The sequence below is a fragment of the Neobacillus jeddahensis genome, assembly GCF_000612625.1.
Lineage (GTDB): Bacteria > Bacillota > Bacilli > Bacillales > Cytobacillaceae > Neobacillus > Neobacillus jeddahensis.
In genome coordinates this window covers 1-115,343 of record NZ_CCAS010000007.1, presented here as the reverse complement: position 1 = coordinate 115,343, position 115,343 = coordinate 1, and the positions used below count along the sequence as shown (strand labels likewise).

Sequence of the window (115,343 nt, the reverse complement as noted above, 5' to 3'; positions counted from 1 at the left end):
TACCCCGACAGTTTTCCAACCGGTATATTTTGATTCACTAACTAGAATCTGAAAACGCTTTCCAGAAATAGTTTTAACAATGTTTTGACTCGTTGAATGGAGCCAATCAGGATTGACACGATAAACAACAGGATTAGTCGGAGAATAGACTACATTTCCGCTATTATCCATTAGAAACAGGAAGCCATTTTTTCCTAGCGTAACCCCTTTTATAACCGTTTCTAAGATTTCAAGCTTTAAATCTATCAGAATAACGCCTTGGTATTTTCCAGAATCAGGTTCCTTAATTGCTTTTACGATTGATACAACTTCATCAGCACTATAATTGACTCGGTTTTTAATGTTTCTACCGATCGGATTACTGAAGAAATGATATTCTAAGGGAGTTCGTATGGCTTCTTTAAACCACGATTCATTTGTTAGAGCATCCTTTGAGGATCGAAACATCTCATTACTAATATCAAGATCATTTTCATTTACCAGAAGGATTCCAGCAATTTCTGGATGATTCCCCTGGATATTTGTCATTAATCTTCTAATTTCCGTTTCTGCTGATCCTTTATGTAAATTCTCTTGTTTTTGGTCTTGATTTAGAAAGTCAACAACTTCCGGTTCTGCTTCAAGCAGCTTCATAATATTTTCCATATCTTTAATGTAGAATTCAGTATTATTTTGAACTTGTTCAATCATCTGCTCTGTATGCCTTGTTGCTTCTTTTTCCAACGTACTGCTAGAAACCCAGTTTCCCAGCACACCAAGGGTTGTAAATGGCAATAAAATCAAAGTAAAAAAATAAATTAACAATTTAAAGCGAAGTCCGTTAACCGCTAACATTACACTCCTCCAAAAAAGTTAATAAATTGGATACTCATAAGGCGTGTAAACGTTTACACAACCATAGTTAAATTTCTGACTATTAGTAATTTTAACACAAATAATCAAGCTTTAGTAGTACTAATAGTGATGGTGCCTGGCACCATGTGTGGGGTAATACATACAACAACCACAGTTGTTGAACTTGCAACAGAATGATCGGTTCACTCAAAAAAACCCGGCACCTATCACGGTGTCCGAGTTTTTTTAATACTCACAATTCAAACTCCCATTCTTCTCGTAAATTCACATAAAGAGAAAGTAATGTATCTTCTAACTGACGTTCATCCAGCCCTTCAATCACTAGACCCATCTTTGGAAAAAGAAGCGTGGCGATTTGTGATGTTAATTGATTTCTTTCAGCAAGTGGTAACTGGTGGAACCGACTCGCATATGTACTAATAAGCTTCCAATCCTTGGGCGTAAATGATTTGATCGTCCATTCATCGATGCGGAGTAGATCCTTGCTCACCCCTCTTTTGTCGATTTCTTTATCAATCGGTGCCAGTTTCCTTTTCTTGCGTTTTGCTTTCCGTTCATGAACAACAATCGTCCCTGCCACAAGATCTCCTAAACGCTTATGCTTCGAGTGAAAAAATATCATGAGGATGCCAAGCAAATAAGCAGTCGGTAACGAATCGATAAGGCGGACGAGATTTCGGATAAAGCTTGCAAGTAAGGTGATGCTATGTCCATTCTCCTGAATAACGCGGATCCCGACAACCTTCTTCCCAAGTGTTCTTCCTCCTGAAAAAAACTCACACAAAAAAAAGTAGCCCCAATTCACAATAAATAAGACAATAATCGTAATGGCGATAGGCAGGGCATTATCCATAAAGAAAAAAGGCATTGACGACAGCTCATTCATACTAAAATAAAGGAGAACTAAACATAAAATATCAATTATCCATAATAATACCTGATCAATGATAAACGCAGCAGCACGGCTTCCTAACCCAGCTATCTGAAACTGAATCGAAACGTATTCAGGTGTTTTGATATCTACATGATCTGCATTCATTACATGTCCCCCAACGTCTGGTTGATTTTAACAATAATGGTTTCTATTTTACTTCTAATTTTCTATAATAAGGAGAGAGCAATCGTTACTGACTATAGTTCCCTTTAAAGAAGGTGTCCGAATGAATGTGAATCAATTCGTAAAAAAGCATCGTGAAGAATGGAAACAGCTTGAACAATTAGTGACAATGTTTAGTAAACGTCGGAAACATATTACCGGCGAGATGATCACGCAATACCATCGCCTCTATCAAAAGGCGGCACAGCACCTTTCTTACAGTCAGACCTACTTTCCAACAGACGAAGTGACACAGTACTTAAATGGGCTCGTGTCAAAATCCCATAATCTTTTGTATAAAGATCAAGTATCGAGCGCCAAACAGCTTCGGTACTTCCTGACGACAAAATTTATTGGGCTTTTGGTGGAACAGTGGAAGTTTGTTCTCCTTGCCATGATCTTGTTTATCATTGGTGCGATTGGAAGCTTTTTTGCCGTTTTGAATGAACCCCTACATATTCACTCCGTCCTTCCTGCAGAAATTGCACGCGGAGTTGACCCTGATCAACTAGGGAAAGGTACTGCAGCGGTGGATTCCTCTTTCATGTCTGCCAGTATTATGACCAATAATATGCAGGTTGCTATTTTTGCCTTCGCTGGTGGCATAACATTTGGGCTCGTGACCGTTTATTTACTAATCTATAATGGGATCATGATTGGTGCACTTGCTGCCCTATTTTGGCATTATGACAAAAGTTATGATTTCTGGGCTTACATTGTTCCACACGGTATGATCGAGCTAACAGCCATTTTTATTGCTGGCGGCGCGGGTCTCTTAATGGGTTATAAGCTTCTCGTTCCAGGTGAATATAGCAGAGGTTATCAATTGAAACAACAAGCGAAGCGCTCTGTGCAGCTGCTGCTTGGAACGCTCCCTCTATTTGTCATTGCTGGCTTGATTGAGGGCTATATCACTCCCGCTGCTATTTCATTAGAAGCCAAATACCTTGTTGCTATACTCACGGTAATCGGTTTAATTCTTTATGTGATCATCGGTAAACTCAAATGGATGAAGGCCCCTGTTATAAAAGGTTTTGATTCATAATATCGATATAACGGGATACGGCAGCAACTGTCAATTTTTCCTCAGGGGCCTCTATTAGTTGGAGGCCCTGTTTTTCCCATTTAATTTTTTCACGTTTTTTCAGCAGTACCTGTTGCTGGGCAATACTTTTCCTCATTGCTGACTGGATCGTGTTCGGCTCCTCATTTACTCTCATCAATAACGCCTGATCTTCTACCCCAATCATAAAAAACAAATGTCGTTGTCGAAGTCTCTTTAAATAAACCAAGGCACTTTCCTCATGAAGAAAGGTTCGAACATCGCTAAATAATAGCAACAAACTGCGCTTCTTTTGGACCGATTCTAAGTATTGCATAACCACAGCATAGTTCGACTCAGCTGCATCCACATCAAGGTGATAAATCGCCTGGAGAATGGTTTGTAGATGTGACATTCCTTTTGCGGGAGGGACGAAAACCTTAATTTCCTTCGAGAAGGCTAGGACAGACACATAATCGCCCTTTTGGAGCGCGGCAGCTGCAACGGTAATGGCTGCTTCTAGCGACTTTTCTAACCGATTCCCCTTCGTTAATTCTGCCCCCATCATTCTGCCACAATCAATTAAAATCGTAATATACTTCCCATGCTCCGGCTCATAATCATTGGTCATGACTTCTTGGAGCTTGGCGGTTTGCCGCCAGTTAATTTTACGAGGATCATCGCCGACCACATAAGTGCGAATTTTCGAGAAGTCCCCTATTCCACTGCGCTGGCGCCGAATCTTGTTCCCTTCATATTGTAAAAATTTTTGTGCATTTTCTAAATACTGCTTCGTTTCCGTTAAATCGGGAATCACTTTCACTGATCGTGGAAGCTCAACAGTTGATTGCTTCTCCCATAAGCCCAACATGCTCGTATAGCGAACATATAACTTTTCTAGATCATATTTTCCTCTTACCACTGCGGTAGTATCATATTGAATTTGAATAATAGCTTCCTTTGGTATATGGCCCGTTAACGGAAAGGGTCTGTAAAATGATTGAGGTAACCCATCGATGATCCGAAACGAAAAAGAATAGCGAGATGTATTCCTTACATCGATGGTAATCGAATAGGTAAGACCCCTTTCAAACTCCTCCGCAACATTCCGTTGAAAGGTTAGCTGATTCTTCTTAGGTGAAAATAACAAATCTAGAAGACTGATACAAAAAACAACTAGATTAATCATAATGGCCCATGTCCATGAGATATCCCAAATGGCTGCCACGATAATCAATAGAGAAATGAGTAGAAAAACTAACCATAATCGTTTTGTTGGGATTATCCCCCTATCTTGGAACAGGAACCGAGCCCACAAGCTCTTCGATGATTTGGTCAACGGTTACTCCCTCCAATTCCACATGTGGAGATAATTTAATCCGATGTCTTAATGCCGGTTTAGCAACCATTTTAATATCGTCAGGAGTCACATAATCCCGTCCGGCTAAGTAGGCCCATGCTTGTGCTGACTTACCAATCGAAATACCTGCGCGTGTACTGGCACCATAGCGGATCGCTTCCGTTTCACGTGTTTTCCGGATGATTGTCAGCATATATTCCAAGACATTTTCGCTTATGGTTACTTTTTCAATCTCTTCTCTAATTTGTAAAAAAGTGTTCATCTCTAGAATGATCGAAAGCGGCGACTCTTTCAAATTACGTTCGATTACCATTTTCATGACATTTTTTTCTTCCTCAAATGAGGGGAAATCAATCATCAGTTTGAACAAAAACCGATCCTGCTGGGCTTCAGGCAGTGGATAGGTGCCTTCAAATTCAAGCGGATTTTGGGTAGCCACAACGAAAAATACTTCCGGCAATGAGTAGGTTTCCCCTTGGATGGTCACTTGCTTTTCTTCCATTGCCTCTAACAGGGCAGCCTGTGTTTTTGCAGGTGTGCGGTTAATCTCGTCCGCTAATAAAATATTGGTAAAAATAGGCCCCTTAAGGGTCTGGAAACTGCCTTCTTTCATATTGTAAATCATGCTTCCTGTTATATCACTCGGCAAAAGGTCAGGGGTAAATTGAATCCGATTAAAGCTGCCGCCAAGAAGGTCTGCAAGGGTACGAACCATTTGTGTTTTACCCGTGCCTGGGACACCTTCTAGCAATACATGTCCTCCTGCTAATATGGCAGATAACAAGAGTCTTAGATTTAAGCTTTGTCCTAAGATGCGTTCCTCGTATTTTTCTAAAAATGATGTCACTTCTTTGTTCATGCCTCAACCTCTTTTCGTAATTGGTCAAGTTTTCTCGACCACAATAAGTATTCCTGTTTCGTTAATACTTTTTTTTCAAGAACGGTGGACAACCCCGTTAACAGTGGGCCAATTTCATTTGCTGGTAGTTGGACCCGCTTCTTCTCAAAGGTGCTTGCCAACTCAATCCATTCCTTACGATACGGGATCTGCCAGTGTTCCTGTAACAGCAGCTTGACATAATCTGCCTGAATTCGTAATGATTCCTGGTACCGTTTACCCTTAATGTACCAGGCAGCGATGGCTTGAATCCCCTCATCACTAAATCGTACCGAATCCTCACGGGCAAGGAAAATAGGTCCGAACCGTTTCCCTTTATACCAAAACCAGATAAGGGTAAAGAAGATTCCTTGTAACAGCAGGAATAGGAACCACTTTGGATACACCATGAACAAGTTTGATACATTACTTTCGCCATGTATGTATTCATCAAACATAATCGTTGTTGAGTTGCCGTCATCGATAAAATCGAGCAGCTTTGACAAATGATCAAACTTTAAAATCTGTTTGTTTGTCAGCCATTCAGGCGTAACAGCTACAATCAATTGACCCTTACCAAATGTACGTTGTAAAGCGATGGCTCCTAGATTATCGTGAATGAGGACCTTGTCCTGTTTGAGTGACTTTAAGCGATATTTACTGTTTAGCTGCGCCTTTACCACTATATTATTGTTATCATAGAGATTGGCAGCCACCATATTCTCATTAGAGAAGGTTTCAACAGCAAACCGTCCCTTCGGATTATCTGCCAATAACAGGATCGTGTTTCCTTGCTTCATAAAGGTGTTATACCTTTGCATTTCCTCGTTCTTCATATTCTCAGGCGGTTCTACCATCATAAGGAGTTTCTTCCCGCCATTCGGCAGCATATCAGGCGACTTTGACCAGACCGTCACATCCATTTCCTTTTCCAGGTAAGTATAGATTGCTTTCAATCCTGTTGGAGAAGGTGATTCTAACGCATAGTCCGGATAGGTTTGCGCCTTAGGCGAAAAACTAATATAGCTAACTAGCAGTAACAGGACGAGAAGGACAGCAAGTAATACCCATGGTTTGGTAGATTTCACGACTTACCCCCCCTTTGGCCCCTTCGTTCTAAGAATCGGCCTGGTTCTTCAAGCCATTTTACCACTCCAGACCGGAACTGTAGGTATTCCTCTCTCTGGACAACTGTTTCGCCATAGGTCACCTCGTCAAAAAATGATGCAAGGTCAAAAAATTGCTTCGCACATTGTTGATTAACACGGCCTAGTTCATCATAGTAGTCCCAATTGGTTTTCCAAATTTTCATCTCAAGCCAGCCCCGCTCATGGAATGACAGGAGTAGCGCGATAAACAGATGGCGAGTGGATAAAGAATATTCGCCAGAGGATTCCATCCTGTATGCCTCTTCAAGATGACGCTGATAGGTCCAATTTCTTTCTTGACGGGTTTGGAGTGGCTTTGGTTTTCGTAACAAGCGGTTTCGCTTCATATTTCGAATGATGAAAAAGGCAGCAAGGATAAATAACATTACCACTATTACCATTAATACAATGAGAATAGCTTCTGATGCCCCCTTTGCCGATTCCACAGCCGGAAACCATTTTTCCAGATGTGTGGCGATCCATTCTTTGGCATTCACCCACCAGGTTTGAATAATGCCGCTTGGTTGATCGTAATAAACGGTATATTCTCGCTTATTTATTATTTCTTCCAGATCTTCTCGGGCTTTGTTTCTATCTACCATAATCATCACCTAACGTTATAGGTTTAAAATTAAATCGTTTCGTAGTCTGCGATCATTTCCTTTAAATCATCGGCATCGTTTCTTATTTTTAAATCCAAATACATAACACCATAGCCGACTGCAAAGATCAATGTCGTAAATAATGAAACAATATTAGAAATCATCGTTAATAAGACACTATTTCCTAACAGGGCAGTAAACGTTAATTCAACGGCAAAACTAATACTGGAAATGATTAAATAAAACACGATATACAGACCCATTAATACCCAAGACTGTTTTTTTGACAATCTCCAGCTCTTTCCGAAACCTGGTGACTCCCTGTCAAGCACGACAGATCCGAAGTAAAAGCTCCAACGTGTTAATAACAGCCCGATTCCGATTGCAGCCCCCAAGAATAACACGATACCTAGCAGGATTCCGACAATTGGATTGACCAACGTTGCCATGACACCACCAATGACTGCAATAATTGCAATCGGTATCAAAACGATCGCACAAGAGATCAATCCAAATAAGATGCTGCTTCCAAGGATCGGCCAAAAGCGGGAAAAGGCTTGTTTAATCACAGCACCAACAGTAAATTCCTCACCACAGCGAATATGATGAATCGAAAACAGGATCGCTGCTTCAGCAATGGGCATGAAAAGAAAACTTAAAAAGCCGGTCAAGATTAACCCAATGTCAAAACCAAGACCGCTTGAATCATAGGTTCCTGTTACTTCAAAGTTTGATAGTGTTTTGGTAAACCAGTCACCGCTGCCATTACCTATCTCTCTAAAAAAGCTCGTGCCTGAAGCCAGCTGGATAATCGCTTCAAGTAAAATAATTGGTCCCATAAAAATAAGGAGAATTAAGAATAATTCCTTAAAGTGGTTTTTACTTAAACTAAATGTATGATCGAGTATTTCCCCGAACGCCTTTGGTTTAGTAAATTTTGTGTCCAATGAGCAACCCCCCTAGAATGTAAAAAATGGTTATTATTACCGCTTATTTTAACATTAATCTGAAATATTTGGAGCAGTAAGTTGGAAAAAACATAAATATAGCCTAACTCCATTTTTACTATAAAAAAGAATTAGGCCAATTTATGATTTTACATGTCAATCTGCTCTTAAATGCTAGAGAATTCTTCAATAAGATCCCCAAACCTTTTGAGGGCATTTTCGATTGGATATGGAGTGGTTAAATCTACCCCGGTTTTTTTCAACAATTCGAGCGGATCTTCCGAGCTGCCGCTTTTTAAAAATGCTAAATAGGTTTGGATGGTTGTCTGGTCATCTTCAAGAATCTTGGTTGCTAGATGGATAGCAGAAGCAAATCCAGTTGCATACTTGTAAACGTAAAACGGACGATAGAAATGCGGGATTCTTGACCAGCCATATTTTACTTCGTCATCAAAAATGATTTCATCGCCATTATACTCTCTGAACAAAGCCCCATACGTCTGATTAAATACTTCTACATTTAAGGGAAGCCCTTGTTCTGCCATTTCATGTGTCTTCATTTCAAACTCAGCAAACATTACTTGAGTGAAATACGTCCCCTTAAATTGGTCAATAAAGTGATTCAGTAAGTGTTTTCGATGGTCAGGATCCTTTTCATTGTGTAATAAATAATTGATTAACAAAACTTCGTTGACGGTGGAGGCCACCTCTGCAACAAAGATACTATAACGGGCCGTAATTTGTGGCTGGTGCTCTGAGCTTAATCGACTGTGGACGCCATGACCGCATTCATGGACAAGTGTGAACAAACTATCCAAATCGTCTTGGTGATTTAACAAAATATAAGGGTGGACACCATACACTCCCAGATTGTATGCGCCAGATCGTTTTCCAGGGGTTTCCCGAACATCAATATACCTAGCGTCCTTGAATTCTTTCAGAATGCTACAATATTCCACCCCTAATGGTGCCAATGCCTTCAGCATGATGTCATAGGCTTCTTCGTAGGGGATCACTTGTTTAACTCCGCTCACAAGCGGGACACTCATGTCATATTGACGGATTTCCTTAAGGTCCAGTTTCTCCTTCCGGATTATTGTATATTGATGGAGTGTAGATATATGTTTCTTTGTGGTTTTGATCAAATTCTCATAAACCTCTCTTGGTACATTATCGCCAAATAACGCTTTTTCAAGCGCTGATGGATATTGACGGATCTTGGCTAAGGTTACATTATTCTTAATGGCGGCTGCAAGTGTGGAAGCAATCGAATTTTTCAACTGGAGATAGGGCTGATAGTAGGCTTTATAGGCCTCTCTGCGTTTATCACGATCCTCATCCTCAATTAATTTTGCATACAATCCCCTCGTTAACTCGATCCGTTCACCGTTCTCCCCCGTTACCTCCCCAAATTTAATATCAGCATTATTGATCATCCCAAAGGTATGACCTGGAGCGGAAAGGGCTTCACCTAATTGTGAGAGTAATTCTTCCTTTTCCTTACTTAGAACGTGTTTCTTGTAGCGAAATGAATCCCAGATGTCCTCTGCAAAGTATTCTAACTTCTCTTCGGCAGTAAAATAGCCTTCCAATGTTTCCTTATCCAAGCCGAGCAGGAAGGGCATAAAAAAAGAGGTAGCGGAACTAATTTTTACACTGAGCTGTTTGGCTCGGTCTAAATAGGATTGTGACATCGCCTCCCTCGTATTTTCATCCACCATCAACATCGCATAGGCATACACCTTATTAAAATGAAAGCTTAGCTTTTCTCTTTGCGTAAGGTATTGATACAAGCTTTGCCCATCGATAATTTCCCCATCAAATTCGTTCAGTTTTGCAGACATTTGCTCAATTGACTGACAGTCCTTTTCCCAATCGCTTAGGTCAGCGTAAATATCTGATAAATCCCATTTTTCATGAAGAGGTATTTCATTTCTGTTTCCATAAGTTGGCATATGACTACTCCTTTATCGATCATTGTATTATTTTTCAAACTTTTCAAGTCACATATATTTCATCATACTAAATTTACGCTTACTCGTCTTATTATATATAGAAAAAAGCAGGCCATTTTATGACCTGCTTTCCCTTATTAACGATTAAGAATGAATCGCCATAAGTCGTTCATTTACTTCTTCTTCACTTAAACCGTGTTCAGCAATATAACGGTTGCTTGGATGAACTCTGCACTCATGCGAACAACTACGTAAATGCTTGTGTTCGTTGTCCTCGGAGCAGAGAATCTTCTTATTGCATTCAGGATTGGCACAATTCACATAGCGCTCACATGGTTCACCATTGAAATAATCCTTGCCGACAATGACTTTTTCTTTTCGATTAATCGGGACACTAATCCGCTCATCGAATACATAGAGCTGTCCATCCCATAGTTCCCCCTGCACCTCAGGGTCTTTCCCGTAGGTGACAATACCACCATCCAGCTGAGAAACATCTTCAAAGCCTTCTTTCAGAAGCCAGCCCGAGAATTTTTCACAACGAATCCCGCCTGTACAATAGGTAAGAATTTTTTTGCCTTCAAATTCCTGTTTATTGTCACGAATCCATTGGGGTAAATCTCGGAAATTCAAGATATCAGGACGAACGGCCCCTCTAAAATGACCTAAATCATATTCGTAATCATTTCGAGCGTCAATCACCACTGTATCCTCTTTTTGCATTTCCGCAAAAAACTCAGATGGTTTTAAATGTTTTCCAGTAACCACATTTGGATCCAAATCATCCTCTAAACGCAAAGTGACAAGTTCTGGGCGGTAGCGAACCTTCATTTTCTTAAATGCATGCTCAGAAGCTTCATCTATCTTAAAAATAGTTCCGGCAAACAGTGGATGTTCGTCCATATATTTCATATACGCGTCTGTTTGCTCAATGGTGCCTGACACCGTTCCATTTATTCCTTCGGCCGCAATAATAATTCGGCCTTTCAGACCTAAATCAGTACAGAATTCGCGGTGTTCATTCGCACATTCTTCAGGATTTTCTATTTGAACATATTTATAATACAGTAACACTCTATATTCTTGTTTCATGATTAACCACCTTACACTTAATAAAAATTTACTATGTTTTTAACATTAACCTTATGATTATATCAAAAACTAACATAGTTATTCAAATAAATTAACGGTTTATGACTTATTGATGCGTAGAGCGGTGGATATTACCAATCAATTTAGCTCCTTTTTTTGTTACAATTTCAAGGATGAGAAAAAATGAGGAGGAACCATTGTGATTAAGAAACGATCCTTCCTTCTAACACTGGTAATTGCGATTACCTTCATCGGAGGAATTATTACTGGTATTTATGTAGCAAAAAACAATAACCCAAAAGAAAATATTCATATAAAGCAGGCACCTAAATCGACGATTCAGCCGCAATCGAAAGAATTACCGAAGCTAGAAAAAAAATCATCTAAAGTACTGATCGGTTATGTACAGGATTTTCGCGATCCCACTATCGTCGATTATTCAAAATTAACACATGTTATCTTTTCTTTTGCCCACCCGACAAAGGAGGGTGAAGTTTTACTTAATGGGGATTCTGCACTAACAAATCTACGGGCCACCGTTGCCCATGCAGAAAAATTTCATACTAAAGTGATGTTAGCAGTAGGAGGATGGTTTCACATCAACGGTGGTGAATCCTATGAATATTTTAAAACAGCTATTTCAAATCCTACTTCGAGGACAAAACTCGTAAATGAATTAACAAAAATAGTAGATCGAGAACGACTAGATGGCATTGATATCGATTTTGAACATCCTCGTTCTCAAGCTGATGCCGTTAATCTTGCGGCGTTTGCTAAAGAGCTGGGGGCACAACTGCACCCTAAGAAAAAAGAATTATCAGTCGCTGTCTATTCAAAGATTCATGCCGTGACATTAACGGAAATTGGCTTTGTTGTCTATGAACCATCAATGTTCCAAGATGTTGACCATGTCAATATTATGGCCTATGACGGTCAATGGGATGGCAGTTACAACGCCGCAAATTTATCACCTTATCCCTTTACAGAGAAAATTGTAAATTATTGGTCTGATTTATTTGAAACGCACCATCTATCAAAGGAAAAATTAGTGTTAGGTGTACCTTTTTACGCCCAGCCTGAAGATCCGAAGATTAAACAAGTATCCTATGGAGCCATTATTAATCAGGACGCGGACAATGCCTCGAAGGACACCGTTAGCATGAATGGTACTACTTATCACTATAATGGCGGGACAACCATGAAAATGAAAACAACGTTAGCGCTAAATCATGGTTTCGGCGGGATGATGTGCTGGGAGATTGGCCTTGATGCACAAGGGGACAATAGCTTAACAAGTACGATATTCGAGACCCTAACGCAATCCAGCACAACCCCTCTAAAATACTATACTGCAAAACAATAACAATCCTAATCAGGCTGTACTTCTCATCATAGAGAATGCAGCTTTTTTGATTATATAATCGCGAAGTCTATGCACTAAATTCCATCACCCATAAATGAGAATTTGGTACCTGACACTCAAATGTCACAAAATGTTATAATTTTTGCCATTTTAGAAGATTTTTTCAAATTTATTGAAGGGAATTGTCGAAAAAAAGAGAATGTAGAATAGGAGTTTAAAAAATAGGAGGAAGACTAGATGAAGAAATTTTTAACCGTTTTATGTGGTGTGTTGGTAGCATTGTCTTTATTTATGACGACAGGGAATACAGCTAAAGCAGCTGAAATCAGCCCTAAAGTTGCCGTATCACATGAAGATGACTGTGGCTGCGATGTTTCGACTGTTGTGGGAAAAGAAAAAACTAAAATTGTTCTAAATCTAATCACTAGTAAAGCGTTTTTGAATACGGTTGTAAATCAATTAAAAGAAGGATTCGTTTGGAATATTACTGAAGACATCGAAGTGATTAAAGATAACCAATCCGGACAAGTACTTGTTGGGGTTCCATTCATCAATAAGGATCGTGTTCAAATTATGGCGGTGTTTGTAAATGGTACATATGTAGGTACTTCCCCAGTGGAGTAAAGATTAAATGAAAACCCCAACCACAATCTGGTTGGGGTTTTCATTTCGCTTTTAACGTGGACTAACTGAAATGACAACTAATCAAGCTCAGCAGTTATGGATAAAGAGTCTTTTATGACCTTTGTTAGTTCGTTAGGATTTTCAAACATACTCATGTGACCACTATTTTTTATGATTACTTGCTGAATATTTTCTTTACTTACAGAAAAAGTTTTGTCAGCTGGGATAATTTGGTCTTGATCCCCCGCAATCAAAAGCACAGGTAAAGTGGTTGTTTTTAAGATCTCGTTACGATCTAGTCGATCCCTCATCGCAACCAGTGTTTGCATAGCACCCTTTTTTGTTGTTTCATTACCAATCTCCTGCGCTGTTAACACATAATCCGTCCCCAGGTGTTTTGGAGAGAATAGCTTGGGTATTAAACCATCAATGAGCGGCTTAATCCCATCCTTTCTTACTTTAGCTACATTCGCAGTCCGCCCTTTTTTGGCTTCGTCTGTATCAGGATGGGCCGTGGAATGGATAAGGGAAAATCCATTTAAACGATGACTGTATTTTTCAGCAAAGGCGAGGGTAATATATCCTCCTAATGAGTGCCCAAACACGGTCACTTTGTCTATCTTCAATTCCTCCATTAAGGCGTCTAGCAAATCAGCAATCTCTTCAATTGAATCAACTGCTAAATCGTCAGATGTTCCGCCATGCCCAGGTAGGTCCGGGGCAATCACGCGGTAATGTTTCGCCAGCTCGGGAATTACTTTATCCCAATAACGTGAACTACCACAAAAGCCATGCAATAGAATAATGGGACTCCCTTTTCCTTTATCCTGGTATGTAAGCGTAGCTCCCTGTAGTGTGATACTTTTTGTATCCATAAATGAAATCACTCCTCTCTTGCTTTTATTCTAAAATATGAGATTGGATAAAAAAAGCATTACCTCTTTTCGAAGCAATGCCTGACGGTTAACTTATTTGTTCTTCATTCAAGTCCGAATTCAATAAAGATCTTTTGTTGGGGATTAGCGTTAAGTTAGACTTTTTCAACATATAGTTCAGGTGTTCAATCGGCATCGAACCACGTCCTTTACTATCACCGAGTGTAAACTGGACAGTCACCCCATTATTACTTTTCACCGTCATCGTTTCAGCAGAATTAAAAAATCCTTTTGCACCTTGTGAAATTTGATATTTCGTTCCTACTTCAATCATGATGCCATTCTCCTTTGTAAGGTATTCTTCTTTGAAGTATTCCCTACCAATCTTTATACATGCATAATTATGGAAAAAAGTATTTATATAATACAAAAATAGAGAGGATGTAATCCCTCTCCATTCACACATTACTCTTCGTCTTCCTCTTCATCCATCAATTCGTCGAATGCGGCAGAAACCTTATCAAATTCCTCATCGCTTTCAATTGCTGAAAAATCGCCATCTTCATCAACCTTTAAAAAGAAGATATCAATGTCGTCTTCTGTATCTTCCTTCACATCTTCCGCAAAAGCGACAGCAACATAATCCTTCGCTTCGATCGTCATGACACCTAGTACTTCTACTTCCTGTTCATCATTGTTTTCATCACTAATCGTAAAAATTTCGCCAACTTCAATTTTACTCATGTTTATCATCCACCTCTTATTAAAAAGTATTACGATCAATAGTATCTCATAAAAGAATACTTTAAAACAAATTTACTATTTCTTATAATGAACTTAGAAAGCATTTAAAGGAGACTTCGATATGAATCCTAAAGAGGTAGAAGAAAAGATTATTCAACATTTTCAAGGGGAAGAAAAAATGATGATTCTCATCTTTGCGCAATGGTGTGTGAATCATGAACTAAATCCTGAAGAATTATACTTGCGGGCCTACCCAAATCAATCGGCCAATCCTGCATTGAAAGAAGCATTGGAGCTGACAGTACCGAAAGAAGAGGCAGGAGAAGTATCCGATGAGACGTTGTTGGGGGTTTTATCGTTGTTCGGGAACGATGACCTTGCTTTTGTGGTGACGGAAGAGATTAAAAAATTGGCATAATTTTATTATGTATGGACTTGGGCTCACACAAGGGAAACTCCAATAATCAAGCAGACATGTACGAGAGAAATTCATGTCTGCTTGATTATGGATTATTTTTGTTCTACTATCTTTATAAACTCTCGCAAATAATCAGGAAGGTCTGGAGGTCGACGACTTGAAACAAGGTGACCATCAACCACCACAGGCTCGTCCAACCAAGTCGCTCCAGCATTTTCCATGTCATCTTTTATCCCAGGTGTGCTGGTTACCTTTTTCCCTTGTAACACCTTAGCTGAAATCAAAACCCAGCCAGCGTGACAAATTTGACCGATTGGCTTTTTATTTTTTTCAAAATCCTGAATAAGTGAAAGAACTTCTGGAAACCGCCGAATTTTATCAGGTGCCCAGCCTCCAGGTACAAGGATGGCATCGTACTTCTCTCCGTTTATCTCACTATAGGAATAATCAGCGACAGCAGGAACACCGTATTTGCCAATATACTTTTCCTGTACCTTTTCTCCAGCTAAATGCACGATTGCTCCCTCTTCTTGTAATCGTAATATCGGATACCACAATTCAAGATCTTCAAAATCATGATGAACAAGGCTAACAATTTTCTTTCCACGTAATCGCATGGATCATCCACCTCCTCTTTGACACTCATTATGACACTACCAATAGTAATATTTCAAATATACCGTAAAAGTGTACAAACATGAAGAAAGGTAGGCCTGATAAACAGTGCTTACCTTTCTTCATTTGACTGGATTTTGCTAAGATTCAGCCTCCAGACTTTATATATTCTCCATTTTACATCAAATCAAACATTCTCACCGTTTGCGTGATGATAAGGGGAACTAGGATGGCCAGGACGGTTGGGATGGCGAAGGCCAGAAATGTCCATTTTTTACTCTTCGTTTCCTTATAAATATTTAATAAAGTTGTTCCACATGGATAATGAAGCAGAGAAAATAACATCATGTTCAAGGCGGTTAACCAGGTCCAACCATGATCCAGAAAAATTTGCTTTAAATCAACGAGGTTATCTACTTCCGTTAAAGAACCTGTAGATAAATACCCCATTAATAGGATGGGAAGGACGATCTCATTTGCTGGTAAGCCAAGAATAAAGGCCATCAGGATGTACCCATCAAGACCGAGCATTTTACCAAACGGGTCAAGGAATTCTACTGCGTACATAAGAATACTGGTGTCGCCAATGTAAATATTCGCAAACACCCAGGTGAGAATGGCGGCTGGCGCGGCCACTTTAACTGCCCTTACTAAAACAGACCAGGATTTCGTTAGTGATGAACGTATAACGGTATCAAAGATTTTTGGTTTCCGATACGGTGGCATTTCTAACGTATAGTGCGTCGGTATTCCTTTCAAGGCCGTTTTAGACAATACCCATGAGACAAAGAAAGTGACGATAATCCCAAATAAGACAATTCCAACGATGACCCCAGTGGTGACAAGTGATTTTATGCCCCCAGTAAAATTGGCTGCCATAAACAAGGAAGCTAACACAATTAGCGTTCCCCACCGACCATTACATGGGACAAAATTGTTTGTCAGGATTGCCAGCATCCGCTCGCGAGGTGATTCAATAATTCTAGTGGAGATAACGGCAGCGGCATTACAGCCGAATCCCATCGCCATTGTTAATGATTGCTTCCCATGTGCTCCTACTCGCTTAAATAATCGATCCATATTAAAAGCAACTCGCGGTAGGTAGCCGTAATTTTCTAGGAGTGAAAAAGCAGGGAAGAAAATAGCCATCGGCGGCAGCATTACACTAATCACCCACGTCGTTCCACGGTAGAGACCGAGAACCAACATCCCATGAAGCCAATCAGGAGCGTGAAGATAGGTAAATAAGGAGGTTAAATACCCCTCCAGGAAACCAAAAAACTCAGCGAGAATCGAAGATGGAATGTTGGCCCCAGCGATGGTTAAATAAAACAGGACGCCTAGCATTACAATCATAATTGGGAAGCCAAAAATAGGTGAAGTAAAAATGGCATCAAGTTTTTCTGTCCGCGTATCCCGCTTCGTTTTCGTATAAGAAATCCCTTCATGGCATAATTTATGACTTCGTTCGTATAGATGTTGAACAACATCATCCCTTAGCTCGGCTGTCGACAAAGCCTGAGCCTCGGTATAAAGATCTTGTATGCTCATTGCTTACCCCTCCTCTGGCACCAATCGTTTACTAATTTCATTAAGTAATGTCTCGTCTCCATCTAACAATCTAAGTGAAACCCACCGTGAAGATATCTCATTTCCTACAAGCTCACGCACTTTTGGTTCAATCAGCTTAATTTTATCTTCTATCATGGGAGGATAGGTCATCGGTGCTGGATTACATTCTATTGCTCCTGTCACAATACGATCAATTGTATCGAGAAGCAACGGAAACCCCTTTTTATTTCGCGCCGAAATTTTGATGACCGGAACTCCTAAGCGATTGGTCAGCAGACGTTCATTTATCTGGATCCCTTGTTGTTCAGCTACGTCAATTAGATTGATACAAATTACCACATTTTTCGTCATCTCTAGTACTTGTAAGGCAAGATTGAAATTCCGTTCCAGTGAAGTGGCATCTAAGACAACAAGTGTAACATCCGGTTTTTCAAAAACTATATAATTTCGCGCTACTTCTTCATCCGTTGAATTGGAAAACAGTGAATATGTCCCTGGGAGGTCAATCAAATGAAAAGTTTTGTGTTTATATTCCACATTCCCTTGCGCAAGGGAAACAGTCTTTCCCGCCCAATTTCCAGTATGCTGTCTAAGTCCAGTCAGTGCATTAAATAAGGTGCTTTTACCTGTATTTGGATTCCCCGCTAACGCAATTCGATATTCATTCACCATTAGGCAACAGCTCCCCTTCTATACGTGAACTTTCTTCTTTCCTTAAAGCAATCGTCGTCTGACTGACACGGTAAGCGATGGGATCCCCCAACGGACTTTTCCGAATCACCTCAACGTGTGCACCCACAACAAATCCTAAATCTAACAATCTTCTCCGCATTACTCCCTCTAGATTTAACGAAGTGATTTTTATGGTATTTCCCTTTTCACCCTGCACTAGTTTAATAATATTTGGTTTACCCATCTCTCTTTCCCCCTTTTCAAAATGTTTCCCGCGTGCAACTTTTCTTTAATTATATGAAATAGTTCCTAAAAATGCCACTATTTTTTCAAAAAAATAAGCCACCTATCTAGTAGGCAGCCAAACAATCAATTTATTTTAGGTTAAAACCTCTCGTAAGATAATACCAAGTGAAATGCCGATAAACATGGAAGTAAGTGTACCAAGCAAGAAATACTCGGCCCAATCCCTGTCATCCATTTGCTTAAATCTGGCAATCGATTTCGCGGCAACGATAAACCCGATTGCAGGATAAGCACTGTAGAACGTTAACACTAAAACTAGCAGTCTCTCAATATAGCCAATTAATTTTCCACGCGACAGGTCATGTTTTGAGAAAATCGTGTACTGATATTCTTCCGTTAATCCTCTTTTCCCGATACTATTTTGGGCAAATTGCTCCTCCTGTTTATCTGTTTTAAACGTATACTTTCCTTCAAAGGTTAACAATTGGTTTGGTAAGGAACCTAAAAGGATTCGAATTAAATGGCCACTAACACTGGTGGCTAAAATGAAGATGATGGTGAGAAACAAAAGGGCATTTGCCGCCCCTAACTGCTGTCCATGTTGGAATACTTCAAGTATTTTGCTGACCTTAAGTCCTAAAAACATAATCTGATTGCAAATAAAAATCAGCAATCAAATGGGCAAGAATGAGACATAACATAAGCATGGTTTCTCCTCTCAGTTTCAAAAGTGCTAGTCTGTAAGCAGTATATTGATATGTTCCTTCAGATAGTTCCTGATGGACTGGATTAGTTGCTCATTTCGCTCTTTCGGATTAACCTCTTCTGGATAGGTTTTCTTCTCCAATGAGTTTAAGATGATTAGCAATTCATCGAAGCTATGAAGAATTTCTTCACATTTTCCTTTTTTCATATGACTGGAGATGGTAGGTGCCGTCTTGTTTAGCAGATGTCCGACTGCTTTTTGTTGCTGCAAGATAAGGTACGCAGAACAGACGAGCGTTTGGATGTTCGTTTGTGCTTGGGTAAGACTGTGCTGCAAAGACAACAAGGTATTAAATAACGACTTGAATTCCTTCCGAAACTGATTGTATAAAAAGGGATGATTTGGTTGGCTTTGAATAAAAAGGTCAAGTTCAAATTTAAATGGCTGTCTAGTTTGTTCTTGCTTTAACAAATCATTTGCATACCTTGCCTGCTTAATTAATGGGTGAATCCATTTTTCAATATCGAGATCGGCTAATTCCTTCTCGATATCGCCAAAAGACAACCCAAAATAGGGCCGATACTGGTGGTATTTCCATATGCTGCTTATAAAAAAAGCAATCGTATAGGCTGTAGAATAGCCATACCCAACAAAGATAATTTCATCCCCTGCTCGATGCTTTACCTTCATCGTTCCAAGCGGTTTCGTCCAAATATTGATCCAGTTCACCAGTTCATCAAGGTATGCTGTCAGTTCGTCCCCAATTGCATTTGTCGAAGAATTACTTACATCTAATATAAAAATCGAGATTGGATAAGACTGATTGCCCATATTCACTCACCCCAATTAGACTATTTAATCTAATTTTAATAAACTTAGATTAAATAGTCAAACTATGTTCCTTTTCGATTATTTAGGTAAATGAAGTTGTGCCTGATTACTTTAAGATTGTAAAGCTTTTCTACTCCTGAGGGAAGAGCATTTAATTGTATTTTGAATATATCAGAATACGAAAAAAATAGGCGCGCATTCGCACCTATTTTTAAGATTACACACGGATTTGCCCTGTACCCTGTACAATCGCTTTTGTTGTGGTTAATGCTTTCAGTCCCATTGGTCCGCGGGCATGTAGTTTTTGCGTACTGATTCCAATTTCAGCACCATAGCCGAACTGTTCACCATCAGTAAAACGAGTGGAGGCATTATGATATAATACAGCCGCATCGATCGCTTTAAAAAATTGCTGAACATGTTCCGATTCTTCACTGATAATTGCTTCTGAATGTTTTGTACCATATAGATCAATATGGTCAATCGCTTCATTCACATCCTTAACTGTCTTGACGGCTAAGATAGGAGCTAAAAATTCAGTCCGCCAATCTTCTTCTGTTGCTAGCTGAACAGCTGGAAAAGTAGAGGCTAATTTCGCATCTCCACGCAGTTCAACTCCGTTATCAAGCAAGTTGCCGATAAGCTCGGAACGGTAGGGCCATTGTTCATGAATCAGCACCGTTTCTGCGGCATTACAAACCGATGGACGATGTAGTTTAGCATTAAGGACGATTTCAATTGCCATCTCTTTTTTGGCCGTTTTATCAATAAACAGATGGCAATTCCCCACCCCAGTTTCCAATACTGGAACTGTGGCGCTTTGGATCACCGATTGAATTAACCCTGCACCGCCCCGTGGTATAAGGACATCCAAGTATTCATTTAATTGAAACATCTCAGCAGCTGTTTCCCGACTTGTATCCTCCAAAAGTTGAACAGCATCAGCCGGAATCGCTGTACTTGCAAGTGCCATTCGCATAACGTGAACAAGTGCTTTATTGGAATGAATCGCAGTTGAGCTTCCTCGTAAAAGAACAGCATTTCCTGATTTCAAGCAGAGACTTCCTGCGTCCACCGTTACATTCGGACGGGCTTCATACACCATTCCGATTACCCCAAGCGGAACACGAATCGTTTCAATTCGTAATCCGTTTGGTCGTTCCCACGCTTCGATCCTTTCACCAATCGGATCATCAAGCAGAACTAACTGGCGAACTCCCTCCACAATCTGTTCCAATCTCTCTCCCGTTAAAAGCAACCGGTCCAACAGTGAGGGGGAAAGTCCCTTTTCCTTTCCAGCTACTATATCCTTTTCATTTTCCCTCAATAGCCATTCTTTTTCTGTAATTAGCTGATCAGCCATTTTCAAAAGGGCCTCATTTTTTTCAACTGCTGATAACAATCCCAATTGTTTGGCTGCTTTTTTACATTTTCTTGCTTTTTCTACTAACTCACCCATTGGACACTCACTCCTTTGGCAAAGTGACCCAATTATCACGATGAATCACTTCTGCCTTTTTGTTTATGGAATAACATTTCGATTGTTCACTTGGTAATCCCTTCACCAGCAGTAAATCTTTTGAGGAATAATAAATCTGCCCTTTTCCGACCGTTTTACCCTTTTGATTTTTCACGATGACAACATCTAAAGCATTAAACTCGCCAATTACATTTGTGACGCCAACAGGCAATAAACTTTTCCCATGGAACAGAATCGCCTTTTCTGCTCCTTCGTCAATTTCAATCGTTCCCCCCACATGGGAGTGATAAGCAATCCACTGCTTTCTCATCTGCATTTGCGTCTGGAACGGACCTCCAATATATGTCCCATCACCTTTTCCAGCTAATATATCTACTAGTTTTTCTTTGCCTGTCCCCGTACCTACGAAAACACTTACCCCTAGTGATAAGGCCTTCTTAGCAGCAACTAACTTTGACTTCATTCCACCCGTACCAAGTGAAGAACCGCTGTCTCCAGCCACACTGAGAAGTGTTTCGGAAACTTCTGGAATGAAATGAAACTTTTTCACTTCTTTTGAGACGGTTGGATTTCCATCATAAAGGCCATTTATATCCGTTAAAATAATCAAGGCATTGGCATGTAAAAAGCCGCTGACGAGTGCCGATAATAAGTCATTGTCACCAAAGGTCAATTCTTCAATTGACACCGAATCATTTTCATTAATAATCGGAATAACCCCGCGTTGCAGTAATTCATGGATCGTAGAAAACAAGTTTTGGAATCGAGTCTGACTGTAAAAATCTTCACGGGTTAATAATATTTGTGCAGGTACCCTATCAAACTCTTTAAATAATTGAATATAATTTTGCATGAGCAGTCCTTGCCCAACTGCTGCTGAGGCCTGTTTTCCAGCTGTGCTTTTTGGCCGTGTCGGATAACCAAGTGAGCCGAATCCTGCTGCAACTGCACCGGATGAGATCAAAATGACATCGTGACCCAGATCTTTTAAATGAGCGAGTGCCTCAACATGATCACGTATTTTCCCTTCAGAAATAGTTCCTGAAGCATTTGTAAGCGAGCTACTCCCAATCTTTACGACCACCAGCTGTTTTTTCATTTCCTTACGACCTTTCTTTTAATAAATAAAAAAACCGATTCTTCTGTCCTTGAAAAGGACGGAAAAATCGGTTCCGCGGTACCACCTTCATTGATGCCATGCATCCACTCGTACTCGTAACGTGAGTTGATCGGCTTATGTTTGCATAAGCAGTATACTAGGGCAGGTTCAATCATTTTTCTGTGAGAAACCTTTCAGCCAGTGGGTTTCACTCTCTAGCACATTCCAATGGTTTACTAATCCCATACCATTCTATTTTTTGATTTTTTCGATTTATTTGATTATCCTTAGAAAATAACAAATTGTCAAGAAGAACTGTCATAAAAAAAGCTAACCGTTGCTTCCCATTACAATATGGCAAATTTACTAGTACAAATCGCTACAGCACTACTCCTTCAGAACAAACTGCCCTACTAAATAATCAGAAACCTTTTCTGACTGCAGTCTAACAGCTATAAAGGGTGGCCGGACGGCACTTGACCCCTCCAACGGATGGCCCAGCCAGATAATCTGCTTGTCGATAACGACAAAGGGGAAGGCCACTCGCTCATTTAGGTATTGATTTGCTCGCAACTCTGGCAGGTCACGCTCGGAAATAACAGTTAAGTTTACCCGTTGATCCCTGTCCCTTAGTTTTTCCAGCCATTGTTCTGAAAGGTTCGTTTGAACAGGAATGGAAATCACTATCGACGTTCTTGCTGCCTGCAGATCGGAAAATACTTTGTCTACCTTAAGAGCATGCATCCACTGTAATCTGGGATGCTGATTCCGCACCCATGTACCAATTTCTTTTGTCCGGACGGTTTGCTGGTTTTTTTCATGGTGCTCCACAAGCTGCCTTAGTGTTTTCCCCTGATAGACATACTTCCTTATAAATGCTTGATTACTGACATGAATAAATTTCCCTTTTGTTCTCGTTATGGCAACATTAATCAAACGTTCGCTGTCTTTCCCCGTTAATAACATGCCTGCACGAGTTTGCGGGTCACTGTCAACGGTATCAAAGATCATGACATCACGCTCGCTACCTTGAAACCTGTGAACCGTGGCAGCGATAATATCAGCTGTTGCCCGCTCCTTTTCGTAAATATCATCGAGGATCAGCTCCATTAAATTGGCCTGCGCACGATAAGGAGTCACGAAACCAATCGATCTTATACCGCTCAGATAGGATTCATGAATTAATTGAAACGACAATAATACTTGCCAAAGATTCATGCGTGAATGCGATGTTCGTTCTGTCATACAGTGAGCCCCCGTAAAACTAGTATCCACTAATACGGAAGACCGATTTGGAAATGGTGTTTTTTGGGCAATATGGTCTCTGCTTTTCGTAACACTTTCATGGTCACCCACAAGCGAATGGTAGATATATTGATTGGTGAAGGCAGAGATATCCGGATGCATTCTTCGTTGTTCTTTCAGTAAAAAAAGATGGGGATGAAGTTTGCCGTCATTGACCCAATCGGCAACACCAGCGCGATGAAAAATATCCTCCTTCAACCACATGTTTACTAACGCATCTCTTGATGAAGCGATAGGGGGCAATTGTTTGAAATCGCCACAAATAATCACCCGTTTCCCGAGGGAAGCAGCAAAGGCAGCCTGAGGAACATATGCCATACTGGCTTCATCGAGAATAACCACATCAAAATTCTTTTCGTAAATGGCCGGGTCACTCGCAGCTTTAGCCAGAGTGGTCCCGACAATATAGGCATCCTTGACAAACTGAATTTCCTTTTGGCGAATCTTTTCAAGCACTCTGGCGATCTTTGATTCCACCTCGAGAAGTTGATTTGTATCCCTTTTACTAAAGGAGTGTGCTAGGTCCTGCTTCAGATTTCGTCTTTCTTCGATTAACTTTTCTTTATCTTCAGCAAGATGGGGATCCTGTCTCTCAAGCAATTGGCTTGTGGTGACTGCTTCAAGATTGGCGAGTTGTTCACCAGTATGGAATCCATAGCGAAGGACATCCCCTTCATGATAACGTTGTTTCTTAGTGATGAAAGCTGAAATTTCACTAATTAAGACATCTACTGCCTGGTTACTGTGTGACAAGATCAGAACTCGCTTTTCTTGGAAGTATTTATTTGCTGCTGTTCGAGCAAGTGTATAGGTTTTACCTGTGCCAGGTGGTCCCCAAACAAATGTCACAGGGTTGTATTTTGAACGTAACACTAGCTCATGAACAGTACTTTTACTTTTTTCAACTGGGTGCTTTGCTGGCATCGAGGGATCCATCAATTTTTTTACACGTAAACGCTTTTGCTTATTCTTTTTCATTTCATCCAATCGTTGAATCAACTGCTCGAGCAGTTCCCACGGATCATGGAACAAGGTAGCCACTGAAATTAACTCCCCGAATGATTGGTCTAAGGTAAGGATGACCCCCTTTCCTTCTGAGGACAGGACACGTCCTGATTGTTTCATCCCACCCCACTCGATTCGAATCGAGGAACCAACCGGGATTCGGATTGAGCCAGTGGTATCAAAATAATAGGTAAACGAACCATCATTGGCTAGGAGCCGTCCATTTGTCACAATACATTTGTTACTACCGAACTTTTTCAAATGCATAATTTCGTTTTGAAGGGCTTTTTGCCATTCTTTTATATATGAAACTGTAGTCGTCATTCATCTCTTCCTTTTAAATAAGAAACGTTCAATCTGCAACAGACAGATTGAACGTTTCTGCTAATGAAAATTACTATACCATTTTATGAGTTGCTTTAAAATAGTAAACATAATGATCCATCATAGGGAAAAAATTTTGCCTACATTAATTTCTTGAGTGATTCTGTCAATGTCTTTATTAAAAATTGTAGATCCTTCTTCTCAATATTCAGTGGCGGTGCAAGTGTGAGGACATTATTGTATCCAGCAACAGTCGCTCCATTTTTCCCAATAATAACGCCTGCCTGCTTACAACTTGCGATAACTTGATTGACAAGTCCCGTATCTAACGGTTCCTTCGTATTTTTATCCTTCACTAGTTCAATTCCAATCAATAGACCCTTACCCCGAACATTTCCAACAAACGGATGATCTTGAAGGAGGTTTGTCAGATCATTTAGGACCTGTGCCCCTAAATCTCTAGATCGATCAAATAGTTTTTCATTTTCCATGATCTCGAGATTTTTCAACGCTAGTGCACAGGCAGCAGGATTCCCGCCAAATGTATTGACATGCCGGAAGTAATCATATTCCTCTGTCCCTTTAAACGCGTCATATATCTCTTTTCGGACGGCCGTTGCCGAAAGGGGCAAATAGGCACTGGTAATCCCCTTTGCCATCGTGATAATATCAGGCTTCACACCATAGTTCATAAAGCCAAATAATTTACCTGTCCGGCCAAACCCACAAATTACTTCATCAACTATTAACAGTGCGCCGTGTTTTTCACAAACTTCTTTTGCTGCCTTCATATAGCCTTCAGGAGGAACAAGGACGCCTCCGCCGGTAATGATCGGTTCCATAATCATGGCGGCAACCGTTTCACTCAGCTCCCACGTCATCGTTCGATCAATCTCTTTTACCGAGGACAACTCCATCGGATCGTCAACGTTTGTGTCATCTCGATAGGAATCGGGTGGTGATACATGGATAAAACCTGGTGCGAGTGGCTCATATTTATATTTTCGTTGGGCCTGGCCAGTTGCTGCTAAGGCACCCATAGAATTCCCATGGTAGGCCCGGTAGCGGGACACGATTTTATAGCGACTATGTTCCCCCTTTTGTTGGTGGTATTGCCGAACAATCTTAAAAGCCGTTTCATTTGCCTCCGACCCACTGTTAGAAAAGAAAATAACATAATCATCGCCAAGCATTTTATTTAATTTTTCTGCTAGTTTTATAGCCGGAACATGGCTTTGGGATAGCGGGAAATAAGCCATTTCTTTTAATTGTTCATAAGCAGCCTCCGCAAGCTCCGTTCTCCCGTAGCCAACATTCACACACCACAAGCCAGCCATCGCATCTAAATATCGTTTTCCATCCGCATCAGTAACCCAAGAACCCTCAGCCTTCGTCGCAACCAGCGTCGCATTCGGATTATACGGCTTCATCGAATGCCAAACATACTGATCATCCTGCTCTAATAACGTCTCATGTGGACCCCTAATTTGAACCATAAACCATCCCTCCATAGTATAATTGGTGCCTGACACCTTATATTACTTTTGCACCATGTTTATGCGTCGAATCTTGATGTGATCATTTTTTTGCGGGTGTAAAAGTTTAGTCCGTCTTTACCGTTTACATGAAGATCGCCATAGAATGAGTCTTTCCAGCCTGAGAATGGGAAAAAGGCCATGGTTGCTGGTACTCCAACGTTTATTCCCAGCATTCCTGCATCCGCTTCTTCACGGAATTGACGGATCGCTTTTGCGTTATTTGTATAAATCGTCGCTCCATTTCCATATCTAGATTGACGGATAAAGTCCAATCCTTCATCTAAATTGTTAGCACGAAGGAGACTTAAAACCGGTGCAAAGATTTCATCCTTGGCAATGGTCATTTCAGTGGTAACATGGTCAAAGATAGTTGGTCCTATGAAATTCCCTTCCGGCAGCTCAGCGATTTCCCGACGTCCGTCCCGAATCAGGTCAGCTCCTTCGGCAATTCCTTTCTCAATATAACCCAAAACCTTTTCACGATGTTCCTTGCGAATTACCGGTGTTAATAGCACCTCATCATCCATACCGCTCCCAATGATCAATTCATCTGCTTTTTTCTTTAGTGCCGCAACAAATAGGTCATTGTCACCAACCACAACGACCGCACTACAAGCCATACAGCGCTGCCCAGCACTACCAAAAGTTGAACTTATCACATGTTGAACGGCCTTATCCATGTCGGCATCTGGCATGACAATATGATGGTTCTTTGCACCAGACAGTGCTTGAACTCGCTTTCCTTCAGCAGCTGCACGCTCATACACATACTTTGCAACAGGCTGGGAGCCAACAAAAGAAATCGCAGCAATATCCTTATGCTCGAGCAGCCCATTGACGACATCGTGTGCACCGTGAACAACATTTAAGACTCCATTAGGGGCACCAGCTTCTGAGAACAATTCAGCTAATCGATTCGCTAAAATTGGTGTCCGTTCTGATGGCTTCAACACAAAGGTGTTTCCACAGGCGACGGCAAGCGGGAACATCCATAGCGGCACCATCATCGGGAAGTTGAAAGGGGTAATGCCAGCAACAACCCCCAATGGATAGCGGAACATTTCAGAATCAATGTCTTCAGCAATTCCTGATAACGTTTCGCCCATCATTAAGGTTGGTGCACCAGACGCAAATTCAACACATTCAATCCCGCGCTGCACCTCACCGTACGCTTCCTTGTATGCCTTTCCATTCTCTTGAACGATTAATTTAGCTAATGCTTCATGATTCTCCGTTAACAAATAATGATATTTGAATAGAATCCTTGCGCGCTTTGGAACGGGTACATTTTTCCACTTATCAAAGGCTTCCTTTGCCGCTGTTACGGCAAGATGGACATCCTCCTTTGATGAAACCGGTACCTTTGTAATGACTTCATTGGTGGCCGGATTTGGCACATCAAGCGTTTCCTCACTAGTTGCACTTACCCATTGCCCATTAATATAATTTTTTAAGACAGCCGTAACGTTTTTTGTCACACTCATTTCAAACCCTCCATTACAATAATATTTTGAATAGTTACTATTATTTCCATTATCTCGTATCTATAGATCCCTATCATTAGACAGTCTGTAAAATGTCTTGCGGAAATTCTGCAACAATTTGCTTATCTATTTAACATTAAGACTATTTCAACCACTTTTTAGAGAACTTGGTTAGTCGCCTTTGGCAATGATGCTGACAAATAATCATGAACCAGAAGCATAAATTCTATTGCTATCCTTTTCTCATGCTCCATGAAATCGTCACCCAATAAGTTTTCGAGCTTTTGCAAACGATGGTATAGCGTCTGACGGACAATAAACAATTTGTTAGAAGTTTCCTGCTTTGAGCCGTTGCATTCCAAATAGACTTTTAAGGTTTCGAGTAGCTTTCCATTGTATTTTTGGTCATATTGAATAACGGGTTGTAAGTATTCCGAGGAAAGCGCCTGCAGATCGGTATGTTTACTCATTTGCGAAATCAACCGATAAAGATGCAAATCTTCATAAAAATAATAAACCTGTTTATTGGTCATTTTTTGTTGAATACGGAGAGTCTCTTTTGCTGTCTGATAGCTCTTATGTACATCACTGGCAGAATGAATAAACTTCCCAGCTGCAATGATTAACTTTGCCGAACTTTGTTTTCGAATAAATTCCGAGTCTTGAATTGATCCAATCGATTTCTTTATCCGATCCTTTAGATTCTTTTTTGTTCGATTGTTTAACAGGATAAAGGTAATCTCGTTTCTTTTCTCAACAAAAAATACAACAAAGCCATTCTGTTCAAAAACAGAACGAAAGACTAGTTTTAAATAGGTTCCATCCTGACTTAACTTTTCTTGAAGGGGGATATTTTTTGCAATTAACACGACGGCCTCGTTCGTTGTCGCTTTTATGCCATTTTCGATTAAATATTCTTGAATTTCTTCTGGTGAATGCTCCCCGTCGAGCCAACCATGCAGCCATTCAAACTCTTCAACCCGCTTTTTTTCCTCGACAAACAATTCTCTTAATAAATGTTGTGCGAGCGCCGTGGCAGTGCGATCTAAAATCAACAGATCATATTCACTGATTGGTATTTCCTTTGAGTGGATGGCCAGCTCGGCGTATTCCTGTCCAAATAAAAAGATCGGTGAAATTGCCAGGTGATCATAGGATTGCGTTTTGGCTCCTTCCATCTGTTGAAGGATTATGTCCTGATCACCGCCACTAATCTCTGGCACAAACACATAGTCCTGATTTTTAAGTCGAAAAATAATTTGAACATCCAAAGCGGAGAAAATAAATTGCAATATATCCTCATATGCTTCAATCGTAAGTAACCGTTTATTTAACCGCTGGGAATAATTCTCTAAGTCTGATATCTTTTGATATTGTTGGTTAATAATGACTGAATGAATATCTTGGGTGATTTCAACAAACGGTACCTCTTTTTGAAAAATAATAATGGGAAAATCATATTCATTGGCGAGAGTAATCACCTCAGCAGGTACCTCTGACATGTATGTTCCCATTTCAAGGCATAACCCTGCCGCATCATTTTCAATAAATTCTCTCACCATTGAGACAAATAATTTCGTGTTGTCTCTCCAGGCAACTCCCGTAGATAGAATCAATTCATTTCCATTTAATAGATTACGAATGGACGTGACCTCAACGACATGGACCCACTTAACCACCCGCTGAATGCCCTCGTTTCCGGCGATCACCAACGCCTGCTCAAAGTGTTTTCGTATAAAAATATCTGCAACAGTTAAGTGAAAATATTCCTTCATAAGTAATTTTCTCCTAAGATTTAGTTAGAAAAGGATTGGCATACAAACCAATCCTCTCCCGTTTTAGTTTTTCAATTGATTTTGTTTCACTAAAAGACTAGAAAAATACTTTCGTCCATTTGCTGTTCCAATCAGGAGCGTTTCTGTTACATTTCCATTCGGATGTAAAAAATCAACTGTTGCGCCATTTAAATGTTCTTTTACTCCGCTAATCTGACAACCCTTTTGGATTAGAAAATCAATTTTATCCCTCTCTGAGAGAAATTGTTGATAGTCTGACATGATATCCCCCTCTAGTTCTTAATTAATATAAATCTACGTTATTTGGTATTTCTTCTAATACCGGTTCATATGCTTTTTCTTCGATTACCCAATCACGTCCAACCGAAATGCCTAAAAATTTTTCATCACTAGGATCGTTGATTTCCGCTTGTTGATATTTGTTGAACCACCAGTATTTTGCGAGCAGATAATAAATGCCTGCACCCAAAATAAAACCGACTAAAAAGCCAAAGTCCGGAACAAAGTAGGATGCGGCTGCCCCAATGATCCAGGCTATAAACCCGGCTACGTTTACTCCACCTAAGTATCTGAACTGACCATTCTGTTCATATAACTCAGGAACATTTACACGTCTTTTTCTAATCAAATAATAATCGGCGAACAAGATCCCCACTATCGCTGCTAAAATACCGCCGACAAATAAAAGAACTTGAATGATGATATCAAACAATTGCCATGGTTGCACAACGATTCCAACAATCCCAGCAGTGATGACCCCAGCCCAAAATGGAAACTTAGGTCCACCAACGTTTGAGAAAATGGTAGCAGCTGGAACGACATTTGCTGCCGTATTCGTTGACCACTGCGCTAACACAAGCATTAATAATAAAACGGCAAGAATGATTCCGCTTGCTGATTTTTGGAGAGCAACTACTGGATCCGAGTTTAATACGGCGATATAGGAAACCGCTCCGATAATGATCATAAAGGTTTGGACAATTGGCATGGCTACCATATTTCCGATTAATGATGCTTTGTTTCGTTTAAACCAATTCTTCTCATTCATAGGGGCTTTAATAAATCGTGAAATGGAGGGAATGTCTGCACTTAATGTAGCCCAAAAACCCATATTGCTAAAAATAACTACTAAAAAGGCAGAAAAGGCCGCTCCACCAGTGACAGGAGACTCCACCCAGCTCCATACGTCTCGCCCAGCTTCTGCAGCCTGGTCTGATAAGGAGGAGTACATCCAAATGGAGATTAATAGAATAATTGGGGCTGCTAAATCTGCAAAGCGTTCAATTGACTTTATCCCTAAAGCTGTATTAACCAATTGAACGGCTGCAAAAATGAGGAAACAAACAAACCAATTATCAAAGCCAAATAAAATATTTAAGATCCCATTCATTGCGGTTGATCCAAAATACGTATTTACCCCAAACCACATCGAGGCTGTAATCCCACGAGTGATGGAAGGGATATGGGTGCCAATCGTTCCAAACGGTGCTCTCATATAAACAGGAAACGATAAACCGTGCTCAATGCCAATATCCGCAATTAAAGAAATGAACAGCCCAATCGCAAGACTTCCAATAATAGTGGCTAGTATAACCAATGGCAGCGATAAACTCATTACACCTGCCCCACCAATTGCAAACGTCGCTAGAACGACAACCATTCCTACCCACATAAAAGAGAAACCTAATTTTGATATTTTCCTATCTTTATGTTGAATGGGAAATAAGTCAGGTGATTTTAAATGGTTTTTTTTCATATGAACACTCCTCGTTATCGGTTTGATTTTAAAGAAAACCCGCAGATTAGCGAGCCCAAAAATAGATTCCAAAATTCAGACAACCGGACAACATGTATTTATAAATGGGCAATTGCTCAGTAAACCTGAGCAATTGCAGGAGTGCTACAACCATTGTTGGAACAAGTGCTGGATCATTTAGTTAATTGTTAATGTTTGATCTTGCTTTAAGGGGGTATTGGAATTATACTTCGCTCGCTTCAAATATTGACCTGATCCTGGTTTACCTACAAATTGCTTATCCCGAACCACATATTCACCCCGTACTAACACTGAAACAGGCTCACCCGTCACTTTCATTCCTTCAAAGGCATTGTAATCCACGGCCATATGATGGGTTTCTGCTGAAATCACCCGCTCAACATTTGGGTCAAAGATAACCAGGTCGGCATCCGCACCGATGGAAATGGTTCCTTTTTGTGGGAATAAACCAAACAGTTTAGCTGCACGGGTAGAGGTAAGGTCGACAAACTGATTTAGGCTTATCCGTCCCTTTTTCACCCCCTCAGAAAATAAAATTGATAGACGATCCTCAATGATCGGTCCGCCATTAGGAATTTTCGTAAAATCATCTCGACCTAAATCTTTTTGACCAGTAAAATCAAAAGAACATTGATCCGATCCCAATGTTTGCAGTTGTCCGCTCTTCAAGGCATTCCACAATACTTCCTGATTCCACTTTTCTCGAAGTGGTGGTGACCACACATATTTAGCCCCTTCAAAATGAGGCTTTTCTAAATAGCTTTGATCCAACACTAAATATTGGGGACAGGTCTCACCCCAAACATCAAAGCCTTTACTGCGAGCTTCGGCAATCTTTTCAACGGCATCGGCACAAGAAACGTGAACAACATATAATTGTGAGTTTGCTAGTCCCGTAAGCTTCGCTGCCCTGCCAGTCGCTTCTCCCTCTAATTCTGCTGGTCTAGTTAATGCATGATAGATAGGCTCCGTTTTCCCTTCTTCAATTGCCTTATTGGTCAAATAATCGATGACATCACCATTTTCTGCGTGAACCATAACTAATGCCCCATGTTCCTTTGCAGAAATAAGCGTGCGGAATAAGGTTTCATCATCTGCTTGAAAGACATTTTTATAGGCCATAAAAACCTTGAAGGAGGTAATCCCTTCCTCATTTATGACCTGAGGAAGTTCATTAAGGACATCCTCATTAATTTCAGAAATCATCAAATGGAAGCTATAATCGATTACGGCTTTATCTTTTGATTTATCATGCCAGGTTTGAATAGCGTTTTTGAGGGGTTCTCCCTTATTCGTTAAACAAAAATCAATAACGGTCGTTGTGCCGCCAAATGCCGCACCAATCGTTCCTGATTCGAAATCATCTTTTGTAACCGTTCCACCAAATGGCATATCCAAATGGGTATGCGGGTCAATCCCTCCAGGAAATACTAATCTGTCCTTTGCATCAATGATCTCTGCGCCAACCGCAGATAAATTTGTACCAATTTGTGTGATTTTACCATCCTCAATTAGGATTTCAGCTTTGTAGGTGTCTGATGCAGTGACGATTGTTCCGTTTTTAATAATTTTTTTCATTTGTTTGTTCCTCCTTCAGATTACTTTGTCACATCTGCTTGGCATTCCACAGCTACACTTAGCGCAGCTTGGCGCTCATTCCATGTCATAGGCGCAAGCTCTCTTGGTACTTCAACCATATCAATCGCCCCATCTACTGGACAAACGATCGAGCATAAATTACATCCGACGCAGTCTTCGTCACGAACCTTTAAATAACTTTTTCCAGAGGAATCCGTCAACATATCAATACATTGATGAGATGTATCTTCACAGGCAATATGGCATTTATTGCAGTTGATACACACATCGTTATTGATTTGGGCAACGATATTATAGTTCAAATCCAAATTGCCCCAATCGGAGAATCGAGAAACAGATTTTCCAATGATTTCGGACACGGACGAAATACCTTTCTGATCTAAATAATTGCTAAGGCCATCAATCATATCTTCAACGATGCGGAAACCATGGTGCATCGCAGCTGTACAAACTTGAACTCCCGTTGCCCCCATCAGCATAAACTCAACTGCATCCTGCCAATTTGAAATTCCACCGATTCCGGAAATCGGTACGTTAATTCGTGGATGTCTGGCACACTCTGCCACCATATTTAAGGCAATTGGCTTAACAGCAGGTCCGCAATAGCCGCCATGCGCCCCTTTACCGGCGACATGGGGAATCGTATTCCATGAATCAAGGTCCACTCCCATTAAACTGTTAATCGTGTTAATCATACTAATCGCATCAGCACCGCCTTGGCAGGCCGCTTCTGCAGTCGCAGTGATGTCCGTTATATTGGGTGTTAATTTAACGATCACAGGGGTTTTGGCCACCTCTTTGGCCCAATAAGTTTGGCGTTCAACCAATGCGGGTACCTGCCCAGACGCCGAGCCCATTCCCCGTTCGGCCATTCCATGTGGACAGCCAAAGTTTAATTCGAGCCCATCAACGCCAACATCCTCTACTCGCTTAACAATTTCATGCCATTTTTCTTGCGTTGGCTCGACCATTAAGGAAGCAATGATAGCATGGTTCGGAAATTTCTTTTTCGTTTCATAGATTTCCTTTAAATTAACATCTAATGGTCTGTCAGTGATCAGCTCAATATTATTAAATCCAGCCACTCGTTTTCCGTTAAAACTACTAGCAGCAAATCTGGAAGAGACGTTCAAGATAGGATCACCCAATGTTTTCCAAACTGCTCCTCCCCAACCCGCTTCAAAGGCCCGCTGAACCTGATAGCCTGAATTGGTTGGTGGTGCGGACGCCAGCCAGAACGGATTTGGTGATTGAATTCCCGCAAGATTAATACGTAAATCAGCCATTCCTTTTCCCCCTTTGTCATTCGTTCCTGTCCTTCCAGAGTTAATTCACAACTCCAACTGGCGAATATTGTTTATGAATGGCATAGGCAACATCTTTTCCTTGTTGTGCCGCAGTGACAACCATAGCGTCACCTTTACCTTTACCAAATACCACATCACCACAAGCGAATATGGCCGGATTGGAGGTCCGGAATGTCCCTAGTTCAACCGTCACTACCCCACCATTATGTTGAAGACCAAATGCCTCGATGAGTTCCTTGTGCCTTGTTTGTCCGATCGCTTTCACTACGGCATCCACCGGAATCACATATTCTGATCCCTCTATTGGTACAGGTCTCCGACGGCCGTCTGGCTCAGCCTCACCCAGTTTCATTTTGATGCACTCAATGCCCATTACATGGCCAAGGCTATTTCCGATGATCCGTTTTGGGGCTGTTAACCACCGGAACTCTACGCCATCTTGTTTAGCAAATTCGTACTCAAAGTCATACGCTGTCATTTCTTCTTCAGTCCTACGGTAGAGGATTTTCACATTCTCAGCCCCAAGCCGAATTGAACAAGTCGCACCATCTATGGCGGTATTACCTGCCCCGATTACGACCACTCGTTTACCGACGAAATCCTGGGAAAGTTGGCCGCTTTTTGTTGCCTTCACAAATTCAATCGCATCATAAACACCCTTTAACTCTTCACCTTCAACCCCTAAATTCGGAACATGGGCCATACCGACCGCCAAGATAACATTATCGAAATCTTCAGTTATTTTATCCACTGAAATGTCCCTTCCTACGACGGTGTTAGTTCTTATAGTTACATTTAATTTCTTAACCTGTTCCACTTCCCAGAAAGAGATCTTTTGTGGTAATCGGAAGGACACGATCCCAAATGTATTTAATCCACCCGCTTTATCTGCTGCCTCAAAGATGGTCACCTCGTACCCTAATCTAGCTAGTTCACGTGCAGCGGATAAACCTGCAGGTCCTCCTCCGATAACAGCAACTGTTCTTCCGTTTGAAACACCTGGTTGAAAGAGGGTTTGTTCATTTTGTATCGCCCAATCTGTAGCATACCTTTGCAGGTTACCAATCATGATGGGATTTGTAGAGTGATTGAGGACACATGCCCCCTCACAAAGTTCTTCCGTTGGGCATACTCTTGAGCAACTGGCTCCAACCGGATTTGAGGACATGATCGTTTTAGCGGATCCAAGTAAATTTCCTGAGGCAATTTTTTTTATAAATGTTGGAATATCAATACCTGTCGGACAGGCTTTAATACACGGAGCATCATAACAATAGAGGCATCGATTTGATTCTTCCATTGCCTCTTGGTTGGTTAAGCCCTGCTCCACCTCTAAAAAGTTCATTTCGAGGTCCATCAGGGAAATGCGTGGTATTTTTTCACTTGCCAAAGAGAACCCTCCTTTTATATGAATAGTTCATTCCTGACTGACATTTTTTCAGCTTCAATTACACTAAAGACCATATTGTAAGCGCTTTAAAAAATACATTCCTAACAATGGACGTCGAAATCTATCTAGTCCTCCTTTATCTTGTTTTATTTTTAGGCGAAAAATTCTGCATCTTACAACTATTGTACAGTTAGGTGACGAGGATTACAGCTGACAACCTGTAAAATGATGCATGCCTTTGATTATCCATTATGTAACTATTGCTTGATACATCCCATTCTTTTTTCTTGAGTGAAAAACTTATAGATATGCAAGGCGGTAAGAAGTATAGCTTCCATAAACGATTGACCATCATATCCTTGTACATTTTTCTGAATACTATTTCAATTTAACACAAGCATACCAAAAAAAATGTAAAAATATAGCGAACTGTTAACTTTTCTCACATGGTTTTTTATTAGTGATGGGAGGTTAACAACCATTTCATTTCATTACCATTATTACTTTTGATTTACAGTTGCCGGACATATTTTATGGAAAGGTCTAAAAAACTTCTCGACAATTTTCACCAAACGTATCTCGTACCAACAAAAAAGCGTACCATTGACCGGTACACTTAAAAACCTCCATTTTGAAAATATTTTGCAAGGGTGATGATCATCGCACCCATTCTTTCATTCTCAGGGACAAGAATTCGATCAATACCCTCTTCTTTTAAAGCATCTGCAGTGACCTTTCCAACGGCGACGGCAACGGTCTGATTCTTGAAGGCTTCTACAATATCTGCGAACCTATTATTTTCTCGCGTATAATTGAACAATGATCGAACTTGAACGGCGGTGGTAAAACAAACGGCATCGCATTGACTTGCCAGCAGTTCAGCACATAATTGGTTCAGTGTCTCTTCATCTGGCGCAATATGCTGGTAGGGGAGAATCTTTTGGACAATTGCCCCACGCTCCTCGAGAAATTGAGTTAAGGCTGGCGCAGTTTCTCCATGAAGCTGAACCATTACCCTTTTCTCTAAGAAGTCAACCTCTTTAAGTTGACGGACTAACCCCTTGGTTGTTCCATCTTCATCTGTGGCAACAGGATAAATCGCTAATTTTTTTAGCGCTGCTAGTGTTTTATAACCCCTTGATGCCACCTTTGCATCTTGTATCTTTTTTAAAAATGCTTTATCTAGCCCAAGCTTTGTCGACATTTTGACAAGTGTTTCAATTCCAATCCCCGTCGTAAAAATGACCCAATCGGCACCTGTTTGGATAAATTCCAGTAAATCTGGTTCTACTTCCTGCTCTTCTAAAAATATGGTGCCCTGAAGGGATCTAACTAGCGGTATTCCTCCCTGCTTTTCTATTAATGTACTGATTTCGTCCAGTTTGCGTGAACCACCAATCACAATCCGTCTGCCAGCTAAACCTTTTTCCATTAACCTAACCTCCCCACTATTGGTTTACTGCAAAATCTCCCCTGGTTTCATTCCGAACCAATGATTTAAGAAAACGACCAAAGTTTTGCTAACAGCTGCAAATTCTAGGTCGTTTTCTTATGCCTCTATATTAATAAATACAAAACTTTTTGCCTGTCCAATCAGTTTTGATTCATTTCTACAGCTTCCACCAATTTAAAGAGGAAATGGTAAATCAGTTGAAAGGCTTTCCCAATTGTCATTTCTTCATCGAAACCTTCAACATAATTCAAGGCAAAATTCAAATTCCATAAACCATCATCATGACTAAAGATTAAATCAAATTTTGCCTCATCACCATGTAAATTTGCATCTAATTGTTCTTTTATTACTTTTTCATATTTCTTTTGCAGCTTCAGTCCTAACATGACATCATACGTTCCGAATACATCATCCGCCTCTAAGGATATGGCATCCACATGAACAAAATCAAACCATTTTGATTCTATGTAAATAAACTCATTCTTGTGTTCTTTTAAGTAGGTAAGTGGCTCTTGTAAAAATGAGGATGATTCGTTTTTCAACATATTTTCTGTTTCTTTATCACATCGTTCCATATATGCGTCTTCAAAGCGATTATTTGGGTCTCTCTCTATGAAAGAAAGAGCTTCATCAAGTTTATTTTTTTCAATATATTCTTTTTCTTCTGGAAAAATGGAAATCTTAGCATCGCCTTGATTTGTTTTTTGTTCTTTTATGTATTGGTTAATTCGTTCTTTTAACATATATTTTCCTCCTAGTAACACGTATCCCTATTATTTTCGGTTTTTTTTGATAAAAAAGCAAATCCTAGCGATTTTCCCAATTGTTTTCTCGTTCTTACAAAATTATGCAAATAAAATGGGCTGACTATGAAAGTCAGCCCTATCATCCATGATTAATTTTCTGCTAATTTCCCTGAAACTTTTTCACTAGTTGGCTTTGCCTCGCCTGGATCTTCTGCTTGCTTAGCTCGTTTGATGAAGAGTGCTAGAATTAATGCTAACAAAGCGATAAAGACACTGACAAAGAAAGCATCATTGATTCCTTCTAACATCGCCTTCATTGCAACCTGTTGTTTCATTTCGGCAAGTACCGCTGGTGTAGGCTGTGACGTTAAATGTTTCATGGCCGCTTCACCAATCTCAGTTGCATGTGTTTTCGCCCGAGTCGACATAACCGTTACTAATAATGCCGTACCGATCGCGCCTGAAACCTGTGACATGGTATTGTTCATGGCAGTACCATGCGGATAGAATCTTGCTGGTAATTGGTTTAACCCATTGGTCGTAACAGGCATATTAACCATCGACATACCAAACATTCGAAGTGTGTATAAAACAATTAAGTGTGTATATGAAATATCAAGCGTCAACTGACTAAAAAGATAACTTGTGACAACTGTTATCGTTAAGCCAACGATTGCAATGACACGACCACCAAACTTATCAAATAATTTTCCTGTGATCGGCATCATGATGGCCATCAAAATGGCCCCTGGTAACAACATGAGTCCTGCATCCATTGGGGAAATTCCGCGAATGGTTTGGACATAAATTGGTAATAATAGCATACCTGAAAACATTGCCATAGTGACAACCATAGAAATCGCTGATGATAATGCAAACATTGGATATTTATATATCCGGAAGTTAAGCAATGGTTTTTCAAGTCTTAATTGACGAATAATAAAGGTTACAAGGGAAATGACCCCAACGGTTAGAGTTCCATAAACTTGTGGACTATCCCAGCCCTCTTTGCCAGCCGAACTAAATCCATACAGGATGCCGCCAAACCCGATGCTTGACAATAATACTGATAGGAAATCTAGACGGATATCGACTTTATCCTTTTTATCTTTAAGTAAGAAAAAGCCAATTAATACGACGATAATTGCAATTGGCGTAACAAAGTGGAAAAGCATTCTCCAATCGTAGTGTTCAATAATCCAGCCTGATAGGGTCGGCCCTATAGCTGGAGCAAACATGAGTACTAAACCGAAAACGCCCATGGCTGCGCCCCGTTTTTCAACTGGAAAACTTGTTAACATAACATTCATTAATAATGGCATCATAATCGCGGAACCTGAGGCTTGAATCATTCGTCCAGCCAATAATAATGGGAAAACATGTGCAAAACCTGCTAGGATAGTCCCGATTGTAAATAACCCCATTGCGGCAAGGAATAACTGGCGAACAGAAAATTTTTGAATTAAAAATGCCGAAATTGGAATCAGGATACCGTTCACTAACATAAACCCTGTCGTCAACCACTGAACCGTAGATGCTTCAATCTCTAAGTCCTTCATAATCGTTGGTAATGCGATATTTAATAAAGTATTATTTAAGAATGCAATAAAAGCGCCAATCATCAATACGGCAATAATTCCGTACGGTGGACGATTAGTCTCTTTTTTGGAATGTTCCAATGTACTTCCCCCTTTTAAACTATTTGTTCAATTTTTTATACCCCTGTTTCACACTTACATAATAATATACTGCGAGTGTAGTTTTTGCAATCAAAAAAAACAGAAAAAAATATGGCTTTGTAATGGTCCTAGATTTACTGTAGTATGAATTTATACAGGCGGTACAAATTTGATTAAAGGTGATTATATGTACAATCGGAAACAAAATGTCATTAAGATGGCTCATCAATTATTTATTGAAAAAGGGTTCCAAGCCACGTCCATTCAGGAAATCTTAGATTATAGCGGCATCTCGAAAGGCACATTTTATAATTATTTTTCGTCTAAAAATGAACTCATCATCGGTATATATAAATCCATATACAAGCAAATGGAAAAGGAACGAAATGATCTATTGTTTGGCCAAAACCCTGCAAGTATTGAAATTTTTATTAAACAACTAGAATTACAAATGATAACCAATAGAAAAACCAAGCTTATTACAATTTATGAAGAAGTAATGGTCTCAAACGATCCTGACCTCAAACAATTCATTCAGCATATTCGATTAAATTCACTACAGTGGATTTACGGTAGGTTCATAGATATCTTTGGTGAGGATAAAAAACCCTATCTATTAGATTGTTCCATCATGTTTTTAGGAATCCTCCAACACAATATTCAATATAGTCGCTTGGCCAACGAAAATGTTGAACGAATTAGCCAAGTAGTTCGTTATAGTGTCGGTCGGTTGGTGAAGATGGTGGAGGAAGTTTCTACAACAGGTGAGCAATTGCTTGACCCTATGCTATTGGAAAAATGGTTGCCTTCTTGTTCAAAAAATAATAAAGGGTTTAAAAATCAACTACTTCATTTGTCTGGTGCATGTAGGAAAGCGATTACGAAGAATTTAGCTAGTGAAGAGGAACAAGAGAAATATACGGAACTAATCGAGTTCATTCAGGAAGAATTACTTCATTCTAGTTCACCACGCAAATTTATCATTGAGAGCACTCTTTCGACAATGAAGGTTCACTCTTTTTGGAAAAAGGAACTTCAGCAGCTTGAAGGTTTAATTGAAGAATATTTTAATGAATTAGAAAAGACAATATAATGATGCAACCCCTAATCCATTGTGATTAGGGGTTTGTTTTTCGTATTTTCTATGATTACTGTGTGGTTAACTTGGATATTCTGAGCTGAATCCAACACTACTCCAGTAGTTCTTGCACATGGTTCATACACATGTTACATGTCAAAGGTCAGTATGTAAGACTGCTTTTTGTACATCCCAAATGATGAAATCGTTCGAAAATTGTCTCGTCTCTACAATGGCTTCTATCCCATTTTTTATAAAGATGAGCCCTGAACCCATTTGTTCCTCGAATTCCCATCCATTAGACTTCATGAATTCTTTTACACTATCATATTGCTGATTCCCAGTGTTAATTGATAAGTAACTGCTCCGTTTTTCGGTTTTCGAAAATTGCACAAATTCTTGATCAGACAGTTTTAACTTTAGGATGGAAACAGCTAATGGCAAAGGATTCTCTTCCTGAAATAGGATAGACCCAAATAATGCAATGAAAATACCAGATCCTATCGAGATCACAAGGATTATGGTCATGGCTACTCTTTTATAGTTTCTCATCCACCTACCTCCCGAGATTGCTACACCTAATTATTAAGACGAATCAACAGACTTTTTTGTTTCATTTGGAAATATTTCAAATAAATTACAGTTACAAAAGGCACAAAAATAAAATCCACTCGTTAGGTAATATGGAGTGGATTTGTGTTGTCTATATTAAACTATTTAATAAAACTACTTGGCATCACGACAGCAACGACCTCACCACGTGCACAAAGGATATCTTCCGCAAATACTTCTGTTAGCACTTTAAATTTTTTCGGATGGATCTCTTGCACTACTCCAATCGCTTTTAATGGTACCCCATGTGGAGTAGGCTTTAGAAAGTTCACATTTAAGGAGGCCGTGACAAATCGAGGTGGCTCTACACCGTCTCCAGGTTCGTTCCCATTTTTTCGATGAAGTGCAAGTGCAGCTGACCCCGTTCCATGACAATCAATGAGCGAGGCAATCACCCCTCCATATACAAATCCAGGAAGTGCCAGATGTTCAGGTTTGGGTGAATAAATGGTTTCCGTCTGATCACCTAGCCATCCAGTTCGAAAATGATGACCTCCTTCATTTAATCGACCACAGCCATAACACCAGGCAAAATCAGCGGGATATTCATCTTGAATTGCAGTTTCTAACCTTTTCTCCAAGTTGCATTCCTCCTTTTTCAGAAAAGTATAACATATTTGAAAAGATATGATAATATTTAGGAGTACGAAGAATCTAGGAGGAGTTTTAATGAAAAAAATGGTGGAAGAACGCCTCAAACGCATAGAGGTCCCTCAGGAATTAACATGGAATCTAGATGATTTATTCCCTTCAGAGAAAGCATGGGAAGAAGAATTAGCCGTTATAAAGAAAGAACTTACACAACTTGAAAGATTTAAAGGGAGTTTACATACTAATTCAAAAGTATTGCTAGATTGCTTATGCGCTCAAGAGCAACTTTTCATGAAGCTCACAAAAGCTTATACCTTTGCTAGCTTAAAACAATCAGCTGATGGGACTGATCCTGCCAATCAAGCAAATATAGTAAAAGTTTCGTCTCTTCGTACAAAAAGCATGGCCGCCCTCTCATTCATCGATTCCGAAATCCAAGCCTTCGACGAGGGAAAAATGGAACAGTATTTGGAAGAACAACCTGGTCTTTTGCCGTTTCAGAAAAATTTAGTGGAGCTACTTAATAGAAAAAAGCATAGCTTATCGCAAGAAACTGAAGAAGCACTCGCTGCACTCGGTGAACTTCAAGGTGCTCCCTATCAAATCTATCAAATGGCCAAATTAGCAGATATGGAATTCGCACCTCTGCAAGATACGGAAGGGAACGAAATGCCCGTATCGTTTGCCTTGTTTGAGAACCGGTACGAATTTTCAGCCGATACAGATATTCGTAGAAAAGCCTATCACTCTTTCGTGACAACATTAAAGCAGTATAAAAACACAGCTGCCGCTACATATGCGGCCGAAGTGAGTAAACAAGTTACACTTGCTCGATTGCGCAAATATGAGTCGGTAACCCATATGCTCCTTGAACCACAACAGGTCACATTCGACATGTACAACAATCAGATTGACACCATTTTTACAGAACTGGCCCCGCATATGCGTCGCTTTGCTCGATTAAAACAAAAGGCTTTGGGTCTTGAACAAATGCATTTCTGTGATTTAAAGGCCCCATTGGATCCAGATTTCAATCCATCTACTACGTACGAAGAAGCAAGTCAATTAATCTTGGAATCGTTACAAGTAATGGGACCAGAGTATAGCTCAATTATTGAAACGGGCTTGAAGGAACGATGGGTGGATCGCGCCGATAATATCGGAAAATCGACAGGAGCATTCTGTTCTAGCCCCTATGGAGCACACCCTTTTATTCTTATTACTTGGCAGGATAATATGCGGGGATGCTTTACCTTAGCACATGAATTTGGTCATGCTGGACATTTCTATTTAGCCAATAAAAATCAGCGAATCATGAATGTCAGGCCTTCCATGTTTTTTATAGAAGCGCCTTCAACCATGAATGAAATGTTGTTAGGCCAACATTTACTTGCACAAAACGACGACAAGCAAATGCGACGCTGGGTCGTTTTACAGCTTCTCGGTACGTACTATCATAATTTTGTCACCCATTTGCTCGAAGCGGAATATCAGCGAAGAGTTTATGCACTTGCAGAGAAAGGCAATGCCCTAACGGCCAAAACATTATCTGAAGTAACAGGTGCCGTCCTTTCCGAATTTTGGGGCGATACAGTTGAAATTGATGAAGGAGCATGTCTTACTTGGATGCGGCAGCCGCACTACTACATGGGGTTATATCCCTACACCTACTCTTGCGGTTTAACTGCTTCAACGGCAGTTGCACTAATGATTCAGGAAGAAGGTCAGCCGGCTGTGGACCGGTGGCTAGAAGTACTTAGGGCTGGTGGAACGATGAAACCGCTAGACTTATTGCAACATGCTGGCATCGATATGTCTAAATCAGAGCCTATCAAAAAAGCTGTTGCCTACGTCGGATCCCTAATCGACGAACTAGAACAATCCTACCACTAATGAATCAATTAAAACTTAAAACCTTTTTCCATTAGATGGAATTTTGTACCTGTCAAGTTTTATAGTCTTTTTATTCCCCACTTTTAACGAAACTTTTCTAGTATGTCATCCGTATTACCCATACTATAATGATAGACTAACTTAAAAGGAGATTTTTCATGGGGAATATTTTTTTATTCACACTAATTATTGGGCTTACGTCTACCCTCATTTTATTACCTATAATAAAAAATGAGCAATTAAGTACAAAAGAGAGTAAACAAATAAAGACAGGTATTATCGTTGCAATAGTTGTCATTCTGATGCCAGCCATATTTGCTTTTTACTATTTTACAAATTTCGACAGAAACTTCTCTTCTAGTTGGCCATTAGCGATCCTCGTAACTCTGGGAGGAGTTGTGTTTTCAAAAGGTAAAGAACGGAAATGGAAGGCCCTTCTTTTTGTGGTAAGCATCATTATAGGTGGCTATTTCGTTTCTGCATTTATTTTTAATGCTGATGAAAAGTTTGAACTAGCAAAAATGGATCAACAGGTGGAAATTAAATCCTTTGACGATAAACAAACACCTGCAAGTGTCCCACCACAGTTTGCAAGGAATAAAATGAAAAAAGCATTCGGGCAGGTTCCGAATACAAGTTATTACGAACTAGGTAACCTACAAATTCAAAAGGTCAATGGGGAGTTCGTCTACATTGCTCCTGTTGAGTTCTCTGGGTTTTTTAAATGGTGGAAGGGTGAACTGACCCCAGGCTACTTTACTTTAAGTGCCACCGATTCATCCGCCAATCCTAAATTCATTAAGTCAGAAATGATGTACACTCCTTCTTCCTATTTTAATAAAAATATTGAGAGACATATTCGCATGCTTTATCCGAAAAAGATATTCTATGGGGATGTCCAATTAGAGATTGATGAAAATGGTCAACCTTTTTACATTTGTTCCTATGGTGATTTCATCTCGGCACGAAATGGATTTCACGTGAAAGGAATAGTTACCGTGAATTCCCAGTCTGGCGAAACTAAGGATTATCCTTTATCAAAGATTCCCGATTTTATTGATGGTGCCCTTTCTCCAGAAGTAGTCAGCCTTCAAAACAGTTATTTCGGGAACTATATCCACGGCTTCTGGAATAGCAAATTCGGTAAATCCGATGTGAAGCTTCCGTCCGATGAAGGGACAGAGGCCAATGTAAGTCCAATTTTTGACGAACAAGGAGTTATGTATTATTTCACTGATTTTACCAGTCCTAAAGAAGGCGTCGACTCAATGCTTGGTTACTCTTTAACAAATTCAAGGACCGGGAAGGCTACTTACTTTACAGGGAATCCAGAAGAATCCTATATGGATTCACAAGGTACCCTGCAGATTATTGAAAAGAAATTCATCGAGAAGAAATGGCATGGCCAAATGCCGATTCTATACAATTTCTATGGCGAGGCAAGCTGGTTAACCCCTGTATTAGATTCGAATGGCTTTCTGCAAAACTATTTTGTCATATCGGCGGCAAACCCGGAGATTTCAGTTTATGGAAGCACTCCAAATGAAGCATTAAAACAATATAAGACTGCCCTGCAAAGAGGTAAAGGAACAGTCGATGGCAGCTCAAAAGCGGATGAAAAGCAAATTTCTGGAACAGTCTTAAGAGTATTTAAAGAGAAATCTGGAGATTTTACTGTTGTTTCCTTTTTACTTGATAATCATAAAAATTTCGTTATTTCATCTGAAAAAGCCCCCATGGCGATCTATCTAAAGGAAGGGGATCAAGTATCCGTTCACTATTTGGAAACAGGCGAAGATTTCCTTCCTGCTAAAGAAATGGTGATCGAGGGATTGTAAAGAAGAATCTTTATCGGCAGAACACTCTGATATGCAGAACCGACAAAAGCCAATTTCCGGTAGAACTATGGAAGTTGGCTTTTGTTAATATAGTCAGCCCTCATGGGGACTTAATAACATAAAATGGTCAACCACCGTTCCCTTTTACTAGGAGACTTTGATACTTAGTGGATGTTCGCATTTCAATCGTTAATTTTCCGTTTCCATAAACGGCTTTTATAAGAAATGGAATACCGGTTGTATTTTGGAAGCGAAAATCGGGCCCACCATAAGAAACGGTCGCATCTCGTCCCTCCGGTACATAGCCAACAGATAAAGAGTGGTGATGCTTTTCGACATACCTAACCCCGACTTGATCAACAGCATTAAATAATGTAGACGAAGTCTGGCAGATTCCGCCCCCGATTCCATCAACTAATTGCTTGTTGACAATCTCCTTTGCTGGTTGATAGCCATGTTCGACATCACTAGGGCCAACTGTTGTATTATACGAAAATATATCCTGTGAACCTACAATGATATTATCAATCGCTTGAGCCGAAAGCTCAATATTTTTTGAACGCCCTACTACACTACTGTCGAAATAGGTTGTATAGGAGGAGAGTACTACTTCATTTAAATTGGCAACATCCTCAGGTAAATAGCCGCTTTCAGTCACGGTTAATGGTAATTCAACATCTCCACCTGTACTAGAGGCCGACATCACCTTTTTAACTAAAACCGCTTCGTCTAATATAATGAGCGGCTTCCCTTTGATAATCTGACCATCTGGACTAATTTTATCAAGAATCATACGTTGGTCATATCCAGTTGCTAAATCAGTACCCCTAGCCAAATCCTTTGCCCATTTTTCCAATTCCTGTTTATATGACTCTGGATTACTCTCAAACCCTAATTCTATTGGTAAAAAGGTTTTTATTATTTTTTTTGTATTTGGGTCGACGACATTGACGACAATTGGCTTTTTCTCTTCTTCTTTCTGCGGTTCCTCAGGCGGCTTTTGATCCGGTTTCTTTTGCGGCTCTGTCACTTGTTCGTCATGAGGCTGCTTCTTGACCGTCTTTTCGGTACACCCGGTTACTCCAACTAAGCCCCCGATTACTATCACTGTTATTATCCATTTTCGTTTAGCCATTTTGTCCAACTTCTCCTCTTAAACAAAAATTATTCCATCATGCTAACATATGAGGAATTGCGGTTTGTGGTGTATCCATTCACCCATTTTATTCCGTTTTGCATGTCATTATGACAATGGAGAAGTCTTTCTTTGGGAAGGCATTTAATGGCCAAATTATTTAAAGTAAAAAACAGCGCCAAACTCACGGTCCGTCACTGCTTTTCCTATACTATGATTTACTATCTCGTGCCACTTTTAGGTAAGTGGTGGACGACCTTTGGTTCTAGATAGCTTGGTTGACTTTTCCTATATGCGAACCAATATGCCATCGCGATAAAGACGGTTCCCCCAACAGCATTCCCTAGGAAGACAGGAACAAAGTTTTGAAGATACTCTAACCAAGTAAAATGCCCGGCAAAGATAGCTGCGGGGATAACAAACATATTGGCTACAACGTGTTGAAATCCGATCGCCACAAATGCCATCGTAGGGAACCAAATACCGGTGATTTTCCCAAACATATCATTTGCTCCATATGAAAGCCACACTGCCGATGCAACAAGCCAATTACATCCAATCCCAGAGATAAAGGCTTGAAGAAATGTTGCGTCAAGTTTATGTTCAGCAATACTAACCGTTTTTGCCAAGTATGGTGCAGTTTCAGTTAAACCAACAAGATGTCCAAAGAAGTAAGCAACAAAAATGGCCCCAACAAAATTACTTAAAGTGACCAGCAACCAATTATAAATAACATTACCTGTGCTGATTCTTTTTGCCATTCTCGCAAGCGGGACCGCCATCATATTCCCTGTCAAAAGCTCACCACCTGCAAGTAAGGTAAGAATTAAGCCTATTGGGAACACCGATGCGCCAATCAAACTGCCCAATCCCTCTAGATTTCCGGTTAACGTTGCCGTTACACGGATGTAAAGTAAATAACCTAAGGCGATGAATGCTCCTGCCTCAAAACCTAATATCAAAGTTTCAATCAGGGGGTATTTTGTTTTTTTTACTCCATTTTCGACTGTGATTTCCATAATTTTATCTGGTTTACTATAGCCCATGTGAAGTTCTCCTTTAATAATCGTATGTTTGTGAAATAATTAACATACTACTATTTTATAGTAAAAACTCATTTGAACATGTGAATATTTCTTTAATTATTTAAAAGCGCTTACAATAGAAATTATTCCTTTCTTCGACAAATACTCACATAAATCCCTTTGCCACACAGGCATCGAGGACAAAGTATGTTATACTAATAGATAATGGACGGTTTATTGATCGATTCAAATGACAATGACTGTTTAAGTACGGAATCAATGTAAACTTTCCTTAGTTAGGTTTTGCAATAGACCTTAATGGTAGAAGGGTGTTATGTCATGGAAAATGCAATAGAGACGGTTTATTTCTTAGAGAATCCTGAAAAAAATATTATTAAATTCGCTACTGGAACACAACTTCGTTATGAAGATGTGATCAAAGAGGTTTTTGGTGTTGCCTGTATCAATGATTTACACATGATGATCCAGTATAATAAAAGTTTTCAAACAAGTATTTGTAATTGTTATGGGATTAGTGAAAAGAAAATTACCTTAGATAAAATTATTCGAGTAGCATCCAAAACAGATTTACTTCGATTAAAAAAACATTTGTTAGAACAGCAAAGAGAACAAGTGGAAAACGTTCAACTAGTTGAAGATCAGCATATCCAACGTCCATTTGATGCAGTAATTAAGTTACAAGAAGGTTTATATCAATGGGATGACGCTAATTTCTCCTACAGTGCTGTTCCAAATGGTGCCTAATACCTTTGAATACCATTCAAAGGCAAGGTGCCTTTTTTTTGTCTCATCCTTAAACGAATTAGCGGAAATAAGTTATAAGTTTTCGTGGGTAACAGACTTCCACTCGTTATAATTTTGAAAAAATGAACTATTCAAGACGGTTTTCCCCATATGTATACTAGTTAATCCTTGTGATCCTCTTGTCACTTTTTTCTTCTGGCAACAAAGCCACCTTTATCCCAGAACCCTTTTTCTGAACAACCGATGCAAGGAAATCCTGCTGCAATACAACGATCATATCCAATAGATTCGCAAGCGTTAAAGGCTGATGGGCCCTTACAGCCTAGTTTAAATAAACAATATCCCTTTTTTGCACCCTCATCATCATAGGACTCTGCAAATAATTTTTGATCAAAAAATGGTTTGCGATGACAAGTCATGTGCACCGTTTTTTGATAATAAATTTTGGGGCGGTTCTTTTTATCAAGCTCGGGCAGTACTCCATGAAAATGGACATGTAAAAATGTTCCGATAATGGCTTCCGGAATGGGAGGGCAACCAGGAACTAATACAAGGGGGACATCCTCAGGGATCATGGTTTTAATATCAACTGAATCTGTAGGATTGATCCCCGCAGCTGGTATTCCTCCCCAAGCAGAACAGCTGCCAATCGCGATAACAGCCTTTGCATTTCTTGATGCTCTCCTAATTTCCTCTCTTACTGATTTTCCTGCAATCAGCAAGAAGTCATCTCTTCTTGGAATACTGCCTTCAATTGCAAGAATATATTCACCTTTATATTCTGCAAAAATAGATTCCTTATGAGCTTCTATCTGCTCTCCACTTGCTAGCGAGAGAAGCTCACTATACTCCAATGAAATAAAATTTAAAATGGTATCTAACATCGTTGGTTCAAAGGAACGGGTGAAAGCCTCTTTACAGCCAGTACAATCCAAAGCACTAATCCAAATAACAGGAAGTCTCCTATTTGTTTCCGTTTTCATAACCATCTCTTCGGTTATATTAATTGCCTCTAACCAATTATAATGAGTCATCTTCTCCTTCTCCTTCTCATCTCCAGTTTTCCTAGTGATGGTAATATCATGTTCACCATTTCACAAATTCAACTTCGATTCATATCGCCCTTCTTCCTGACACATAAAGTTTACGGCTAAAAGATCACCATTGTCCATTCATTTTGAAAATATTAAAAAATTGTTCTTTAACAAGTTTCCAAAGTGAAAATGCACAAAAGGGTGATTCTCTACCTTAACAATATGACATCCTTCGTTTTACGAAATGATCCCTTAATTCTTTTAAACTAAATATCCTGTAAAGTACAAATAACAAAACCTGATTTTTTAGTAAAATAAGCTAGGATCCCATCAAAGTACTTGAAGGGATCCTAGCTTATTAATCATGTTATTCCATTTATGCCTGGTTTAATAATCTATTTTCGTCTTTTTTTATTAGCCTTTGTTACTCTACCTAATAAAAATGCCCCTGCAGCAACACCAATGATCGTGTTATTTTTTTTATTAAACACCTGTTTGGCGACAAGATTTAAGTTTTGTGGTCTTTCTGCTAATCTTCTCATGAAATAACCGTACCAATCATTACCAAAAGGAACATACGTACAGAAGTTATAGCCTTCACTGGCTAATTTAAGCTGTAATTCCTTCCTAAAACCATAGAGCATTTGAAATTCAAATTGCTCATTGGGAATATCATGCTGCTTCACAAACTCTTTCACATGGTTGATGATGTGATGGTCATGTGTGGCAATTGACGTAAATTTCCCATTCAATAGATGCCATTCAATCAACTTAATATAATTTGCATCGATATCTTTTTTATCTTGGTAAGCGATTTCTTCAGACTCTTTATAAGCTCCCTTAACAAGGCGAACCCTAAAGTTTTTATATCTTTCAACATATTCCAAAGCATGATGGAAATACGCTTGAATGACTGTCCCAACATTATTATATTCAAGTGACAGATCATCCAATAGGTTAAAGGTTAGTTCAAGGTGTTTGAAATCTTCCATATCGATATTAATAAACATATCGTATTGGCTTGCTCTATGGACAATCTCTCTAATATTATTTAAACAAAATCTGTAATCAATATCCAACCCTACTTGTGTTGGTTTTAACGAGATATGCGCGTCCACTTGGTTCTCATGAATTGCTTCGATGACGTTAAGGATTTGTTCTTTCGCAGCTGTTGCCTCTTCTTCTTTAAAAACGAATTCTCCTAAATTATCGACTGTACATGAAATCCCTTGTGCATTTAGTTCTTTAATACTTTTAATAACTTCAGGTATATTTGTTCCCGCAACAACGCTTTGTGCACCCATCTTTAATCCATATTTTTTAGCTGTGCTATTGAGAAATTGGTTTTGTGATAAACCCATGAAAATATCTTTCAACATTGCGATTACTCCTTGTTGGTGTTTTTTATTCCATTATAGCATACGCTTTCAATAATATTTGTTTTGCGAATTTTCCAAAATAATCACTACTCTATCATCAAATTGCTACCTAACATCATTGATGATTAAAATTCAATCACAAGCAGATCCTTCTCCGAAAAAAAGAGCTCATTTCATAAAATGAAATAAGCTTTTTGGCAAATTGCTTATATGAGAAATGGTGTCAGGCACCTTAATTCTCAACCAATTTGGTAGGAGTTTTACTTTTGAAAGGTTTTATTGGACTTCCACCCTCTTGATCTTCGGCTTGTTTTGCTCGTTTAATAAAGAAGGCAAGGACAAGAGCTACGCCAGCTATAAAAGTGGCGATTAGGAAAGCGTAATTGATTCCATTTAGCATGGATTGCATTAAGATATGCTGTTTCATTTCGGCGAGAGCAGCCTGGGTCGGCTGCTCAGTTACTTGCTTCATCGCAGCTGCGCCAAGCTCTTGCGCCTTTGACTCCGTCCGATTTGACATGATCGTAACCATTAATGCTGTTCCGATCGCACCAGCAACCTGGTTTAAAGTATTATTCATGGCTGTACCATGAGGATAGAACCGTTTTGGTAGCTGATTTAAACCATTTGTGGATACGGGCATCATGACCATCGACATCCCAAATGAACGAATAGAGTACAATAGGATTAAATGTGTATAGGATGTATCAAGTGTTAATTTACTAAAACCAAAGGTAGTTACTGTGATGATGGCTAATCCGACAACGGCCAAAACACGACCACCAATTTTATCAAATAATTTACCGGTAACAGGTGACATAAATGCCATTAAGATGGCACCCGGCATCAATAATAGCCCGGCATCCATTGGAGATATCCCCCTTAGGTTTTGTACATAAATCGGCAGCAATAGCATCCCTGAAAAAAGCGCCATGTTGACAACCATTGAAATGCAAGATGATAAGGCGAACATCGGGTATTTATAAACTCGAAAATTCAACAACGGTGATTCGATTTTAAGCTGGCGCACGATAAATATGAACAACGAAATGACACCAACCGCAATCGTCCCATAAACCTGTGGACTATCCCAGCCCTTACTTCCCGCAGAACTAAATCCATAGAGAATTCCGCCAAAACCAATACTTGATAATAGAAGCGATAAGAAATCTAAACGAATATTCACTTTTTCTTTCTTATCTTTTAACATGAATAAGCCTAGTAAAATAACGACTATCGCAATCGGCGTAATAAAATGGAATAACATTCTCCAATCATAATGCTCGATAATCCAGCCTGAGAGCGTTGGTCCAATAGCTGGAGCAAACATTAAGATGAGACCAAAAACGCCCATCGCAGCGCCCCTTTTTTCAATTGGAAAGCTAACTAGCATAACATTCATTAATAATGGCATCATAATCGCTGAGCCGGCAGCCTGTAATATTCGGCCTGACAACAGGAGTGGAAATACATGGGCAAATCCTGCCAGGATTGTACCTGCTGTAAATAAAAACATAGCTGATAAAAAGATATGACGGACAGAAAACTTCTGAATGAGGTAGGCACTAGTTGGAATTAAGATTCCGTTCACTAGCATAAACCCAGTGGTTAGCCATTGCACAGTAGATGCTTCAATATTCAAGTCCTTCATGATGGAAGGCAGTGCAATGTTCAATAATGTATTATTTAAAAAAGAAATAAATGCTCCGACCATTAACACGGCAATAACCCCGTATGGTGGACGTTTGTGCTTTTCAACGGATTTCTCCATTAATGTTCCCCCTTATACACATTGTTCAATATTTTGTACTCCAATTTCACATAGATTCTATCTTATACCCATGGTTCAATTATTGCAATTGAAACAATCTATTATTTAATGGGTTTGTAGCAGTAATAAAAATCTGATATTTATTTTATACATTTAGTATAAATTCATTACGAATGAGAGTGATCGTATGAATGTCCGGAAACAGCATATGCTCGATAGAGGTCATCAATCATTAATAGAAAAAGGAATTCAAGTAACCTCCACTAAAGAACTATAATTATTTTTCATCAAAAAATGAATTATTAATCCCTCTTTTTAAAATGATTCAAAAGCATTTTCATAGGACCGACAACTTGTAATTTTTCTGAGGATATCAAAAAATCAAAATAACCCCCAATCCTGTTCGGATTGGGAGTTCCTAATTACAACGAAAATTCATCTTGATCTATTTTTGCGATTTCGAAGGAAAGTTGGGATATCGAGCGAATCCTCATTCGCTTGCAACTGCCAACTATTCTCTTCCTTTTGTACTTCAGCATGTCGCCGCAGTGGCTGGTCCTCATGACTAGCAGATTCTTCTTCAATAAAGGTCCCACGTCTAATGTTAGGGCTTGTTTCTTTGATGGGATTGGACGAAGTATTTCTAGTTTGACTGTCATTATCGACAAAACCTGTAGCAATGACCGTAATCATGATTTCATCCTTTAAATTCTCGTTAATAATAGAACCAAAAATCATGTTTAATTCATGGTCAGACGCTGAAGCAACAAGGTCTGCTGCCTCTTGCACCTCATATAAGCTTAAATTGCTACCCCCTGTAATATTCATAAGTACACCTTGGGCACCGTCAATTGATGTTTCAAGTAAGGGACTAGATATCGCTTTCTTGGCTGCCTCGATGGCGCGATCCTGCCCCTTTGCAACACCAATCCCCATTAAAGCTGTTCCTTGATTGGTCATAATCGTTTTCACATCAGCAAAATCAAGGTTGATTAATCCTGGTACGGCAATTAAATCGGAAATTCCTTGTACTCCCTGGCGTAAGACATTGTCTGCCTCACGAAATGCTTCCAACATGGGCGTTTTTTTATCAACAATTTGTAATAAACGATCATTCGGAATAATAATTAATGTATCTACTGCTTCCCTCATTAATTCAATTCCATTTGAAGCATTCGCGGCACGCTTACGACCCTCAAATCCAAAAGGACGTGTGACTACTCCAATAGTAAGTGCTCCAAGCTCACGGGCAATTTGAGCAATCGCTGGTGCTGCCCCTGTTCCTGTTCCCCCGCCCATTCCGGCTGTTACGAACACCATATCTGCCCCTTCTAAAACCTCTTGCAGTTGACGCTTACTCTCTTCAACGGCATTTCTCCCAACTTCTGGGTTAGCACCTGCCCCTAATCCTCTTGTTAGAGATGCCCCAATTTGCATTTTAATCTCCGCTTTTGATAGGTTAAGTGCTTGTGCATCTGTATTAACTGCAATAAACTCCACACCTTGAATTCCGTCTTCAATCATACGGTTAACGGCATTGTTTCCTCCACCACCAACACCGATCACTTTTATTCTCGCAATTTGATCTATATTCATGTCAAAATCCCACATACAATTCCTCCTAGCTTTAAAAACCACATTTCTTCATTATTCAGAATATTTTCTTTAGAATATTAGTAGTTTAGTTTAAGCGGAAAACATCTTTTCCATTTATTAATATAGTAGCAAAATAACAGTCAATTTCATATAGTACAAGGGTCACTCCATCTATTTCTTTTAAAACTATGTAAAAAAACTCACTTTATAGTGCGCCTCTAACATCATACGTTCTAAATTACCTATAAATAATATCTTATTCAATCTTTTCTAATAATTATATTATATATTTTACTATTCGGCAATTGCTCAGGGCTCCAACATAAACCCCCCTTTATTGATCTTTTGTGATATTTTTATTAATATCATCTCAAACTTATCAAATATAAGTTCAATCCTATGAATGGAATGTAGAAACGACAGAAAAAACTCCAACCATTTGTAGATAGCTGGAGTTCTCTCTTTCTGTATTTTCTTCAACAGGTTCCAGAAATTCATCGTTGTTTCCACTCTTTTCGGACTAATGATAATCCTCCCAACATAAAGTAATAACGCATCTCTATTACCCACTTCATAAAGGACCCAAATCTTCCATTTACATGATGATCATACACTAATCCTGATGCATTTCGATTGCCTAATGACATAACCATGCCTCGATAAATATAGTGAAACGGCTTTGCCGGCTGCCCATAAATTTTCATGCCAATATTATAGGCACAATATTGTCCTTGTTGGATGGCAATTTGTGCAGTTGGTGGGTAAGGTTCTCCCCTTTCATTAAAACTTACGGAGGCATCACCTAATACATAAACATCTGGATAACCAGGAACCTCACAATATTCATTCAGTTTTACTCGACCATCCAATAGGTCGAATCCATGTTCCGCTAAAAGTGGATGTCCTTTAATTCCCCCTGCCCAAATGAAGGTTTTTGTTTCTATTTTTGTTCCATCTTGTAAAATGACAACCGCCTTTTCCACTCTCTCCACAGGAGTCCCACATATATATTCACAGTCCATTTTTTTCAAAGAGTTTACTGCATCCATGACAATCGCTTCTGGGTAACCTTGAAGAATATGTTGATTGGATTCGATGACAATAATGTGTACCTCTTCTCGGTTCACCCCATATAGCTTACAAAAAATTGGAATTCTATCGTTCAATTCATGGATAAACTCCATCCCTGTAAAACCAGTTCCTCCAATAACAATATTTAATTGACCTAGAGGCTGTTGACTGTATTCCAAAAACTGGTCTTCAATGTGTTCACGAAGACGATAGCTCCCCTCCCAATCAAACAAGAAAAAGGCATGTTCATCCAAACCGGGAATAGAGAAGGTTTTAGGAGTGCCACCTATTCCAAATACAATAAAGTCGTAATGTAAGGTGTGATGTTGACAGGTGATTTCCCTTCGTTCCAAATCTATGCCAGTGACTTCATCTTGGATGAACGTAACTCTGTCAGGATCAATCAACTCGCGGATTGGTAGTTTTATCGCTTCCGGTGTGACTGTTCCAGCCCCCATCTCATGAACCTTAGTCGTGAAATAATGATAATCATTTTTATTGACTAAAACAATTTCAATTCTAGAAGGATGGACTTTTTTCTGTAAAGTCACTGCTGTCATTAACCCAGCATATCCACCACCTAAAATAACAACTTTCTTTTTCTCAAATTCCATTGTTTGCTCACTCCTTCACAAACACTTTTCTTTCATTATAAAACGCTTCCATTGGTAAAACAATACATAACGTTGGGGAATAACGGATATACACAAAAATGTCATATATCCCCACTTCAAACAAATTTATGTACAAAAATACCATTACCGGAACAATGATATCGCCCCAATAATGGTATTTTATTTTAGTCATTTATATCATTAAGTTTTCATTCCAGCATAGCCGTACTGTACAAATAACAAAAATGACCCTTCGATATCATACTAATTTTCTATTATTAAGCAATCCTGGAATTCATTTATTGGTATTGGTTTACTAAAGAGGTATCCTTGAACACGATGACACTGGTGTTCATGAAGGAATAATAATTCCTCTTCCGTTTCTACTCCTTCAGCAATAACCTCCATGTTGAGAATTTTCGCCAACTGAATCATCGCCGCGGTGATACCAGCATTTTCAGATTTTCTTGAGATATTATGAATAAATGACTGATCTATTTTGATGCCATCCAACTTATAGGTTTTTAAATAGGAAAATGACGAATAACCGGTTCCAAAGTCATCAATAAAAATTTTAATCCCTAATTCTTTTAATTCACCAATAGCTTGGGTGACATGTAATTCATTTTTCATTAATGAATTTTCGGTAATTTCAAATTCTAAAAGCTCACCTTCCACCCCGTAGCTTTCAAGCATCGTTCGAACACTACTGGCAAAATCTTTCTGTAAAAATCTTTGGGCACTAATATTAATACTGATTGGGACAAGGGGAAGCCCCTCATTTCTCCATTCTACGAGTTGTTGACAAATTGTATTCTTCATCCAATGACCAATCGGAATGATTAACCCTGTTTCTTCCGCCAAGGGAATGAAATCTGAGGGTGGAATAAGACCTAGTTTTGGATGATTCCAGCGGATTAATGCCTCTGCCCCGATTATTTTTCTTTGTTTAGATTCGATGCTCGGCTGCAGATAAACAGTGAATTCATTTTTCATTACGGCCTTTCGCAAATCTCTTTCCAATATGAAAGACTGATAACTTGTTAGATCCATAACCTTAGAATAAATTTGATAGTTATTTCTACCTAACCCTTTTGCTTTGTAAAGTGCAACGTCTGCATGTTTCATGAGATCTATTACATTGTCACCGTCAGTAGGATAGGTACTAACACCTATGCTTGAAGTCACTAAAAGCTCGTTATCCTCAATAAAGAAGGGTTCTTTTAAACAATCAAGCAAGTCCTTGGCAATTCGAACGGAATCTACTTCATTTTCAATCGAAGGACATAGCACCATGAATTCATCACCACCCATTCGAGCGATAAAATTATTTTTACCCACCTGTTCCTTTAATCGTTTAGAAAGTTCTTCTAATAGAAGATCACCAATATAATGGCCCAATGTGTCATTAATATTTTTAAACCGATCTACATCGATATACATCACAGTCAACTTCTGATTATTTCGTTTAGCAAGACTGATGGTCTTTGCCAGCTTCTCTTCAAACCCTCGTCTATTCAGTAGTTTTGTTAATTCATCATGATTAGCTAAAAAAGCATTCAACTCTTGAGCATTTTTTTGAACTGTAATATCCTTTCCAATTGAATAAATCCCCGTAATTTGTTGATCAATATAAATTGGTAAATACGTGATATTTAGGTGAACCTTTTCACCGTTCTTTTGACATACCGCAGTATCAAAATTTTGTGGTTTACCCAAAAGAGCCTTTTTAAATGAACTATTATTAATGGATTGATACTTATCCAAAATCAGTTCCGGCAGTGCAGTTTTTTGCAGGTCTTCTTTTGAATAACCCAATAATTTCTCTGTGGCAGGATTTAAGTTAAGGAATTTACCGGTTATATCTAGACTAAAAACTGCATCCTGACTGTGATCGAAGATGGATTGATAAAGCGCCTGATTTTCATGTAGTTGTTGTTGAGTTGAACGTAATTCGGTAACATCGTGGACGGACCCAACTATTTCCACTACTTGTGCACCTAATAAAATAGGCGTTATTTCTACATATAACAATTTTCCGCTTAATGAAATTTCATAATGGATTCGATTACCCTCGAAGGCATTTTGATATATTTTTTGTTTAAACTGAGCGACATCCTCTGAAAATATCTCAAACGGAGTTTTGTTTCTAAGTAAATTTGTCTTTAGTCCTAGCTGATTGAGCAATTTTCCTTCTGCTAACGTATATACGATCCGACCAGTTTCATCCATTTTCATCTTAAAAATCCCATTCTCGAGGTTTTTAACGGTCAGATAAAAATCGTCGGTAAGTTCATTCCGAATGGCAAACTCAAGTTTTTTTTGTTCCGAAATATCAATACGAATCGAAATATAACGATGTGGTTTCCCCTTATCGTTTAAGATCGGTACAATGGTTGTGTGGACCCAATAACAGCCTCCATCTTTTGCCTTATTCTGAATCTCGCCCTTCCAAACCTTTCCTAAACCGATCGTCTTCCACATCTCACGAAAGAATTCTTTTGAATGATATCCTGAATTCAGGATTCGATGGTTCTTTCCGACTAGTTCCTCTTCACTATATTTAGAAATTTCACAGAATTTTCTATTGGCAACTTCAATTAAACCCTTATTATCAGTGATAGCAATAATGGATGATTCATCGAGTGCAAATTTTAAATCCGCCATTTCCTTATTGATTAATGCTATATGTTTGTACGTGTCCTCTATTTCAGTAAGAGTAATGGGGTTTTTATTCATGCCAAGATACTCCTTAAATGATTTAATACTTAACAATGTATTGAAGTATTATCTGATAATGTCGCTCTTTCAAAAAGTCTATTAAATTATTATATAGGTGCCCATCATAAAAATCGACATATTTCTACATTCACTGTTTATAAGTTGGAAAACATAATATTTCACTCCATTGGACGGACTGATTTTATTTTCAATCTTGAAAGGTTCTGTCTTTTCATTTCTAATTTGTTGACTCCTGCTACGGTTTATGTCAATTTAAAAGAGAAATTATCTGTATTTTCAGTCGGGGGGTAGATTTTTTCCTAATGAGAAAAAAAATAATAGCCTATAACTTTGTATTTACGGAGGTCCTTGAGGAGCTGAATGAACACTATGATGTTGTCTTTTTTGATGGGATTGTTCCAAAAAAAGATCGCGAATTTATTCAAGCACTGCAGGAAGCTGTCGGTATAGTTGGTTTGGCACTGCCTGTAGATGAAGAATTATTAACACGTGCACCACATTTAAAAATCGTTTCAAATAACTCAACTGGCTTTAATAATCTATCTATTCCTGAGATGACGAAACGGGGAGTAATGGGGACCAATACTCCGGGGGTCTTAGAGGAAACAACAGCGGATGCTATTTTTGGCATTCTCCTAGCAGCTGCACGCCGCATCGCTGAGTTGGATCACTTTGTAAAGAACGGAAAATGGACGAAGCATTTGACGAAAGACCAGTATGCAATTGATGTCCACCATAAAACATTAGGGATCATTGGGATGGGAAAAATCGGTGCTCAAATTGCAAAACGAGGACATTTAGGCTTTGATATGAACATTTTATACCACAATCGGACCCGAAATCCCGAAGCGGAGAAACAGTATGATGCTACGTACTGTGACCTAGACACCTTGCTGAAGGAGGCAGATTTTGTCTGCTTAATGACACCACTTACAAGTGATACCGAAAATTTAATTGGCGAACGTGAGTTTAAATTAATGAAGAAATCTAGTATCTTTGTGAATGGGTCCCGTGGGAAAACGGTCAACGAAGAAGCACTAATTAATGCATTAACAAATCAAGAAATTTATGGAGCTGGATTAGATGTTTTCCGATTAGAGCCTTTAAATCCAGATCATCCCATTCTATCTTTTCCTAACGTTGTAACAACCCCCCATATCGGCTCATCCACGTTTGAAACAGAACTTAAAATGGCAAGGCTCGCAGTGGAGAATTTAGTGGCAGGCTTAGCTGGTGAACGCCCTAAAAACCTGGTGAATCCAGAAGTACTTTTATGAGTTGATGCTATTAAAATTATTAGTGTGTTCAAATGCATATATTGCCATCAAAGAGTATCATCTATGGGGACAAATCAATAGTCTCATAATTGTAGGCGATTGTAATAGGCAGTCAAAAAACTCAACCATCATATAACAGTTGAGTTTTTTGGGCTTTCCATTAATGTCTCACAGTTGATTAAACGCCTTTGTATGCAAGACGATAAATGTCTGCTAATTCAGTTACTAATGGTAGTTTTGGATTGGCAGTTGTACATTGGTCTTCAAAGGCACGGTCAGCTAGAAAATCAACCTTGCTTTCGAATTCTGCTTTATCAATATTATTTTTTGCTAAGCTCATCGGAACTTCTAGTTCTGTCGCTAATTTTATTATCGCTTGAACAAGACTTTCTACGCCTTCTTCCGTGCTACTTGCTGGTAAACCAAGTGTTCTTGCAATTTCCGCATAACGTTTGTCTGCTTTGAAGTGGTTATACTTCGGAAATGCTGTAAATTTCTTTGGTTTTGTTGCATTATAACGAATAACATGTGGTAATAAAACAGCATTCGCACGTCCATGGGCAATATGAAATTCTGCACCTAATTTATGCGCAAGACTATGATTAATTCCCAAGAATGCATTTGCAAATGCCATACCGGCAATCGTTGAAGCATTATGAACCTTTTCACGTGCTTCTTCATCATTTCCGTTTCTGTATGCCCTTGGCAGATATTCGAATACAAGTTGAATGGCTTTCATTGCCAGTCCATCTGTAAAATCATTAGCCATACAAGACACATAAGCTTCTATCGCATGTGTTAATACATCTAGTCCAGTGTCTGCAGTAATATGTTTTGGTACCGTCATAACAAACTGAGGGTCAATTATCGCAACATCCGGAGTCAATTCATAATCAGCAAGTGGATATTTAATGTTCGCCTCTTTATCGGTAATAACCGAGAATGACGTTACCTCAGAGCCTGTTCCAGAAGTAGTCGGAATCGCAACAAATTGGGCTCTTTGACCTAAATGTGGATACTTAACAATCCGTTTACGAATATCCAGGAATTTTTGTTTAAGGCCAAAGAATTCCGCATCAGGATATTCATAGAACAACCACATTCCTTTGGCAGCATCCATTGCAGAACCGCCACCAAGAGCAATGATGACATCTGGTTGAAACTTCGCCATCAATTCGGCACCCTTCATCACTGTTTCAATCGATGGATCTGGTTCGACGTCTGAGAAAATTTCACAATGTACATAGTCAGGACGTTTTCTTAAATAGTACAAAATCTTATCAACGTAACCCAGTTTCACCATTCCGGGGTCAGTAACAATTAATGCTTTAGAAATATTAGGCATTTTTGCAAGATATTGAGTGGAGTTCTTCTCAAAGTAAATTTTTGACGGTACCTTAAACCATTGCATATTCACATTCCTCTTTGCCACTTTTTTAATATTGATGAGATGTATGGCACCAACGTTTGTAGATACTGAGTTACCACCATACGTTCCACAACCAAGAGTCAATGATGGCATATAAGCATTGTAAATATCCCCAATTGCCCCTTGAGATGAAGGTGCATTAACAATAATCCGGCCAGCCTTCATCCGTAGACCAAATTGTTTAATGACATCTTGATTAGTAGTATGAATTACGGCAGAGTGTCCTAAGCCACCAAACTCGAGCATTTCTTCGGCCCTTGTTAATCCTTCTTCCACACCGCTAACCTTGTAGCAAGCTAAGACTGGGCTTAATTTTTCTCTTGAGAGTGGGTATTGTGGACCCACACCTTTTAATTCGGCAACAAGAATCTTCGTATATTCTGGAACCGTCACACCAGCCATTTCCGCAATTTTTGCTGCAGGCATGCCGACGATATTTGGATTCACCGCACATGAATGTTCGTTTATAACTAATTTTTCAACCTTTTGTTTTTCCTCTTCGTTTAAGAAGTAGACATTATTGGCGATCATCTCTTTTTTCACATCTGCATAGATGTCTTTATCGATGATGACAGCTTGTTCAGAGGCGCAGATCATGCCGTTATCGAATGTTTTTGATAAAATTAAGTCATTCACCGCTTGGTGAAGATTAGCTGATTTTTCAATGTAACACGGTACGTTACCAGGTCCTACGCCAAGAGCTGGTTTTCCTGAGCTATAAGCAGATTTCACCATCCCCGCTCCACCAGTTGCTAGAATCAAAGCAATTTTATCGTGGTTCATCAAAGTTTGGGTACCTTCAAGGGATGGCGTTTCAATCCATTGGATACAATTTTCTGGTGCTCCAGCTTTGATTGCGGCATCTCTTAATACACGTGCAGCTTGACTGCTAGATTTTTGCGCAGATGGATGGAAAGCAAAGATGATTGGATTTCTTGTCTTTATCGCAATCAACGCTTTAAACATCGTTGTGGACGTTGGGTTTGTAACAGGAGTTACCCCTGCGATAACACCAACTGGCTCAGCAATTTCAATGATTCCCTCATGTTCATTTTCGTTAATAATTCCAACAGTTTTATCATATTTGATATTGTGATAGACATATTCTGTGGCAAACATATTTTTGATGATTTTATCTTCATATACGCCTCTCCCAGTTTCCTCAACGGCAAGCTTTGCAAGTGGCATATGTTGATCAAGACCGGCAAGGGCCATTTGCTTTACAATTTCATCAACCATTTCTTGGTTAAACCTACGGAATTCATTTAAAGCCTTCAGTCCATTTTCCACTAAGACGTCCACCATTTTTGTTACATCTTGTTTCTTTTCAACTGCTTTTTCAATGACTGCCATGATATTCCCTCCAAAAGTCTAATTAAATGTGAAGTATTTCACAAATTTATATAAAAAAATGAAAACTAACAATTGGGATACTTGCATTACATCTTGTGAATTATTTCACAAGATGATGTTAAATAAAAACGTGTTATTCGCACACTGGATTCCTTGGTATCTTTTCAAATAATATGTCTGTAAGTACTTTCGAATATCTTTTTACAATGATTACATAATTTACTGTCCAAATATAGGCAGGAATTCCCTCGTTTTCTTTAAGTAGCATGGCTTCAAATTCATCACCAACTACTTCTTCAAAAGCTTCGAGGGTATAAGTTTCTGAATCTGTAGCGAAATTTTTCCATTCACAAACCATCATGTCTTATCACTCCTTATTCTTTATAAATTTATCATAACATGAAATTCATATAATAGTTTGTGAAATATTGAACAAACTTTGAACACTGGAAATTTTTATTAAAAATAGTTCTAATTCCCTACTTTAAACTAATTTATAGGATCTATAGTCGATTAGCTAATTATCACTTGAAAACGCTTCCGAAATTATTGTTATATTAAAATATCAATCATCATACTGAGATTGCCCTAAAGAAGAGTATATTATTTGTAGTTAATGCTCCCTCTCCTAAAATTTAATATAAGCATATTACTTATATTGTTACGCTAGATTGGTTAAAATTCTAATAGAAATGGAGGAAAAAAGATGTTTCGATTTCTTATGTTGCTCATAATCCTATTTATCATTCACTCTTCTTGGCCATTTATCGAAAAACAAATAGATCAAACCCAACTCAAAAAAGGCATGGATCATGTTTCTACAGAAATTACTCAATTGAAAGACAATCCAGAAGTAAAAACATGGATCACTAGTTTCTATGATGGTGTTCAACAAACACTGAAGCAGTTAGGCGGACAGTTAAAGGAACTCCCCATCAAACCTCAACAAGATGAAGGGAAAAAGGAAGATAAAGTTGAGTTACAGGTCCCTACTACTCAAGTATTCTCTATTCACAATGTCGAACTTGGCGAGCCAAAAGAAGAAATTGAAAAACAGGTCGGCGCTGCTAAGCGTACTTCCTTAAATGAATATCAAACGAATTGGTATAGTTATCATGATAATTACCAGAATTTTTTTATGGTGATGTATGATGAAAAAAATCAGGCAGCAGCCCTATATACAGACCAAGATTTAATAGCATCCAAGAATGGAATTAAGCTTGGAAGCGGAAAAGAAGAAGTACGCACCAAGCTAGGCAAGCCACTAACCAAGATGCAGAAGGGCTTGATATTTTACCAGTTAAATGAAAATGATGATTATGATTTATTTTTACTGGATCAACAATATGTGACCGTTTTTTATGATAAACATGAGAACAATACCGTTACGGCTATCCAAATCATCAGCAAGCAACTGGAACAAAAGAAACAAGATATCTATCCAAAACCGAATACCGCTTTAAAAGAGGGCTTTGAGTATCAATTATTCGATTTAACGAATGCCGCTCGCGTTAATCATAAACTGCCGACTCTCACTTGGGATCAGCATGTCCGAGAAACAGCACGAAAGCATAGCACCGATATGGCTGTCAATCAATACTTTGATCACACGAATCTTGAAGGTCAATCACCTTTTGATAGAATGAAAGAAGATCAGATCTTCTTTCATTTAGCAGGAGAAAACCTTGCATATGGGCAGTTCAGTAGTATTTTTGCCCATGAAGGGCTCATGAATTCTCTCGGACACCGTGAAAATATCTTGAAGAACGGATATGAATATTTAGGGGTTGGCGTTGCCTTTAATCATGAATCACAGCCTTACTTTACAGAAAATTTTTATGCAAAATAAACTGTCCGACACGGTCTGTTTCTTTAAGATTAATCCTTTAAATCAGCCCTATAATCGCTCACATTGAATTCTGGCATGATCAGCTGACCACCTTCTTGATAGTGAATGAGTGTCCTCAAAGTATGAATGGTTGGTGGAACCAACGAGATATCTCCATTCCTAAAAGCTGCCAATGCATCCGTTGGGGTGATCCACTTTGCATCACTAATCTCATATCGATCCGGAGTTGTCGTTTGTCCAGTAGGAAGTTGCGTGAGAAAAAAGCGGGTGTCAAATCGAATCGGACTTTGTTTAGGCGTGATGATATGACCGATATAGGTTAATTGCTCCAGGTCAAGTTGAAGTCCTTCTGTTTGTAAGAAATCTAAGAAGGTCATTTCTCGTTTTATTAGGAGGCGGCGGTATTCCCTTGCCGTTTCTTCTGATAAGTGAACAGTAGCCCCATTAGACCCCTTACAAACTAACACCCCCACCTCTTCAAATAATTCTCTTGCTGCCGCAATACAATGGGCAATTGAAAAGGAGTTCGGGTAGGTTCCGACTATGAGGGATTCTCGTCCTAATACATCATCACTTTGATCAACTGTACCGCCAGGAAAAACATAAACTCCCCCCATGAATTTCATCGTTTCTGGCCTTTTTGTCAAATAAACTTTCGCGAAATCGTCCATCAGGACAACGGTTGAGGCAAGTCTAGGATTTGAGCTCATTCTCACTATCCCCTCTTTTTAGTTTGGTCCATAATACATTCTACTCGTCTCTTCTTTATTCCTATATATATGCAAACTTTCATCGATTTAAGTAGTAGTTCTGTAGGGTTTTTACAATAGTTGTCTTTTTTGGGTAGTTTCATCTTGAAATCTATTGAATTATCTGTTATATTACAATCAATTAAATACTTTCTTACTTCAATACCTTTTGAAGTGAGGATAGAGGCGCAAAGACCAATAGTACACCATTTGAGGGAAATGAGATCCTATGACAATGGTGGAAAGGGGAATTTGCCGAAGCGGATAGATACTCATTGGTCTTGAAGCTGGTTCTGCTGTTGAATAAGCACAGAATTGTCATATAGGAAACTATATGGAGGGCTATCTCACGCATAGGAACTATTTTTTTATTTGTTTCTACAGCAGCAGCGAGTCCTCGTTGTTGCTTTTTTGCGTCGATTTTAGACTGGCCTCCCCCCTCTAATTTATAAAAATTATGTAAAGGGTGATTGTAATGAATTTTGGCCAAGTTTTAACGGCAATGGTTACACCATTTGATCAAAATGGTGAGGTTGATTTTAATGCAACCAAAAAATTGATCAATTATTTAATTAACAATGGTTCAGATGGATTAGTGGTAGCTGGTACAACCGGTGAGTCCCCTACTTTATCGACTGAAGAGAAGGTAGCATTATTTAAATTTGTAGTAGATGAGGTCGCGGGCAGGGTTCCAGTCATCGCGGGCACAGGCTCTAACAATACAAGGGCCTCAATCAATTTGACTAGACAGGCTCAAGAAACAGGTGTAAATGGAATTTTACTTGTGGTCCCCTATTATAACAAACCATCCCAAGAAGGCCTTTATCAGCATTTTAAGGCGATTGCAGAATCCACCACCTTGCCTATTATGTTGTATAACATTCCGGGACGTAGTGTCGTCAACCTGTCTGTCGACACAATCGTTCGGCTTGCAGAGCTGCCTAATATAGTTTCGATCAAGGAGGCAAGTGGAAACTTAAATGCGATGGCGGAGATTATTAGCCAGACACCGGATCATTTCACCTTGTATAGTGGCGATGATGGTTTAACCTTACCTGTTTTAGCAATCGGTGGCGTCGGGGTCGTTTCAGTCGCTTCCCATGTTATTGGAAATGATATGCAAGCAATGGTCAACTGCTTTAAAAATGGTCAAATTCTAGAGGCTTCTGCTGCCCATCGCCGCCTACTTCCGATCATGACAGCCTTATTTGCGGCACCAAACCCATCCCCAGTAAAAGCAGCATTGAATATGAATGGAATCCGTGTAGGTAGTGTGCGTTTACCACTAGTCCCATTAACTAGCGATGAAACGTTGACATTGCAGAAGGTTCTCCCAACTAGCAAAGTGGAAATCGGCTAAGTAAAGAAACAATCATAATAAAGAATGGCTACCTTTCTTGAATCGGGATTGGTGGCCTTTATTTTTTAATTCCGATTCGACGGTACGGAACTTTTTGTATACAAGCATTGTCTATTGAGTTTAAATATAAGAAAAGAATTTATTTAGGAGATACTATAGATGGGTATAAAAACAGCAATTGTGACGGGCTCTTCGAGTGGGTTTGGTTTATTGTCAGTTATCGAATTGGCACAAAAGGGATTCACTGTGATTGCAACGATGAGAGATACAAATAAAGCAGAACCATTATTAAAACTGGCGAAAGAAAAGAATGTTGCACAACTTATTGATGTTACCTCTTTAGATGTTACTTCAACAGAATCAATTTACCACTTTCAATCGCTACTTGACAAGTATACCTCAATAGATGTGCTAGTAAATAATGCCGGTTTTGCACTCGGAGGTTTTAGCGAAGAACTCACCCTAGATAGTTATCGCTCCCAATTTGAAACAAACTTTTTTGGTGTGATTGCTGTGACCAACGCTGTCCTTCCCTATATGCGGGCGAAAAGACGGGGGAGAATTATTAATGTGAGCAGTATTAGTGGCAAGATCGGTTTTCCTGGTTTATCTGCCTACACCTCTTCTAAGCATGCCCTTGAAGGTTATAGTGAAAGCTTACGCTTGGAGCTTAAGCCATTTGGGATTGATGTATCGCTGATTGAGCCTGGTTCATATCAAACAAATATTTGGCAAAGTGTCGGTACACTGCAAATCGTCGGAACTTCACCCTACCATTCATATATGAAAACGATTCTAACAGAAATGGAACAAGGCAAAGTTAATCACGGTGACCCCAAGCACGTGGCGCAGCTGATTGCAAAGATTGCTAGTCAAGCAAAGTCGCCCGAGCTACGCTATCCGATCGGAAAAGGCGTCAGAATCAATCTAATTCTTAAAAATACTCTACCGTGGAAATTCATTGAAGTCGTTTTTGCAAAAAAATTAAAACTTTAAATTATCATTTCAAACGAAGTTGCCTAAAGACCTCCTCCCCGCGTTAAAAATTAGAACAGTTTGTGGGTCTATTCATTTTTATCTGTAAATGGGATACATTATAGACGAGCAATTTATTAATTGCTCAAAAAATAAACTTCGTCGGGAGTGATGTATCATGGCTAGAAACAAACTATTGGTTCCTGGTTCGGGCAACGCCCTAGATCAAATGAAGGAAGAAATCGCCAACGAGTTTGGAGTTCAACTTGGTGCTGATACGACCGCACGAGCGAACGGTTCAGTTGGCGGTGAAATGACAAAACGTCTTGTCGCTTATGCTGAACAATCATTACGAAATCAACAAGGTCAATAACTTGTGATTTCAGATCAAGGGTGTCCCAATGAGGACACCCTTTTCTCATTATTTTTCTTTACCTGTTCTTCTTAATCTGCATACAGGATTTTAAGCTCCGCTTCCGCCTCAATCATTCTGCCATATCGATAACCTTCAATTAATACATGCCGCTCATGGTTAGTTAGTCGACGCTCCCATCTAGATTCTAAATAGTGGATGACTTCATTATAAAAAATTTCTGGGTATTCAAAAGGGTGATTCATAATAACGTCTCCTTCCATCTTTAATTACCTTCTCTTAACAATCTTGTCCAAAATACTCCATATTAAAAAAAGAACTTAGAAATTATTTTTTTTGATTGGGAATAATAGATCTGAAACGGGTTTTGATATCGTTAATTTTTATTGAACTTAATTAGGAAGTAAAAAAGCCACCAGTAGCGAAAAGAAAACATTTTATTAGAAAGTGGTGAGCGAGGAAATGGATGAAGATTTTACTATAGAATATGAAAAAATACCGAATTTCAAGAGCCATGAAGAAGCGAGGGATTGGTTTAAACATCTTTATTAGATCGGTTTTTACTAAGATCGACCGATATGAGAGACGGCCAAAGAGTGAATATGTATCATCTGGTTAAAAATTCTGAGGTGTACCAGCCATACATGGAGAGTTTTTCCCATCCAGTCAAACACGAAATCACCAACATGGATGTATTTAATAGTTATAAAACCATTGAAATTACTGATAATGGTGCTGTGCAATTCCTCCCTTAGATCTTAAGTATATTAATCCATATTTTCACGAATTAATCAGAAATTTTTCACTATAAATTATAAAAAGGAAGGCAAGGGCGCCTTCCTCTTTGTTTTCAATTGGTCCTTTCATTACTAGAATTTTTTCTAATGGAATGAATGATAAATGTTGCAAAAAAGATAGTAATTAATATGCTGAAAAATACTATTTCATCCAAGTGGAATCCAAAAGCAGAAATAATCATTTTGATTCCTATAAAACCAACTAGGACAAACCCAGTGATCTCAAATTCAGGCACTTTTTCTATCAAAGTCAGAAATAATTGGGCTACTCCGCGCATCATTAAAATTCCCAAAATACCTCCAAGAAGTAAAATCCATTCTTGATTTGAAACACCAAATGCCGCAATCACACTGTCAAAGCTAAAAGCAATATCCATTAATTCCACCGTTACTACGGTTCTCCAGAAAGCTTGGATTTTTTTGGGTGCATCATCTGTCTCGTCATGATTCTTAATGAAATTTTGAAAGACAATCCACAGAAGATAATGTCCACCAACAATTTTGATCCAGGGGATATTGATTAAGGTTACCCCTAGTCCAATCGCCAAAATGCGAAAAAAGTAAGCACCAAAAATTCCATAGAACAAGGCTTTCTTTCGTTGTGCTTTTGGAAGATGTTTTACCATTACGGCTAAAACAAGGGCATTATCCGCAGAAAGTAATCCTTCCAAAATAATGAGTGTCCCAATAACACCCCAACTAGCAGGATTTAGGAATACATTTTTAAAGGCCTCCAATGAAAAAATGGTGCTATAACTATTTAGAATTTCTTGTAGGAACTCCATCTGGATTATTTTCTCCTTTTCCATTTGGTTGGTAACTAAATGTATTAACTACAATTTGCTACAGATTGTCCGATTGCAGTCTCTGCAACAGAAGGCCACATTTAGTCTTCATACTTTAAATGTATGAACCCTACTTAGATATATGTACAAAAATTAGCAAGCTAGTCATTCTGGCAGTCTAATTAAAAATGCCTGTTCCCCTTTACCTAAACTACTAGCATTGGGGAACAGGCATTCCATTTATTCTTTTACAAAATCTACGAATCGCTTTACTACCGCATCGACAAAATTAAGTGTAACTTCATCAATTAATTGTCCTGTTTTTTCATCAAACTTAGTCATTGCCTGACCAATAAGAATTTCATTTCCAGCTGGAGGTAATAACTTAACTTGTAAACCCGTTAGGATTTGACGCAAATGGAGCTGTGCGCGAATCGTACCCATTGGCCCCGTCGCTGCTCCCGCTGTCATGACTGGTTTACCTATTAATACCTTATCAACACGTGATAACCAATCAAGTGCATTTTTCAGCACTCCAGGAATTGACCAGTTATACTCAGGGGTAATGATTAATACACCATCCGCCTCTTTAACTTTCTTTTTAAAATCACTTACAGATTCCGGAGGATTGTTTTCTTCATCTTGATCATAATGTGGAAGCAATCCAAGGTCTAGTATTTCCAAATCAAATTCACTTCCAAATCTTTCTTGAATGGTGGCTGCTAGTTGTCTATTATAAGACCCTTTCCGCAAGCTCCCGACAATCGCTACCATTTTCATTATACTGTTCATCCCCTTATAAGAATCAAATTGAAACAATATATTGATTATAGAAATTATTAATTGAAATTTCAAATTTATTGATTATCCCATTTTCTTATCCAAGCGTAAAAGCCGTTATCAAAAAAGATAACGGCTTTTACTTTTCCAAATTAAAAAACTAGAATTCTACTTAAAAATAGCTCCGATTACTGCATCGTGAGACATTTCACTATCCACAATATAAACCCCTGGACGTAATTTGTTTTCAAGACCTTTTTGCTCTATTTCTTTCGAAAAGTCATACGCATTCGGAATCATTTTTGCTTGAACTAGCATATTACCCACATCGATGCTCGTCATTCCATCAGACACATTCACTATGACTTTCGTAACAGTTTTAGTAGAAGCATCTTCTGCTGGCTTGTCTTGTTTTTGTGAGGCTGCCTTTGCATCGCTGATCGTCTTGTCATACTCACTTTTCTTTTGTACAACATAACCTGACGATTCAAGCGCCTTTTTCATCTCTTTATCAGACGATGAAACCTTTACTGTTTTAACCTCGGTAGTCGATTGGGTTGCTGCTTTGTCATCATTACCTCGATCAACAAAGTACACAGTTCCAAAAATAGTTGTCGCAATCAGAATCCCGGATGCAAAGCTGCTTAAAAAATTAATTTTCATTGGCAACTTTTCTCCCTTCTTCCTTTGTGCTTTGGTAAGGGGCCAACAACTGTTCAATTTCACTTTCAGTAACAGCTTTCATTTCGGCAATACTAGCAATCGAATAATTCCGTTTAAATAAGTCGATTACTTCACGCTTAAAAATTCTATCTTCTGGAGATAACTGAAGTCCCGCTTCTCTCGTAACCACATCAAGGTCAATTTCGATATTTCGAATTGAATCTTGAATGCTATTGATTTCCTTCATAGTAGATATATGAATCAAGTCAATTTGATTATGTTCTACTTTAGCTGTACGAGAAGATGTGTAAATAGAATAAATTAGCAATAAAGCGGAAATCCCAAATAATCCGGCTAATGTCCATTCCATCATAATAGATTCCTCCTTCTATTGAATAACAAGTATTTATTATACAACGAAACTAGCAATTTATCGATTTTTATCTCGAAAATACGCAAAAAGTCGGAGGGATTTTACAATTAGAGGAGATGGAGGAATTCATTTCTGAAATTTGGATGACTAGCGACATATGTAAACATAACGGCAGCGATTTTACCGAATTCACCCAATTGTTTAATTAAAGTTCCTAATCCCTTTACTAATCATTGCGATTCCGGAAAGGATCACAATGACTATACTAAAGGTAACCATCGTGAAAAACTCTCCAATCCCTTCAGCTAACCACCCTGTGATAAGATATCCCACTGGCAACAAAGCAAAGGAACCGAGCATATCTAAACTCGCTACGCGGCCGAATTTCTCTTCAGGAACTAGTTCTTGTAAACTCGTTTCCCAAATCAAGCCAAATAGCATAATCCCTGCTCCCTCTAAAAACATACACGCCATTAATAAAGAGACATTTGCTGTAAACGACATAAATAAAAGTGCCAGCCCGCTAAGAATTACCCCACTATATGCGAGCAAACCTCTTTTTTTCCATTCTGGTCTTAAACCGAAAATAATTCCACAGACGATGGCACCTGCCCCTGATGCAGCGAGTACAAGTCCATAGACAAATGGTTCAAATTTATAGTGACTATTAATAAGCCACGGGATAATAATCCGAATAATACCACCAGAGAAAATATTGACCAGTGAGAATACTAGAATCGTAATCCATAGCCAAGACTGCTGTTTTAGGACATCAATCCCCTCCATAAAATCTTGCTTCATTGACGATTTAATATTCGGCACCACATTTATTTTTTGAAAGGAGAGTGAACGTAAACTAAATAAAAAGAATAATGAAATGATGTAAGTAATGGCATTAATACCAAATCCCCAAGCTGCTGAAAAGGCGGAAACAATTACGCCTCCTATAATGGGGCCAAAAATCCTTAAAAATTGTACACTCACTTGACTTAATGAATTTGCCGCATTCCGAATCTCGGGCTTAAAGACTTTTGCTCTAACACCTGAATAGGCAGGCTGAAAAAAACTATCCATTGCGCCCATAAAAAACATAAAAACAAACAGAAATGTCATATTTAATTGGTCGCTGAAGGCAATAATAGAGAGGCTGAACATTAGAATAAACCGAACGATATCCACCAAAAACATAATTTTTACTTTGTTCATTTTATCGACGAGCACGCCTGTAAATGGGAGAAGGATAACGAATGGTGCCATATAAATCGCCATTACCGTACCCATCATCGCAGTTGAATTTGTAATCTGGAGAACAATGATGGGTAGAATTACGTTAGTGATAGAACTTCCTAATAGAGAAAAAATCTGACCAAAAAGCAATGCTGAGAAATGCCTGGATTTCTTAAATAGTTGAACGTATGTAACCTCACGATTGACTTGATTGGTTGGTAATGATTCCAATTCTATCCCCTTCTCTCGATCACGTTTCCATCAATTAACCTAGTCTCCTTTAGGAAAAGCGGTAATATTGAAAGATAACAGTGCATTCTTAAAAGTTCATTTATCATTATCGAGGCACCATTAAAACACCAGGATGGCTCACATCCTGGCGTTACCATAAAGGCAATTAGACCGATTCGATTTCCTCAAATTCTCTTGCTATTCTTTCTAGTGCTTCCCTGATCATCGGTTTAGGGGACGGAATACAAATTCTTTGAAAGGAATGACCTTCTTCACCAAACATTTTTCCGTCTTCTAAAATAACATTGGCTTTGTGGTAGATCCTTTCGTGAACCTCTTCATCAGTTAACCCATACTGACTAAAGTCTAACCACATAATATAGGTACCTTCAGGAATTCTTACTTTCACCTTCGGCATTTTTTCAGCAAGGAATTCGACTACCCACTCCATAGTGCTGTCGATATACTCTTTTAACTGATCAAGCCAATCTTCTCCTTCATTGTAAACAGCTATTAGGGCTGAAACCATAAAGGGGGATGGTAAATGCATTCCCATGACACTACTAAAAGTTTTCCTATGTTCTGGATTCGAAATAATAACATTTGTGCAATGAAGGCCAGCGAGATTAAATGTTTTGTTAATCGCTGTAAAAGTAATAATATGACTCGTATCATCTACCGTTTTTACGATTGGAATAAAGCTTCGGTTCCGTCGAATCAAATCTCCATGAATTTCATCTGCTACAATCAGGACATTATGCTCCATACAAATTGTTGATAATTTTTGCAGTTCTTCTTCAGTAAAAACCCTGCCCGTTGGATTATGAGGGTTACACATGATGAACATTTTTGTTTTTTCATCTTTCGCCTTTGTCTCAAAATCTTCAAAATCAATGTGATAGTACCCTTCATCATTACATTTAAGGGCATTATTGAGGACCACCCTCTCATTAGCTTCAATCGCGGAAGTAAACGGTGGATAAACAGGCCGCTGTATAATGATCCCATCACCTGGATTAGTAAACGCTCTAACAGCTATATTTAAGGCATGAACCGTACCCGGACTGTAGATGATTTCTTCCTTTTGAATTTCCCAATTATGCCGCTTTTTAAACCAATGCTGGATGGCTAGAAAATACTCATCAGGAAAAATGGAATAGCCAAAGATGCGATGGTCAACGGTTTTATGTAATGCCTCGATTAATGGCTGGGGTACAGGTAAATCCATATCCGCAGTAAACAATGGGATGGTCTGTTCATCATACCGATTAGTTAGACCCACCTGCTTAAGCAACTCTCCCCCATCCCATTTAATGGAATAGGTTCCACGACGATTAACAATTTCATCAAAATTATATTTCATGAGTACCTTCCTTTGTACAAGTATTTTCCAATCGATTTGGGCTACAAAAAGACTCAACAACCTATTTCAATGGTAGCTGATTATGATGAACTTTTCCATGTTGTTTCATTTTATACACTGACATGTAATAGGTCTTCTCACCTACAAGTTATAGAAGTAAATCCTCCAATGCAGAGGTAAGTGACTGATAGTTAAAATTAAACCCAGCTTCAAGAAGAACCTTGGGAATAACATGCTGACCCTCAAGAACCAGTGAGCTCTTTTGTCCCAAAACAGCTTTCATCATAAAAGCTGGGACAGGAAGCCAGTGAGGCCGATGTAATACTGAAGATATGGTCTGACCAAACTTTTTCATTCTGACTGGTGAAGGAGACGTAACGTTAACGGGCCCTGTTACTTTTTCATTTTCTATCGCAAAGATGATGGCTCTTACAACGTCAATCACATGTACCCATGACACCCATTGTTCACCTGATCCGACAGTACCGCCGCTGAACACTTTATAAGGAAGGACCATAAGCGGAAGTGCTCCAGATTCATTTCCCAGCACCACGCCGAATCTCATCAAAACAGGACGAACCCCATACTGTTGTACTTGCTTCGCCATATTCTCCCAGTCAAAGACCGTTTTACCGAGAAAATCATCGGCAGTCTCGACAGTGTCCTCTGAATAGACAGCATGGTTTGATGGAGGATAAAGACCAATCGCACTGGCATTGATCAATACTGAAGGCTTATCAGGTAAAATTGCTATTATTCTTATTAACTCTTGGGTAGCTATCATTCGACTCTCATAAATTTGCTTCTGATGTTTCTTACTCCATCTGCCATCATTAATGGAAACACCTGCTAAGTTAATAATGGCATCCGCATTTCTTACTCCATTTTCAGGTGAGGTACCCTCTTCAAGCCACTTTACGTAGGATAACTTTCCTAAAGAGTTTTGAGCCTTTCTTGTCAAAATGACCACATCATGCCCTTCATCAAGTAGGAATTCAGTTAATTTCTGCCCAATAAATCCTGAACCGCCTGCAATTACAATCTTCATTATTTCCCTCCCATCCTTAAATTACTAGAAATCTTTTATATCTGCTCTTGTCTAAGGCTTCTTTTAGGTACAAACATATTTTACGATCCCTTATGACCTGACTTATTCCAGTATTCACTAATTAATTCTTTGAAGAGCTCATTTAATCCTCCCTTTTTTTGTTTTTTCAACCATTCGACTTGATCGATAGGCAGGTTTAATTTTATCTTAATTTCTTCAATCGGCATGTCCACTTTTCTTATTTCTTCTAATGTGATGCCTTCTTCGATTGTGGGAAACCAGGAGTCATTTTCATTTACTCTATTGATATTTGAATACTCCTCAGGGTCATCGAGCTCACAAAATAAATTCAGCTGGGGTAATCCACCCGTAAAGGTTTTCACATGCATAATTGAATTTATGATACTGCCGTCTTCTAATTCTATTTCCATAATTAGATTGTCTACTTTTCGATATTTGTTGACAACCACCTCAGTGACAATCATATCTAATTCTAAGGTGAAGGCCAAACTTGATTCGAAGATATAGATTGCGCTTTTAAATAGATGGATCTCCTCGCCATCAATTTTCACCGATTTAACCTCTACCATAAACCGTTCCCCCATACAGTAACTTCAACTTAATGTATTTGAATAAATGTATATATAATTCTATCATCAATTTCCACTTTTGCGTTTCTTTTCTAGTTGTCCAAATAAATATTAGACTACAGTTATGCCCAATAAAAAAACACCAGGCGTCATCTACTAAATAGATGACGCCTGGTGTTTTTTTACACTCCTCTTTTATTCCCCCATAAAAATGTATGCAATTGGGGGAGGACCTTCACATCATTTAGATCTGAATCCAGCATGACCTTATCGATCAATTTCTCATACTGATTTAATAAATGGGAAAGAAGTAATTGATTGTCCATCGTTCTTGTATCATCATTCCCCACTTGGACAAAGAAAGGAATTTCTGAATATCGCTGATGCACTCTTTTAGCGTAGTCATAATCCTCATCGGTAAAGACAACTACCTTTAAACTTACATGCTGTTTTGGTTGATGATGAACGAGATTTTCTATGATGGTATCCAGTACAGCAAAATCCGTTATCATATTGGAACTCGGCGGTTTCGGTGAGATCGTTAATTCATCGATATCATAAAACCACTCCTGCCACTTACTTCCTTGTGTTTCTAAACCAATTTTGATCCGGTTCGCTTTAAGAACCGCAATTAGTTCATGGAGATTCTTTAATAAGGCTGGATTCCCACCAGATATCGTCACAAATGAGAAGTTCTTCCCTCCGATATGCTGCAGTTCAGCCCAGACCTCGTCCGCTTCCATCATCTGAATATCATCTTTTCCTGTACCATCCCAGGTGAAGGATGAATCGCACCAGCTACAAGAATAGTCACAGCCTGCTGTTCGGACAAACATCGTCTTTTGCCCAATGACCATTCCTTCCCCTTGAATTGTTGGTCCAAAGATTTCTAACACGGGGATCTTACTCATTTTCCATCCACTCCCGTCTTGCTTCAGCATAACTCGTTGGCGTTTCAAAAAGACGGACAAATTCTACCCGTGCACCAGAGTATTTTGTTTGTCTTTCCTTGTGCATAAGTGCAGCTGCCATTTTTTCATAAATCCACACCACCATATTTTCTGCGGTTGTATTCATCGCTGGCAAGGTTTCGTTCAGGTAACGATGATCTAAATATATTTCAATTTCATTTTTCCAAATCTCTTTAATATCGCCGAAGTCCATCATCAGCCCACGTTCATCAACAAAACCGCTAATGCCGAAGATCACTTTATACGTATGTCCATGGAGGTTTTTGCATTTCCCCTCATAGCAATGTAAATGATGAGCAGCATCAAAGGTAAACTCCTTGCTGACTAATACTCTTTTAGAATGATATCTTAATTGATTACGGCTGATATCTTCATTAATTTTCTGAAGCTTGTCTACAATGCGGAAACCATACATAGGATTATAGCCCCTCTCTTATGGCTAAATAATCGTCAAGGCCTTTTTTCCTTAATTTACAGGCTGGACATTCACCACATCCGTCACTAATGATCCCGTTATAACAGGTTAAGGATTTTCTCCTGACAAACTCTAAGGCATTAAGATCGTCTGCCATTTGCCAAGTTTGGGCCTTATTCAACCACATGAGCGGCGTGTGAATGACAAATTGGTTGTCCATAGATAGGTTTAGAGTGACATTTAACGATTTAATAAAAATATCACGACAGTCTGGGTACCCACTAAAGTCGGTCTCACATACACCAGTGACAATATGTTTCGCTCCCACCTGGCTTGCGAGTACTCCAGCAAATGAAATAAACAAGAGATTACGGCCAGGAACAAATGTCGATGGCAATTCCCCATCCTCGCCGTCTTTCACCTCAATATCAGTCCGGGTTAAGGCGTTCGGGGCAAGTTGATTTAACAGGGACATATCTAAAATATGGTGCTTCACACCAAGTTCATTTGCAATATTTTTGGCACATTCAATCTCTAAACGGTGCCGTTGATTATAATCAAAAGTAACCACTTCTACTTCTCTAAATTGTTTTAGTGCCCAAAATAAACAAGTTGTACTATCTTGTCCACCACTGAATACAACAATGGCCTTTTCATCTTTTAACATTCTAAGGAAATCTCCTTTCAAAATAGAAAAAACAGCACCCCAAGATCGAAGTGCTGCTTCATCTTAGTTTTTTTAACGAGGGGGACTAGAACCTCTTTCAATTATTTTTACTATACTAGAATATATCATAAAGAAGAAAAAAAGGCTATCACTGATTCTTTGCAATTTATTAACAAAAACAATTTGCCGCACTTCTGCATAGTCTAGTAAAAGAAATTTCGTTAATACGAAATCATTTCGAGTGGAGGTGAGTGAACATGATTGAAGTGAAGAAAAGTATATATGGAAGAGGGATCTTCGCGACTCGTGATATAAAAAAAGGGGAACTCATTCACGAGGCGCCTGTCATTGTTTCACCAAAGAGCGAGTACAAATATCTAAAAAAGACGGTGATGGTAGAGTATGTATTTTGGTGGGGCAAGGATTATGACGAAACCGCCTTAGCGTTAGGCTATGGTTCATTATTTAACCATTCCTTTACCCCAAATGCCTTATATAAACTGAATCTAGCAAATAAAACCATTGATTTTTTTGCTCATACGGACATTCCCTTCGGTGAAGAGATCCTGATTAATTACAACGGTGATCCTAATGATGATACAGCTGTTTGGTTTGATATCCTCTAAAATAATTTCATTGCCATCATATGAATATTCCATTCTTATTAGCTACATTCGAATAGCTATCCCTTACATGGTTAAACCTACTTCTAATATGTCACACATTATGTGGGAGGCTTTCTCAGAATGAAACAGGAACAACCAAACCAAATGAAAAATAAAACTGTCTTGATTTGGAAAATGGGTCTTGCTTCTGCGCTATCCTGGGAGCTCGCCAAACTGGCTGGCTCTGATCATCCTTATTTAGCGGCAGTTTCTGTCATCCTCTGTTTACAAACAACAATTAATCGGTCGATTCAGTTTTCCTATCATCGAATGGTAGGAACCGTGATTGGAATTTGTGTCGTCGTTTTATTGGAACCTTATTTAATAGTAAACGGATGGACGCTTGGTTTGTTAATCCTAATTGGAGGATTTTTAACTAAATGGTTAAAGCATGATGAAACAGCGATACACCAAGTAGCCCTAACAGTATTACTTGTTTTTGTGATGGGTCATAAATCTTCAGATTATCCAATTGATCGTTTTCGTGATACGTTAATGGGGGCACTTGTTGCCGTAGTTATCCATATCATTGTCCGTCCGCCTACCTATACAAACGAGGCATTACAGCGTATTCACCAATTTTCAATTTCCCTTTCAACATCCTTACAAAATGTGGCACGTTGGATTCGAATGGGGCTTGATGCATCGACGGGAGAACAGATCTATTCTCAGCTTAAAGGGCTGAAACATGAGATTCACCAAGTAAATTCTGTCCTGCAAGAGGCAACCGATAGTCTCCAATACAATCTGTTAGGAAAAAAGAAGGCGATTCAGCTTCAAAAAGCAAAATTACATTGGGAGCTACTTGTAGAAGAACTGAGCTATTTGTCTTCTTCAGTTGATACACTTAAAGCTTGGTCCGAAGCTGGAACTATGAACACGTTTGAACAAACCAGATGGGCTGATCAATTTACAGTAATAGGTCAATTAGTAAAAGAAAACCCAGCCTCCACTCAAGTGGAAATAGATCATTATGTAACCATTTCTCTTCCAGAAGAAATGAAAAATCAGCAATACCCGCTTTCACTATACAATGAGACAATCCTTTTTTTAAAAAAACGAATACAATCGTCATAAGAACTGAGGGGGCAATTATATCAAACATTCTGTAACAGTTTGTCTGTTTTCTCCTTCTTTCAGCAAAGAAGGCCCTTGATCATATGAATTTAAGAATAATATTTTTTGGGTGATGCTTTTCGTCCGTCACGGTCACAGATGGATTGAAAAGGACAGACTGGGCACTCGTTCTCATTGTGATTCTTGACATATCCAGAAGAATCCTCTATTAATAATTTCATTCCCTGTAAATAAGTGAGACCCTCCTCTATATCACCCACTGTCGGATGGAAGACATGTTTTTTCCCATCCATTAACGTTACTACTTCCATTCTTTGTGGACTACGCTTTAACACTTTTTCCGAAAAAACAATTGATAAATGAAAGTAAAGATCTAACATTTCTGGTGTAGCCTCTAGGAGGTATTTTTTAATAACAAATGAAGATTCGGACCATTCTGCCACATCAAATGTTAGGCTCAGATCCACATCCAACTCCTCTACATATGTATTGAATCGTTTAAACAAAAACAATGGTGGGATTTGCTTAGTTTCGGTCGTTAAATACTGGATAAGACAGTCCGTCATTTTTGCGACTACCAAATAGTATTGAATTCTTGATTCAAAGATTTGTGGACTGACCTTATCCCAGTAAAATTCAATCAGACTAAGGACTTTTCCTGAATGGCGTTGTTCAATGGGAACCTGATAATAGGAGGATACGACCTTATTGACCACATGCTGCACGATCTGTCTCCAGTCATACGGGCGCTTTTTCTTTTCTAAAAACTCATAGTAAAATTTATAGGGACAGGTAATGAAGGATATTAAGGATTCTTCTGTTATGACCTGCAATTGGTTTACATAATGATTCATTTCACTACCTCCCAAAAAAAGATTCTTACCTACATATAAATTGCATGTTAGGTGGCCAATCTACACTGTGCGATTGCAAACAATTTTCAATTAATTCAATAATAATTGATAATGATTATCAATGTCAATCGTTGTTTCCCATTATGCTGTGAAATTTATTTGACTGAAAATTATGGTCAATAATTTCATTTCCACTCATATATTTTTTTTGACATGAAATTTAAAAAGGAGGAAATGGATATTGAAAAAAACGAATGGTATGAGGTTGCAAAGGATTCAACGCCTGTCTCACGAAATTATGGATGAGGTCAATTTGCGTAACAGGCAACGACCGATTGACACCTTAATGGTCGTTATCGATAACCTGTCACGTGCCGTCGGTGATCTATCTGACCCGTCAGGAAATTATTCGCTGGATTACTTAGAAGAAAAAGTAAGCAATGCTCATAGTCTATTATTTGGCAAGAAAAAAATAAACACCTATTAGTCCTTCATTCTTTTACATTGACATGGATGTCTAGACATACATCAAGATTCTCGTTATCTAGGATAGCCGGTCAAGGAAAAAGCCCCTCTGCCGGCTTATTGTTTTTTGTAAAATACGAATACGTCCCTGCCTTCTCCCCGCACCCTGGAAAATGAGGCTCTTCCCATTCTAAAAACAAGGAACAAGCATCCTTGAATTTCAATAAAATGAAACTAGCTGAACAAGTACGATATTTATTAAAAATGGAGTGGGATAATGGGTGCTATCAACGGAAAACAATTTATTGAGCGCTTAAATAAATTAAATTCTGAAATTTGGTATGACGGGAAAATGATTGAGGGGAAACTTTCGGAACACGCTACCTTCAAAGGACTTATACAATCAAAAGCTACCCTTTATGATCTACAGGGATCACAAGAACTGAAAAATAAAATGACTTTTTTATCACCGATTACGGGCGATTCAATTGGCCTTTCCTACCTCCAGCCAAAAACAAAGGAAGATCTAAAGAGTCGTAGACGGATGATAGAAATTTGGGCCAGAAGTACCTGTGGCATGATGGGACGAAGTCCTGATTATATGAACACAGTTATCATGAGCCTTGCCTCCTCCGCTGCCTTGTTGGATGGGCGCGAAAATTGCTTTCCCGAACATATATTATCGTTATATGAACTGGCTAGGGAAAATGATTTGTCTTTTACTCATACTTTTATTACCCCTCAGGTAAATCGTTCACAATTATTTTTTGAGCTTTCAAAAGAGCCCATTTCCGCTAAAATCATTGATCGTAACGAACAGGGTTTGATCATTAAAGGAGCTCGTCTCTTAGCAACACAAGGTGGTATTACCGATGAAGTATTAGTTTATTCAGCACCTGGTATGCTCCATTCCGATGATGCCTTTGCTTTTTCCATTCCCTCTGATACAAAGGGGGTAAAATTCATTTGCCGAGAATCCTTTGTAGGTGGAGACTCCACATTTAATCATCCCCTGAGCTCTAGATTTGAAGAAATGGACTCTATGATTGTTTTTGATCATGTATTAGTCCCATGGAATCGCGTCTTTTTTTATGACAATTTGGAGGCTGCTAGAGATTTTATCCTTCAAAGTTCCTTTCACCAGCAGGCCATTCATCAAGTGCTAACAAGACAAATTGTCAAAACTGAATTTATTTTAGGCGTTGCTGAGCTTCTTGTTGAAACCATTAATATTAGTGAGTATCACCATATTCAAGAAAAACTTTCAGAAATGATTATTGGATTAGAAACAATGAAAGCACTTTTGGAAAAGGCTGAACATGATGCTGAAGTTGATGAATGGGGCTATATGAGACCGAGTTATCTCCCTCTCCAAGTTGCAAGTACCATTTTCCCCAAAATCTATCCACGTTTCTGTGAAATTATCCAATTAATTAGTGCAAGTGGGATTGTCACCTTACCAACCGAAAATGATTTTGCTTCTGAAATTAGAGGGGACCTCGATCAATATCTCCAAGCAGCAAGTATGAATGCTGAAGAACGAGTGAAAATATTCCGATTAGCCTGGGACCTTACAATGAGTTCTTTTGGTACAAGACAGACCCAATACGAAAGGTATTTTTTTGGTGACCCAATCCGATTATCAAGCAATTTATATAAAAACTATTCAAAAGACAAGTATGTTGCCCTCGTTAGCAAGTTTATTAATCTAAACTAGTCCATCAGTGAAAAAAATGAAAAAGCTTGGGCTCCCCAAGCTTCCTATTTTTTTTACAGTTTCATAATCAATAGTCGTAGACCATGAAGGAGATTATTTTCTTAAAATCTCCCCCTTTTGTAACACTTCCACTTCTACATCAACGGTATCGGGATACTTGATACCCATACCTGTATTCAGTGCAACGACGACATCGTCTTGCTTAATCCAACCTGATTCACGCAATCTCCTAGCGGCAACAAAGGTAGCTGCCCCCTCTGGACAAATAAACGCACCTTCAAGTTCAGCAATTCGCTTTTGCTCTTGTAATAAGGATTGGTCCTCGATCGCAATTGCACACCCTTTCGTTTGATATAGTGCTTCAAGGACGAGGAAGTCACCTAATGCTTTTGGAACATTGATCCCAAAAGCCACCGTTTCAGAATCGCTCCAAAATTCCGACTCTGCTTTGCCTTCCTTCCATGCTTTAACAATCGGGGCACATCCCTCAGCTTGAACCGCCACCAAGCGAGGTAGTTCTCCTTCGACCCAGCCAAGCTGTTTAAGCTCAGTTAAGGCCTTATAGATGCCAATAATACCTACTCCACCACCGGTAGGATATAAAATCACATCGGGCATGTTCCAGTTCAGTTGCTCTGCAATTTCGAGCCCCATCGTTTTCTTCCCTTCAATCCTATATGGTTCTTTTAGAGTAGATGCATCAAATAGGACGAAATCCTGGACGGCCTCTGCAACGATTTTTCCTGCATCACTAATTAGGCCATCAACTAAATATAAATTAGAACCAGAAATAGCGGACTCATTTCTCGTAATCTTCGGGGCATCTACAGGCATAATTATCGTCGACTTTATACCAGCCCGGGCTGCATATAGTGACCAAGCCGCGCCAGCATTACCATTCGTTGGCATCGCTAATTCCGTCACGCCTAATTCCTTGGCTTTGGAGACACCAACGGCAGCCCCTCGTGCCTTAAAAGTCCCCGTGGGAATAATCCCCTCATCCTTCATATATAAATTTGGAATATCCATTTCATCCCCAATCACTGGCATAGGAAGAAGTGGGGTCATCCCTTCGCCTAATGTTACGACATCTTTTTCATTCACCACTGGTAAAATTTCATGGTAGCGCCACAGGCTTGCTGTTCTTCCAACGAAAGAATCTCTAGAGACATACTTACCAAGTTCATCTAAATTATAGTTTACGAGTAAAGGGGATCCACATGTACAAAGCTGTTGTGGTTCCTGGTGGTCATAGGTTTTGTTACACTTCGGGCAACTCAGGTGAGAAATATAGCTGTATTTCATATTAAGAGCCTCCTAAAATAAGTAGAACTATTGATTATTTCATATTTTACCTGAATTTAGATTAAATTCATAATAGTTAAATTATATTGAAATAAAAAGCTATTTCATAAGTGGGGAAGGCGTACACTGAACTCCGTTCAGAAGCACTAAACTTTAGTTTGAACAACTCAAAAAAAAGCATGAATCGGCTTTTGACCGACTCATGCCCACTATATTGACTCCTTAACCAAGAGCAACGTCTAAAATCATCATTATCACAAATCCAATCATTAAACTGATAGATGCTATATCCGTATTTCCATTTTCTTGTGATCCTGGGATAACCTCTTCGGCAACGACAAATATCATCGCACCTGCTGCAAAGCTAAGTGCATATGGAAGAAGTGGTTCAATAAACATTACCGCAACTGCACCAATTAAAGCCGCTATCGGTTCAACTAAACCTGAAAATTGACCATACATAAAACTTCTCGTCCGTGACATTCCGTCACGTCTTAATGGCATAGACACGGCTACCCCTTCTGGAAAGTTTTGAATTCCAATTCCAATCGCTAAGGCAACAGCCCCAGTTAAGCTGGCTGAAGGAAATCCAGCTGCAACTGCTCCAAAAGCAACACCAACCGCTAGCCCCTCCGGAATATTATGTAATGTAATGGCTAGGACTAGTAACGTACTTCTCCGTTTGTTTGCAGGATGGATACCCTCGGCTTTTTCAATCGGTAGATCAGGGTGTAAATGGGGCAAAAGTTTATCAACAACCATTAAGAAAAACCCTCCCAACAGAAAACCCACCGCTGCCGGTAACCATTTTGGTGTTGAACCACCCTCAGCCATTTCAAGTGCAGGTAGTAATAAGGACCAAAAGCTGGCCGCAATCATTACTCCGCCAGCAAAGCCAAGCATACTATCCAAAAATTTTTGATTTACATTTTTTGTTGTAAAAACTAATGCTGCACCGAGAGCAGTCATTCCCCAAGTAAATAAAGTTCCTAAAGCTGCCTGAGCGACAGCTGGAAGGCTACCAAACCAATCCAACATTTTATTCCCCCCTTCAATCCAATGACTCTTGCTGCTTTTTATAAAACTACCATATTTGAGAGATAAATGAAAAGGACAGGAACTATTTTTTATTCATAAAAAAATGCTATAGCCCCATTTGGCTATAACATTTTAATAATTAATAATATTTTACCGTTGAGCGCGTAGGGCGACACGGCGAATTTTTCCCGAATCGGTTTTAGGGAGGGCCTTAATATATTCAATTACCCTTGGATACTTATATGGCGCTGTTAATGTTTTTACAAAACCTTGCAATTCCTTCGTTAATTCTCCTGTTTCAGAGATTTCATCCTTCAAGACCACAAAGGCTTTCACGACGTTTCCTCTTATTGGATCTGGTAATGCGACAACTGCACATTCCTTCACTGAAGGATGTTTCATTAGAGCATCTTCCACTTCAAACGGCCCAATCGTATACCCAGAACTAATGATGACATCATCTTTTCTTCCTTGGAACCAAAAATAGTTATCCTGATCCTTTAACGCTCGGTCACCCGTCAAGAAATATTGATCACGATAGGAAGATGCTGTTGTATTTTGATTTTTATAATATTGTTTAAATAATGCTGGAAAATCTCTTCTAATAGCAATCGTTCCGACTTCATTGATAGAGGCTGGCTTACCAGTTTCGTCGACGACTTCGATAAATTCAGCTAACAATGGCTGACCCATCGAACCTAATTTATTCTCATCGATATTTAAATTGGCAATTAATAAGGTACTTTCTGTCTGACCGTAGCCGTCACGGATCAAAAGATCAAATTCCCTTTTAAAGATATCAATCACTTCACGATTAAGCGCCTCACCTGCAGAAACTGCGGTATGAAGCTGCGTTAGATCAAAAGTAGATAGATTATTCAATTTTGCCATCATCCGGTATTCAGTCGGGGTACAGCATAATACATTAACCTTATTATCTTGTAAAAGCTGTAAATACTTTTGCGGATGAAACCGACCACTAAAGATATATCCTGTTGCTCCCGAACCTAATATCGATAAAAATGGACTCCACACCCACTTTTGCCATCCAGGGGCTGCCGTAGCCCAAACAAGATCATCTTCACTGATATTCAGCCATTTTGAAGCAGCAATTCTTAAATGTGCATAGCCCCAGCCATGACTATGGACGACCCCTTTCGGTTGGCCAGTAGTACCGGATGTATAGGCTAGAAAAGCAAAATCCTCACTTAACGTGTTCACATCAAGGAAGCTATCGGATTCTTGTTCCATAATGGATTCCATCGACAGCCAATTGGCTACTTCACGGCCAAATGCAATCTTGAATTGTAAAGACGGTGTTTTCTCATGAATCAAATCAAATTCTTTTACTAGGTGAGCGTATGAAATAACGGCTTTCGCCTCTGAATGATTCAAGCGGTAGACTAGATCCTTAGCTCGAAGTAATTCAGAAGATGGACTGATCACAAGCCCCGCTTTCAGACACGCTAGATAAATAATGTAGGATTCAATCAGCCGAGTTGTCATCACAACAACTCTATCGCCTTTCACAAGTCCTAATCTAGTTAAACCATTCGCAAGCTTATTTGCCTTACTATTCAGTTCCGCATATGTTATTGTCCTTGATTCTCCCAATTCATTTTCCCAGTGTAAGGCAATTTTATCAGAAACATGCTTTGAGATTTCACTTGCTAAATTAAAGTGCTTTGGTGCTATCAACGATTTCAAATCCACTGTAGTCAACCTCTATTCATAATAGTAATATGTGTAATCCTGGTCAAAAACCGCGAGTAGTAATACTAAAATTTATACCTAGTAATAATACAAGCTAATAAAATATACTATACTCTTATCATAATAGCACTTTAATTTTATAAGTAAATCATTTAGATTCAAACATTTTATTAACACTAGTTTTTATCATCTGGTCATAAAGTTTACATTTGTGAAAAAGCAACAAAAAGGCCAACTATCCACAATAGTTGGCTTCTTGCTACTTTTATTCAAATAAAGGACTGACAGCCTTTTCATGATGTATGCGATCAATTGCCTCGACAAGGATTGGAGCAACAGAGATCGTTTTAATTTTATCAATTACTTTCTCCTCTGGTAAATCAATCGTATTTGTTACGACTAATTCCTTAATTGGAGAGGCATCAATAACTTCAATTGCATTGGCGGTGAAAACAGGATGTGTACAACCAGCATAAATAGATGTAGCACCAGCTTCTGCTAGTGCAGTTGCAGCAAACGTAATCGTTTCGCCTGTATCGATTAAATCATCAATAATGATGGCATTTTTTCCTGTTACATTTCCAACCACGCTGATGGTTTCAGGAGAATGTTCATCCAGTTTTCGTTTATCAATTAGGGCGATCGGAGCATGTAAGAGGTTTGCCATCTTTCTTGCTCTTCCTATGCTGCCATTATGTGGAGCAACAATGACAATCTCTTCTAGGCCCTTCTTCTCAAAATACTCAGTCAAAATCGGTACACCAATGAGATGTTCAACTGGTATATCAAAAAAGCCTTGAAGTTGAGGAGTATGGAGGTCCATCGTTAGTACTCTGGTCGCACCAGCCTTTTCTAAAAGATTTGCCACTAACTTAGCGGTAATCGGTTCACGAGATCGGGCCTTTCGATCTTGTCGTCCATATCCATAGTAGGGAATGACAACATTGATTTTACTAGCAGAAGCTCTTTTTAAGGCATCAATCATGATCAGGAGTTCCATAATATTTTCATTGACTGGATAGGAAGTAGACTGGAGTACATATACCTCACTGCCTCGAACACTTTCCTCGATCCCAATTTGGATCTCACCATCACTAAATTGGGTTACAGTAGATTTGCCCAACTCACAGCCCAAAAGTTCTGCCATTTCCGTTGCTAGTTTTTGATTAGAATTCAATGCAAACATTTTAAACCTTTTATTCAGTTGATACGTCACCTTAAATCCTCCGGACTATTATAAAATTTCTGCTATATACAACAGGTTGCTCCATTTTATTTTACTATATTCGACACTATAATAGTAGAAAATACAATAACAAAAGATAACTCCATAAAAAAACGACCACACAAGAACTTAATGTAGTAATAATTTTGTATCCCTTCATCATTTCAACTGCCAATTATTTTAATTTTACTATAATGGACTTACTCAAATACCCTCTATCACGATGGTATAAAATAAGAGCAATCACTAAGACCCCTGATGCAATCCAAATCGAGCTATTCCCAATATAAGTGGTAGAAAAGGTACCTGTCATTGCACCAAATAAAAATGATAGAATGATTACAAAAAATTCTTTAAATTGTCTTTTTGCTTCTTCGTTACGTTCTTTTACTGCTAAGTAGGCTGCTTGTGTTGCCGTTCGAAGATTTCCTGTCGTCATGGTTGAATTGTAGGCCCATTTGTCTAATTTATTGAATGTTGAAATTTGTAAAGATGATACAAATGCAATACACACTGTTACCACTATGTTTGGAACACTTTCCGGCAAAAAGCCGACAATAATTAACACAGTACATTCTAAAATAAGGATAGACCTCCTGTAGCTATGCAACACTTGCCTTACATGAGGAATTTTTACTATTTCTGATACAAGGACCCCAAGTATAAAAGCTAATATAGGTGGAATATAATGAACTGCTTCTCGCCATTCCCCATATGCAGCTTTCACAGCAAATAGGACCATATTTCCAGTTTGGGCGTTAGCAAACACTCCGTCTCTGCTGATAAAAGTATAAGCATCTAAAAAGCCTCCCACAATCGCTAACAATACACCCAATGAAAACGAATTCGATGAAAGCGAAGGAATTTTATTTGGTTTATCTATCATTGTAAAATCGATCTCCTCATTGCTTGTTGTAATTATTTCCATAATCTTAATCCTGGTAAACAGGGTTATGATGCTGAAAAAGAAGTACCTTCCCATAGTAGTGAAAGGCCCATTTGCCTATTATAAGACACAGTAGTCGATTTGGCATCCAAGAATAATATGATTTTATTGTGAACGGTGTACCAGTCATTATACTTGCTGAAAAATATTGCCTGTCTTCGCTCTTATTTAGTTTCTTCATAAAAGAGAACGGAGAGACATCACACAATAAAAGCACCTCTCTCCCTCAAAATGGAAAGTGGTGCCTTAATTATGATTTCTTTCAACAATTTTTAACTTTAAACAAGTTTGTGTGCATACCATTTTTTCCCTTTGTAGCGCCATCCGAAAATGAGGCTTCGTGCACCCCACTCAACAATCATCGCAATCCAAACTCCAATAATTCCAAACCCAAACGTTATCCCTAATACATATCCCAGTACTACTCTCAATAGCCACATCGATAGTAATGACGCAATTGACGTAAAGGTCGAATCCCCGGCTGCCCGTAAGGCCGAGGGCATAATAAAGCTGGGTGACCACAATAAAGGATGGGCAATTGCGGAAATGAGAATGAGTGTAAAAATCGTTGAAACAATCTCATCAGGCGGGTTGAACATGTGGATCAACACAGGAAACAATGGCAATAATATCGCATCTGCAACTAAAAAGAACACCGAGGCAAGGCCGATTAACGATAGGATAAATTTTCGTGCATCTTGAATATTTCGGCTGCCGATACACTGGCCAACAATCGTTACAATCGAGATACTCAGTGCATTTGGACCAATTTGAAATAAAAGGGCAATCGAATTTCCAATCGCATAGGTCGTCATAGCCATTGTGCCCAATTGAACAATAAACGTTTGCGTCAGCAGCTTACCGCCATTGAAAAAGATCTGTTCAGCTGCAAATGGTAATCCAATAAACATCACTTTCTTTAAAATGGATAAATCAATCCGGACTGCATTTTTTAGCCGAAAACGGATTGTTTCATTGTATTTTAAGACATATATTAAAGAAGCGGTCATTCCTAAACATCGCGCTACTAGTGTGGAAATAATAAGACCTTCCACCCCTAGATGGAAAATCGTGATCAATACCACATTTAGAATGGTATTTGTAATATTCATAAATAGGGATAAATTAAGGCATGGTTTCGTTTCCCCTACCCCTCTCAAAGCACCTGTTACGGCTTGAAAGATGGCGATGAATGGATAAGAAATACAGCTGCCAATAAGATAAATTTTGGCATTTTGTAACACACCTGCTTCTGCTTTTCCGAACAGAACAGATAAGGTGGACGTATGAAAAACAATCACAAGAGTACTAATCAGCACCGAAAAAATAGTAACCGCCGATATTGCTTGTGTGGCTGTTTTCGACACCATTTCCGAATTCCCGCTGCCTTTATATTGCGCTACCATCACGGTGCCGCCAGTAGCTACAGCAATAAACACGTTGACTAAAAATATATTTAATGAATCTACCATACTGACCGCGCTGACCGCAGCCACCCCAGCAGAACTGATCATAGCTGTATTTAAGAGACTCATAAGGATTAAAAAGGCCTGATCAACAAAAATAGGGAGAATAATCGCAAACATATGCCTGTAATCGATCGATTCTCCAGTAAAATAGCGATCTAGTAAACGAACAGATTTCTTTTTCATAATCAACTTTATCTGATTCATATCACGACACTTCTTTACTCGATTGTAGAAACTACAACCATATTTGTCCAAGGAACATCGCCTATTATACCATTATTTAGGGAGATTGTAGTCTATTTATGAATGAAAGTTCTTCCATTGAAAATTCATTTAACCTTTCAAACTATTCTTAAATTGATCATAGTCAGTTTTAATATAATGAAAAGCTGCGTCATTTCCACCATGATCAGGATGTGTTATTTTTAATAATTTTTTATATCCAGTTAAAACCTCTTTCTGGCTAGCCTTTTTGGAAAGTCCTAATTTTTTTCGATAATCAAGTGGTTTCGAAGGAGCAATCGTCTCCAACTTTTCAGAATCTTTTCGGCTGACTTTATAGAGTTCTTCTCTTATTTGCAGCAATTCCTTCCGTAGTGTCAAATTATTTTTTAACAAACGACTCGCCTCTTCTTGTAATTCGACTTTCTCTTTTTCAAGGTTGAACAGTTCCATCTTTAATTTGCCGCGTTCTTGAATGAATGACTTAACTGTCGTCTGATGGAGTTCTTCGATCCCCTTTAAGTGCTCATCCTGCATTTTGATTTTTATGTTTAACTCACGAATAGTCTTATCATGATCTGAGGGTTTATAGGAACCCGGATTGGCAGTGGAATTGGTATCATTTGATAGATATGAAGTGATTTGTTCCCCATTCCCCACCTTATGAATTTTTCCATGAAGCAACCACCGTTGGACTACTTGGACGCCAATCGTTGCAGGAACACCCGCATCACTTAAAAAGTGAATAGCTTGATCTGTATCATCAAGGGTGTAATCTGTATTCTGAAGACCTACTTTTCCATTAAACTTTATCTTTCCTTCTCTAAGCCACCGTCTAACCGTTTGAATGCTATTATCCTCTGTCACTCCTGCATCTTTTAATAAGTCAAAAGCTTGGTCCGTATTCACCTTGATCCTCCTTACCCACTTCCCTTGTTAAAAAGAAAAGTGATTCAACAGTAATCTACCTTTTGAAAACGAAAATTCTATTATTTTACTGATAATAGTAAAGAAAATAGGAACCAATGTGAATGGCCAAAAAAGACTATTAGGATATTAGGTCTACGGAAATGACATTTGAGAAAAACGTAAAACATAATTAAAGCAATGTAGTAAAGTACTGCAAAGGAATCGAAGAGTTGATCTTAATTTATTTGATTTTAAAATTAATATTCTTCCCTTCTAATACAACATAGAAAATCCCCTGATCCATTACCCCAGGAGATTAGTTTTTAAGCCATTTTTTCCTTTCGTTGCAAAAGGACTGCACCAATCACAATAATCCCTTTAAATGCTTCTCTTAAGAACGGCGGCACCCCAAATAAATTTAATAGATTATTCATAACAGCAATAATCAACATACCAAAAACTGTTCCGAGGATGAAGCCTCTTCCACCGCTCATACTCGTTCCACCCACTACCGCTGCTGCAATCGCATCCATTTCTATTCCCCGGCCGGCATTTGAAAAGTCCATCGAGCCAATACGAGATACTTGAATGAGTGCGGCAATCGAAACGAGGAGTCCCATCAAAGCGTATACACGCAACCGAACTTTATGAACATGAACTCCGGATAACCTTGCCGCTTTTTCGTTTGAGCCAACGGCAATAATCTGCCTTCCAAATGTTGTTCGCTTCGACACATAGTATAGGATGTAAGCAATAACGGCCCAATAAACAATCGGCATAATCATATAATTTCCCATTTTAAAACTGGCAATCTGCAAAAATTCAAGCGGCACTTTTGGATTATAGCCTTGCATGAAGTGTTGAGTCACGCTTCGAAAAATCATCATTGCCCCTAATGTCACAATGAATGGAGGGACATTCCCTTTCGTAATCGTTAAACCAATTAGTGATCCTAACAAACAGCCGAGCACCACCACGAGAATGATTGTCACAAAAAATGCCGGAAAGCCCGTTAAACCCAAGAAAGCTAAAATTCCCTTCGTACCGGTATCGACAAGAATCATCGTGAATGCACCTGTCACCACCAATGTAGAACCAACAGCTAAATCAATCCCACCAGTCATAATGACAAGAGTCATTCCTAATGCAATAATTCCAACACTCGCGTTGTTTCGTAAGATGTTAATCCAGTTGTTCAACCAGGACTGGAACCAACTGCCCAGCGAATCATAATCAAATCCCAGAACCAATGTCTGCAAGATGAGCATAATCAAAAATGCGATAGCGGTACTAAATAACGGTTCTTCTGTCCATTTTGAGCGAAACCATCTAAAAAAGTTGTTATTAATAACCATTTCAGTTTTCATCATCCGCCTCCTCCTCCTCTCTCCTAAGTCAGCTTTCCCCCCGTTGCAAGACTCATGATATTATGCAGATTCATGGATTCTCTAGCCACTTCTCCTTGAATAACCCCATGGTACATTACAAGCGCTCGATCACAGACACGTATAATTTCCTGCCCTTCACTCGAGAGCACGACAACAGCAATGTTTTCTTCCGCAAGTTTTAGAATAATATCATAAATATCTTCCTTCGCCCCCACATCTACACCTTGGGTGGGGTTGTCTAAAATGAGCAGTTTGGGACCGGCCGCTAGCCACTTGGCTAACACTACTTTTTGCTGATTTCCACCAGAAAGGCTATTGATACTGTCCGTCAACTTTCCCAGCTTGATCCTTAGTGCTTGTCGTTGCTTTTCAAACTCCATTGCATGTTTTTGTGATTGAATAACTCCTCGTTTTGAAAATTGTGGCCATGTAACAATCGAGGCATTTTCAAAGATATTCATATCTCTGATGATTCCATTTTCTTTCCTATTTCGAGGGAGATAGGCAATTCCTTCGTGGATTGCCTGGGTTGTATTCTTTATTTTCACTTCTTTTCCATTCAAGAAAACCTTTCCAGACGATACTTTCTCTGCTCCAAAAATGGCTTGAAAGAGTTCACTCCTTCCATCACCAAGAAGACCTGTTATCCCAAGGATTTCACCTTTTTTAATGGAAAAGCTGATATCCCGGAAGGCGGGTTTATAGGTAAGTCCCTCAACACGCAATACTTCATTTCCTTGCCTTTTTTCTCGGATAAGCGGTTCCGTTCTCACATCATATCCCACCATAAAATGGGCGAGTTTGTCTGTTGTGACATCAACCACATTCCCTTTTTCCACAAGTTGACCATCGCGTAACACGAAAAATGTTTCACAAATCTGGATAACCTCATTCAATTTATGTGAGATGAAAATGATTCCCACATTGTTTTCCTTTAAAGTTCTCATCATCGTAAATACTCGTTTAATTTCCTGATCTGTTAAGGATGTTGTCGGCTCATCCATGATGATAATCGATGCCTTCATCATCATCGCTCTGCATATTTCCACGATCTGTTTATAGGAAGCATCTAAATCACGAACCATCGTTTTCGGATCAAGATCCACCATCATTTGTTTAAACACCACATCTGTTTCGCGAATCATACGATCTAAGTCAAGAAACCCTTGCTTTGTCTTTAGTTCTCTTCCCAGAAACATATTCTCATAGATTGGCAAATCATTAATAAGATTCAATTCTTGATGAATGAAGGCGATTCCCGCTTCCAACGATTGTGCAGGCGTGCTGAACTGGACTTGCTTGTCATCAAGGTGGATCGATCCCTCGTCCATATGATGAACCCCGCCCAGAATATTCATCAAGGTTGATTTCCCAGCACCATTTTCGCCAAGTAACGCACAGATTTCACCGCCTGTTATGGTGAACGACACATCTTTCAGGACAGTATTACTTCCAAAAGATTTTCGTATATTCTTTAGCTCAATTTTCATAACATCACCTCCAATCCATTGCTAAAAGAGAGGCTATAGCAATGGCCATAACCCCTCTTTATGTCATTTACATTTCCTAAAATCAGCATCTTAATACTGTGACTTTTCGTCAAGGAAATTCTTATAGTTGGTTTTATCGACGATCGTTGTTGGAATAATGGTCTCCTTCGAAACATCTTCACCATTCAATAACTTTAGGGCAACATTAACAGCATCTTTCACCATCGCCGGGCTATAAAGGGCAGATTCGATGAAAATATCATTATTATCTGGCATCATTTTAAAATATTCCTGCATACCACCTCCGCCAGTCACAACCTTAATATCCGATCTTCCAGCTTCTTTAATCGCTTGGAGGACACCAATCGAAGTTTCATCATCCATGGAGTAAACAGCATCAATTTTTGGATTCTTTATCAAAATATCCGCAAAATCCTTCAAACCATCCTCTCGTGTAAACTGTGTGGCATAGGTGAGCAGCTTCATATCAGGTGCTAGCTCTTTCAACGTATCAACAAACCCTGCCTTTCTCAGCTCTGAAACGGAACCTGAAGATGGCACCTCGAGAATAGCTATCGTTCCTTCTTTCCCAATTTTATCAACAATGTATTTTGCTCCTTGTATCCCCATGTCCTTGTTGTCCCCCGCAACTCGGTAAACGCCATCCACATCGATCTTGATATCAAAGTTCACGATTTTGATTCCTTCATCCAGTGCCTGCTTGATTGGTACCTCCATACCCTCCCATTGTGGGAAAGCAACAATGGCTTCAGCTCCCCATGTTTTTAAATCATCTAATTGAGAAGTCATTTCTTCGGCATTATTACTAGTCTGAATCTTGTATTCTACCTCGCCAGAAAGTTCTTTAGCACGAGCTTCTGCATTGTAAGCAACTGCTGCCACCCATCCATGTGTAACGGCTGGTGCAAGAATCCCAATCTTATGTTTTTTTGTTCCACTGTCACTTGTTTTCCCGTTGTCATCACTTGAAGTTTCACTGGTTGAACTACATGCACTTAGAATCAATACCATGATCAATGCCAGCAATCCCCATAAATGTTGGTCATACCGTTAATTGCAGCATCTTTCTCATAGCATGGATTCCATGTTCAAAATCGAGATGTTCCGTATGATAAATCCATTCCTTTCGTATAGGCAAGTCAAACTCTCTTAATGCCTTTTCATACCCCTCCCTCCGCTGACGCGCATATAAAAATTTTTCATCCGAATTAATCAAGGCGATTTTCTGGTTCCCCAGTTTAATCAAATGCTTTACGGCATGGTAAGTAGCCAGCTTATGATCGATGGTGACGTATGGAATCGGACCGCCTTCTTCATATTCACTACAGAGGATAATCGAATGATGCTCCGCTAATTCATTGAGCTTTTGCCTATTGATGGTTGGATCCATCGAAATAATGCCATCTGAAAGTTTATTTTTTGCCATGTTAAAATAAATGTCTTCGCGTTTTGGATCAGAGGCTGTTTCACAGAGAAGGATGTTGTAATGGTTACTAATGGCAATCGTTTCAATTCCCTTGATAATTTCGGTATAAAAGGGATTTGAAATACTCGGTATTAAGACTAATAGCAGACGACTTTCGGAGTTTCGAAGATTTCTACCTAACATACTCGGTTCATAGTTCAGTTCTTTAATGGCATTTTCTACTTTTAGTCTCGTTTTCAAACTTACGGTGGTTATGTTATTAAGTACCCTTGATACCGTTGCTATGGAAACACCTGCTTTATCTGCAACTTCTTGAATATTGGCCATAGATGCTTCCCACTTTCACTTTAAATTGAACGGTTTACTTGTAATCGATTACAAAAAGTATGAAGATCCTAGAAACCGTTACTAAATATATGTTACGCCCTGCCTATTTATATCAAAAAAAGTGCCTGACCCCCGATGCGTTAATACATTAACGCATCGGGGGTCAGGCACCATCATTTATATCCTCATTTTCTCCATTTCAATGATTTTTTTTAGGTATCCATACTCTTTTGGTTCGAGAATATCAATTTCATGATTTGTTGTCTCGAGAATCTGATCTCTGCACTTTGCTATTCTTTGAAGCATCGGATGAATCGTTAGACTGGACAGATTTACAAAGTCATAAAGATCGTTTAGGCATACCGGTAACTTGTAGCCCTTCTTGCTACTGGCAATAATGACCCCACTATCACGAAGCTTTGATACAATATTAGATCGAAAATAATGAGGATTCATTTTTATATCTCGGATCGCATTAAGGTTATCTAATACTTCTTCGGTATAAACATATTCATCTGGATTTTCCTTTAAATTGAACAAAAGAAACTTGAGAAAATCAATCCGAAGTCGCTCATCCTCTTCTTCACTTTTCCGATGTTTTTCAATATATTGATATGCCAGGTTTACTGCCTGCCTAATTATCACTTCGTCATAACGTGAGTTTTGCTTTTCTGTTGGAAAGTCAACAAGAAAGTTTTTATAATCGTGGGGTAATAGATTGATGGCAGAAATTCTACTCTTGATGATTTTAAAGAAGGAACGATACTGTTCGGAATACTGAGTTTTATCACAATTTTCTGCTAGAATCCTTATCATCAACTTTGCTAATTGTAGTAATAGATCGGACTGACTATTATTGAAGCCAAATGTAGAATAATCGAAAAGGTCTGGAATATTTCTAGTCTTAATATATTTTCTAAATCCTCCAATAAATTGTTTCTCTTCTTGGTCATCCGCGACAAGATCGAGTTGTTCAAACGAAAGACTTAAATCATCGTAGATCGCACGGTTTACATACTTTAAGAATGGTGTTTTGTGCATAATCCCAAAGTCTTCACGTGTTTTTCTTTTATCAATGACATAGGCCCAGACACTAAAGGGGAGATCTTTGATGTCATTTAAGAGTTGTATAGCTTGAATGGGATTTTCTTCAAGGATGTGGGTTTCAAATTCTCCGCTGTGAAAATAACTATCTCTTATTTGCTCCAATTTTGATTCTACCATTTCTTTATTGGAATCTTTCAATAGAATTGAAACGACTATAAAGTGAGTTGACACGTGCTCATGATTAAAATTAAAACGATTGTCACCAAATTCGTCTAAAAATGCATATTGCATTTCATCCATTCTGCCACACCTCACCGATAGGAAAGAATTTTATTTAATTTACTATTTCAACAAAATCCCTTTGAAACCTCCTAAAGGCTGCTATTTTTTAATAGATTTTGATTTTAAAAAATAACCATCTTTTTATGTATGGTTACAAAAAAGATAGTTTCTTTATGAGTAATTGCTCCACTTATTGTTTTTTAATGGGAGTGACCACTGAAAATAAGCTTTCAGTTGGATCTGATACATTGAATTCAATGATCTTATATCCATTTCCACCATCCTTGTTGTCGTTTTTCCGTGATGTCATTACTTGATTGTTCATTTCTACTTCCTCCTTCATGTTTCTCACACAGAAGTTACTATATGACGAATAATTAAATGTGTGAAAGAATTTTTCAAATTAGTTTTTACTCCTAATGTATAGCAATAAAAAAAATCAACAAAATCGAAAGAGGAGAAATAACCATTTCTCCCCCCTCCTTTTATATCATGTCCCACAATACGTACGATAAGGAACAGTGGTTGGCGTCGGTAATATGCAAAATTCAGCTTGATCAGGGGTATTTGCGTACGGCGTTGATAATACATTCAATAGCCGTTCTAATACACTATAATCCCCCTTTTCAACTGCTGCTTCCAGGGCTTCTTCAACTCGATGGTTCCGTGGGATCACAGCAGGATTGCTACTTTGCATCAGCTCTTGGACCGCATCCTTCGGCTTATTCTGCCTTTCTAATCTGGACAGCCAGCGCTCATGCCAGTTTGCAAATTCAGGGTGGGCAAATATCCCTGTCCCTTCGGGTTTAACAAAGCTTAAGGCTCGGAAGGTATTCGTATAATCGGCACGTTGCTTTTCCATTAACGTAAGCAGGTCAGCAATTAGGACTTCATCGTCGGTTTCTTTGTCGAAGATGCCAAGTTTCGCTCTCATTCCCTCAAGCCAATTTGCATGATACAGCTTCATGTAATCTGAAATCGCATCCTGAGCTAGTTTAACTGCCTGATCCTGTTCGTCGTGGAGCAGTGGCAAAAGGGTTTCAGCAAATCGAGCCAGATTCCAGCCTCCGATGTAAGGCTGATTACCATAAGCATAGCGGCCTTCCCTGTCTATCGAACTAAAAACGGTTGCCGGGTCATATTGATCCATAAAAGCGCACGGTCCATAGTCGATCGTTTCGCCGCTAATTGTCATATTGTCCGTATTCATGACGCCATGAATAAAGCCGACTAACTGCCATTTGGCAATAAGTGCAGCTTGGCGTTTGATCACTTCCTTTAGCAAGGAAAGATAGCGGTTTTTATCTCCTTCAACTTCAGGATAATGTCGCTGGATAGTGTGGTCCGCTAGGGTGCGGAGCTCCTCCACCGAGCCCCATTTTACCGCGTATTGAAATGTGCCTACACGTATGTGACTGGCGGCTATGCGGGTAAGAATCGCACCCGGCAGAGGGGTTTCGCGCATAATCGTCTCGCCAGTTGTCACGACCGCTAGACTTCGAGTCGTCGGAATCCCAAGTCCATGCATCGCTTCACTGATGATGTATTCGCGCAGCATCGGTCCTAGAGCAGCACGACCATCGCCACCACGTGAGTATGGTGTTCTCCCTGATCCCTTCAGCTGCAGATCAAACCGTTCACCTTTGGGAGTAATTAGTTCACCAAGAAGCATCGCGCGGCCATCCCCTAACATCGTAAAATGGCCAAATTGATGTCCTGCGTACGCTTGTGCAAGTGGCGTACCTCCCTCAGGTTTCCGATTTCCCGCAAGCACAGATACCCCCTCTTCACTCTCAAGTTCCTTAATATTCAAGCCTAGTGACGCTGCTAATCGATCATTAAGAATGATCAACTTTGGTGCTTGAACCGGGTTGGGGTCGACAGTGCGAAAAAATATATCCGGTAGACGGGTATAACTATTATCAAAGTTCCAGCCTATTTCGTTTGCTTTTTTTTTCTCGGTCATTGGATCTCCTTTCTTGTTCAGTCTTTTTGCATCAATGCTTTTTTTGTTATCCATTATCCAAACTATTTTAATATATCCTTTATATTATTCCCCAACCGCTTATTTTCCGCAGCATTTTTTATATTTTTTTCCACTTCCACAAGGACATGGATCATTGCGACCAACTTTATTTCCGTTAACATTTGTGACGGCATCTTGAAACTCCACTAAGCCCATCTCCAACGCCGCTCGTCTCCAAACATCTAATTCAGGATGGTCTTCGCCTAAAATACGATAATAGCTATAAACAGCCTGTTCCATTTCCACCAAACTCGAGGTATACTCCTTTTTCATATGCTCACGAATGGTGGGTAGTGCCTCCATCGATAACTGATGGCAGAGGGCTTCGATTAATAAATCCTGATCTTCAATCTCTTCAGTCACTTGATAAGCATTTATTAATACCTGGACGGCAAAGTCCGTTTTAATATTTTCAACCACTGAAGTCGCATAAATAATTGAATCCTGTTTCTTTAAAAATGGTTCAACCACTTTTACTACTTCATCACTTTGAAAGCCAATTAGCGCCACTGAAACTTCCTCTAGTAATAAATCATCATCCCTGTCTAACAGACCTGCGAGCAGAGGAATATACGTATCGAGTTTAAGTAAGCCAATCATATAAACTGTTAAAATTCCCTCAAAGGAGAACCATTTTTCATTACTTTCCTTTTTCATTGTCCTATCTATGTCCGTTTTAGTAATCCAGCCTCTTTGTACGAGGCTACTTGCTAGTTTTTTTGCTTGTATGTAGAGATCATGCTGGAAGGTATTAACCCGGTCAAGGTCCTGGATTGTTTTCCGATATAGGATCATTACCTCTTTTTCCGTCCCGTTTACAATCTGTTCATATAGTGACCACAAAGCTTTATCAATATAGCCTTCTAACTGGTTCCGATAGGTGAGAGCCAGTTCTGGGCTTAGATGATCGAATAATTTAACGGCTAAGTGGAGATTCGACTGATCCATTTTTGGTATATTTTCAATCAGATGGTTGACTGCTTCCTCATTTATCGTTTGATTTTCAACATAAATAAGAATCGAAGTTTGCTTCTCCCGCTTACGAAATGCTTCCTTCAAGAATTCATTCGTCCAATCCGCAGGCACTTCAGGATAATCATGCAGGGCATACAAAACTGTATTTTGAATTAGCGGGTCCTCGCTGATTTAATGTGGTTTAATTTTTTCTAAAAATGTCATCGTGAACATCCTTTCATTAGTCATTTTATTAATATGTCAAATTGAACTACTCTACAGTTGTAATACTAATTATATTTCTGCCCTTTTGCTTCAATAGATAAAGGTGGGAAATCATAAAGCTATTTTCCCTAATAACAGACAAGACAATCGTGGTGCCATTGTGCAGGTAATTCGCATGAATAAGGATATACGAGTCCTTCACATACAACCTAAAAACCGACCAGTTACCTGGATGGGGCTTGTACACGGACGGCGTCCCTGCTCAACTTTTCACGGATTTTCTTCGCAAAACGTAAGGCGTGTGCGCCATCACCATGAATACATACAGTATCTGCTTTGATGGTGATGATATTCCCTTGTTGCGTGCGGACTTTTCCCTTCTTTACCATTCGAATAACCTGATCAATTGCCTGTTGTTCGTCAGTAATAAGTGCATCTGGCTGACTCCTCGGTGTTAATGAACCATCTTGCTGATAGATTCTATCGGCAAAGACTTCACTGGCTGTGCGCAGCCCGATTGCTTCACCAGCTTTGACTAGTTCACTGCCTGAAAGGCCAAATAAGATTAACCCGGAATCTACTTTATACACCGCATGGGCGATGGCATCAGCCAGCTCCCTGTTTTTGGCCGCCATATTATAAAGGGCACCATGTGGCTTGACATGCTGAATTTTTGTGCCTTCCGCTTTGACAAACCCATAAAGGGCACCGATTTGATACACAACCATATCAAAGGCCTCCTGCGCACTGATATCCATGTTCCTGCGGCCAAATCCGACCAAATCAGGCAAGCCGGGGTGTGCTCCAATCGCAATCTCCTTCTCTAAGGCAAGCATAACCGTCTTTCGCATTGTCGACGAATCGCCTGCGTGAAAGCCACAAGCAATATTGGCGGACGTAATGAATTCTAGAATATCCTTATCATTTCCCATCCGATAAGCACCAAAGCTTTCGCCCATGTCGCAGTTTAAATCCACTTGGAACAATAGAATCCCTCCGAATCTACTAATACTTGTATCTCACTATTAAAGTGTCTCCCCTTTTATTTGCGAATCTATTAGTCTTTTAATTGAACTCCCTGTTTTAAAAGTTGTATTCCCCATTCCCTCACTCGGAGTAACTCCTGTGCTTCTTCAAGTTGTATTTCATGAAATCGTACGATCTCGCCTGGCTTGACCTGGGCTAAGATGGGAAGATCGATGGTAGCGACCTGAGCGATTTTTGGATACCCCCCTGTCGTTTGCCGGTCTGCCATTAAGACAATCGGATTGCCATCGGCTGGTACCTGCACGGTTCCAGCGGTGACCGCTGTGGAAATGAGTTCATTCTGTTCGGATAATTTCAACTCAGAACCATTTAATCGGTACCCCATTCGATCTGATTGCGGTGTCACCCAAAAGTCTGTTTTGAAAAATTGCTCCCTGCTTTTTGCACTAAACCATTGAAATTCACCACCACGAATAACACGGATGACAGGATTATTTCGATAGATTGGCATCACGGACTGACTAATGGTCCACTTACTGGCGGCGACCAAGGAGGAGCCTGAATTACCGACAAGCCGGTGAAGGGTGCGAATCGCCCATTTGGAAGGGGATCCAGTTAGCAAAACATCACCTTCTTGTAAACTACGTCCTTGGAAACCACCCATCTCTGCACGCAGATAAGTGCTTCTACTGCCCATTACTTCCGGGACATCAATACCTCCCGTTATGGCGATATAGGCGCGACAACCTGTTTTCATGGCTCCAAACGATAAAATTCCACCTTTCTTTATTAATACGGGCCGCCATTCCGGAATCGGTTGACCATCAACACTAGGGGATAACTGGCCTCCACAAATTGCAATCAAGGTATTTTCCAAAAATTCCAATTGTGGACCAAGCATCATGATTTCTAACGCTGCTTTTTCTTCTTGATTGCCCACCAAAATATTTGCTAGGCGAAAAGCAAAGAGATCCATTGCCCCACCGACGATGACACCATCTTTTTGCATGCCATATCTACCTAAATCCTGAACAGATGTAAGCAAGCCGGGGCGTATGACCTTTATTGTCATGAAGTCACCCCCTTCCATTGGTGATATTCCTCAGGGGAAATCGGCCGAAATCGGACCCGATCACCAGCATGCAGCAAACTAGGGGGGCTCTCGTGTGGACGAAACAGCGCTTCAGGTGTCCTACCAATTAACTGCCATCCACCAGGCGTTTCAATCGGGTAGACCCCCGTCTGCTGAGCAGCAATTCCCACACTTCCCATTGGAATGGTTAACTGGGGGGACGAGCGACGCGGGGCCTTTATCCGTTCTGACATACCCCCAAGATATGGAAAGCCTGGGGCGAAGCCAATCATGTAGACAAGGTATTCAGCTTCAGAATGTATTTGAATCACTTCATCTGTGGTGAGTCTATTGTGCGTGGCGACAAAGTCTAGGTCTGGACCAAATTTCCCACCATAGCAAACGGGTATTTCTACTATTCTTGAAGTTCTTTCCGAACTTACTTCTAACTCCGCCACCATTGGCTCCAAGGCTGCGTACGCCTCTTGGTAGGTAAGATGTATGGGATTATAGTAAATGGTGACCGTAGTAAAGGCAGGGACGAATTCAATCATGCCTGGAAATGGACGCTCCTGTAAACGGGCTGCTAATATCATAACCTTTTGATGCGTCTCAAACGTTATGTTGTCATCAAATCGAATCATAATAGCTGAATCTCCTAAAGGATTCATATTCATCTGAGTAACCAGCCTCCCAGCCTATGTATAAATAATAAAAAATTCTTACTCAATCAACTTAATTTTTTCCAGTAATTGTTTCTTTAACTTTTCCAAATAGGCTTCTCTCACGTTTAAGTATATAGTAACAAAAAGAGTTCAGTACCTCTAACAGGAACTGAACTCTTCATTTATTTCACCGAGCTATTCAGTTTGTCCCTTAACATTTTTTTCGTGCTGCAGCAGCCATTCTTTTCGCCACAATCCGCCAGCATAGCCAATTAGTTTGCCGTTTGCTCCGATAATTCGATGACAGGGAATAACAATACTTAATTTGTTTTTTCCATTCGCACTCCCTAGTGCACGGACAGCCTTTTCATTCCCAATCGCAACCGCCAGATTTTTATAAGAATCAGTTTGACCATACGGAACTTTCTTAAGAGCATTCCACACTTTTTTTTGAAAATCGGTCCCTTCAAACTGGTATGGGAAGGTAAACGTTCGGCGTTCCCCTTTAAAATATTGATCCAGCTGTTGATAACACTCTTTTAAAACCTCAGGTGTTCCTTCTTGTATTCGATTTACAGGTGAATCCTGTTCCGAAAACAAAATGGAACAGATCACCTCCTCCGTAGCGATTATCTCTAAAACGCCTACCGGTGATTGGTAATCTACTTTATGTAATGTCATTGTATAAAGACCTCCAAAGATAAAAGGTAGCATAAGCCTGCCACCCCTCCCAATTTTTCGCTAATTCTGCTATTTCTGCCAATGTCGGTTTTCGTTCGATACCTAATTGAAATTTTAAGGCATTGTGTAGGCCGACATCTGCAATTGGAAATGCCGCTGTTTCATGTAAACACTTCATCAAGACATAATCTGCGGACCAAGCACCTATCCCTCGAATAGCCATCAGGGATTTTTTGATTTGTAGATAATCTCCTTGTTGAAGGAAACCTTCTTTCGTTAATTCGCCCTTTGACATCGCTTGAGCAACACCAATCACATATTCTGCTTTTCTGACAGAGAACTGAAGCTCCCGCAGCTCGTCCACTTTGATTTCAGCGATTTTATTATAGGATGGGTATACCCAAAAGGTGGAGCCTTCAAAGGTGAGACATTCTCCAAATTGTTCTACAAAGCGCTTCTTTAATGTATAAGCAAACGTTAAATTGATCTGCTGTCCAATTATTGCCCATGTCAATGCTTCAAATATATCAGGGACTCCGATTATCCGCAATCCTGCATAATTTTCGACGACAGACCTTAAGATTGGGTCGGTGCTTGCCAGCTCATAAAAATGGCGAAGATTTGTATCTAGATCAAACCAACCCCAAATATAAAAAGCCACCTGAGACCGAATCTCTGGAGCAGGAGGCTCAATCGGGAAGTCAATCCGTAGCACGTGTCGAGACCCCGTTATTTTAAATAAAATGAAGGCATCTTCCACGGGAATAGCCTTATATAGCGTTCCATCAATTATTTGATGAAGCACTTCCTGCTCCGACCTACTCAAGAATACGATGCACTCTTGAAAATTAAATTCCCGCGGTGGAAAAATTTCGATATATGTTTCATGATCCTGCCAATTCATTCGAAAGCTCCTTACCTATTAAGACTTCTGTATTCGGATGGAGAACAATCTTTTAGTTACCGAAAAAACAGCTAAAATAAAAAGGACTCTTGTAGCCTAATTCTTATGGCATCTTTTTCTGCTTCAATTCTTAACTTCAGTCCTTTTCCATTATAAACATTTGTCTCATTGTCTGACCATATTTATCACACTAGTCAGGTACAAGTATGTCAAAATAACCAACTATGGATTTGATTTTACAATGAATTTTCTCAGATTTCGTCCTCATTCTTGCTCTTACGGTCCTAAATAACATAAAAATATTGGTCTAGATCGGGGAACCACCAATAACTTCATAAAGAAAACTCGCCGATTGGCAAGCACAAAGGGCAAAGATAGAGGTGTAGTTGCACTTTTGGCTGATAGGAAAGTTATAATTTCCTATCAGCAAAAAAAGAACTTGAAATAAACGCCTCAAGTTCTTTGTTCAAACCATTCAGCATAATTTCTGCCACATTCTTGAGCTATCTGCAACCGAATGTTGTTCTATGATAGCATATGCGGCATTCGTAATAGCTTGTGCCAACGTCTCGCCTGTCGCACAAATTTCATTAAAGCAGACTCTAGAAGCGTCTTTTATTTGATAGGAAAATCCTAACTCCGCTAATTTTTCCACAATGATCATTGCATGGTCCAAGTTTTTCTCAGGTTGAAAATCTGAATCATGAATAAAAATACCCTTCTCATAATCATACCAACGGTCCCACCTATTTAATTTCCATCCTAGTATTCTTCGTGCAATCGAATCTATTTTGATCATTTTCTACCCCTCCGTTGTTATATAACAATTTATTTATTTGTATTTAATTATATAACAGATAGACTTTGTTTTTCTAGTGCAATAATAAATTTTTTTCAAAATATTGTGGTCTACTATATTTAATTTATAGTTAGGCGGACATTCACACCAAATGACTCATTTTCCAGTCAACGATGCATTTTTTACTATCTCGTTTCATACATAAGAAAGGTGCATGATTTTTAGAAATTAACAACGCGCATCAAGGAGGAACATGATGATTCAAAAAACTGTGAAAATCAATAGGAAAGCAGGGTTATATGCTCGACCTGTCAATCAGTTAGTCCAAACCGCATCCCGCTTCAATGCTGACATCTTTCTGACACATAATGGTCGAAAGGTGAATGTTAAATCGGTGCTTGGCGTTTTATCATTAGCAATCCCGAAACAAGCAGAAATCACACTAGAAGCATCAGGTGACGATGAATCCGAAGCTCTTAGAGAAATCATCCTGAAATTAGAACAAGCAGATTAATATGGAATTCGCGAGCTAATCGAATATAAATTTAGATATAAGGCCCATAAAAGGCAGACTCCGATGTGAGTCTGCCTCTTTCTATTCCTATTGAACTCATGGACTATCCGATATTTACCCCTACTTTAAAGAATAATTATTTTCTAAACACCCTTAATTGTTTACATAATAATATTCTTGCAAACTTTTTAAAAAAATATTTTTGTGCAGATTACTTGAATTTTATAAAAAATATGGTAATCTAATGACAAAAATAATTTTTCTGTATTTTTTGAATATTACAAATATGTTGCTTTTCACAACTTTTCCAAAAAAATTGAAATGGAGTGGTTTAAGATGGTAGACTCGCAAGGGGGATCTTACGAAGTAGTTGGGGCAAATGTTTGTCAAAATTGTGGTCAGAGAACCAGTCATCTGATGGAAGAAACGACACACAAAATGAAAGGGATTGGCTATCCGATAGCGGGATGGATCTTTTTTACCATTTCCTTATTGATTTTACCAATCGTCTTCGGGATGGCAGCACTTGTATTGGGTTTTTTTACTTATCATGATCGCGGAAAGGTCCATGGGATGATTTTAATGTTTTTTGCAGCGATGGGATTAATTCTAGGATCTCTATTTAGTTATATGGTATCTGGTACTCTGTTCATTTAGCACCCATATCATCCACAAATACCATATAAAGGTTGTTAGCAAAAGGTCAAATGCTAACAACCTTTTAATATTGAAAAAAATCTATGTAATGATTTGCCTTAACCAGGATATGACCTGATCAATCTCAGCCTGTGTCGTTTCTCTACCCACACTAAATCGGATTGCCCCCATTCCGATATGTTCTGGGACTTCCATCACCTTTAATACTGGTGACAGTTCCACGCTTCCAGCATGACAGGCCGATCCTGTCGAAGCGGCTAATTGTGGTATCCCAGCTAATATGTCCTGTCCCACTTTGTTGACAAAGTTAACACTCAGGGTATTGGGTAATCGTTCCTCTGCATGACCATTTAAGACCACATTCTCACCAAACACAGTCCGCAATTGATGCCAGAAATATTCTGTCAGTTTCTTTATTTCCTTCCGCCCTACCTGAACCGTTGCTATTTCGCATGCCTGCCCCAATCCAACTGCTAATAAGGTGTTTTCCGTCCCCGCACGCAGCCCACTTTCATGACCAGCTCCATGAATAAGTGGTTCCAGCTGAATTCCTTCTTTAAGATATAAGGCACCTATTCCTTTAGGGGCATAAAGCTTATGACCGGCAATTGTCAACATATCGACCTGCAACTCCTTGACGTCAATCGGAACCTTCCCTACGGATTGAGATGCATCAGTATGGAAAACTATTCCCGCTTGTTTTGCCATTTCCGCTATCGCTTTGATTGGCTGTAATGTTCCAACTTCATTATTGGAATGCATGATCGAAATTAAAATCGTTTCTTTTGTAATCGCCTTTTTTATTTCCTCTAGTGACACCCGTCCATATCGATCAACACCAACGTAGGTTACATTTGCTCCAACTTGCTCCAGAAATTTGCAGGGATTTATTATGGCAGGGTGCTCAATTTTAGAGGTAATAATATGATTACCTTTTGAACGATGTTTAAAATAAAAACCTTTAAGTGCTAGATTATTAGCTTCACTGCCACCACTCGTAAAAACGATTTCGTTCGGCGAACTGCCGATTAAACTTGCTACTTGTTCTCGTGCCTTCTGTAATAATTGCTTCACTGGTTTTCCTGACCAATGAAGGGCAGAAGAATTCCCATAATAATCATATAACAATGGTTTCATTGCCTCAACAACCTCAGGAGCCAGCGGAGTACTAGCATTATAATCAAGATAGATTTTTTCCATGGAAGGAATCATCCTTTCGGGCAAAAAATTATGATTTTTATGACTTAAGCTTCATGCAGCTTTGTATGAATTGACCAAATAGGTTGTTCATTTGAGGGGTTGTACTTGACATCGACTCAGGGTGCCACTGCACCCCAATGGTAAACGTGGTTGGGTGGATATACTCTACCGCTTCCGTTACACCGTCCGCTGATTTGGCAACAATACGTAAATCAGGCGCGACTGTATCTATCGCTTGATGATGTAGACTATTGACACGCACCCGCTCTTCCCCCATTATTTGAGCCAGTTGACTACCTTTCTCGATCATTATCCAATGACTATCATGACTTCGATCAATTGATTGAGTATGTTGAATTGGTTCATTTACTTGGCTAGGAATATCTTGGAGCAGTGTACCACCAAGGGCCACATTTAAGATTTGAACGCCTCGGCAAATAGCTAGCATGGGTACATCGTGCTCGAGGGCATAGTGTACAAGCGCTATTTCGGCGCGATCGCGTTCTGCTATTGTTGGTCCCAAATGAGGATGAGGATCCTGCCCATAAAATTGTGGATCAACATCCTCGCCACCACTAAGGATGATCCCATCACAAATGGAAAACATTTCTACACTCATTTCCTTATTCAAAAACGGAAGGATAATTGGGATTCCACCATTGGCTGCGACACTTTTATGATAATCATGATGAACATAGACTCCTTCCATATAGTTGTTATGTTTCACATAAGCACCTGTTATCCCAATAATCGGTTTTTTGCGCAAAGTTCTTCCTCCCCTTCTATAACCAGGCCTCATCAATCGAACTATTGTCCGCAATAGTATAGGCAGCATTCATAATCGCTGCTGCTAATGTGTCACCGTTTTCACAGATGTGATCAAAGCACACCTCAGAAACACCATTTGTTGTATATGTAAATCCGAGCGCTTGTAATTTTTCCACGATGATCATCGCATGGTCAAGATTTTGCTCAGGTTGAAACTCTGAAACCTGAATAAATTTTCCTTTTTCGAAATCAAACCAGCGATCCCATCTATTTAACTTCCAGCCTAATATTCTTCGCGCAACTATTTCCGTTCTAGTCATAATGGTTTAGCTCCTTTGCTTAATATTCATTATTTTACCATTTCCATAGTGTTGGCGATCGACACTATAGATAAAAGCAAACACCTCTGCAACTGCCCCATAAAGCTGATCGGGAATAATCTCATTTATTTGCAGATGACTTAATAGTTCCACCAATGAGGAATCTTCTTGAATGGGAACTTGGTGTTGTTTTGCTGTCTCAATAATACTTTCAGCTACCTTCCCATTTCCTTTTGCAACTACCTTTGGAGCAGCTTGTTTGCTAGCTTCATAGGAAAGAGCCACCGCTTGGATTGGCTTTCTATTTTTACTCATATTTTCACATCCACCCCTTGATAGAACTCCTTTGTGAAAAAGGCAGGTGTCATCTGATCAGAGCTCATTTTCATGGAATCAACTGGCGGAACAACATGAATAAACGAGAGCTGGTACCCAATATTATTTAATTTTTCTTTTAAGACAGGTGTAAGTGCGCCAACAATTGTCTCTAAATCCTTTGTATCGTTAATAACCGAAACGTGAACTACTCGGTTTTGAACCTGCATGTCAATGACTGTTTGCTGAAGACTTTGTAAATCTAAGTAAAAAAAGATACGGCAATAATCGGGGTCGATCTGTCCATTCTTCATTTTGCGACCATTCCATTGGAGGGTTATATCTGCTTGACGATTCCCGATGGTTAGGGGAAGCTGCATGATCAATTGCTGCATCTGACCAGTTAGATCCTGTGAGATTAATTGCATTCCTGTTATACGATTTAACAGAGGTTCAAGTGCCCTGCCATGCGAGCCTAACTCCGATATGGCCCCCATTAACAATGGCTTTAGTGATTGGAGCGTTTCTATTGTATTCTTCTCATCGCTTGATAACAATTGGAGGCTACTTTCAAATTCTAAACCTAATGTTTGAATCATTGATTTTAGTAAATGCTTAACTTCTGAACCAGTACTTAACTCATTAACCGAATGATTTCCGAGAATCGTAGCGATTTTATCTGTTAAGGCTTGGATTGTTGGCAAGGAGGAAAAATTCACATTCTCTAAATTACTGGCTATTTTCACCAATTGTTGCGAAAGCGGCTCTGAGTCTTGAACAGCCACTAAGGATTGAAATGTTTGTTTCGTAAACGGTAAATCTTTTTTTATCATCCATTCTAGGGCTGTTTCTTTTTTTATATCTAATGAATGACCGATCCACGAAGCAGCTGTTTGCAACTGCCCCTTCGTAAAAGGAAGATTATTTGTTACAAAAGTCTGCAAAAGTTGCGTGTTTTGTTTCGTATCCGGAAGTTGGAAATGCTTTAATAAAAAATCAGCTGGTACATTTTGTCCTTTCCCTTCCACTACTTTAAGCTGGGTTCCATCATCACCATTCGAACGAACTTCAAACCAGTAACTATCCTCAGTGGTTAACGAAGCCTTTAACTGAGCAAATAATCGAGCATTACCAATTTGAATCAAAGCGGTATCATTTGGCATAAATTTTACCACCCTGCCATAAAGTAATTGCCCTGGTTTCAACGAAACGGTCGAAGCCTTCTGTAGGTTTTCCGTATTGATAAGGGATTGGAAGATTTGTACTGGATTCATGAAAAAAACTCCTTACACCAACGAAGAATTATTTGTTTTCCACCAAAAAAGCGGAATACTCTCTGGTCATGCGTTCTATTTATTCATCATACCATTTTTCTAAATAAATGAAGATATCTATTCTAAGAAAATGAGTTACCATCCAATTGCTCTATTTCTATGTAAACAAACTGTAATACTATTCTAGCAATCCTGCTCATAAACATAGAGAAAAATACGAGAACATGAGCCAGGAGGAAATCGATCAATGAAAAAACTAATCATTTTGGTCACTTTACTAGCATCCTTCTTATTTGCTTCCCCTACTTTTGCCTATACCGTTAAAAGTGGTGATACAATGTCTAGTATCGCAAGGGAGTATCATCTTAGTCTCCAAGAATTAGCTGCACTCAATCCACAAATAAAAAACCTTGATTTAATCACTATTGATCAAGTAATCGAAACCACCACGCCAGTCACACATATTCAAAATGGGTATTCACAATATGAAAAAGATCTCCTCGCAAGGCTAGTGAGAGCAGAAGCAGAGACTGAACCTTACGAAGGGAAAATTGCTGTTGCCTGTGTAGTATTAAATAGAGTTGCCAGCAAATCGTTCCCTGACACGATTCAAGAGGTTATCTATGAACGTGGACAATTTCAACCGGTTAGAAATGGACAGATCGATAGGCCTGCCGATGAAGATTCAATTAAAGCCGTCGATGAGGCTCTTGGCATTCAACGAAATACAGTTGGAGACTCTCTATTCTTCTATAATCCAGACATTTCAACAAGTCGTTGGCTTGATACTAGAGCGACAACGATTGTTATCGGTCGACATGTGTTTAAAAAATAGTGTCAAATGCACTTGTAAACATAGAAAAGCTTATAGAAATCCGCCCTGTTGGACAAGTTCTACAAGCTTTTAATGAGATAACTTGGAAAAGCTCCCAATCGAACTTTTACCTTTTTATTGCATGGCTTCCCAATCTGAGATTTCCGCACGGACACGCGGGGCAACCTCTTTACCTAACAATTCAATCGCCTTCATGACATCTTCATGTGGCATCGAGCCAACTGGTACATGTAGCATAAACCGTGTAATCCCGACATTTTTTCGAAGATGTATAATCTTCTCTGCCACCATGTCCGAGTCACCTACATAAAGGGCCCCTTCAAAGCTTCTTGCTGCATCAAAGCTAGATCTATCATAATGACCCCAGCCACGCTCACGTCCTAACACATTCATTGCCTGCTGGGTCGGAGAGAAAAACTTATCGGCCGCCGTTTCATTGTCTTCTGCAATAAATCCATGGGAGTGTGATGCAACTGGCAGTTTAGATACATCATGCCCAGCCTGTGCTGCCGCTCTTTTATAGAGCTTAACGAGCCCAGCAAATTGCAGTGGGCTTCCTCCAATTATCGCAAGAACAAGTGGCAGTCCTAGTATGCCCGCTCGAATAACTGATTGTGTGTTCCCACCACTGCCAATCCACACCGGTAATGGCTCCTGCACTGGTCTAGGATAGACACCTAGATTTTGGATAGCCGGACGATGCCCGCCTCGCCAAGTGACTTTTTCAGATTCACGAATTTTTAATAATAGCTCAAGCTTTTTATCAAACAATTCATCATAGTCCTTCAAATCATAGCCAAACAACGGAAACGATTCAATAAATGAACCCCTTCCTGCCATAATCTCTGCCCGCCCGTTAGAAATGCCATCAAGGGTAGCAAATTCTTCAAAGACACGAACAGGATCTGCCGAAGAAAGCACGGTAACAGCACTTGTCAATCGGATTCGTTTTGTCTGGGGAGCCGCTGCAGCCAGGATGATAGCTGGAGAGGAAGCGGCATAATCCTTTCGATGATGCTCTCCGACCCCAAATACATCCAACCCTACTTGATCAGCAAGAACGATTTCTTCAACTACTTCACGCAACCGTTGGGCATGACTGATTACTTCCCCTGTTTGAACATCTGGAGTGGTTTCAACAAATGTACTTAAACCTATTTCCATAGAATTACCTCCCTATTATCTATCAATGTTTTTCGATCCCTATTGTTTTAGTTTTCAGGTGTTGAATACTAAGCAATTCTATCATAGTTTCTCCTGAATCAAGCTATAGCAAGATCTATATTTTTATCTACACTTGGATTTTTAATTTATTCTTATAAATTGATTATAATTCAGTGGATTACTGCACATCTTAACTTAAAAAGGTGCGTGCCCACATGGATTTCCCTACCATACATACAAACGTTTGGGATGCCATTTTTGCGATCCCTATTATCATGTTCACTACACAATTGATTAAGGTATTTTTTTCTATCCCTAAATGGATTGTCCCTACGATTGCCCTCCTGCTAGGCTTAGCTATCTCCCTGTTTATTAGTCACAAACATAATTTTTATGCAGGGATATTCATGGGATGGTTTTACGGATATGCCGCAATCGGCTCCTATGCTTCCTTAAAAACCAACTTGACTGCTTACCGAAATAAGAAGAGTAAAAAGAGATAATGAATGACACTCAAAATAAAAAGACTTACCTAAGTAAGCCCTTTTAATACTCAAGGAGAACCCTATATGAAAATTATTGATCCCACGAATTTCGCATCCATTAATATACTCTTTTAGCACCCACATAATACTTGCCCCAGTACGAACTATCAATGGAAGCGGCTGCAATTCCCTTTGAACTTGTGGCGGAGATAAACTGATTATCCCCTAAATAAAATCCTACATGGGATATGGTTCCAGTCGTGTTGACTGCAAAGAAAACTAGGTCTCCAGGTTGTAAATGACTTCGATCAATCGGGATCCCAGTGTTATTAAGGCCAGCAGATGTATTGCGGGTCATGTTTATCCCTTGCTGTTTAAACATGTAATAAACAAATCCTGAGCAATCAAAGCCTGATGGTGTTGTACCTCCCCAAACATAAGGAACTCCTAAATATCTGCTCGTATCGTTGATCAATGATTTTTTTACCATTGCATGTTCGATGGCCGTCGTTGTTGCTTGGTCTGCATTTCCTGTTACCGGGAGCCCATAATCACCTTGGAAGGTTTTTACTGCCTGTTTAGTTGATTGATCTTCATTACCTGAAGTTGTAGTTGCTGATACAGCAAAGTATCCAAGAGCTTTTAAATTCTTTTGTACATCATTTAATTCAATCGTTGTAACTGCAGGTGTCGGGGAAGGTGCATCATTAATTCCTGATTGTCCATTAGGAATAATTAATAACTGGCCTACACGGATGATATCACTCGTTAATTGGTTCGCTTGCTTTAGTTGGTCTACTGAGATATTATTTTTCTTTGCAATTACCGATAATGAATCTCCAGATACAACAGAATAACTGCTGGTCGTTTTACTCTGTTCTTGTATCGTGGGTGAAGTTGATGCCGTTTGTGTTTCAGTATTTGCTGACGCAGGTATGGTTAATACTTGACCAACTCTTATAATGTCAGATGTTAAGTTATTGGTGCTTCGAAGTGCTTCAACTGTTGTACCAAGCCGTTTCGCAATAACTGATAAACTATCCCCCGCGACTACAGTATACTTAGATGCTTGATTTTGGGTGGCTGGCTGTGGAATGTTTGTTGCCGGTGCGGTTGTTTGGCCGTTAATTATTTGAGGAATGATGAGTGTTTGACCCAATCGGGTGTCATCGCTCGTCATCCCATTAGCCTCTTTAATCGCGTTGACGGTTACCCCATATTTTTTTGCTAGTACTGTTAAATAATCCCCAACTGCTACAGTATGATAAGCCTTTGGAATAATTAAATGCTGATTTACTTGTAACACATCAGAGGTCAAGTTATTGGCTTTTTTTATTTGATCAACTGAACTACCGAATTTAACGGAAAGATTCCACAGTGTGTCTCCAGATGCGACGCTGTAATAGACGGAGCTTGTTTGAACAGAAGAAACAGAAGTTGAGTTTGGTTCCGCTGCTTCTGTTGATAATGAATGCGTAGTAAGGTTGAAAGATGCCATAGCAATTCCGCCAATAAAAACCTTAGCAATCGTCACCTTTACATTAGGAAACCGTTCCTTTACGATTTTATTTGCAATCGTTGTCATATCCCTTTTTTCTATAGGAACTGTACCTAATTCACTCGATAATTCCGTTAATTGATCGTCTATATACAGGATTAATTCATATTCATCGTGATTAGTGTTAATTTTTTTTATTTCAACTCTTTGAATATTCTCCATTGATGAATCCCCTATTCTTTTCATGTGTAATAGGTAGTATTCGTCAAAAAGAAAAAATCATAACATTATTCATTAACTCCCTTTAAGGCTGGTTGGAGTCCCTTTCATTTCATTTTCCGACTGCTGGTTATTTCTAATAAGAAAAACCGGG

Annotated in this window: 106 protein-coding genes, 1 pseudogene and 1 riboswitch (1 of these 108 running past the window's edge); of the genes and pseudogenes, 21 read left to right on the top strand and 86 right to left on the bottom strand. The window is 39.3% G+C overall.

Annotation, left to right across the window (positions count from 1 at the left end):
- Nucleotides 1-834, bottom strand: the 5' portion of a protein-coding gene (locus tag TY15_RS05340) for a sensor histidine kinase (RefSeq protein WP_040208936.1). 957 nt of this gene lie to the left of the window's left edge; 834 of the gene's 1,791 nt are visible here — the first part of the coding sequence; its start codon is at nucleotides 832-834; its stop codon lies off the left edge, out of view.
- 253 nt (nucleotides 835-1,087) lie between these two features.
- Nucleotides 1,088-1,894: an RDD family protein gene (locus TY15_RS05335; RefSeq protein WP_040208935.1), complete on the bottom strand. Its 807-nt coding sequence runs from the start codon at nucleotides 1,892-1,894 to the stop codon at nucleotides 1,088-1,090.
- Between the two features lie 121 nt (nucleotides 1,895-2,015).
- Here TY15_RS05335 and TY15_RS05330 point away from each other — a divergent pair, with 121 nt between their 5' ends.
- Entirely contained in the window at nucleotides 2,016-2,996 is a 981-nt protein-coding gene (locus TY15_RS05330) for a stage II sporulation protein M (RefSeq protein WP_040208934.1), read from the top strand.
- Here TY15_RS05330 and TY15_RS05325 read toward each other — a convergent pair.
- From TY15_RS05325 to trhO, 7 genes are all read right to left on the bottom strand, one after another.
- Nucleotides 2,974-4,332: a DUF58 domain-containing protein gene (locus TY15_RS05325; RefSeq protein ID WP_244440883.1), complete on the bottom strand. Its 1,359-nt coding sequence runs from the start codon at nucleotides 4,330-4,332 to the stop codon at nucleotides 2,974-2,976. The genes TY15_RS05330 and TY15_RS05325 overlap by 23 nt on opposite strands.
- Nucleotides 4,283-5,212 (bottom strand): AAA family ATPase, encoded by a 930-nt coding sequence (locus TY15_RS05320; RefSeq protein ID WP_040208933.1) that lies wholly within the window; start codon nucleotides 5,210-5,212, stop codon nucleotides 4,283-4,285. Before TY15_RS05320 ends, TY15_RS05325 begins: the two co-directional genes overlap by 50 nt.
- Nucleotides 5,209-6,318: a DUF4350 domain-containing protein gene (locus TY15_RS05315; RefSeq protein WP_040208932.1), complete on the bottom strand. Its 1,110-nt coding sequence runs from the start codon at nucleotides 6,316-6,318 to the stop codon at nucleotides 5,209-5,211. The genes TY15_RS05320 and TY15_RS05315 overlap by 4 nt, the downstream gene beginning before the upstream one ends.
- Nucleotides 6,315-6,980 (bottom strand): hypothetical protein, encoded by a 666-nt coding sequence (locus TY15_RS05310; RefSeq protein WP_040208931.1) that lies wholly within the window; start codon nucleotides 6,978-6,980, stop codon nucleotides 6,315-6,317. The genes TY15_RS05315 and TY15_RS05310 overlap by 4 nt, the downstream gene beginning before the upstream one ends.
- Nucleotides 6,981-7,009: 29 nt before the next feature.
- A complete protein-coding gene (locus TY15_RS05305; protein ID WP_040208930.1) occupies nucleotides 7,010-7,927 on the bottom strand; it encodes a hypothetical protein in 918 nt (305 codons plus the stop codon).
- Between the two features lie 167 nt (nucleotides 7,928-8,094).
- On the bottom strand, nucleotides 8,095-9,882 hold the full coding sequence (gene pepF, locus TY15_RS05300) for an oligoendopeptidase F (RefSeq protein WP_040208929.1): 1,788 nt from the start codon (nucleotides 9,880-9,882) through the stop codon (nucleotides 8,095-8,097).
- A 144-nt stretch (nucleotides 9,883-10,026) separates the two neighbouring features.
- A complete protein-coding gene (trhO, locus tag TY15_RS05295) occupies nucleotides 10,027-10,974 on the bottom strand; it encodes an oxygen-dependent tRNA uridine(34) hydroxylase TrhO (RefSeq protein ID WP_040208928.1) in 948 nt (315 codons plus the stop codon).
- A 199-nt stretch (nucleotides 10,975-11,173) separates the two neighbouring features.
- Here trhO and TY15_RS05290 point away from each other — a divergent pair, with 199 nt between their 5' ends.
- On the top strand, nucleotides 11,174-12,337 hold the full coding sequence (locus TY15_RS05290) for a glycosyl hydrolase family 18 protein (protein ID WP_306454203.1): 1,164 nt from the start codon (nucleotides 11,174-11,176) through the stop codon (nucleotides 12,335-12,337).
- A gap of 237 nt (nucleotides 12,338-12,574) precedes the next feature.
- On the top strand, nucleotides 12,575-12,961 hold the full coding sequence (locus TY15_RS05285) for a hypothetical protein (protein ID WP_040208927.1): 387 nt from the start codon (nucleotides 12,575-12,577) through the stop codon (nucleotides 12,959-12,961).
- Between the two features lie 77 nt (nucleotides 12,962-13,038).
- On the opposite strand, the gene TY15_RS05280 is transcribed toward TY15_RS05285, so the two are convergent.
- The 3 genes from TY15_RS05280 to TY15_RS05270 form a co-directional block, all read right to left on the bottom strand.
- A complete protein-coding gene (locus TY15_RS05280) occupies nucleotides 13,039-13,836 on the bottom strand; it encodes an alpha/beta fold hydrolase (RefSeq protein WP_040208926.1) in 798 nt (265 codons plus the stop codon).
- Nucleotides 13,837-13,924: 88 nt separating this feature from the next.
- Nucleotides 13,925-14,170, bottom strand: a complete 246-nt coding sequence (locus tag TY15_RS05275) for a hypothetical protein (protein ID WP_244440882.1) — start codon at nucleotides 14,168-14,170, stop codon at nucleotides 13,925-13,927.
- A 131-nt stretch (nucleotides 14,171-14,301) separates the two neighbouring features.
- The gene (locus TY15_RS05270; RefSeq protein ID WP_074432774.1) at nucleotides 14,302-14,586 is read right to left on the bottom strand and encodes a DUF1292 domain-containing protein; all 285 of its coding nucleotides are present in this window, start codon (nucleotides 14,584-14,586) and stop codon (nucleotides 14,302-14,304) included.
- Between the two features lie 115 nt (nucleotides 14,587-14,701).
- Here TY15_RS05270 and TY15_RS05265 point away from each other — a divergent pair, with 115 nt between their 5' ends.
- A complete protein-coding gene (locus TY15_RS05265; protein WP_040208924.1) occupies nucleotides 14,702-14,998 on the top strand; it encodes a hypothetical protein in 297 nt (98 codons plus the stop codon).
- 92 nt (nucleotides 14,999-15,090) lie between these two features.
- Here the strand turns inward: TY15_RS05265 and TY15_RS05260 are convergent, their stop codons facing one another.
- From TY15_RS05260 to TY15_RS05165, 20 genes are all read right to left on the bottom strand, one after another.
- Nucleotides 15,091-15,615, bottom strand: a complete 525-nt coding sequence (locus TY15_RS05260; protein ID WP_040208923.1) for a type 1 glutamine amidotransferase domain-containing protein — start codon at nucleotides 15,613-15,615, stop codon at nucleotides 15,091-15,093.
- Between the two features lie 175 nt (nucleotides 15,616-15,790).
- Nucleotides 15,791-17,164 carry a nucleoside recognition domain-containing protein gene (locus TY15_RS05255; protein ID WP_040208922.1) on the bottom strand — a complete coding sequence of 458 codons (1,374 nt, stop codon included), beginning with the start codon at nucleotides 17,162-17,164 and terminating at the stop codon, nucleotides 15,791-15,793.
- 3 nt (nucleotides 17,165-17,167) lie between these two features.
- Nucleotides 17,168-17,854, bottom strand: coding sequence for a FeoB small GTPase domain-containing protein (locus tag TY15_RS05250; protein WP_040208994.1), 687 nt, complete (start codon nucleotides 17,852-17,854; stop codon nucleotides 17,168-17,170).
- On the bottom strand, nucleotides 17,847-18,101 hold the full coding sequence (locus tag TY15_RS05245) for a FeoA family protein (protein WP_040208921.1): 255 nt from the start codon (nucleotides 18,099-18,101) through the stop codon (nucleotides 17,847-17,849). Before TY15_RS05245 ends, TY15_RS05250 begins: the two co-directional genes overlap by 8 nt.
- 135 nt (nucleotides 18,102-18,236) lie before the next feature.
- On the bottom strand, nucleotides 18,237-18,749 hold the full coding sequence (locus tag TY15_RS23930; RefSeq protein ID WP_052353701.1) for a hypothetical protein: 513 nt from the start codon (nucleotides 18,747-18,749) through the stop codon (nucleotides 18,237-18,239).
- An 87-nt stretch (nucleotides 18,750-18,836) separates the two neighbouring features.
- Nucleotides 18,837-19,640 (bottom strand): hypothetical protein, encoded by an 804-nt coding sequence (locus TY15_RS05235; protein ID WP_040208920.1) that lies wholly within the window; start codon nucleotides 19,638-19,640, stop codon nucleotides 18,837-18,839.
- A 217-nt stretch (nucleotides 19,641-19,857) separates the two neighbouring features.
- Complete coding sequence (locus TY15_RS05230) at nucleotides 19,858-21,099, bottom strand: glutamate-5-semialdehyde dehydrogenase (RefSeq protein ID WP_040208919.1); 1,242 nt, start codon at nucleotides 21,097-21,099, stop codon at nucleotides 19,858-19,860.
- Between the two features lie 7 nt (nucleotides 21,100-21,106).
- Complete coding sequence (gene proB / locus TY15_RS05225; RefSeq protein WP_040208918.1) at nucleotides 21,107-22,219, bottom strand: glutamate 5-kinase; 1,113 nt, start codon at nucleotides 22,217-22,219, stop codon at nucleotides 21,107-21,109.
- 387 nt (nucleotides 22,220-22,606) lie between these two features.
- A complete protein-coding gene (locus tag TY15_RS05220; RefSeq protein ID WP_040208917.1) occupies nucleotides 22,607-24,853 on the bottom strand; it encodes an AAA domain-containing protein in 2,247 nt (748 codons plus the stop codon).
- 140 nt (nucleotides 24,854-24,993) lie between these two features.
- Nucleotides 24,994-26,349 (bottom strand): aspartate aminotransferase family protein, encoded by a 1,356-nt coding sequence (locus TY15_RS05215; protein WP_040208899.1) that lies wholly within the window; start codon nucleotides 26,347-26,349, stop codon nucleotides 24,994-24,996.
- Nucleotides 26,350-26,408: 59 nt separating this feature from the next.
- Nucleotides 26,409-27,875, bottom strand: a complete 1,467-nt coding sequence (locus TY15_RS05210) for a CoA-acylating methylmalonate-semialdehyde dehydrogenase (protein ID WP_040208898.1) — start codon at nucleotides 27,873-27,875, stop codon at nucleotides 26,409-26,411.
- A 158-nt stretch (nucleotides 27,876-28,033) separates the two neighbouring features.
- Entirely contained in the window at nucleotides 28,034-29,650 is a 1,617-nt protein-coding gene (locus TY15_RS05205) for a PucR family transcriptional regulator (protein WP_040208897.1), read from the bottom strand.
- A 63-nt stretch (nucleotides 29,651-29,713) separates the two neighbouring features.
- Nucleotides 29,714-29,932 (bottom strand): hypothetical protein, encoded by a 219-nt coding sequence (locus TY15_RS05200; protein ID WP_040208896.1) that lies wholly within the window; start codon nucleotides 29,930-29,932, stop codon nucleotides 29,714-29,716.
- Nucleotides 29,933-29,954: 22 nt separating this feature from the next.
- Nucleotides 29,955-31,427, bottom strand: a complete 1,473-nt coding sequence (locus tag TY15_RS05195; RefSeq protein WP_042374142.1) for an NCS1 family transporter — start codon at nucleotides 31,425-31,427, stop codon at nucleotides 29,955-29,957.
- Nucleotides 31,428-31,604: 177 nt separating this feature from the next.
- Entirely contained in the window at nucleotides 31,605-33,026 is a 1,422-nt protein-coding gene (hydA, locus tag TY15_RS05190) for a dihydropyrimidinase (protein ID WP_040208894.1), read from the bottom strand.
- Between the two features lie 20 nt (nucleotides 33,027-33,046).
- Complete coding sequence (gene preA / locus TY15_RS05185; protein ID WP_040208893.1) at nucleotides 33,047-34,333, bottom strand: NAD-dependent dihydropyrimidine dehydrogenase subunit PreA; 1,287 nt, start codon at nucleotides 34,331-34,333, stop codon at nucleotides 33,047-33,049.
- 40 nt (nucleotides 34,334-34,373) lie between these two features.
- Nucleotides 34,374-35,711: an NAD(P)-dependent oxidoreductase gene (locus TY15_RS05180; protein WP_042374153.1), complete on the bottom strand. Its 1,338-nt coding sequence runs from the start codon at nucleotides 35,709-35,711 to the stop codon at nucleotides 34,374-34,376.
- Nucleotides 35,712-36,360: 649 nt separating this feature from the next.
- Nucleotides 36,361-37,176 (bottom strand): uroporphyrinogen-III synthase, encoded by an 816-nt coding sequence (locus TY15_RS05175; protein ID WP_040208891.1) that lies wholly within the window; start codon nucleotides 37,174-37,176, stop codon nucleotides 36,361-36,363.
- A 161-nt stretch (nucleotides 37,177-37,337) separates the two neighbouring features.
- Nucleotides 37,338-37,940, bottom strand: coding sequence for a hypothetical protein (locus tag TY15_RS05170; protein ID WP_040208890.1), 603 nt, complete (start codon nucleotides 37,938-37,940; stop codon nucleotides 37,338-37,340).
- A gap of 152 nt (nucleotides 37,941-38,092) precedes the next feature.
- Nucleotides 38,093-39,565: a DHA2 family efflux MFS transporter permease subunit gene (locus TY15_RS05165; RefSeq protein ID WP_392391368.1), complete on the bottom strand. Its 1,473-nt coding sequence runs from the start codon at nucleotides 39,563-39,565 to the stop codon at nucleotides 38,093-38,095.
- A gap of 226 nt (nucleotides 39,566-39,791) precedes the next feature.
- Between TY15_RS05165 and TY15_RS05160 the strand changes: the two genes are divergently transcribed.
- Nucleotides 39,792-40,715 (top strand): TetR/AcrR family transcriptional regulator, encoded by a 924-nt coding sequence (locus tag TY15_RS05160; protein WP_306454202.1) that lies wholly within the window; start codon nucleotides 39,792-39,794, stop codon nucleotides 40,713-40,715.
- 141 nt (nucleotides 40,716-40,856) lie between these two features.
- Here the strand turns inward: TY15_RS05160 and TY15_RS05155 are convergent, their stop codons facing one another.
- Complete coding sequence (locus TY15_RS05155; protein ID WP_040208887.1) at nucleotides 40,857-41,252, bottom strand: hypothetical protein; 396 nt, start codon at nucleotides 41,250-41,252, stop codon at nucleotides 40,857-40,859.
- Between the two features lie 161 nt (nucleotides 41,253-41,413).
- Entirely contained in the window at nucleotides 41,414-41,893 is a 480-nt protein-coding gene (locus tag TY15_RS05150; protein WP_040208886.1) for a PaaI family thioesterase, read from the bottom strand.
- 88 nt (nucleotides 41,894-41,981) lie between these two features.
- Here TY15_RS05150 and pepF (TY15_RS05145) point away from each other — a divergent pair, with 88 nt between their 5' ends.
- Both pepF (TY15_RS05145) and TY15_RS05140 read left to right on the top strand, forming a co-directional pair.
- Nucleotides 41,982-43,796 carry an oligoendopeptidase F gene (pepF, locus tag TY15_RS05145; RefSeq protein ID WP_040208885.1) on the top strand — a complete coding sequence of 605 codons (1,815 nt, stop codon included), beginning with the start codon at nucleotides 41,982-41,984 and terminating at the stop codon, nucleotides 43,794-43,796.
- Nucleotides 43,797-43,954: 158 nt separating this feature from the next.
- Nucleotides 43,955-45,634 (top strand): hypothetical protein, encoded by a 1,680-nt coding sequence (locus TY15_RS05140; protein ID WP_040208884.1) that lies wholly within the window; start codon nucleotides 43,955-43,957, stop codon nucleotides 45,632-45,634.
- A gap of 127 nt (nucleotides 45,635-45,761) precedes the next feature.
- Here the strand turns inward: TY15_RS05140 and TY15_RS05135 are convergent, their stop codons facing one another.
- Both TY15_RS05135 and TY15_RS05130 read right to left on the bottom strand, forming a co-directional pair.
- Complete coding sequence (locus tag TY15_RS05135; protein WP_040208883.1) at nucleotides 45,762-46,769, bottom strand: VanW family protein; 1,008 nt, start codon at nucleotides 46,767-46,769, stop codon at nucleotides 45,762-45,764.
- Nucleotides 46,770-46,990: 221 nt separating this feature from the next.
- A complete protein-coding gene (locus TY15_RS05130) occupies nucleotides 46,991-47,815 on the bottom strand; it encodes a formate/nitrite transporter family protein (protein ID WP_040208882.1) in 825 nt (274 codons plus the stop codon).
- Between the two features lie 318 nt (nucleotides 47,816-48,133).
- Between TY15_RS05130 and TY15_RS05125 the strand changes: the two genes are divergently transcribed.
- Entirely contained in the window at nucleotides 48,134-48,559 is a 426-nt protein-coding gene (locus TY15_RS05125) for a hypothetical protein (protein ID WP_040208881.1), read from the top strand.
- 182 nt (nucleotides 48,560-48,741) lie between these two features.
- Here the strand turns inward: TY15_RS05125 and TY15_RS05120 are convergent, their stop codons facing one another.
- The 6 genes from TY15_RS05120 to TY15_RS05090 form a co-directional block, all read right to left on the bottom strand.
- Nucleotides 48,742-49,593: a hydrogenase small subunit gene (locus TY15_RS05120; protein WP_052353700.1), complete on the bottom strand. Its 852-nt coding sequence runs from the start codon at nucleotides 49,591-49,593 to the stop codon at nucleotides 48,742-48,744.
- Between the two features lie 395 nt (nucleotides 49,594-49,988).
- Nucleotides 49,989-50,972 carry a proline dehydrogenase family protein gene (locus TY15_RS05115; RefSeq protein ID WP_040208880.1) on the bottom strand — a complete coding sequence of 328 codons (984 nt, stop codon included), beginning with the start codon at nucleotides 50,970-50,972 and terminating at the stop codon, nucleotides 49,989-49,991.
- Nucleotides 50,973-51,204: 232 nt separating this feature from the next.
- A complete protein-coding gene (locus tag TY15_RS05110) occupies nucleotides 51,205-52,743 on the bottom strand; it encodes a DHA2 family efflux MFS transporter permease subunit (protein WP_040208879.1) in 1,539 nt (512 codons plus the stop codon).
- A 435-nt stretch (nucleotides 52,744-53,178) separates the two neighbouring features.
- Nucleotides 53,179-54,354 carry a cell division protein FtsZ gene (ftsZ, locus tag TY15_RS05105; protein ID WP_040208878.1) on the bottom strand — a complete coding sequence of 392 codons (1,176 nt, stop codon included), beginning with the start codon at nucleotides 54,352-54,354 and terminating at the stop codon, nucleotides 53,179-53,181.
- Nucleotides 54,355-54,833: 479 nt separating this feature from the next.
- Nucleotides 54,834-56,024 (bottom strand): NAD(P)/FAD-dependent oxidoreductase, encoded by a 1,191-nt coding sequence (locus tag TY15_RS05095; RefSeq protein ID WP_040208876.1) that lies wholly within the window; start codon nucleotides 56,022-56,024, stop codon nucleotides 54,834-54,836.
- 264 nt (nucleotides 56,025-56,288) lie between these two features.
- Nucleotides 56,289-58,763 (bottom strand): EAL domain-containing protein, encoded by a 2,475-nt coding sequence (locus TY15_RS05090; RefSeq protein WP_052353699.1) that lies wholly within the window; start codon nucleotides 58,761-58,763, stop codon nucleotides 56,289-56,291.
- Between the two features lie 305 nt (nucleotides 58,764-59,068).
- Between TY15_RS05090 and TY15_RS05085 the strand changes: the two genes are divergently transcribed.
- Nucleotides 59,069-60,043, top strand: a complete 975-nt coding sequence (locus tag TY15_RS05085; RefSeq protein WP_040208875.1) for a 2-hydroxyacid dehydrogenase — start codon at nucleotides 59,069-59,071, stop codon at nucleotides 60,041-60,043.
- Nucleotides 60,044-60,221: 178 nt separating this feature from the next.
- Here the strand turns inward: TY15_RS05085 and adhE are convergent, their stop codons facing one another.
- Both adhE and TY15_RS05075 read right to left on the bottom strand, forming a co-directional pair.
- On the bottom strand, nucleotides 60,222-62,825 hold the full coding sequence (adhE, locus tag TY15_RS05080; RefSeq protein WP_040208874.1) for a bifunctional acetaldehyde-CoA/alcohol dehydrogenase: 2,604 nt from the start codon (nucleotides 62,823-62,825) through the stop codon (nucleotides 60,222-60,224).
- 133 nt (nucleotides 62,826-62,958) lie between these two features.
- The gene (locus tag TY15_RS05075) at nucleotides 62,959-63,186 is read right to left on the bottom strand and encodes a hypothetical protein (RefSeq protein ID WP_040208873.1); all 228 of its coding nucleotides are present in this window, start codon (nucleotides 63,184-63,186) and stop codon (nucleotides 62,959-62,961) included.
- Between the two features lie 345 nt (nucleotides 63,187-63,531).
- Between TY15_RS05075 and TY15_RS05070 the strand changes: the two genes are divergently transcribed.
- Nucleotides 63,532-64,674, top strand: a complete 1,143-nt coding sequence (locus tag TY15_RS05070) for a CAP domain-containing protein (protein WP_040208872.1) — start codon at nucleotides 63,532-63,534, stop codon at nucleotides 64,672-64,674.
- A gap of 29 nt (nucleotides 64,675-64,703) precedes the next feature.
- Here the strand turns inward: TY15_RS05070 and TY15_RS05065 are convergent, their stop codons facing one another.
- Entirely contained in the window at nucleotides 64,704-65,384 is a 681-nt protein-coding gene (locus tag TY15_RS05065; RefSeq protein ID WP_052353698.1) for an NUDIX hydrolase, read from the bottom strand.
- 212 nt (nucleotides 65,385-65,596) lie between these two features.
- Nucleotides 65,597-65,776: riboswitch (Lysine riboswitch) on the top strand.
- A 122-nt stretch (nucleotides 65,777-65,898) separates the two neighbouring features.
- On the opposite strand from TY15_RS05065, the gene dapA reads away from it, so the two are divergent.
- From dapA to TY15_RS05050, 3 genes are all read left to right on the top strand, one after another.
- Nucleotides 65,899-66,783, top strand: coding sequence for a 4-hydroxy-tetrahydrodipicolinate synthase (gene dapA / locus TY15_RS05060; RefSeq protein ID WP_040208871.1), 885 nt, complete (start codon nucleotides 65,899-65,901; stop codon nucleotides 66,781-66,783).
- A gap of 159 nt (nucleotides 66,784-66,942) precedes the next feature.
- Nucleotides 66,943-67,779: an SDR family oxidoreductase gene (locus TY15_RS05055; RefSeq protein WP_040208870.1), complete on the top strand. Its 837-nt coding sequence runs from the start codon at nucleotides 66,943-66,945 to the stop codon at nucleotides 67,777-67,779.
- 157 nt (nucleotides 67,780-67,936) lie between these two features.
- Nucleotides 67,937-68,131 carry an alpha/beta-type small acid-soluble spore protein gene (locus TY15_RS05050; RefSeq protein WP_040208869.1) on the top strand — a complete coding sequence of 65 codons (195 nt, stop codon included), beginning with the start codon at nucleotides 67,937-67,939 and terminating at the stop codon, nucleotides 68,129-68,131.
- A gap of 71 nt (nucleotides 68,132-68,202) precedes the next feature.
- Here the strand turns inward: TY15_RS05050 and TY15_RS24160 are convergent, their stop codons facing one another.
- From TY15_RS24160 to queC, 12 genes are all read right to left on the bottom strand, one after another.
- Nucleotides 68,203-68,376, bottom strand: a complete 174-nt coding sequence (locus TY15_RS24160) for a hypothetical protein (protein WP_157042251.1) — start codon at nucleotides 68,374-68,376, stop codon at nucleotides 68,203-68,205.
- Nucleotides 68,377-68,981: 605 nt separating this feature from the next.
- Nucleotides 68,982-69,713 carry a TerC family protein gene (locus tag TY15_RS05045; RefSeq protein ID WP_040208868.1) on the bottom strand — a complete coding sequence of 244 codons (732 nt, stop codon included), beginning with the start codon at nucleotides 69,711-69,713 and terminating at the stop codon, nucleotides 68,982-68,984.
- A gap of 240 nt (nucleotides 69,714-69,953) precedes the next feature.
- On the bottom strand, nucleotides 69,954-70,493 hold the full coding sequence (locus TY15_RS05040; protein ID WP_040208867.1) for an NADPH-dependent FMN reductase: 540 nt from the start codon (nucleotides 70,491-70,493) through the stop codon (nucleotides 69,954-69,956).
- A 168-nt stretch (nucleotides 70,494-70,661) separates the two neighbouring features.
- Nucleotides 70,662-71,156, bottom strand: coding sequence for an aminodeoxychorismate lyase (locus TY15_RS05035; protein ID WP_179301858.1), 495 nt, complete (start codon nucleotides 71,154-71,156; stop codon nucleotides 70,662-70,664).
- Nucleotides 71,146-71,529 (bottom strand): hypothetical protein, encoded by a 384-nt coding sequence (locus tag TY15_RS05030; protein ID WP_244440881.1) that lies wholly within the window; start codon nucleotides 71,527-71,529, stop codon nucleotides 71,146-71,148. Before TY15_RS05030 ends, TY15_RS05035 begins: the two co-directional genes overlap by 11 nt.
- Nucleotides 71,530-71,730: 201 nt before the next feature.
- Entirely contained in the window at nucleotides 71,731-72,987 is a 1,257-nt protein-coding gene (locus TY15_RS05025) for an MFS transporter (RefSeq protein WP_040208866.1), read from the bottom strand.
- A gap of 166 nt (nucleotides 72,988-73,153) precedes the next feature.
- Nucleotides 73,154-74,350, bottom strand: coding sequence for a MalY/PatB family protein (locus TY15_RS05020; RefSeq protein ID WP_040208865.1), 1,197 nt, complete (start codon nucleotides 74,348-74,350; stop codon nucleotides 73,154-73,156).
- Nucleotides 74,351-74,498: 148 nt separating this feature from the next.
- Nucleotides 74,499-75,398 carry a TIGR01777 family oxidoreductase gene (locus TY15_RS05015; RefSeq protein WP_040208864.1) on the bottom strand — a complete coding sequence of 300 codons (900 nt, stop codon included), beginning with the start codon at nucleotides 75,396-75,398 and terminating at the stop codon, nucleotides 74,499-74,501.
- Nucleotides 75,399-75,478: 80 nt separating this feature from the next.
- Entirely contained in the window at nucleotides 75,479-75,988 is a 510-nt protein-coding gene (locus TY15_RS05010; RefSeq protein WP_040208863.1) for a hypothetical protein, read from the bottom strand.
- 182 nt (nucleotides 75,989-76,170) lie between these two features.
- Nucleotides 76,171-76,899, bottom strand: coding sequence for a 7-carboxy-7-deazaguanine synthase QueE (gene queE / locus TY15_RS05005; protein WP_040208862.1), 729 nt, complete (start codon nucleotides 76,897-76,899; stop codon nucleotides 76,171-76,173).
- Nucleotides 76,892-77,374, bottom strand: coding sequence for a 6-carboxytetrahydropterin synthase QueD (gene queD, locus TY15_RS05000; RefSeq protein WP_040208861.1), 483 nt, complete (start codon nucleotides 77,372-77,374; stop codon nucleotides 76,892-76,894). Before queD ends, queE begins: the two co-directional genes overlap by 8 nt.
- Nucleotides 77,375-77,378: 4 nt before the next feature.
- Entirely contained in the window at nucleotides 77,379-78,041 is a 663-nt protein-coding gene (gene queC / locus TY15_RS04995) for a 7-cyano-7-deazaguanine synthase QueC (RefSeq protein ID WP_040208860.1), read from the bottom strand.
- A gap of 257 nt (nucleotides 78,042-78,298) precedes the next feature.
- On the opposite strand from queC, the gene TY15_RS04990 reads away from it, so the two are divergent.
- Together TY15_RS04990 and TY15_RS04985 are read left to right on the top strand one after the other, a co-directional pair.
- The gene (locus TY15_RS04990) at nucleotides 78,299-78,667 is read left to right on the top strand and encodes an SET domain-containing protein (RefSeq protein ID WP_040208859.1); all 369 of its coding nucleotides are present in this window, start codon (nucleotides 78,299-78,301) and stop codon (nucleotides 78,665-78,667) included.
- Nucleotides 78,668-78,787: 120 nt separating this feature from the next.
- Complete coding sequence (locus TY15_RS04985) at nucleotides 78,788-79,783, top strand: FUSC family protein (RefSeq protein WP_052353697.1); 996 nt, start codon at nucleotides 78,788-78,790, stop codon at nucleotides 79,781-79,783.
- 89 nt (nucleotides 79,784-79,872) lie between these two features.
- Here TY15_RS04985 and TY15_RS04980 read toward each other — a convergent pair whose 3' ends face one another.
- A complete protein-coding gene (locus TY15_RS04980) occupies nucleotides 79,873-80,637 on the bottom strand; it encodes a hypothetical protein (RefSeq protein WP_040208858.1) in 765 nt (254 codons plus the stop codon).
- A gap of 241 nt (nucleotides 80,638-80,878) precedes the next feature.
- Here TY15_RS04980 and TY15_RS04975 point away from each other — a divergent pair, with 241 nt between their 5' ends.
- Nucleotides 80,879-81,124 (top strand): hypothetical protein, encoded by a 246-nt coding sequence (locus tag TY15_RS04975; RefSeq protein ID WP_392391365.1) that lies wholly within the window; start codon nucleotides 80,879-80,881, stop codon nucleotides 81,122-81,124.
- Between the two features lie 255 nt (nucleotides 81,125-81,379).
- Nucleotides 81,380-82,819 carry a 4-hydroxyphenylacetate 3-monooxygenase, oxygenase component gene (hpaB, locus tag TY15_RS04970; protein WP_040208857.1) on the top strand — a complete coding sequence of 480 codons (1,440 nt, stop codon included), beginning with the start codon at nucleotides 81,380-81,382 and terminating at the stop codon, nucleotides 82,817-82,819.
- Nucleotides 82,820-82,912: 93 nt separating this feature from the next.
- Here hpaB and TY15_RS04965 read toward each other — a convergent pair whose 3' ends face one another.
- The 21 genes and pseudogenes from TY15_RS04965 to TY15_RS04870 all read right to left on the bottom strand — a co-directional run bounded on the left by TY15_RS04965 (nucleotide 82,913) and on the right by TY15_RS04870 (nucleotide 105,940).
- The gene (locus tag TY15_RS04965) at nucleotides 82,913-84,124 is read right to left on the bottom strand and encodes a threonine synthase (protein ID WP_040208856.1); all 1,212 of its coding nucleotides are present in this window, start codon (nucleotides 84,122-84,124) and stop codon (nucleotides 82,913-82,915) included.
- 222 nt (nucleotides 84,125-84,346) lie between these two features.
- Nucleotides 84,347-85,162, bottom strand: coding sequence for a ZIP family metal transporter (locus TY15_RS04960; RefSeq protein ID WP_040208855.1), 816 nt, complete (start codon nucleotides 85,160-85,162; stop codon nucleotides 84,347-84,349).
- Between the two features lie 150 nt (nucleotides 85,163-85,312).
- Nucleotides 85,313-86,875, bottom strand: a complete 1,563-nt coding sequence (locus TY15_RS04955) for an acetate--CoA ligase (protein WP_040208854.1) — start codon at nucleotides 86,873-86,875, stop codon at nucleotides 85,313-85,315.
- Between the two features lie 265 nt (nucleotides 86,876-87,140).
- Nucleotides 87,141-88,091 carry a ribose-phosphate diphosphokinase gene (locus TY15_RS04950; protein ID WP_257000297.1) on the bottom strand — a complete coding sequence of 317 codons (951 nt, stop codon included), beginning with the start codon at nucleotides 88,089-88,091 and terminating at the stop codon, nucleotides 87,141-87,143.
- A 184-nt stretch (nucleotides 88,092-88,275) separates the two neighbouring features.
- Nucleotides 88,276-88,986, bottom strand: a complete 711-nt coding sequence (locus TY15_RS04945) for a YoaK family protein (RefSeq protein ID WP_040208906.1) — start codon at nucleotides 88,984-88,986, stop codon at nucleotides 88,276-88,278.
- Between the two features lie 338 nt (nucleotides 88,987-89,324).
- Nucleotides 89,325-90,719: an MATE family efflux transporter gene (locus TY15_RS04940; protein WP_040208852.1), complete on the bottom strand. Its 1,395-nt coding sequence runs from the start codon at nucleotides 90,717-90,719 to the stop codon at nucleotides 89,325-89,327.
- A gap of 129 nt (nucleotides 90,720-90,848) precedes the next feature.
- Nucleotides 90,849-91,646 (bottom strand): J domain-containing protein, encoded by a 798-nt coding sequence (locus tag TY15_RS04935; RefSeq protein ID WP_040208851.1) that lies wholly within the window; start codon nucleotides 91,644-91,646, stop codon nucleotides 90,849-90,851.
- A 323-nt stretch (nucleotides 91,647-91,969) separates the two neighbouring features.
- Nucleotides 91,970-93,016 carry an ABC transporter permease gene (locus tag TY15_RS04930; protein WP_040208850.1) on the bottom strand — a complete coding sequence of 349 codons (1,047 nt, stop codon included), beginning with the start codon at nucleotides 93,014-93,016 and terminating at the stop codon, nucleotides 91,970-91,972.
- Nucleotides 93,017-93,036: 20 nt separating this feature from the next.
- Nucleotides 93,037-94,524 (bottom strand): sugar ABC transporter ATP-binding protein, encoded by a 1,488-nt coding sequence (locus TY15_RS04925; RefSeq protein WP_040208849.1) that lies wholly within the window; start codon nucleotides 94,522-94,524, stop codon nucleotides 93,037-93,039.
- Nucleotides 94,525-94,614: 90 nt separating this feature from the next.
- Nucleotides 94,615-95,556: an ABC transporter substrate-binding protein gene (locus tag TY15_RS04920; RefSeq protein WP_042374151.1), complete on the bottom strand. Its 942-nt coding sequence runs from the start codon at nucleotides 95,554-95,556 to the stop codon at nucleotides 94,615-94,617.
- A gap of 40 nt (nucleotides 95,557-95,596) precedes the next feature.
- Nucleotides 95,597-96,298: pseudogene (locus tag TY15_RS04915) on the bottom strand (LacI family DNA-binding transcriptional regulator); the annotation flags it as partial.
- A gap of 177 nt (nucleotides 96,299-96,475) precedes the next feature.
- Nucleotides 96,476-97,645 carry a DUF3800 domain-containing protein gene (locus TY15_RS04910; RefSeq protein ID WP_040208847.1) on the bottom strand — a complete coding sequence of 390 codons (1,170 nt, stop codon included), beginning with the start codon at nucleotides 97,643-97,645 and terminating at the stop codon, nucleotides 96,476-96,478.
- A 172-nt stretch (nucleotides 97,646-97,817) separates the two neighbouring features.
- Nucleotides 97,818-97,952 carry a hypothetical protein gene (locus TY15_RS25090; RefSeq protein WP_257000294.1) on the bottom strand — a complete coding sequence of 45 codons (135 nt, stop codon included), beginning with the start codon at nucleotides 97,950-97,952 and terminating at the stop codon, nucleotides 97,818-97,820.
- Nucleotides 97,953-98,117: 165 nt separating this feature from the next.
- Complete coding sequence (locus tag TY15_RS04905) at nucleotides 98,118-99,593, bottom strand: protein adenylyltransferase SelO (RefSeq protein WP_040208904.1); 1,476 nt, start codon at nucleotides 99,591-99,593, stop codon at nucleotides 98,118-98,120.
- Between the two features lie 99 nt (nucleotides 99,594-99,692).
- Complete coding sequence (locus TY15_RS23100) at nucleotides 99,693-100,712, bottom strand: YecA family protein (protein ID WP_244440879.1); 1,020 nt, start codon at nucleotides 100,710-100,712, stop codon at nucleotides 99,693-99,695.
- Between the two features lie 344 nt (nucleotides 100,713-101,056).
- Nucleotides 101,057-101,818 (bottom strand): 5-oxoprolinase subunit PxpA, encoded by a 762-nt coding sequence (pxpA, locus tag TY15_RS04895; protein WP_040208846.1) that lies wholly within the window; start codon nucleotides 101,816-101,818, stop codon nucleotides 101,057-101,059.
- A gap of 71 nt (nucleotides 101,819-101,889) precedes the next feature.
- Entirely contained in the window at nucleotides 101,890-102,891 is a 1,002-nt protein-coding gene (locus TY15_RS04890) for a 5-oxoprolinase subunit C family protein (RefSeq protein ID WP_040208845.1), read from the bottom strand.
- Nucleotides 102,888-103,568 carry a 5-oxoprolinase subunit PxpB gene (pxpB, locus tag TY15_RS04885; protein ID WP_040208844.1) on the bottom strand — a complete coding sequence of 227 codons (681 nt, stop codon included), beginning with the start codon at nucleotides 103,566-103,568 and terminating at the stop codon, nucleotides 102,888-102,890. Before pxpB ends, TY15_RS04890 begins: the two co-directional genes overlap by 4 nt.
- Before the next feature lie 183 nt (nucleotides 103,569-103,751).
- Nucleotides 103,752-104,237: a methylated-DNA--[protein]-cysteine S-methyltransferase gene (locus TY15_RS04880; RefSeq protein WP_040208843.1), complete on the bottom strand. Its 486-nt coding sequence runs from the start codon at nucleotides 104,235-104,237 to the stop codon at nucleotides 103,752-103,754.
- Nucleotides 104,224-105,141: a DNA-3-methyladenine glycosylase family protein gene (locus TY15_RS04875; RefSeq protein WP_040208842.1), complete on the bottom strand. Its 918-nt coding sequence runs from the start codon at nucleotides 105,139-105,141 to the stop codon at nucleotides 104,224-104,226. The genes TY15_RS04880 and TY15_RS04875 overlap by 14 nt, the downstream gene beginning before the upstream one ends.
- A 475-nt stretch (nucleotides 105,142-105,616) precedes the next feature.
- The gene (locus tag TY15_RS04870) at nucleotides 105,617-105,940 is read right to left on the bottom strand and encodes a BC1872 family protein (RefSeq protein WP_040208841.1); all 324 of its coding nucleotides are present in this window, start codon (nucleotides 105,938-105,940) and stop codon (nucleotides 105,617-105,619) included.
- Nucleotides 105,941-106,196: 256 nt separating this feature from the next.
- Here TY15_RS04870 and TY15_RS04865 point away from each other — a divergent pair, with 256 nt between their 5' ends.
- On the top strand, nucleotides 106,197-106,454 hold the full coding sequence (locus TY15_RS04865) for an HPr family phosphocarrier protein (RefSeq protein WP_040208840.1): 258 nt from the start codon (nucleotides 106,197-106,199) through the stop codon (nucleotides 106,452-106,454).
- 336 nt (nucleotides 106,455-106,790) lie between these two features.
- On the top strand, nucleotides 106,791-107,111 hold the full coding sequence (locus TY15_RS04860) for a hypothetical protein (protein ID WP_040208839.1): 321 nt from the start codon (nucleotides 106,791-106,793) through the stop codon (nucleotides 107,109-107,111).
- Nucleotides 107,112-107,192: 81 nt separating this feature from the next.
- Here TY15_RS04860 and TY15_RS04855 read toward each other — a convergent pair whose 3' ends face one another.
- The 5 genes from TY15_RS04855 to TY15_RS04835 are packed head-to-tail and all read right to left on the bottom strand — an operon-like array spanning nucleotide 107,193 to nucleotide 110,988.
- Entirely contained in the window at nucleotides 107,193-108,311 is a 1,119-nt protein-coding gene (locus tag TY15_RS04855; RefSeq protein WP_040208838.1) for a cysteine desulfurase family protein, read from the bottom strand.
- Between the two features lie 37 nt (nucleotides 108,312-108,348).
- Nucleotides 108,349-109,077, bottom strand: coding sequence for a gamma-glutamyl-gamma-aminobutyrate hydrolase family protein (locus TY15_RS04850; RefSeq protein ID WP_040208837.1), 729 nt, complete (start codon nucleotides 109,075-109,077; stop codon nucleotides 108,349-108,351).
- Nucleotides 109,078-109,093: 16 nt separating this feature from the next.
- Complete coding sequence (locus TY15_RS04845; RefSeq protein WP_040208836.1) at nucleotides 109,094-109,399, bottom strand: BC1872 family protein; 306 nt, start codon at nucleotides 109,397-109,399, stop codon at nucleotides 109,094-109,096.
- Between the two features lie 6 nt (nucleotides 109,400-109,405).
- Nucleotides 109,406-109,714, bottom strand: coding sequence for an EscU/YscU/HrcU family type III secretion system export apparatus switch protein (locus TY15_RS04840; protein WP_040208835.1), 309 nt, complete (start codon nucleotides 109,712-109,714; stop codon nucleotides 109,406-109,408).
- On the bottom strand, nucleotides 109,711-110,988 hold the full coding sequence (locus TY15_RS04835) for a hypothetical protein (protein WP_040208834.1): 1,278 nt from the start codon (nucleotides 110,986-110,988) through the stop codon (nucleotides 109,711-109,713). Before TY15_RS04835 ends, TY15_RS04840 begins: the two co-directional genes overlap by 4 nt.
- 247 nt (nucleotides 110,989-111,235) lie before the next feature.
- Between TY15_RS04835 and TY15_RS04830 the strand changes: the two genes are divergently transcribed.
- The gene (locus TY15_RS04830) at nucleotides 111,236-111,823 is read left to right on the top strand and encodes a cell wall hydrolase (RefSeq protein ID WP_040208833.1); all 588 of its coding nucleotides are present in this window, start codon (nucleotides 111,236-111,238) and stop codon (nucleotides 111,821-111,823) included.
- A gap of 114 nt (nucleotides 111,824-111,937) precedes the next feature.
- Here the strand turns inward: TY15_RS04830 and TY15_RS04825 are convergent, their stop codons facing one another.
- Nucleotides 111,938-112,987 (bottom strand): LLM class flavin-dependent oxidoreductase, encoded by a 1,050-nt coding sequence (locus tag TY15_RS04825; RefSeq protein WP_040208832.1) that lies wholly within the window; start codon nucleotides 112,985-112,987, stop codon nucleotides 111,938-111,940.
- A 215-nt stretch (nucleotides 112,988-113,202) separates the two neighbouring features.
- Between TY15_RS04825 and TY15_RS04820 the strand changes: the two genes are divergently transcribed.
- Nucleotides 113,203-113,490, top strand: a complete 288-nt coding sequence (locus tag TY15_RS04820; RefSeq protein WP_040208831.1) for a hypothetical protein — start codon at nucleotides 113,203-113,205, stop codon at nucleotides 113,488-113,490.
- Between the two features lie 100 nt (nucleotides 113,491-113,590).
- On the opposite strand, the gene TY15_RS04815 is transcribed toward TY15_RS04820, so the two are convergent.
- On the bottom strand, nucleotides 113,591-115,192 hold the full coding sequence (locus TY15_RS04815; RefSeq protein WP_042374136.1) for a C40 family peptidase: 1,602 nt from the start codon (nucleotides 115,190-115,192) through the stop codon (nucleotides 113,591-113,593).
- Nucleotides 115,193-115,343 lie beyond the last annotated feature (151 nt).

Excerpts from the sequence above, each read along its gene's own strand:
- TY15_RS05335 (WP_040208935.1), bottom strand. The coding sequence starts at position 1,894 with ATGAATGCAGATCATGTAGATATCAAAACACCTGAATACGTTTCGATT.
- TY15_RS05330 (WP_040208934.1), top strand. The coding sequence starts at position 2,016 with ATGAATGTGAATCAATTCGTAAAAAAGCATCGTGAAGAATGGAAACAG.
- TY15_RS05320 (WP_040208933.1), bottom strand. The coding sequence starts at position 5,212 with ATGAACAAAGAAGTGACATCATTTTTAGAAAAATACGAGGAACGCATC.
- TY15_RS05310 (WP_040208931.1), bottom strand. The coding sequence starts at position 6,980 with ATGGTAGATAGAAACAAAGCCCGAGAAGATCTGGAAGAAATAATAAAT.
- pepF (WP_040208929.1), bottom strand. The coding sequence starts at position 9,882 with ATGCCAACTTATGGAAACAGAAATGAAATACCTCTTCATGAAAAATGG.
- trhO (WP_040208928.1), bottom strand. The coding sequence starts at position 10,974 with ATGAAACAAGAATATAGAGTGTTACTGTATTATAAATATGTTCAAATA.
- TY15_RS05285 (WP_040208927.1), top strand. The coding sequence starts at position 12,575 with ATGAAGAAATTTTTAACCGTTTTATGTGGTGTGTTGGTAGCATTGTCT.
- TY15_RS05280 (WP_040208926.1), bottom strand. The coding sequence starts at position 13,836 with ATGGATACAAAAAGTATCACACTACAGGGAGCTACGCTTACATACCAG.
- TY15_RS05275 (WP_244440882.1), bottom strand. The coding sequence starts at position 14,170 with ATGATTGAAGTAGGAACGAAATATCAAATTTCACAAGGTGCAAAAGGA.
- TY15_RS05265 (WP_040208924.1), top strand. The coding sequence starts at position 14,702 with ATGAATCCTAAAGAGGTAGAAGAAAAGATTATTCAACATTTTCAAGGG.
- TY15_RS05260 (WP_040208923.1), bottom strand. The coding sequence starts at position 15,615 with ATGCGATTACGTGGAAAGAAAATTGTTAGCCTTGTTCATCATGATTTT.
- TY15_RS05255 (WP_040208922.1), bottom strand. The coding sequence starts at position 17,164 with ATGAGCATACAAGATCTTTATACCGAGGCTCAGGCTTTGTCGACAGCC.
- TY15_RS05245 (WP_040208921.1), bottom strand. The coding sequence starts at position 18,101 with ATGGGTAAACCAAATATTATTAAACTAGTGCAGGGTGAAAAGGGAAAT.
- TY15_RS23930 (WP_052353701.1), bottom strand. The coding sequence starts at position 18,749 with ATGTTTTTAGGACTTAAGGTCAGCAAAATACTTGAAGTATTCCAACAT.
- TY15_RS05235 (WP_040208920.1), bottom strand. The coding sequence starts at position 19,640 with ATGGGCAATCAGTCTTATCCAATCTCGATTTTTATATTAGATGTAAGT.
- TY15_RS05230 (WP_040208919.1), bottom strand. The coding sequence starts at position 21,099 with ATGGGTGAGTTAGTAGAAAAAGCAAGAAAATGTAAAAAAGCAGCCAAA.
- proB (WP_040208918.1), bottom strand. The coding sequence starts at position 22,219 with ATGAAAAAACAGCTGGTGGTCGTAAAGATTGGGAGTAGCTCGCTTACA.
- TY15_RS05220 (WP_040208917.1), bottom strand. The coding sequence starts at position 24,853 with ATGACGACTACAGTTTCATATATAAAAGAATGGCAAAAAGCCCTTCAA.
- TY15_RS05215 (WP_040208899.1), bottom strand. The coding sequence starts at position 26,349 with ATGGTTCAAATTAGGGGTCCACATGAGACGTTATTAGAGCAGGATGAT.
- TY15_RS05210 (WP_040208898.1), bottom strand. The coding sequence starts at position 27,875 with ATGAGTGTGACAAAAAACGTTACGGCTGTCTTAAAAAATTATATTAAT.
- TY15_RS05205 (WP_040208897.1), bottom strand. The coding sequence starts at position 29,650 with ATGAAGGAATATTTTCACTTAACTGTTGCAGATATTTTTATACGAAAA.
- TY15_RS05200 (WP_040208896.1), bottom strand. The coding sequence starts at position 29,932 with ATGTCAGACTATCAACAATTTCTCTCAGAGAGGGATAAAATTGATTTT.
- TY15_RS05195 (WP_042374142.1), bottom strand. The coding sequence starts at position 31,427 with ATGAAAAAAAACCATTTAAAATCACCTGACTTATTTCCCATTCAACAT.
- hydA (WP_040208894.1), bottom strand. The coding sequence starts at position 33,026 with ATGAAAAAAATTATTAAAAACGGAACAATCGTCACTGCATCAGACACC.
- preA (WP_040208893.1), bottom strand. The coding sequence starts at position 34,333 with ATGGCTGATTTACGTATTAATCTTGCGGGAATTCAATCACCAAATCCG.
- TY15_RS05180 (WP_042374153.1), bottom strand. The coding sequence starts at position 35,711 with ATGGACCTCGAAATGAACTTTTTAGAGGTGGAGCAGGGCTTAACCAAC.
- TY15_RS05175 (WP_040208891.1), bottom strand. The coding sequence starts at position 37,176 with ATGGAAAAAGGTTTAGCTGGCAGACGGATTGTGATTGGTGGTTCACGC.
- TY15_RS05170 (WP_040208890.1), bottom strand. The coding sequence starts at position 37,940 with ATGTTAAAAGAACGAATTAACCAATACATAAAAGAACAAAAAACAAAT.
- TY15_RS05165 (WP_392391368.1), bottom strand. The coding sequence starts at position 39,565 with ATGATTGGCGCTTTTATTGCATTCTTAAATAATACTTTATTAAATATC.
- TY15_RS05155 (WP_040208887.1), bottom strand. The coding sequence starts at position 41,252 with ATGAGAAACTATAAAAGAGTAGCCATGACCATAATCCTTGTGATCTCG.
- pepF (WP_040208885.1), top strand. The coding sequence starts at position 41,982 with ATGAAAAAAATGGTGGAAGAACGCCTCAAACGCATAGAGGTCCCTCAG.
- TY15_RS05140 (WP_040208884.1), top strand. The coding sequence starts at position 43,955 with ATGGGGAATATTTTTTTATTCACACTAATTATTGGGCTTACGTCTACC.
- TY15_RS05135 (WP_040208883.1), bottom strand. The coding sequence starts at position 46,769 with ATGGCTAAACGAAAATGGATAATAACAGTGATAGTAATCGGGGGCTTA.
- TY15_RS05130 (WP_040208882.1), bottom strand. The coding sequence starts at position 47,815 with ATGGGCTATAGTAAACCAGATAAAATTATGGAAATCACAGTCGAAAAT.
- TY15_RS05125 (WP_040208881.1), top strand. The coding sequence starts at position 48,134 with ATGGAAAATGCAATAGAGACGGTTTATTTCTTAGAGAATCCTGAAAAA.
- TY15_RS05120 (WP_052353700.1), bottom strand. The coding sequence starts at position 49,593 with ATGACTCATTATAATTGGTTAGAGGCAATTAATATAACCGAAGAGATG.
- TY15_RS05115 (WP_040208880.1), bottom strand. The coding sequence starts at position 50,972 with ATGTTGAAAGATATTTTCATGGGTTTATCACAAAACCAATTTCTCAAT.
- TY15_RS05110 (WP_040208879.1), bottom strand. The coding sequence starts at position 52,743 with ATGGAGAAATCCGTTGAAAAGCACAAACGTCCACCATACGGGGTTATT.
- ftsZ (WP_040208878.1), bottom strand. The coding sequence starts at position 54,354 with ATGTGGGATTTTGACATGAATATAGATCAAATTGCGAGAATAAAAGTG.
- TY15_RS05095 (WP_040208876.1), bottom strand. The coding sequence starts at position 56,024 with ATGGAATTTGAGAAAAAGAAAGTTGTTATTTTAGGTGGTGGATATGCT.
- TY15_RS05090 (WP_052353699.1), bottom strand. The coding sequence starts at position 58,763 with ATGAATAAAAACCCCATTACTCTTACTGAAATAGAGGACACGTACAAA.
- TY15_RS05085 (WP_040208875.1), top strand. The coding sequence starts at position 59,069 with ATGAGAAAAAAAATAATAGCCTATAACTTTGTATTTACGGAGGTCCTT.
- adhE (WP_040208874.1), bottom strand. The coding sequence starts at position 62,825 with ATGGCAGTCATTGAAAAAGCAGTTGAAAAGAAACAAGATGTAACAAAA.
- TY15_RS05075 (WP_040208873.1), bottom strand. The coding sequence starts at position 63,186 with ATGATGGTTTGTGAATGGAAAAATTTCGCTACAGATTCAGAAACTTAT.
- TY15_RS05070 (WP_040208872.1), top strand. The coding sequence starts at position 63,532 with ATGTTTCGATTTCTTATGTTGCTCATAATCCTATTTATCATTCACTCT.
- TY15_RS05065 (WP_052353698.1), bottom strand. The coding sequence starts at position 65,384 with ATGAGCTCAAATCCTAGACTTGCCTCAACCGTTGTCCTGATGGACGAT.
- dapA (WP_040208871.1), top strand. The coding sequence starts at position 65,899 with ATGAATTTTGGCCAAGTTTTAACGGCAATGGTTACACCATTTGATCAA.
- TY15_RS05055 (WP_040208870.1), top strand. The coding sequence starts at position 66,943 with ATGGGTATAAAAACAGCAATTGTGACGGGCTCTTCGAGTGGGTTTGGT.
- TY15_RS05050 (WP_040208869.1), top strand. The coding sequence starts at position 67,937 with ATGGCTAGAAACAAACTATTGGTTCCTGGTTCGGGCAACGCCCTAGAT.
- TY15_RS24160 (WP_157042251.1), bottom strand. The coding sequence starts at position 68,376 with ATGAATCACCCTTTTGAATACCCAGAAATTTTTTATAATGAAGTCATC.
- TY15_RS05045 (WP_040208868.1), bottom strand. The coding sequence starts at position 69,713 with ATGGAGTTCCTACAAGAAATTCTAAATAGTTATAGCACCATTTTTTCA.
- TY15_RS05040 (WP_040208867.1), bottom strand. The coding sequence starts at position 70,493 with ATGAAAATGGTAGCGATTGTCGGGAGCTTGCGGAAAGGGTCTTATAAT.
- TY15_RS05035 (WP_179301858.1), bottom strand. The coding sequence starts at position 71,156 with ATGAAAATTAATTTTTTAAGCAGCTTTGCATCCGGGATTCTGATTGCG.
- TY15_RS05030 (WP_244440881.1), bottom strand. The coding sequence starts at position 71,529 with ATGATGGAATGGACATTAGCCGGATTATTTGGGATTTCCGCTTTATTG.
- TY15_RS05020 (WP_040208865.1), bottom strand. The coding sequence starts at position 74,350 with ATGAAATATAATTTTGATGAAATTGTTAATCGTCGTGGAACCTATTCC.
- TY15_RS05015 (WP_040208864.1), bottom strand. The coding sequence starts at position 75,398 with ATGAAGATTGTAATTGCAGGCGGTTCAGGATTTATTGGGCAGAAATTA.
- TY15_RS05010 (WP_040208863.1), bottom strand. The coding sequence starts at position 75,988 with ATGGTAGAGGTTAAATCGGTGAAAATTGATGGCGAGGAGATCCATCTA.
- queE (WP_040208862.1), bottom strand. The coding sequence starts at position 76,899 with ATGAGTAAGATCCCCGTGTTAGAAATCTTTGGACCAACAATTCAAGGG.
- queD (WP_040208861.1), bottom strand. The coding sequence starts at position 77,374 with ATGTATGGTTTCCGCATTGTAGACAAGCTTCAGAAAATTAATGAAGAT.
- queC (WP_040208860.1), bottom strand. The coding sequence starts at position 78,041 with ATGTTAAAAGATGAAAAGGCCATTGTTGTATTCAGTGGTGGACAAGAT.
- TY15_RS04990 (WP_040208859.1), top strand. The coding sequence starts at position 78,299 with ATGATTGAAGTGAAGAAAAGTATATATGGAAGAGGGATCTTCGCGACT.
- TY15_RS04985 (WP_052353697.1), top strand. The coding sequence starts at position 78,788 with ATGAAACAGGAACAACCAAACCAAATGAAAAATAAAACTGTCTTGATT.
- TY15_RS04980 (WP_040208858.1), bottom strand. The coding sequence starts at position 80,637 with ATGAATCATTATGTAAACCAATTGCAGGTCATAACAGAAGAATCCTTA.
- hpaB (WP_040208857.1), top strand. The coding sequence starts at position 81,380 with ATGGGTGCTATCAACGGAAAACAATTTATTGAGCGCTTAAATAAATTA.
- TY15_RS04965 (WP_040208856.1), bottom strand. The coding sequence starts at position 84,124 with ATGAAATACAGCTATATTTCTCACCTGAGTTGCCCGAAGTGTAACAAA.
- TY15_RS04960 (WP_040208855.1), bottom strand. The coding sequence starts at position 85,162 with ATGTTGGATTGGTTTGGTAGCCTTCCAGCTGTCGCTCAGGCAGCTTTA.
- TY15_RS04945 (WP_040208906.1), bottom strand. The coding sequence starts at position 88,986 with ATGATAGATAAACCAAATAAAATTCCTTCGCTTTCATCGAATTCGTTT.
- TY15_RS04940 (WP_040208852.1), bottom strand. The coding sequence starts at position 90,719 with ATGAATCAGATAAAGTTGATTATGAAAAAGAAATCTGTTCGTTTACTA.
- TY15_RS04930 (WP_040208850.1), bottom strand. The coding sequence starts at position 93,016 with ATGATGAAAACTGAAATGGTTATTAATAACAACTTTTTTAGATGGTTT.
- TY15_RS04925 (WP_040208849.1), bottom strand. The coding sequence starts at position 94,524 with ATGAAAATTGAGCTAAAGAATATACGAAAATCTTTTGGAAGTAATACT.
- TY15_RS04920 (WP_042374151.1), bottom strand. The coding sequence starts at position 95,556 with ATGGTATTGATTCTAAGTGCATGTAGTTCAACCAGTGAAACTTCAAGT.
- TY15_RS04910 (WP_040208847.1), bottom strand. The coding sequence starts at position 97,645 with ATGGATGAAATGCAATATGCATTTTTAGACGAATTTGGTGACAATCGT.
- TY15_RS25090 (WP_257000294.1), bottom strand. The coding sequence starts at position 97,952 with ATGAACAATCAAGTAATGACATCACGGAAAAACGACAACAAGGATGGT.
- TY15_RS04905 (WP_040208904.1), bottom strand. The coding sequence starts at position 99,593 with ATGACCGAGAAAAAAAAAGCAAACGAAATAGGCTGGAACTTTGATAAT.
- TY15_RS04890 (WP_040208845.1), bottom strand. The coding sequence starts at position 102,891 with ATGACAATAAAGGTCATACGCCCCGGCTTGCTTACATCTGTTCAGGAT.
- pxpB (WP_040208844.1), bottom strand. The coding sequence starts at position 103,568 with ATGAATATGAATCCTTTAGGAGATTCAGCTATTATGATTCGATTTGAT.
- TY15_RS04880 (WP_040208843.1), bottom strand. The coding sequence starts at position 104,237 with ATGACATTACATAAAGTAGATTACCAATCACCGGTAGGCGTTTTAGAG.
- TY15_RS04875 (WP_040208842.1), bottom strand. The coding sequence starts at position 105,141 with ATGAATTGGCAGGATCATGAAACATATATCGAAATTTTTCCACCGCGG.
- TY15_RS04870 (WP_040208841.1), bottom strand. The coding sequence starts at position 105,940 with ATGATCAAAATAGATTCGATTGCACGAAGAATACTAGGATGGAAATTA.
- TY15_RS04865 (WP_040208840.1), top strand. The coding sequence starts at position 106,197 with ATGATTCAAAAAACTGTGAAAATCAATAGGAAAGCAGGGTTATATGCT.
- TY15_RS04860 (WP_040208839.1), top strand. The coding sequence starts at position 106,791 with ATGGTAGACTCGCAAGGGGGATCTTACGAAGTAGTTGGGGCAAATGTT.
- TY15_RS04855 (WP_040208838.1), bottom strand. The coding sequence starts at position 108,311 with ATGGAAAAAATCTATCTTGATTATAATGCTAGTACTCCGCTGGCTCCT.
- TY15_RS04845 (WP_040208836.1), bottom strand. The coding sequence starts at position 109,399 with ATGACTAGAACGGAAATAGTTGCGCGAAGAATATTAGGCTGGAAGTTA.
- TY15_RS04840 (WP_040208835.1), bottom strand. The coding sequence starts at position 109,714 with ATGAGTAAAAATAGAAAGCCAATCCAAGCGGTGGCTCTTTCCTATGAA.
- TY15_RS04835 (WP_040208834.1), bottom strand. The coding sequence starts at position 110,988 with ATGAATCCAGTACAAATCTTCCAATCCCTTATCAATACGGAAAACCTA.
- TY15_RS04830 (WP_040208833.1), top strand. The coding sequence starts at position 111,236 with ATGAAAAAACTAATCATTTTGGTCACTTTACTAGCATCCTTCTTATTT.
- TY15_RS04825 (WP_040208832.1), bottom strand. The coding sequence starts at position 112,987 with ATGGAAATAGGTTTAAGTACATTTGTTGAAACCACTCCAGATGTTCAA.
- TY15_RS04820 (WP_040208831.1), top strand. The coding sequence starts at position 113,203 with ATGGATTTCCCTACCATACATACAAACGTTTGGGATGCCATTTTTGCG.
- TY15_RS04815 (WP_042374136.1), bottom strand. The coding sequence starts at position 115,192 with ATGGAGAATATTCAAAGAGTTGAAATAAAAAAAATTAACACTAATCAC.